The following is a 115,343-nucleotide window of genomic DNA, read 5'->3' as shown; positions in this document are numbered from 1 at the left end:
GGACGCCCCGACCGTGCGGTCGGAGTTGGCGATCTCGTAGTCGAAGGTCGCCTCGCCACCCTCGAAGAGCACCCCGAACGCGTCCTGCAGGAGGCGCTTGTCGAGCTCCGACCGTGGACGCTGGATGTCGACGGAGCGCACGAAACGTCGGGGGGCGTCGGGATCGGCCGGCTCACGGAGGAGAGGCGCCAGGTCGAGGGAGTCGGCGTGGTCGTCCCCCGTGACCCGCTGTCGCAGCAGATCGACACGGCCGATGGCGTCATCGAGGGACCGGAGACCGAGCTCGGCCAGGAGACGCCGGGTCTCCTCGGCGATGAAGAGCATGTACGTGGCCACGCCCTCGGGCGTCCCCACGAACTTTGCACGCAGGTTCGGTCGCTGCGTGGCGATACCGGTGGGACAGGTGTCGCGGTGGCACGCACGCACCATGATGCAGCCCTCGGCGAGCATCGCCGCGGTACCGAAGGAGTACTCGTCGGCCCCGAGCAGCGCCGCGATCATGATGTCGCGCCCCGTGCGGAAGCCTCCGTCGACGCGGACCTTCACGCGGTCGCGCAACTCGTCCTCCATCAGCGTTGCGTGCGCGTCCGCCAGGCCCAGCTCCCACGGCATTCCTGCGTTCTTGATCGACGAGAGTGGTGACGCGCCGGTCCCGCCGTTGTAGCCGGAGATCTGGACGGTCTCGGCGAGTGCCCGCGCGACGCCCGAGGAGATCGTGCCGACGCCGTCCTCGGCAACGAGCTTCACCGACACCTCGGCGCGGGGATTCACCTGCTTCAGGTCGAAGATGAGCTGTGCCAGGTCCTCGATGGAGTAGATGTCGTGGTGGGGAGGCGGTGAGATGAGGCCGACGCCGGGCTGCGTGTGCCGAAGGCGGGCGATCTCGCCACTCACCTTGTGGCCGGGGAGCTGTCCGCCCTCACCGGGCTTGGAGCCCTGCGCGACCTTGATGTTGATCTCGTCGGCGTACGACAGGTACTCCGGGGTCACCCCGAAGCGTCCCGAGGCGATCTGCTTGATCCGGGAGTTGCGGTCGCGTGTGGTCCCGCGTGTCCGGAAGCGGGCTGGATCCTCACCACCTTCACCGCAGTTGCTCTTCCCGCCGATGAGGTTCATCGCCATCGCGAGGGTCTCGTGGGCCTCCGCCGAGAGCGCGCCGTGCGACATGGCGCCGGTCGAGAACCGACGCGTGATCTGCTCGGCCGGTTCGACCTCGTCGAGCGGGAGCGGCTCGTCGACGGTGACGAACTCGAGGAGGTCGCGGATCTCGGTGACGGTCCGCTCGTTGACCATCGATGCGAACGTCGCGTAGAGCTCCGTACGCCCTTCGTCGACGGCTCGTTGGAGCAGGTGGGCGGCCGCCACGTCGGTGGGGTCGGCAGCGGGAAGCGGCTCCCCGTCGTCGCCGAGGTAGATGACCTGGCCCTGCTCGTCGGCCGACGCCTGGGGAATGCGGTCGAGCCGGCCTGTGGAGTCCTTGCTCCGCTTTCCCTTGGCACCGTCGGCAGGCTCGAGGGCGATGCTCCGGTGCAGAGCGTCGACGACATCGGGGTTGTTGGCGTGGTACTCCCCACCCTTGCGGTGGCGGAAGAAGCCGGGGCTGGCCAGAGCGGGCTTCTCCGAGTGGAAGGCCGCGTCGTGGCGCGCGAGGACGTCGGAGCCCAGCCGCTCGAAACCCACACCGCCCACGACCGACACCACACCCCGCAGGCACAGCGACACGACCTCCTCCCCCAGGCCGAGGGCATCGAAGATCTGCGCGGAGCGGTAGCCGTCGACGGTGGAGATCCCCATCTTCGAGAGGATCTTCAGGACTCCGTCCTCGAGGGCGGCCTGGTAGCGCTTCTGGGCCTCGGCCGCCGGGTGCTCACCCAGTTGGCCGCTGTCGGCCAGCGCTGCCACCGACTCGAGGGCGGCGCGTGGGCACACGGCGTCGGCACCGAAGCCCAGAAGACACGCAACGCTGTGGGTAGCGTGAGCGTCCGAGGCGTCGATCACGAGGGACGCCGAGTCGCGGAGCCCCTCGTCGATCAGCGCATGGTGGATTGCACCGGTGGCGAGCAGCGACGGGACCGGGGCGCGCTCGGCGTCGACATCGGCGTCGGAGCACACGACGATGGGGGCGCCCGCCTGCGTCGCGGCCACGGCAGCGGCGGCGATCCCCTCCAGAGCGGCCCGAAGACCGGCCGGGCCTTCGGCCACAGGGAACGTGGAGTCGATACGCACGCTCGGAAGCGATGCGTCGGGTCGCAGGAGCATGTCGAGTGCCGACGGGTAGAGGAAGAACGACGGCAGTTCGAGCAGGCGCGCTGCCTCGGGCCGTTCGGTCAGGATCGGCTGGCGAGGGCCGAGGCAGGTCCTCAGCGACATGACGAGACGCTCACGCAGGTGGTCGATGGCGGGGTTCGACACCTGAGCAAAGCGCTGCTTGAGGAAGTTGGCGACCGGACGTGGTTGCGTCGCCGCTGCGGCGAACGGCGTGTCGTCCCCCATGGAGAAGGTCGGCTCTTTGGCGTCGTTCGCCATGGGCTTGAGCACCATGGCCACCTCTTCACGCGTGATGCCGTACACGATCTGGCGGCGCTGGAACTCCTCCTCGTCGGGGAGGTCCTCGACGGGCTTCCCGAGGCTGAACGGCTGGAGACCGTCCTCGACCCACTCCTCGTAGGGAGCACGCCCGGCCAGCCACTCCTTGACCCGGGCGTCGTGCTGCACGCCTCCGGCGTCGGGGTCCACGCAGATCGCCTGCCCCGGCCCGAGGCGCCCACGTGCCACGGCGCCGTGGCCCTCCGTCGGGACGGCACCGACCTCGGACGCGCACACGACGAGGCCGTCCTCACACACGTGGTAGCGCATCGGTCGAAGGCCGTTGCGGTCGAGCGATGCCCCGACCAGGCGGCCGTCGGTGTAGATGAGCGCGGCGGGGCCGTCCCAGGGCTCACTCAGGCACGCGTGGTAGCGGAAGAAATCGCGCACATCGGGAGGGAGGTCCCTCTGACCCTCCCAGGCCTGAGGGGCGAGCATGGCGAGCACGTGGCGCGGATCGCGTCCCCCGCGCGCCAGGAGCTCGACAGCGGCGTCGACCTTTCCGGAGTCGGAGTCGTCCACGTCGAGGACCGGCCGGAAGATCTCCTCCTCTCCGAGGCCGATCTCCTCCGTGCCGAGACGCCCGCGGGCGAGCATCCGGTGATGGTTGCCCGCGATGGTGTTGATCTCACCGTTGTGGCAGATCATCCGGAAGGGCTGCGCCCGCTCCCAGGCCGGTGAGGTGTTGGTCGAGAAACGGCTGTGGAACACCGCCAGGGGTGCCACGAAGTCGTCGGCCGAGAGGTCCGGATAGAAGGCAGCGAGACGGTCGCTGGTGACGAGCGCCTTGTAGGTGACGGTTCGGAAGGACCAGCTCGCGAAGTAGTTCCGGACCCTCTCCTCGGCACACTGGGCCTCCGCGCGACGGCGGGCCCGGTAGGCGCGTCGCTCGGCCTCGGCGTCGTCGACGCCGTCAGGGCGTTGGAGCACCGCCTGAACAATGGCGGGGAGCTCGGCTTTCGCCTGCCGTCCGATCTGCGCGTCGTCGACCGGGACGGTCCGGAAACCGACCAGCTTGATGCCCTCGGCCGCGCACGCCGCGGCCACCGCCTGGAGTGCCCCGCTACGGGCCGAGTCCTTGTGGCGGTCGAGAAAGGCCGTGACGACGCCCACGTCGGCTGCTGCGACGGAACCGCCCAGCTCGTCGTGGGCGATGCGTGCGAAGAACTCGCCGGGAATCGTCGTGAGGATCCCGGCCCCGTCACCGGAGACACCGTCGGCGGCGATCGCGCCGCGGTGCCGCACGTTCGCGAGGCCGGTGAGGGCGGCCTCCACGATCGACCGGGACGTTCGGCCCTGCGCGTCGGCCACGAAGCCGATCCCGCAGGAGTCGATCTCCGCGCGGCGCCGCGCCGCCGTGCGTCCGTTGTCGACGGACCCGCCGCTCGTGTTCGCTCGCAAGGCCTTCTCCTGAGGTCGGCGTGGCGTGGCGAGCGTCCGGGACCCCGGGCCGTCGCCGAGCCGTGTGCATGGGGTGGGCCATCTGACCCGCCGTAGCGGATCGGCCCGTGCATCGGGTGGCGACGCCGGTGTCGCGGCCCGCATTGTAGCGTCGACGCTCATGCGTCTCGGGATCGTCGGCGGTGGTCAGCTGGGCCTCATGCTCGCTGAGTCCGCCCACGGCCTGGGGATCGCGTGCACGCTGCTCGACCCCGCTCCCGACGCACCCGCCCGGCGTGCCGGCCATCTCCTCGTGGGCGACTACGACGACCCGGTCCTGCTCGACATGCTCGCCGACGTCTGCGACGTCTGCACCTACGAGTTCGAGAACGTGCCCGTGCAGTCGGCGCGCCGGCTCGCGCGGCAGGTCCCCACATATCCCCCACCTCCTGCACTCGAGGTCGCCCAGGACCGACTGGCCGAGAAGACCATGTTCACGGATCTCGGCATCGACACGGCCCGCTACCGGACCGTCGACTCCGAAGAGGATCTCTCCGATGCCGCCGCCGACCTCGGGTACCCCCTCGTGCTCAAGACCCGACGCGGCGGCTACGACGGGAAGGGCCAGGAGTCGATCCGCGACGCGGCCGGCCTCCCGGCGGCCTGGGAAGCGCTCGGAGCCCACCCACTCCTCGCCGAGGAGCATGTCGCCTTCGATCGGGAGCTGTCGATCCTGGCCGTGCGTGGAGTCGACGACTCCGCCTTCTACCCGCTCGTGGAGAACACCCACGCCGACGGGATTCTCCGGCTCAGCGTCGCCCCGGCGCCCGACGCGACGCTTGGGCTCACCACCACCGCCATCGACGCTGCCACCCGGATCCTCGACGAACTCGGCTACCGGGGTGTGCTCGCCGTCGAGCTGTTCCAGATCGGTGACCGGCTCCTCGCCAACGAGATGGCACCGCGGGTACACAACTCGGGCCACTGGACCATCGAGGGTGCCGCCACGAGCCAGTTCGAGAACCACGTTCGTGCCGTCGTGGGTCTCGAGCTCGGGCCCACCGACGTTCCGGGCGCGGCAGCCATGGTCAACTGCCTGGGCGCGGTTCCCGAGGCCGATGTGGTCGCCACCGTCCCGGGTGCGCGCCTCCACGACTACGGCAAGGCCCCGCGGCCGCTGCGGAAGGTCGGCCACGTGACCGTCACGGCGCCGGACGCGGCACGCCTCGAGCCCCTCGTTCGGCGCCTCTGCGGCGCAGCGCCGACGCCCCGCGACGCCTGACCCGGTGGGAGGGGGAGCCCGGGGCGCGCCGTGGGCGCCTCCGGGGTGACGGTCACACCGCCGGGCAGCTAGAGTGAACTCGAAATTAGAACACGTTTCATTTCCGAGGCACCCTCGAGGAGGGTCCGCCACGGCGAACGGAGGACCACATGGAGTTCGGATTCTTTGCCCAGGGCGCGGTTCCCGAGCCGTTGGCCGCCACCAATCCGAACCTCGAGCACCAACGACTGCTGGAGAGCGTCGAGCTGGCGGTCCGGATGGAGGACTTCGGGTTCAAGTACGCGTGGGCGAGTGAACACCACTTCCTCACCGAGTACTCCCACATGGCGAGCCCCGAGGTGTACTGCTCGTTCGTGGCCGCCCGGACGCAGCGTATCCACGTCGGGTCCGCCATCATCAACATCACCCCACCGGTGAACCACCCGGCACGCGTCGCCGAGGTCGTCGCGACCCTCGACCACCTGAGCAACGGGCGATTCGAGTTCGGGACCGGGCGTGGCTCCTCCACGACCGAGATGGGCGGTTTCGGTGTCGACGACTGGGACAGCACGCGCGACATGTGGACGGAAACCATCGCGCAGATTCCGCGCATGTGGCGTGACTCGCCCTACGGCCACGAGGGCCGGTTCTTCTCGATGCCCGAGCGCGACATCGTTCCGAAGCTCTACGGCGACACGCACCCACCGATGTGGGTGGCGGCCGGGAATCCCGAGACGTTCGAGATCGCGGCTCGCCTGGGGCTGGGGGTGTTGTGTTTCGCCTTCGGCCCCCCGAAGAAGTCGAAGATCCCCGAGGCGGTGCGCGTCTACAAGGAGGCCATCAAGCACGCCGAGCCTCCGGGCGACTACGTCAACGACAACATCCTGTGCGTCACGAACATGATCTGCACGGAGGACCGAAACGACGCGTTCGAACTCGCGTCGACCGTCGGCATGTCGTACTACCACTCCCTCGTCATGAAGTGGCTCGACACGTTCCCGCGCCCGAAGGGTGTCCCCGAGTGGCCCGAGCTCATCCCGGAGCCGACGCCTGAGGAGGCCGAGAAGCTCGGCGCGAGCGGCGCCGTCGTCGTGGGCGACCCCGATGACTGCGCCGAGGGCGTGGAGATCTACCGGGACATCGGAATCGACCAGCTGGTGTTCAGCCCGCTGACGACCCAGATCTCCTACGACGACGCGTTGAGCTCGTTCGAGCTGTTCGGCAAGGAGGTCCTCCCCCGCTTCGATACCGATCCGGTTCACCGGACCACCCGGATGCGGGAAGCAGCGAGGTCCTGAGCACGGGGATCCCGAGCGCCCGGAAGGGGTGGGAGATGAAGGACTTTCCGAGGATCGTCTCGGTGGACGACCACGTCATCGAGCCCCCGCACCTGTGGGAGACCTACCTGCCGTCGCGCTTCGCGGAACGGGCCCCGAGGGTCGAGCGGATCCCCTGCGCCCACATGGGGTACGTGGGCGGCGTGTTCAGCTTCGAGACCGGTGACGACGGCCCGGAGTGCGACTGGTGGCGGTTCGAGGACCTGCTCATCCCGCGCACACGGGTGGAGTCGGCCGTGGGCTACGACCGTGCCGACGTGACCGTGACGCCGACGACGTACGACGAGATGCGCCCCGGCTGCTACGACCCCGCCGCGCGCCTCGCCGACATGGACGAGGCGCACATCGAGGCGCAGCTCTGCTTTCCCAGCACGTTCCCGCGGTTCTGTGGTCAGACCTTCACGGAGATCGACGACCACGAACTCGGACTGGCGTGCGTGCGCGCCTACAACGACTGGATGGTCGACGAGTGGTGCGGCGACTCGAGTGGACGGCTGATTCCCCTCGTCATCGTCCCGCTCTGGGATCCGGCCCTCGCCGCCGAGGAGGTCCGGCGCAACGCCACCCGTGGCGTACACGCCGTGTCGTTCTCGGAGATCCCGGCCTATCTCGGCCTGCCGTCGATCCACGGCGACCACTGGGAGCCGTTCTTCGCTGCATGTGAGGACACCGACGTCTCGATCCACATGCACATCGGGTCGTCGTCGAAGCTGCCCTCGACCTCGGCCGACGCGCCCCCGCTCGTTGCATCGACACTCACGTTCGGGAACGCCATGTCGTCGATGGTCGACTTCATGCTCTCGGGTGTGCTCGAGCGCCACCCGGGTCTCCAGCTGTCGTACTCGGAGGGTCAGATCGGCTGGATCCCCTACATCCTCGAGCGGATCGACAAGGTCTGGGAGAGCAACCGGGCGTGGGGCGACGTCGCCGAGTCGGTCCCGCAGCCCCCGAGTACGTACTTCCACCGGCAGATCTCGGGCTGTTTCTTCGACGACGAGTTCGGCCTGAGCCCCGAGGCGCTGTCGAAGATCGGCGCCGACCGCCTGCTGTTCGAGACCGACTACCCGCACTCCGACAGCACGTGGCCCACGTGCCGCCAGACAGCCGAGAAGCTGATGGGCCACCTCGACGATGCGACCGTTCGCAGGCTCGTGCGCGGCAACGCCATCGAGCTCCTCGGTCTCGACCTCGAGGTGTGACGAGGCCCGCGCCCATCCGTCCGCCGATGACACATCCAGGAGAACACCATGCGTGACGTCCCGTTCCCGATCCCGTTCGGCTGGTTCCAGGTCTGCTGGCCCGACGATGTCAAGCCCGGTGACGTCAAGCCGCTGTACTACTTCGGGCGCGATCTCGTGGTGTGGCGCGACACCGAGGGTGGTATCCACCTCCAGGACGCGATCTGCCCGCACCTGGGTGGCCACCTCGGGCACGGCGGCCACGTGGAGGGATGCGAGATCCAGTGCCCGTTCCACGGGTGGAAGTTCGACGGCGACGGGCGCAACAGCGAGATCCCCTACTCCACGCGTGTCAACAAGTCGGCGTGCCTGCGCACCTACGAGGTCATCGAGCGCAACGGCACGGTCATGGCGTGGTACCACCCCTTCGACGAGAAGCCGATGTGGGAGATACCGGAGGTCCCGGAGTTCTCCGACCACGAGAACTGGAGCACTCCCGTCGCCCGGATCTTCCCGATCCCCGCGCCGTGGCAGGAGATCGCCGAGAACTCGGTCGACTCGGCCCACTTCCGCTATGTCCACAACACCGACGAGGTCCCCGAGGTCCGTGAGTACGAGACCGACGGGCCGCGTACGAAGATCCGCTCCCTGCAGCGGTTCCCCACACCCCAGGGTGTCGTGGACGGCCGTATCGACATCGACCAGCACGGTCCCGGTTTCAGCCTCATCCGCTTCTCGGGGATCGTCGACACGCTGCTCATGGGCTGCAACACACCCGTCACAGAGGACGAGACGGAGCTGCGCTTCACGTTCACGGCCAAGAAGCTGGACGACGCAGAGCTCACCTCGACGGTCGGGCAGGCGTTCGTCGAGGAGGTCTCCCAGCAGGTCGTGGAGGACCTGCCCATCTGGCGCAACAAGGCCCACGTCACGCGCCCGGCGCTGGCCGACACCGACGGGCCGTACCTCCAGTTCCGGAAGTGGGCCTCGCAGTTCTACGCTGAAGGGCTGGAGCTCGACCGGCCCATGTACCCTCCGAACCGCCCCGGCAGTGGCAGGCCCGAGGCCGAGGGGACGACGAAGCAGACCGCTTCGGCCCGGTTGAAGTCCGAAGACACCGTGCGCAGCGACATGCTGCGCGGCTGAGAGTCGAAGCACCGCCCACCGCTTCGTCGACGGACCGTCCGCCCTCGCGTGGGTGAAACGCAACGGACAGGAAACGTGAGGATCCACAGTGCTCGATCTGCTCATCACCGACGTCCGCCTCGTCGACGGGACAGGCGCACCCGAGCGCCGGGCCGATGTCGGCGTACGTGACGGTCGGGTCGTCCTCGGAGACGCCCTCACCGGCGACGCCACCGCCACCATCGACGGCACCGGGCTCGTGCTCGCTCCGGGTTTCATCGACCCTCACACGCACTACGACGCGCAGTTCCTCTGGGACCCCTACGGCGCCCCGTCGAACCTCCACGGTGTCACGACCACTATCAACGGCAACTGCGGTTTCACGCTCGCTCCGCTGCGCGACGAGGACGGACGCTGGTCCCTCGAGATGCTCGCCGAGGTCGAGGGGATGCCGATCGAGGCGTTGATGGAGGGCGTTCCCGCCGACTGGACGTCGTTCGGCGACTACCTCGACCGCCTCGACGGCACGTTGGGCGTCAACGCGGCGTTCCTCGTGGGCCACTGCGCGCTGCGCCGGTACGTCATGGGCGCCGCCGGCACCGGCAACGAGGCGTCCGACGAGCAGATCGAAGCCATGAAGGACGAGCTGCGGGCGGCCCTCGACGCCGGCGGAATGGGCTTCTCGTCCTCCCAGTCGTTCACCCACGACGACGGCGACGGAAATCCCGTTCCCTCGCGTGCCGCCACCACCGACGAGGTGCTCGCCCTCGCGTCGGTCGTGTCGGAGTTCGAGGGAACCACCCTCGAGTACATCACCGACGGTTGCCTCAAAGGATTCACCGATGAGGAGATCGAGCGGCTCACCAGGATCTCCCTGGCCGGGAAGCGGCCGCTGAACTGGAACGTTCTCACCGTCGATTCCCGAGAGCCCGACAAGGTCGAACGCCAACTCGCTGCCTCGGAGTATGCGGAGGAACACGGTGCGCGGGTCGTGGCGCTCACGATGCCGGTGCTGGTCCCGATGAACATGAGCTTCCGGACACGCTGTGCCCTCACACTGATCCCGGGATGGGACGAGATCCTCACGCTGCCGATCCCCGAGCGTATGGAGAGGCTGCGTGATCCCCGGGTACGCGAAAAGATGCTGCGCGACATCCACGACGAGAAGGCGGGTGTCATGCAGCGCTTCAACCGGTTCCGCGACTACGAGATCGGCGACACCTTCTCGGAGGAGAACAAGCCGCTCGAGGGACGGACCGTGGGAGAGATCGCCGACGAGCGCGGCACCGAGCCCTTCGACGCACTCCTCGACATCGTGCTGGTCGACGAACTCCGTACCGTGCTGTGGCCCCTCCCCCTCGAGGACGACGACGAGAGCTGGAGGATGCGCATGAGGCTCATCGACGAGGAGCGCGTGCTCATCGGGGGGTCCGACGGCGGCGCACACCTCGACCGCATGCTCGGCAGCACCTACCCGACGGAGTTGCTCGGCGACACGATCCGCGGGCGCCGCCTCCTGTCGCTCGAGCGTGCCGTCCAGCTCATCACCGACACGCCGGCGAGGCTCTTCGGGCTGCGCGACCGTGGTCGCATCGAGCACGGTGCCCACGCCGACCTCGTGTTGTTCGACCCCGACACGATCGGGGCCGGACCGGTGCGGATGGTGGCCGACCTACCGGCGGGCAACGAGCGGCTGCATTCCCGCCCCGAGGGCATTCGCGGGGTGTGGGTGAACGGCGTCCGGACCGTGATCGACAACGAGAGCACGGGCGCGGTCCCCGGGACCGTCCTGCGCTCCGGTCGCGACACCGAGACGGTGAGAGTTCCGGGCAGCTCCTGAGCGGACAGCTACTTCACCGCGCCCGATTCGCGCAGGGCGGAGATGTCGGAAGCGTCGAAACCCCAGTCGGTGAGCGCCTCGTCGGTGTTCTCCCCCGGCCAGACCGGCGCTGTCGGCGCGGCAGGTGTCGTCCGGCCGAAGCGGGGAGCCGGCGACGGCTGCACGAACCCGTCGATCTCCATGTACGTCCCGCGGGCCTTGGCGTGCGGGTGCTCTGCCGCCTCACTCATCGTGAGCACGGGCGCGAAACAGACGTCGCTGCCCTCCAGGGTCTCGCACCATTCGTCGCGCGTCTTGGTGAGGAACACCTCGGTGAGACGTTCCCGGAGTCGCGGCCGCAGCGCCGGATCGTCCTGCGCCTCGAATCCCTCACCGGTGAGTCCCGTCTTCTCCAGGAGCTCGGCGTAGAACTGCGGCTCGAGCGACCCGATGCTGACGTACTTCCCGTCGGCCGTTTCGTACGTGTCGTAGTAGGGCAGGCCGGTGTCGAGCATGTTGGTGCCCCGCTCGTCGCTCCACATCCCGATCCCCTGCAGACCCTGGATGAGTGTCATCAGCGTGGCGGTGCCGTCGACCATGGCTGCGTCGACGACCTGACCCTTTCCGGAGCGCCCGGCCTCGAGCACCCCGCACACGACGCCGAACGCCAACAGCATCCCCCCACCACCGAAGTCGCCGACGAGGTTGAGGGGAGGAACCGGTTTCTCACCGGGGCGACCGATGTGGGCCAGGGCGCCACCCAGCGCGATGTAGTTGATGTCGTGCCCGGCGGCGGTCGCGAGGGGCCCCTCCTGACCCCATCCCGTCATCCGCCCGTACACGAGTCTGGGATTGCGGGCCGCGCACTCGTCGGGGCCGACGCCCAGACGCTCGGCCACGCCGGGGCGGAACCCCTCGATGAGTGCGTCGGCACTCTCGACGAGGCGTAGCACGGTCTCGACACCGTCGGGGTTCTTGAGGTCGACCCCCACCGACCGTCGACCGCGAAAGAGGAGTTCGGGGTTCGAGCCCGAGAAGTCGTCACGGACCAGCTGCGCGCGGTCGACGCGCAGAACCTCCGCGCCCATGTCGGCCAGCATCATGGCTGCGAAGGGACCGGGCCCGATCCCGGTGAGCTCGACAATCCTGATTCCCTGGAGGGGTCCCACGTGCGTCTCCTTGCCGGTGCTGTCGGGTCGCGGGCACATTAGGCGCGCAGGACGGGTCCGCACGCGCCGGGCGGGCGCGCGCTCGTCACGGTGATCACCCCGGGCCACCCATCGCGGCGCGCGCGTCGGCTTCGAGCGTGTGGCGTGCCCCGAGGACGTAGAGGCCGCCAGGTATCGCGGGGAGCATCGAGACGGCCATCGCCGCCGTCAGCGAGCCCGTCAGGTCCGACACGGCACCGATGACGAGGGGCCCCAGCGCCCCACCGAGAATCGTGAGGAAGTAGTAGAGCGAGAAGCCCGTGCCGCGACGGCGCGCGGGCACGACCTCGGCGATCGCCGCCGCGAAGTTCGGGATCGCCATCGAGAGGACGAACGCCCCGACGGCGAAGACGATCAGCTGGGGCCCGACCACGGGCACCGGGAAGGCAACGGCCGCGAGAACGGCGCCTCCTGCGAGTGCGGTTCCGGTGATGCTCAGGCGCCCGCTCCCGCCATCAGCGGCTGCGCGGTCGCCCAGATGGCCGCCCACCAGCGCACCCGACAGCGCGACCACGACGACGAGGCCCCCCGTCACCGCACCGGCCGCGGCCTCGCTGAGGTCGTGAACTCGTTCGAGGAACGACGGGAGCCAGAACGCCATACCGTTGAATCCGGCCATCGCGACGCCGAGGCCGAGATACAGCCGCCGTGCGGTCGGGATCCGTGTCAGCTCGCGCACACCGTCGAGGTACTCGCGAACGCCCTGGCGCGTCGGTGACGCCTCCCCGAGCTCCATCTCTGTCACCAGGTCGTGCTCCCGGTCCGACGCGGGCCCCGTCGTGCGGACGTGGTCGAGTGCTCCCCGGCGCGGTTCGGCCAGGAGCCCCACGAGGAGCGCGACGACCAGCCCGGGCGCGACGAAAACCAGATAGGCGGCCCGCCACCCGAGGGCGCCCCCGACAGCACCTCCCACGGCGATTCCCACACCGACGCCGATGGACCACGCGACGCGCTGGACGGCGAAGACCCTTCCCCGCGACACAGGCGGGTAGTAGTCGGCGATGAGTGAGGACGCCGGTGGGTTGTCGAGGCTGTTGGCGGCGCCCATGGCGAACCGTGCGGCGGCGAACATCGCGAAGCCCAGCGCGGCCGCGGAGAGCACCGACAGGGCCGACCAGAGCGCCACGACGATCGCCAGCGTTCTCGTGCGCCGGTAGTGGTCGGCGATGTAGCCCGCCGGAAGGACCACCAGGAGACCGGCGGCGGCCATGGCCGTCGCCAGCGCACCACCCGCCGTATCGGAGAAGCCGAAGTCGTCCTGGAGCAGCGAGAGCGTGCCGGGAAGGATGTTCGTCTCCGCCCCGTCGAGGAAGTTGACCAGCACCAGCACGAAGGCCGGCATGAGGCCGAAGGGCCACAGTGTGCTGTCACGGCGGCGGGCGAGGTGGTCGCTGCCGTGACCGGGATCGGGGTCCGTCACAGGACCTCACGCGTCGTGTCGGCCACCATGTGCCCACCGATGTTAGCGACGACTCACACGCGGCGCCGGAGGCTCGGGCACTCCTCCGACCCGGGTCAGCGTCCCGGATCGGCGCGGGATACCTTGTCGGCTTCCGGCACCGTGGTGGTGCCGACCGGTCGAAGGGGCCCACCATGCTTGTCCGACGCAAAGCCCGGCGCTGGAGCGCCGTGTTCGTGGCCGCCGCGCTCGTCCTCACGGCCGGGGTGGCGGGAGCGGGAGAGCCCGATCCCGACGAGAGCCCCGCCGAGGACGCCCCTGCCGAGGGCACCGAGGTGACCGACGGCCACTACCAGGAGTTCGACGACGCCCGCGGGTTCCTGAATGTCCTTCCGCCGGGCCAGACCGCCACGCTCAGCGCCGAGGGTTTCGCGCAGGCCTCGGAGGCCGACGCCGCGGGCGACGAGACGGGCTTCCCCCCCTTTTTCGCCGACCAGCGGATCATGTACAACGACCTCGTCTTCAACAGCCCCGGCCTCTCCGACGACCAGCTCCTCGACTACTTCAAGGACGCCTCCTTCGGCGTGGAGCCCGACGACGTAGGACGCACGTACCAGCCCGGTGACCGCGACGACGTCACGATCATCCGCGACAAGAGCTTCAACGTGCCCCACATCTTCGGCGACACCCGTGAGGGCACGATGTTCGCCCAGGGCTACGCCACCGCGGAGGACCGCATCCTCTACATGGACGTCCTGCGCAACACGGGGCGCGGGCGACTCAGCGAGTTCGTCGGCTTCTCGGACACGCTGATCGGCCAGGACCTGGACACGCTCGAGAACGCGCCCTACACCGAGGCGGATCTCCAGGAGCAGATCGACGCCCTGAAGGACGGCACCCCCGAGCAGCAGGACGTCTACAACGACATCGCCGCCTACACCGAGGGCGTCAACGCCTTCCTCGCCGACGCCGAGGCCGACGAGACCCTCCTGCCGTTCGAGTACCAGTTGCTGGGCACGACCCCCGAACCGTGGGAGACAACGGATGCGGTCGCCATCGGTGGCCTCATCGGGGGCATCTTCGGCAAGGGTGGCGGCCGCGAGGTCCAGAACTACTGCGGTCTTGAAGCGATGACCGAGGCCCTCGGGGCCGAGGAGGCCCGGGAGGTCTACGACGACCTCAAGTTCGCCAACGACCCGTCGGCGCCGGTTTCGTCGACGCAGCCTGCGCCGTACATGGACGACCTCGGCCCGGTCGACGATGCGGCCGTGGCGGACCTCGACTGCGAGAGCCTGTTCCCCGTGGGGGCCGGCGACCCCGAGTCCGCCCAGCCGGTGCCCGCTGCCGAGGGGGCCGGTCAGGACTCCGCCGGGGAGGCCTCCCTCGGCGGTCCCGCGAGCCCGGCTCCTCCCGAGACGGTCATCGATTTCCTCGGCCGCCTCGACCACGCCTCCACGCAGCCCGCGTCGGCCAGCAACGCCCTGCTCGTGAACGGGGAGCACACCGACGACGGCCGGCCCATCGCCGTCTTCGGCCCCCAGATCGGGTACTCCGTCCCGGAGCTGATCGTGGAGAAGGACGTCCACGGGCCCGGGATCGACGCCCGCGGCATGGGGTTCCTGGGCATCGACATGTGGGTGCTCATCGGGCGCGGCCAGGACTACGCGTGGTCGGCGACGTCGTCGGGCGCCGACAACATCGACGACTTCGTCCTCGAGCTGTGCTGGGCCGACGGTCGGGAGTCGGAGGTGGATGCGACAACCGCCGACGGCTACATGCACGACGGTGAGTGCAAGGAGATCGACACGTTCGACCACGTCGTGGAGACCACCGACGGGATCGCGTCCGGCCCACCCGTGACCCTGACATGGACCATCCAACGGGCCCCCGACTACGGCCCCATCAACCAGCGCGGCACCCTGAAGGACGGCACGCCGGTGGCGATCGCCACCGACCGCTCCACCTACTTCGAGGAGATCGTGTCGGCGGCCGGGTTCCGCAACGCCAACGACCCCGAGTTCATGGAGGAGGGCTACGAGGCCTTCCGGCGCGCCATGGGCGACGGCATCACCTTCAGCTTCAACTGGTTCTACGTGGATGCCGAGACCGCCGGCTACCAGCACACGTGCAAGTGCCCGCAACGCGCCGAGGGGGTCGACCCGACCCTTCCCACGACGGGGGGCGGTGAGTTCGATTGGACCGGCTTCCTCGACGCCGAGGACCAGCCCCACGACGCCGATCCCGACCGGGGCTACGTGACGTCGTGGAACAACAAGCAGGCGCCGAAGTTCACGTCGGCCGACGACCAGTGGTCGTTCGGGCCCATCTACCGCGTCGACATGCTCAACTCGCGGATCGAGGAGGCCATCGACAGCGGTGAGCCGGTCGACCGTGCGGCCGTCGTCGATGCGATGGAGGACGCCGCCACGACCGACCTGCGCGCGCAGGAAATCCTGCCCGTCCTGCTCGAGATCATGGGCCTCACACCGCCGGAAGGCCGCGACGAGCGGCTCGCCGCCATGCGCGAGGAACTGGAACTCTGGCTGGAGTTCGACGGGCACCGTCGCGCCCGCGAGAAGGCCGACACGGTCTACGAGACGCCGGTGGGGCCCGCGATCATGGACGCCTGGTGGGAGCCGCTCACCTACGCCATCTTCACCGAGGAGAACTCCGGCGACGCCTTCCGGGCGCTCGACCTCGGGATCCACAACAGCCCCGACAACCATCAGGGATCGTCGTTCTCGCAAGGTTCCTACCCACAGGTCTACAACGACCTCACCAACGTCGCCGGCACCCCGACCGACGGAGCCTGGGACCGCACCTACTGCGGGAACGGCGACCTCGAAGCCTGCCGCACGGTCCTGTGGGACTCACTCGAGTCGACCATCCCGCTGCTCGAGGAGGAGTTCAAGGACAGCGCAGACCCGACCGCCGTGTCGTCGTGGGAGCGCACGGTCGCTGACGACCAGATCGAGTACTCCTCGCTACTGGTGGGTGTACCACCGATGAACTGGGTGAACCGGCCCACGTTCCAACAGGTCGTGCAGCTCGACACCGACGGAAGGGCAGAGCTGCGCACGGCTGATGCCGAGAGCAGCGACGGGTCATCGAGCAGCAACATCGGTGTGTTCATCCTCATCGTGATCGGTGCTCTCATCGTGATCAGCATCGTCGTGATGCTCGTGCGCGCACAGCGCAAGCCCGGCACCTGACCGGAGCCTTCCCGCAACCCGTGCGCCTCGCTACCTGGAACGTCAACTCGCTGAAGGCACGCCTCCCGCGCGTCGAGGAGTGGCTCGGGTACGCCGACGCCGATGTCGTCTGCCTCCAGGAGACGAAGATCGCCGACGACGCCTTCCCCCAGTTGACCTTCGAGGCTCTCGGCTACGAGGCTGCTCATCACGGGGAGGGCCGCTGGAACGGCGTGGCGATCCTCTCGCGGATCGGCCTCTCCGACGTGACCGCCGGCTTCGGTGAGCTCGACGACCCCTACGACGGTGACGCCCGCCTCCTCGCCGCGCGCTGCGGAGCGGCTCAGGTCGCCTCCGTGTACGTCCCGAACGGTCGTGAGATCGGCACCGACCACTACGACCGGAAACTGGTGTGGCTCGAGCGCCTACGCGAGTGGCTGGACGGGCGGTTCTCGGCCGACGACCCCGTCATCGTGGCGGGTGACTTCAACGTGGCCCCCGACGACCGCGACGTGTGGGACCCCGGCTCCTTCGAGGGCGCCACCCACGTGAGCGATCCCGAACGTGCGGCCATCGACGCCCTGTGCGACTGGGGCCTCCAGGACACGTTCCGTTGCCTCTACGACGACGCCGGCCTCTACTCGTACTGGGACTACCGACGTGGCGACTTCCACCAGCACCGGGGGATGCGCATCGACCTGGTCCTCGCGACGAAGGTGGCCGCCGACACGGCGTCGTGGGCCATCGTCGACCGCAACGCCCGCAAGGGAACGAAGCCCTCCGACCACGCACCCGTCATCGTCGACTTCGACCTGGCTTGACCGAGGCGAGGGTCAGGGCCGCAGGTATCCTGCGGCCCCCGAGACGAAATGGACGCAGAAACGGAAATCAGCCGAGGGCGCTGGCGTCGCGGGTTTTCGGGGACGGGACCTCGACGGTCCAGTCGTAGCGCGGAGGGTGATCCACGGGATGCACCAGGCGCCGCACGCTCGGGAAGCCGAGGACCCGGGCGTCGGGGCGGTAGCAGACCGACTCCAACTCCTCGAGTGTGGGGAGGGCACGCCGCACACCGGCGCCGTGCGCCACGCGGCTGATCGCCTCACCGACGGCGCCGGCGAGTAGCCCGTCGACGAGAACCGGGAGCGTCTGCGGGCAGTCGAGCACCCACGAGTGGCGCGCGCGGCGGATGACGACGAGCTCCGCGTCGAGTCGGCACGCGGCGTCGCGGCCGCACTCCAACGGGACGATCAGGTCCCGCTCGCCGTGCAGCACGGTCGCGTGCGTCCCGTTGGCGCGGATCCGGTCCAGGGTGGGGGCGGACGGTGGCGACAGGAGGACGGAGCTGACACCGGAGGTGATCCACCCGGGCCGCCGGATCTTCCGCCCGAGCACGGGCGCCGCGAGGCGGCGCAGCTTCCGGGCCTGCTCGCGGTCCCTGTGTGGCGGGGCGGTGTCGGCGCAGTCGATCACGAAGCCCGCCATGTACGGCAGGAGGGCCGGCGGGAATCTCAGGAGCGTGTCGCGTCGCCGGTCCCACGCTGCGCCCACGATGGCGTCGATGAGCACGAGAGACGAAACGAGCTCGGGGCGCAGAACGGCCAGCTCCGTGGCGACGCGCCCCCCGGTCGAGTGACCGGCGACCAGGCAGTGCCGGACGCCGAGATGGTCGAGCGTGTCGGCCACGACGCCGGCCCACTCCCGCACGCCGCTGCGGCCGGGCAGAGGGGGCGACTCCCCGTGACCGGGTAGGTCGATCCCGATGACACGGACACCGAGCTCGGTGAGCCGTGAGGACGACTGGGCGTAGAGACGCGTTTCGGCCCCGAAGCCGTGGAGCAGTACCAGCGGGATGCCCCGTCCGCCCCACGTGACACCCACGCGCAGGTCGTCATCTACCTGGATGACGTCGTGGCTGAGGCGGTCCATCCGGGCATTGTCGACGGTTTCGGCCACGAAGTGGTGGACCTTCGCACTCTCCGCGCGATCCCGTAGTAGAAGATTCACCTATCCAGGGTCCGTGGGGCTCAGGTCGCCCGCTCACCTGGCTCGTCGGACACGATCGTCGCTCACATCGGACCGCCCACTAGGTTGGCCGGGCCCGTGCAGGCCGTTCAGTGGGGGATCAGGTGAGGCGGCTCGGACATTTCCTGGTGCGGCGGCGGGTGCTCATCGTCGTCCTGAGCGGCATCCTCTTCGCTGCCGCCGGGGCTTACGGCGCCGACGTGGCGGGCCAGTTGTCGTCCGGCGGATTCGACAACAAGAACTTCGAGTCCTCACAGGCCCGTGATCAGCTCTCCGAGAACTTCCCGGCCGGGGTCCCGAACCTCGTGCTGATCGTGTCCGTTCCCGACGGCGATGTCGACGATACCGATGTCGCCACGGTCGGCCGGGAGCTCTCCGACGAGTTACGCGACAACGACGGGATCTCCTCGACGCTCTCCTACTGGGACTTCGGCGCCGCACCCCTGCGAGGGCCCGACGGCGACAGCGCGCTCATCCTCGCCACGATCGACGGAAACGACGACACCGTCGACAACTGGGTGTCCGACTTCGGCGATGACTTCATCGGTGAGCACGAGACGGCCGACGGTAGGACCGTCGTCGTCGGGGGCAGCGGCTTCGGACCGATCTTCCACGAGATCGGAAAGACGATCGAGGAAGACCTCATTCGGGCGGAGCTGATCGCTCTGCCACTCACCCTCATTCTCCTGCTGTTCGTGTTCCGAAGCCTCGTGGCCGCGCTGCTCCCGCTCCTCGTCGGCGGGCTCGCCATTGTCGGGGCGTTCGTCGTGTTGAAGGTCGTGTCATCAGTCACGGAGGTGTCGATCTTCTCGCTCAACATGACGACGGCGATGAGCCTCGGGCTGGCCATCGACTACAGCCTGTTCATCGTTTCGCGCTTCAGGGAGGAACTCGACCACGGGAAGACGACCGAGGAGGCCGTCGTCCGAACGGTCGAGACCGCAGGACGCACGATCTTCTTCTCGGCTGTCACCGTGGGCATCGCCCTGTCGGCGCTGCTCGTCTTCCCGCTCCCGTTCCTGCGTTCGTTCGGCTGGGCCGGTCTGGCGGTCTCCTTCGTGGCGGCCGTCGGTGCGATCGTCTTCCTGCCGGCGCTCCTCGCGATCCTCGGGCCTCGGGTCAACAGGTTGGCGATCTGGCGGCGCCAGCCCAAGCCGGTCGACGAGGGTTTCTGGCACCGGATCGCCCAGTTCGTGATGCGCCGGCCCGCCACCGTCGCCATCACCGTGACCGCGTTCCTTCTCCTGCTCGGTACGCCGTTCCTGCGCATCGAGCTCGGGCTCCCCGACGACCGTGTCCTCCCCGAGGGGGCGGAGAGCCGGGAGGCCACCGACAGGATCCGTGACGCGTTCGACTCCAGTGAGTCGACAACCGTCCAGATCGTGGCCGTCGATGCCGGTGATCCCGCGACGGTCGCCGGGAACATCGAGGAGTACGCGTTGGGGTTGTCGTCGGTTCCGGGCGTCGCGCGCGTCGATGCGGTCACGGGTGTCTACAGCAACGGCACGGCCGAGCTCTCCTTCATCGACGACGGCGGGATGCTCACCGACGGCGGTGACATCACGGCCCGCTTTGCCGGCAGCACCGGCACATGGTTCTCGGTGGTCCCCGACATCGAGCCAATCTCCGGTGAGGGTGAACGACTCATCCACGACATCCGCAGTCTCGAGGCTCCCTTCGACGTGGCCGTGGGAGGACAGTCGGCAGAGCTCGTCGACTCCAAGGAGGGGATCTTCGGTCGACTTCCACTCGCCCTGGCGCTCATCGCTGTCGCCATGTTCGTGCTGCTCTTCCTCGCCTTCGGAAGCATCGTGGTCCCGCTCAAGGCGCTCGCCCTGAACATCCTCAGCCTGACAGCGACCTTCGGTGCCATGGTGTGGATCTTCCAGGACGGCAACCTGTCGGACCTCCTCAACGTCACCGCCACCGGGACGCTCACGGCGACCGTACCCATCCTGATGTTCTGCGTGGCCTTCGGGCTCTCGATGGACTACGAGGTCTTCCTGCTCTCGCGGATCAAGGAGGAGTACGACCGAAGCGGCGACAACGCCTCCTCGGTGGCGCTGGGCCTCGAGAAGTCGGGCCGGATCGTGTCGGCGGCGGCGATCCTGATCTCGATCGTCTTCTTGGCCTTCGTCACGAACCGTGTCTCGTTCATGGTCCTGTTCGGCCTCGGGCTCGCCCTGGCGGTCCTCATGGACGCCTTCGTGGTGCGCGGAACGCTCGTACCGGCGTTCATGCGCCTGGCGGGCGACTGGAACTGGTGGGCCCCACGCTGGATGAAGCGCATCCACGCCCGGATCGGGATCTCGGAAGCCGACCCGGATGACCGGTTTGATGCGTCCGTGAGGTCCGCATAGCGCACCTCACGGACGCATCAAACCGAGTGTCAGCTGCGAGCCTCGAGCGCCTCGATGAGCTTCGGAACGACCTTGTGGACGTCACCCACGATCCCGAGGTCGGCAACCGAGAAGATCGGCGCCTCGGCGTCCTTGTTGACGGCGATGATGGTGTCGGAGCTCTTCATGCCCACGAGGTGCTGCGTCGCCCCCGAGATCCCGAGCGCGATGTAGACCTTCGGCTTCACGGTCTTGCCGGTCTGGCCGACCTGGTGCGAGTACGGCACCCAGCCGGCGTCGACGATGGCACGCGAGGCGCCGGGCGCACCCTTGAGGAGCTTGGCGAGCGTCTCGACGAGGGCGTAGTGCTCGGCCTCCCCGAGCCCGCGGCCACCCGACACGACGACATCGGCGTCCTCGAGCTTGGGCCCCTCGGCCTCCTCGACGTGGCGGTCGAGGACCGTGGCTTCACCCGCGCGACCGGTGTCGACACCGTCGACGGCGACGACTGCCGCCGCACCTCCACCGGAGGGCTCGGCCACGAAGGACTTCGGGCGGAAAGCAACAAGATGCGGCGTCTCCCCCTCGAAGGCCGTCTCCACGATCTCGGTGCCGCCGAAGATCGCCGTGGTGGCACGAACCTGGTCGCCGTCGACGACCAGGTCGGCGCTGTTGGTGAGCACTGTCCTGTCGATCCGCGCCGACAGGCCGGCGATGGCGTCGCGGCCGTCGTAGGACTGGTCGAACATGACCAGGTCGGGGCTGTGCTCGCCGATCAGCTTCTCGAGCGCGGCAGCGCCCACGGCCCCGGCGAGCCGGTCGCCGCCGTCGACGGCGTACACGGTGGTGGCGCCGTGCTCGCCGAGAGCACCGGCAGCGGTGTCGGCGTTGCTCCCGACGTAGACGGCCTCCACCGTGTCGCCGACGTCACGGGCCTTGGTGAGGAGCTCGAGGGCGGCGGAGGTGACCCCGTCGCCGTCGGCCTCTGCGAACACCCAGACTTTTCCGATACTCATGTCGCGTTCCTCCGCTGACTGCGTGCGTGGGGTGTGGGGACCCGGGGCCTCAGATGACCTTGAGCTCGTCGAGGAAGGCGACGACGCGCTCGTGCGCGTCGCCTTCGTCCTCGATCTTCTCGCCGGCCTCGCGCTCGGGGGCCGCCTCGACCGAGGTGATCGCCTGGTGGGCACCCTCCCAGCCGATCTGGCCCTCGAGACCGAGATCAGCGACCGTGACCTCGTCGACGGGCTTGTTCTTGGCGGCCATGATCCCCTTGAACGAGGGGTAGCGCGGCTCGACAACCCCGGCCGTGACGCTGGCGACAGCGGGAAGCGGCGCCTCGACGGTGTCGTAGCCGGCCTCTGTCTGGCGCTGGATCGTGACCTTCCCGTCGCCCACCTCGATGTGCTTGGCGAAGGTGAGCGCCGGCCAGTCGAGCAGCTGCGCGATCTGGGTCGGGATGGTCCCTGTGTAGCCGTCGGTCGACTCCGTGCCCGTGAGGACGAGGTCGGCGTCACCGACCCGCTCCACTGCCTTGGCGAGGACCTTGGCGGTGCCGAGGGCGTCGGTTCCGGCAAGCGCGTCGTCGGACACGAGCACGGCTTTGGCCGCACCCATGGCGAGTGCCGTTCGCAGACCCGACACCTCGTTGTTGGGGGCCATCGACAGGAGCGTGACCTCGCCCTCACCGGCGGTGTCGACGAGTTGCAGGGCCATCTCCACACCGAAGCTGTCGGACTCGTCGAGGATGAGCTTGTCGGTGCGCTTGAGGGTGTTGTCGGAGTCGAGCTCTCCGGGGGCGGCCGGGTCGGGGATCTGCTTCACGCAGACGACGACGTTCATGGCACTCCGTTCCTGGGTTCTCGTGTTGTGTCCGCGGCGCCTGACCGCGCCGGGCCCGCGACATGGTGCGGGAATCCCCTGATTCTGGCAACTGGGGGACCACCACGTCGAAGCGGGACACAGGCCCCCGGCACCGCTCAGCCCAGATCGCGTGCCCGGAAGACGCCGGCGGCCGCCACCATCACGACCACCAGGTACATGAACAGCAGGAATCCCGACCCGGCAGCGGTCCGCGTGAAGAAGTCGAGCTCGACCGAGGGATCGAGCAGGGGCACGAGGTTCGAGATCACGTACCAGTTCGTCGCCTCCGGCTGGAACGACCGCAGGATCGCCTCCACGCCCACGAGGTACGCGAGAACGATGCCCATGGCGCCCGCGGTGCTGCGCGCGAGGAAGGCCAGGGAGGCTCCGAGGACACCGAACCCGGCGACGAGCAGACCCGTCCGCCCCACCATGAGAACCAGGTGGCGGAACCAGGCGATGTCGGCGCCTTCGGTGGTGCCCTTGACGAACACGCTCGGCAGGAGCACCAACGAAAAGAGGACCTGGAACGCCACGTACAGGAAGAACACGACGACAGCCACGGCAGCGAGGCGCATCGCCACGAACCTCAGTCGTCGCGGCTCCCAGGTGAGAAGTGTCTCGAGGTTACGGGACGCGTAGTCGCCGCCCACGAGAGACGCCCCGAGAAGGACGGCGACCATCAGCAGCATGATGCTCGACGCCATGAGCAGGGACTCGTCGTTGCCATCGGCGCGGGCCTCGTCGTCGGGCCAGAACTCCACGAGATGTGGGCGCGTGTCGGTGTCGGTGGAGAGGAACGCGCCGTCCCCTTCGGAGAGCTGCTCCACCGTGGGGACGCGCTCGATGCAGCCGGAGGGATCCGTCTCGAACTGGCAACCCTCGAGAAGCTGCTCGCGGTAGTCGCCGAGGAACTCACGCGCGTTCTCTTCGGGAGTGTCGGCGTCGACCGTGAGGAAGACCGTCACACCGAGAACGGCGATGCTGCTGAGCCCGAGGAGGATCGCCACCTTCACGACGCGCCGGGACAAGGCGCGGCGGACCTCGGCGGCGAAGAGCCGTCTCATCCCGACGTGTCCCCGCCGGTGAGATGGAGGAACACACCCTCGAGGTCGAGCTGACGAGGTGTGAGCTCGCGGGGGTAGAGCCCGTGGTCGGCGAGGATCCGTGCGATGGTCGAGCCGTCGGGCCCGGATCCTGCCACCAGGAGCCTGGAGTCGTCGCGCTCCACTTCCATGCCGGCCTCCCGGAGCACGCGCTCGGCGCGGTCCGGGTCATCGATGGCGACTGAGACGCGCGCCGATCCACCAGTGGCGAGCACCTCGTCGACGGTCCCAGCGGCGATGCACCGTCCGTGGTTGAGGATGGCGACGCTGTCGCACATCTGCTCGACCTCTCCGAGCAGGTGGCTCGAGACGAACACCGTTCGTCCCTCCGCTCCGAGCGAGCGGACCAGCTCGCGGATCTCCACGATCCCCGCCGGGTCGAGACCGTTGGCGGGCTCGTCGAGGATCATCAGGTCGGGGTCCTTGAGGAGCGCCGCCGCCAGGCCCAGGCGCTGCTTCATGCCGAGCGAGTAGGTCCGGAACGCGTCGTTGCCGCGGCCCCGGAGGTCGACGCGGTCGAGAGCACGTGCAACCCGGCTCCTGTCGATGCCCTGCATCGCCGCCAGGAGTTCGAGATTGCGTCTCCCCGACAGGTGGGGAGTGAACGCCGGTGTCTCGACGATGGACCCGACCCGGTGCGCCACCTCGCCGAGCCCCCGGTTGGAATCCGCCCCGAGGACCCGCCACGTCCCGGCCGTGGGACGGATCAGCCCGAGAAGACACCGGATCGTGGTGGTCTTGCCCGAGCCGTTCGGTCCGAGGAAGCCGAACACACCGCCCGCGGGGACGGTGAGGTCGACACCGTCGACCGCCACGGTCCTGCGTCCCGTCATGCTGACGTAGGTCTTGCGGAGCCCCCGGATCTCGATGGGGGGAGAATCCCGCGAGATCGCAGTCAACTTTCTGCCTTTATGGGGTGAAAGCACCGGTCCGAACAATTTGGAGGGTTCTGGTGCACGAGGCGCATGATACGTGCCGACGCCGACGGAGCCGCAGTCGGATCGGGGAGCCCGCGGGGCCGGCGATAGCTTCGGCGCCGTGGGCTCCCCCAGGCACTCTGACGTGCTCGTGGTCGGTGCCGGACCCGCCGGGACGGCTGCCGCTCTGACCGCACGCCGCCACGGCCTCCACGCCGAGGTCGTCGACCGGGCGACGTTTCCCCGCGACAAGACCTGCGGCGACGGTCTCACAGCCGCGGCGTTCCGCCACCTCGAGGCTCTGGGTCTGCCCCGCAGCGCGCTCCCGGGCCTCACAACCGTCACCGAGGCGGTCCTGGTGTCCCCCAGCGGGCGGGAGGTCCCGCTGCCGCTCCCCGGTGACGGCCTCTTCGCCGGCGTGGTTCCCCGCGCCGAGCTCGACCATGCGCTCGTGACCCACGCCCGGGCGAGCGGTGTCCCCGTCCACGAGGGCTCCGGCCTGGTCGATGTCACGGTCGGTCCCGACCTCGTGACCGCGACGTGTGCCGACGGCTCACGCCACGCCGCCCGGTACCTCGTCGCTGCGGACGGGAACTACTCCACCGTTCGGAAGATCCTCGAGCCAGGCGCCGGCCCGCGCTTCGGCACATGGCACGCGTTCCGCCAATACTTCTCCGGTGTCGACGACCCGCGCCTGTGGGTCTCCTTCGAGGCAGACCTGCTCCCCGGCTACGCCTGGGTGTTCCCACTCCCCGACGGCCGCGCCAATGTCGGGTACGGGGTGCTGCGCACGCCCGGCACGACCGGACGGCAGCTCAATGCCCTGTGGCATGACGTCGTCACGCGGCCGTCCATGCGGCGGATCCTTGGTACCGCCAGGCCCGAGGGCTCACCGCGGGCCTGGCCGATTCCCGGCGACCTGGATGGCGGCGCGCTCCACGACGGCCGGGTTCTCTACGTCGGCGACGCGGCCGGTGCCGTCGACCCGATGACCGGCGAGGGGATCGCCCAGGCCCTGGAGACCGGGATCCTGGCCGCTGAAGCGGTGGCCGGTGGAGGCACGGCGGGTGCCGTGGGCGAGCGGTACGACACGGCGGTGCTCGGTGCACTGCAGGCCGACGCCCGCATGGCGCACGGGCTCCAGCGGCTCCTCGCGCACCCCCTCCTGGCCCGAGCCGCCGTACGAGCGATCGGAACCTCGGGATGGACACGACGGAACTTCGCCCGCTGGATGTTCGAGGACTACCCGCGGGCAGTGCTGGTGACACCACGTCGCTGGCACCGGGGCATGTTCACCGGGGACGGCGCCTACACCGACTGATCCGCGGGCGGACTCCCCACGAGCTGATCCCACGACCTGATACCACCGACTGCACCTGACGGACCCCTCCGCATCACCCGTAGCCGTCCCACCCCACCGCTACGATCAGCGTGTGGCTCTCCCTCTCCCCCGGTCCCTGTCTCCGAGCTCAGTGTCGTCGTTCAAGGACTGCGCGCTCGCCTTCCGTTTCGCCTACGTCGACCGCCTACCGGAGCCGCCGTCCGTGCCGGCCAGCCGCGGCACCCTCGTCCACCGGGCGCTCGAGCACCTCATGACCCGGGAACCCGGCGACCGGACCCGTGAGGCCGCCCACGCCGACCTCGCCACGGCAATCGATGAGCTCCGCGACCACCCGGAGTTCGCAGGGCTCGGCCTCACGCCCGACGAGCAGGCCACGTTCGAGGGTGAGGCGGCCGAGCTCGTCGACAGGTACTTCCAGCTCGAAGACCCCCGGATGATCCGCCCCATCGGGATCGAGCTCAAGATGCAGGCCGCGCTGAGCGACGACGTCGTCATCCGCGGCATCATCGACCGCCTCGAGCTCGACGAAGACGGCGAGCTCGTCGTCACCGACTACAAGACGGGCCGGGTCCCCGGCGAGCAGTGGGAGCAGAAGAGCCTCCAGGGGGTCCACGTCTACGCCCTGCTCTGCCAGGAGATGCTCGGGCGCCGACCCGCACGCGTCCAGCTCCTCTACCTCTCGGAGCCCGCCTCGATCGTCGCCACCCCGACCGAGCAGTCGGTGCGCGGCGTGGCACGCAGGAACCTCGCCGTCTACGAGGCCGTCAGGGGCGCGTGCCGCCGCGACGACTTCCGCCCCAGTCCCGGGCCGCGCTGCGACTGGTGCTCCTTCCGGAAGTACTGCCCCGCCTTCGGGGGCGATCCCGCCGACGCCGTCGAGCTGCGCATCGAGGCCGCCGAGAACGAGGCAATCGCCGCCGGCAACCCGCCGCTGTTCACCGCATCGGGCGCACCGACGACCTGACCGTGCCCCCACCACCTCACGAGCATCCATCGTCGGCTCTGCCGCTGCACCGCCGCGTCGACGACGCGGTCGACGACTTCGTCGACCGGCACCGCCACCCGGCAGCTGACGCCGTCTTCTACTCCCTGTCGAGCGCCTTCGACCACAGCATCGGGTGGCTCGCGCTCGGTGCCATGCGGTCTGTCGCCGAACGTGACCCTGCACCGGCTGTCCGCCTCGCCGCCGTTCTCGGCCTCGAGAGCTTCACGACCAACGTCGCCATCAAGTCGCTGTTCAAGCGGGTGCGTCCCATCGAGCACGACGAAGGCTTCGACCGCGACACCACCGAGCTCCCCTACGGGGCCCGAATCCCGATCACGAGCTCGTTCCCGTCGGGGCACGCCACGGCGGCCTTCACGGCAGCGGGCCTGCTGTCCCAGGGCCGCCGCCACGCCGGTGCCTACTACGCGCTGGCGGGTCTCGTGGCCGCCAGCCGCGTGTACGTCCGGCTCCATCATGCGTCCGACGTGGCGGTCGGGGCGGTCCTCGGCCTCGCCATGGGCCGCCTGGCCCGGAGGATCGCTCCGCTCGACCGCTGACGGCCCCACCTCCCCGCCGAGATGGTGGGCCGCGATGTGCGTTCAGCCGGCAGCCGCGATGCGTCTGCGGGCGTGGTCGAGTGCGGCGGTGAGCGGTGTCACGCCACGGTGCTCAGCCTCATCGAGAATCGACACCACCGTGTCGGCGATGGCGTCGACACGAGCCCGCGCGTCCTCAGGGTCGTAGGCGCCGGTTTCCCGGGCGAGGTTGATGACTCCCCCGGCGTTGACCACGAAGTCGGGAACGTAGAGGATCCCCGCATCGCGCAGCTGCTCGGCGACGGCGTCGTCGGTCAACTGGTTGTTGGCCGCGCCCACGACCGCCCGACACCGGAGCGACGCGACGGTCTCCGCACTCAGCACACCGCCGAGCGCGCAGGGCGCCAGGATGTCGCACGCCGTCGTGAGGGCGTCGTCGGGCTCGACGGCCGCCACCGATCCCTTGAACCGTTGCGCCAGGGCGGCCGTCGCATCGGCCCGGACGTCCGCGACCGTGACACGCGCCCCGGCCCCCACGAGGTGCTCGACGAGGAGCGTTCCGACCTTTCCGACGCCGGACACGACAACGTGGCGGCCACGGAGACCCTCGCCGCCGAAGAGCCGCTGCGCCACGGCCTCCTGTGTGCGGTGGACGCCGCGGGCCGTGGCCACGCTCGGGTCGCCGGAGCCCGTACTCGCTCCCGTGACGTGGGGACACACGTCGAGCACGGCGTCCATGTCGGCGGGTGTGGTCCCGACGTCTTCGGTTGTGATGTAGCGCCCCTCCAACAGGCAGACGGCCTCCCCGTACGCGTGGAGGAGCTCGGGGCTCCGCGCCGATCGCGGGTCGCCGAGGATGACGGCCTTTCCGCCACCGTGATCGAGGCCTGCCACGGCGTTCTTGAACGTCATGGCCTCCGAGAGCCTCAGGACGTCGGTGAGCGCCACGTCGAACGACGGGAACGGGTAGAAGCGGGTTCCCCCGAGAGCAGGTCCGAGAGCCGTGGAGTGCACGGCGATCACCGCCTCGAGCCCCCGGTCGCGGTCAATGAACCGCACGACCTCCTCGTGGGTCGGTACGTGCAGGTTCTCGTGCTCCAGGGACACGCGACCACCCTAGACCCGGCCCTCGAGCCGCCGGATCGCCGAGAGGGGCGCGACATCCTCACGGGTAGGATGCGAGCGTCCGTTCCGTGTCACCCTGTTGTCCACCAGACGGGAAACGACGTGTCGCCCTCCGAACGCTCCCTCGCCGATCGCCTGGGGTACGGGCCCGACGCGAGGCTGCTCATCGTCAACTGCGACGATCTCGGTTCGACCCGGGCGGCCAACGTCGGGATCTACGACGCCCTCCGCAACGGCGTCGCGACGAGCGCCTCGCTGATGGTCCCCGCACCGTGGGCGCGCGACGCTGCCGCGGGCTACCGCGGCGAGGACATCGGCGTGCACCTGACCCTCAACGCCGAGTGGGAGAGGTACCGGTGGGGGCCCGTCACCCACTCACCGAGCCTGCTCGACGGCGACGGCGGCTTCCCCCGGACACAGGCCGACGCGTGGGACCACGCCGACCTCGACGAGGTCCGCAAGGAGTGCAGGGCCCAGATCGAGCGTGCCGTGCTGTGGGGATTCGACGTCAGCCACCTCGACAGCCACCTCGGAACGATGCAACTCCACGCGGCCTTCTTCGACATCTACCTCGAGATGGCCGTCGACTTCGGCCTGCCGCTTCGCATGGCCTCCGCTGCAGCGCAGCGCACGATCGGGTTCCCATACCGACGGCTCGCCGCCGAAGAAGGCATCGTGTTCACCGACCACTTCGTGAACTGCCCGGTCGGTGCCCGCTCCACGATCGAGAAGGTCCTGTTCGACCTCCGTCCCGGCGTCACCGAAGTGTTCCTGCACCCCGGGGTCGACACCGACGAGCTCCGCAGCGCCTACCCCGACTGGCCGGGCCGTGTGGAGGACCACGCGTTCGCCTGCACCGATCCGTCGCTGCCCGACCTCGTGGAGCGTGCCGGCGCCACCCTCATCGGCTACCGCGATCTCCGCGAGCTCCAGAACTCCTAGGAATCGGTTTTCAGAGGCGAGCAAAGCGTCAAAACGTCAGTCTTGACGCGAGTTCCTTCTGCATCGCCCGGTACTCGGGGGAGCCGGTGATCGGGATCATGGTCATGAGCCTGCCGGTGTCGCCGGTGCACTTCATGCGCCCCTGCATGAACGCCACGTTGGGGTCGAGGGTCGCCTCGGCGATCTCCCGGCCGACCTCGTAGGGCATGGTGAGTGTGAAGTCGGGGTCGTTCAGCTCACCGATCTGCGATTCGAGGATGCGCCCGTCCTCCACCACCCAGTAGTAGTGGACATCACCGTCGGGCCCACCGGTGACCACGTACTGGATCTGTGCACTGGCATCTTCGCGGACAGGCTGGTCGGCGCTCAGCCGACGTCCCTCGTCGAGCCACTCCTGTGTCAGGTACCTCACGCGTCCTCCACGGGTTCCGTCAGTCACGAGGCTTCGCGCGAGGCGGATGCCTCCACGAGCTCCCGGACCCCGGCAAACAGGTCGGTTTCGAGCTCACCGTCGGCCACACCGTTGTCGACGAGACAGCGGGCCGGAGCGAAGTCCTCGTAGCGGAGCATCTCGGTCGGGACCTCGTGGAGCAACGCCATCCAGTGCGACTCGGGATCGATCTGTGTTCGATGAGCGAGGAGCGCGTCGCGACCGACGTCGGTGAAGCCCTCGACGTCGATCAGCGTCGTGAAGTCGTCGGGAAGCTCCTCGATCTGGAGGATGCGCTCGGCGAAAGGGCTCTCGACCCCGGCCTTCTCGAACGCCTCGTTCATCGCGAGCACGCGGCGCTTCGAGAAGCCCGTGTAGTAGAGCTTCGCCGGCTGCCAGGGATCGCCGGCTCCGGGGTGGACGTCGGGATCGCCCGCCGCGTCGAACGCCAGAACCGAGACCTCGTGGACCTTGAGATGGTCGGGGTGCGGGTAGAAGCGACTGTCGTCGTAGGTGATCAGGACATGTGGCCGCTCGGAGCGGATGATCCGCACGAGCTTCGCGACGACCTCGTCGTTGTCGGCGTTCGCGAAGTTGTCGGGACGTTCGTTGTGCTCCGTGTCGGGCATTCCGCTGTCGTGGTACCCGAGGAGGTGGAGGCTGTCGTAGCCGATGACCTCCACGGCGTCACGCAGCTCCTGCATTCGTACATCGGGCAACTTCGCCCGTGTCTCCGGTGTGTCGACGGCAGGGTTGAGAATGTCGCCCGCCTCCCCTCCCGTGCACGTGACCAGCGAGGTGTGAACGCCTTCAGCCGAGTACCGCGCCGTCGTGGCCGCGCCCTTGGACGCCTCATCGTCGGGGTGGGCGTGAACGGCCAGGAGGGACAAAGGTCCGTTGGTGGAGGGCTCTCGGGGCACGGCTCGAAGTTAGTCGTCGGCAGGTCCTGTGGGGGTACGGGTGACCTCCCACACGGGCACGAGCCCGATGTCGCGGAGCCGGCGACGGCGCAGCTTCCTCCACTCGAGCTGCTCCGGCGGCTGGACGGCCGCAGTGAGCCCACTCGGCATCTCGTCGGCAGTCGCCCCGGCGTCGCCGTCGGCCGTGTCGCCCCCGGCACCGTCGCCCCGGGAGTCGTCACGCTGCGCCGCGTCGTCGCCGGCAGCCGCGGGGCCATCGGCCTCCGGGCCGTCGCCCTCGAGCACCTCGTGCATGACGTCGTGAAGGCCCTCCGACACGTGCACGCCACCCGGCTTGGCCGTGCTGACGAGTCGGTTCGCGAGGTTGACGACGGGGCCGTAGTAGTCGCCGTCGCGGGTGAGCACCGCGCCATACGCCAGGCCGGCACGGGCCGGTGGGATGACGTCGTCGGCGACTGTTCCGGCCACGAGGCTCAGCGCGATGTCGAGCGCGCGCTGCGTCGATGAGCTCACGTACATGACCTCGTCACCGATGCTCTTCACGAACCGCCCACCGTTCTCGGCGACGATGTCGTAGGCGAGCCCCTCGAAGCGGTCGAGGAGCTCCGACAGCTCCTCGCGGGACACCTTCTGGCTCAGAGCCGTGTAGCCGGTGAGGTCGACGAACCCCACGGCCAGGTCCCGGGTTTCGGAGCGGGGCGCGTCACCGCGGGCCAGCCGACGCCACAGCGCAGCCCGCAGAAGGAGTCGGTGACCGTAGTCGAGAAGCGCCGACATCTGGTCCCAGTCGACGAGCTCGGCGAGCCCACCGGCGACCTCCACCTCGTCGACACCCTCGTCGCGCATCGCCGTGAGGGACGCCATGATGTAGTCGGTTTCGGCAGCGGCGAGCCGGTTGAGGCCGACGCTCGCGATCCGGACGACGTCCACGAGGGCGTCGAGGTCCATCGGGCCGGCCGCGCGTTCGAGGGCCCGCTCGAGTGCATCGACGTCGTGGTCGGTGAAGGCAGCGAGGTCGCTCGGAAAGTCGGGGAAGCCCAGGGCGCGCCACAACCGCCGTACCGTGGCGACGTCGGTTCCCGCCCGCTCGGCGACCTCTTCCTGGGTGAACTTTCGTTTCCCGGGCGCGAGGAGCCGGTCGACGACGAGGACGGGAAGCCATCCGTCCCTCTCCGCACGCTCGATCTCGTCGGCCGGCGTGCCGCGCTTGCGGAGGAACTTCCGCGCGTCAGTTCCCATGGCGATCCGGGAGCGGTCGATCGGGAAACATCACCCCGAACGCAGGACGTCCTTCCACGCCACGTCCTTGTCGACCTGCGGCTCCTTGGGGAGCCCGAGAACACGCTCACCGAGGATGTTGCGCATGATCTCGGAGGTACCGCCCTCGATCGTGTTGGCCCGCGAGCGGAGAAAGCCCTTCACGACGGCCCCGTGGTCGATCTCGCCGGAGTCGACCCAGCCCGGCATCGCTCGCCCTCCGCTGCCCGACGAAGCCCAGGCGAGCGCATCGGGGCCCTCGAGGTCGACGGCCAGCTCCTGGAGCCGGATGTTGAACTCGGCCTGGAAGAGCTTCGTGACCGACCCCTCCGGCCCGGCCTGGCCCGCCTTGCGGGCGGCCGCGGCCCTCTGGTTGGTCAGCTTGATCACCCGGTTCTCGATCACGGCCTGCGCAGCCCGCTGACGGAGCACCGGATCGAGAATCGGCCTGTGGCGGTCGAGGACACGCATCACCGGGGAGCCGCCCACCGCGTCGCCGCCGACCGACCCTGCGCCCGACAGTGCCACACGCTCGTTCATCAGCGTCGTGATGGCGACGCGCCACCCTTCACCCTCGGGGCCGAGACGCATGGCGTCGGGAACACGCGCCTCGTCGAAAAACACCTCGTTGAACTCGGCGTCGCCGGTCATCTGCACGAGAGGCTTGACCGTCACGCCGGGGCTCTTCATGTCGATGACGAAGTAGCTGAGGCCCTTGTGCTTGGGTACATCCGGGTTGGTCCTGGCGACCAGCATCCCCCACGTCGCCTCGTGGGCGAGCGTCGTCCACACCTTCTGGCCGGTGACGACCCATTCATCGCCGTCGCGGACGGCACGGGTGGCGAGCCCGGCCACATCGGAGCCCGCGGTGGGCTCGCTGAAGAGCTGGCACCAGATCTCGGTTCCGCGCGCTATCGGTGGAAGGAGCCGCTTCTTCATCTCCTCGGATCCCCACTCGATGACCGTCGGCCCTCCCATTCCTATCCCGATGATGTTGTACGAGCGCGGGACCTGGTAGTGGGTCAGCATCTCGTTGACGGGGCGCACCTGCGCCGGTGTCAGCGAACGACCCACGCCGTACTCCGATGGCCACGTCGGGGTGGCCCAGCCCGCGTCCGCGAAGCGGATGCACCAGTCGGTGTAGTCGAGCTGCGAGCGGAGCCGGCGGAACTCCTCTGTGTCGTCGTTGTCGACAGCCTCCATCCAGCCGTCGGGCAGCTCCGATCCGAGCCAGTCGCGCAGCTCGTCGAGTAGAGGGGCTGCTGTAGCAGTGGTGCTCACGGTCATGGGCTCCTCGTGTGGTGGGACCGCCGCGCACGCTACCGCTCCCCCTCCACCCACGGCCACAGGAGCGGCACGCCGCTCAGGGACGAACAGCGGTGACCCCGACCGTCACGGGTCGATGACTACCCTGTGAGCGGTGAACGTCGAAACCCCCGTTTCGGCGACCGACGACACCGAGCTCCCCGACCGTCGGACACGTCGTCTCCGTCGCCAGCATCAGCGCGGCCGATTTCGGCGCGCGCTCGCGTCGAGGCCTTTCCGCTGGGGAGTGTTCGGCGTACTGGTGGCCGCGCTCGTCTTCGTGGGCATCGGTCTCACCGAGCGCGTCGTCTACAGCGGCGCCATCCTCCCAGGCGTGGAGATCGAGGGTGTGGAGGTCGCCGGGCTCGACGAGGCCGACGCCGGGGAGGCCGTTGCCGCCTTTGCCGAGACCGTCGAGACCGAGCCGATTCCTGTAACGGCCGGTGACGCGGAGCTGGCGCTGGATCCCGCGGCCATCGGCGTGGAGGTCGACGACGTGGCGGCGGTACGGGAGGCGCGTCTCGTCGGGCGCAGCGGCAACCCGGTCGAGCAGACGGTGGGGTCGATCCTCCGCCGGTTCCGCAGCGAGACCGTCCCCCTCGAGATCACCTGGGGCGACGCGGCGCTCGACTACACCGTCGACGTGTGGGCGGCGGAGGCCGACACGCCACCGGTCGACGGGGATCTCACGTTCGACGGTGCAACGGTCACGGAGGTCCCACCCGTCGATGGGTCCGTGATCGACCGCGACGCCGCGCGGGAGCTCCTGCGCGACGCCATCCGGAGCCCCGAGCGTGGCACCGTCACCCTGCCCATGATCACGAGCACGGCCCCGGTGACCAGTGCGGAGGTGGCACGCGCCGCCGAGGAGGCGCGGGCGCTCCTCGCCGAACCCGTCACGGTCACGACACCGGCGACCTCCTTCACGATCGAGCCCGAGATCCTGGGTAGGACCCTCACCACCCGAGTCGAGGGTGACGCGCTGCTCCTGGGTATCGACCCACTCGCCCTCTACGCAGCGCTCGGGCCCGGGGTCGTCTTCGTCGAGACGACGCCCGTCGAGGCGTCCTTCGAGGTGCACCCCGACGCGACCGTGTCGGTGATCCCGTCGCAGGTGGGTCGATCCATCGACCTGACCCAGGTGGGCGACGCCATCCTCGCCGGTCAGCGGGTGGTCACGGCCTCGTTCACCGAGAAACAGCCCGAGCACGACACGGCGTGGGCCGAGGCACTCAACATCACCGAGCGGATCGGGACCTTCACGACCCAGCACCCGTGCTGCGCCTCACGTGTCACGAACATCCACCGAGCCGCCGACATCCTCCAGAACCAGATCATCGAGCCCGGCGAGACCTTCTCGCTCAACGACACACTCGGGCCACGGACCGTCGAGCGTGGGTTCGTCGAGGCGGGGGCGATCGCCGAGGGCAACAAGTTCGTCGAGGACGTCGGTGGCGGCGTGAGCCAGATCGCCACGACCCTCTACAACACGGTGTTCTTCTCCGGCATGGAGGACGTCTCGCACACGCCCCACTCGCTCTACATCTCGCGGTACCCCATGGGTCGTGAGGCAACCGTCAACTACCCAAACCTCGACCTGAAGTGGCGCAACAGCTCGGGCTCGGGCGTGCTGATCCGGACGGCCTACACCGACACGTCGATCACGATCTCGTTCTACGGAAACTCCGAGGGACGTGTGGTGACGAGCGAGGAGCCCACGGTCACCGCGAGGTACCCCGCCGGCTCGGAGACCAAGCTCACGCCGTTCCTGCCGAAGGGAACGACTGAGACCGAGGACGCCTACGACGGGTTCTCGGTCGTGTACGCGCGCACCATCACCCAGCCGGGCAGCGAGCCCGTGCGCCAGGAGTGGACGTGGCGCTACGACACGCTCGACGCCATCACCTACGTGGGTGTCGGCGGCTGAGCGTCGGCCGTTGCCGTCGACTCGTGCGGGCGGGTCTCGCCGCCCCCCAGGCCCCAGCGGTTCCGTGTGAGGCGCCAGAACACCTCGAGGACCGCGGCGCCGGCGGCGGCGACGAGTAGCGACTCCACGAGCGCCGGGCCCGCCGGCAGTTCGAGGTCGAAGAAGTCCTTCGCCAGGGGAACGGTGAAGGCGCCCACGACGAGAGCGACCATCCCCACCACGAGGAGCGTTCGGAGCAGGGTGAACGGGCGGGCGAGCAACATCAGGATCCACAGGCCGATGACGAGAAGCGTGAGCGTCGCTGTCGTTCGCGACTCGGTGAGGCTGAGGTCGTTGGCACGCGCCAGGGCGTAGGACCCGAAGGTGGCGGCGGACGCGATGATCCCCGCCGGAACGGCGAAGCGGAGCACCCGTGGCACGAATCCGGGCTGGTAGCGCCGCGTGTTGGGTGCCATGGCGAGGAAGAAGCCGGGAATCCCGATCGTGAGGCTCGACACGATGGTGAGGTGGCGGGGAAGGAACGGGAACGGCCAGAGGAAGACACCCACGAGGATCGACAGGATCATCACGTAGACGGTCTTGGTGACGAAGAGATTGGCGACACGCTCGATGTTGCCGATCACACGTCGGCCCTCGGCCACGACCCCCGGCATCGTGGCGAAGCGGCCGTCCATGAGCACCAGCTGTGCGACGGCCCTCGTGGCCGGTGCACCCGATCCCATCGCGATGCCGATGTCGGCGTCCTTCAGGGCCAGCGCGTCGTTGACGCCGTCGCCCGTCATGGCAACGACGTGGCCCCGGGACTGCAGCGCCCCCACCATCGAGCGCTTCTGGTGCGGCGTCACCCGGCCGAAGACCGCGTTGTGGTCGAGGGTGTCGGCCAGCCCGTCGGGATCGTCATCATCGAGCGAGCGCGCGTCGACGACCCTGTCGGCGTGGGGAACGGCGACACGCGATGCGACAGCACCCACCGTGCGCGAGTTGTCGCCGGAGATGACCTTCACCGCCACGCCCTGCTCACCGAAGTAGCGGATCGTGTCGGCGGCGTCGGGACGCACCTGTTCCCGGAGTAGCACGAGCGCCGCGGGCTCCAGTCCGTCGGGGAGCTGCTCCTCCCGAAGGCTGTTGCCGGTCCGTGCGAGGAGCAGCACGCGCGAACCGCCACCGGCCGCGCCATCGGCACGTCGGCGAGCCGCGTCGTCCCCGCGGCCGGCGAGGACCATTTCGGGTGCCCCCAGAATCCATGTGCCGTGTGGCCCGTAGTCGGTCGCGCTCCACTTGCGCGCCGACGAGAACGGGACACGCTCGGCGACCTCCCATCCGTGGGGAGCGTCGAACTCGTCGGCGATGGCGGCGAGGGTCGGGTTGGCGTCGGGCTCCTCCCCCAGGGCACCCAGCGCCGAGGTCACGATGTCTGCGTCGACACCGTCGAAGACGTCGACGCGCTCGAAGGCGATGATCCCCTCGGTCAACGTCCCGGTCTTGTCGACGCAGATGACATCGACACGTGCGAGGCCCTCGACGGCCGGGAGCTCCTGGACGAGCACGTTTCGGCGCCCGAGGACGATCACACTCAGCGCGAACGCAATGCTCGTGAGCAGGACGAGGCCTTCGGGGACCATGCCGACCACACCGGCGACCGTTCCGGCGAGTGCCTCCTTGACCGACTCGTGGGAGTTGAGCTGGCTGAGCAGGAGCAGCGCGGCGGTCGGGACGATCGCCCACGTGACGTAGCGCAGGATGAGGTTGATGCCGTCCTGGAGCTCGGAGCGAACGAGGGCGAACCGCTTGGCCTCGTCGGCGAGTTTCCGGGCGTAGGCCTCGGCCCCGATGCGTGTTGCCCGGAGCCGTCCCTCCCCCGCCACCACGATGCTTCCTGACAGCGCCTCGTCGCCGGGTGTCTTGTGCACGGGATCCGACTCGCCGGTCAGGAGCGACTCGTCGATTTCGAGGCCGTCGGTCGCGAGGACACTGCCGTCGGCCACGACCTGGTCGCCCACGCGAATGTCGAGGACGTCGTCGAGAACGATGTCCTCCGTCGGATGCTCTGCCACGGAGGCATCGCGCACGATGCGGGCCTTGGGCGCGTTGAGGACGGCGAGGCGGTCGAGAGTGCGCTTGGCGCGGACCTCCTGGATGATGCCGATCAGGGCGTTGGTGACGAGGACGACGCCGAACAGGGCGTCCCGGTACGAGCCGACGATCAGGATGATGACCAGCATCGTTCCGAGAATGGCGTTGAAGCGGGTCAGGATGTTCGCCCGCATGATCTCGCCGACCGTACGGCTCGTGCGCTCGAACGTGTCGTTGACGAGGCCGGCGGCCACACGCTCCGCCACCTGAGCGGAGGTGAGGCCCGTGTCGGGGTCGGGCGCGGAGGATCCGGGACCGTCCCCGGGGCGCGCCGGGTCGGCCACCTCGCTGTGATCCATGTGCCGACGCTACCCCGGGGCCACGTGCCCTCGGGGTCCTCGGGGCTCGCGGGATACTGGCCCGATGACCGGTGGCGCGGCGTACCCCGCCGAGTGGGAGTCCGACGTCGTGCTCTCCGACGGGCGCACGGCACACCTCCGCCCGATCCGGCCCTCGGACGCGGACGGCCTCTACTCGCTGTGGGAGCACCTGTCGTCGCAGTCGATCTACCTGCGCTTCTTCGCCCCGGTACCCCGGCCGTCAAGACGGCAGCTGCAGATGCTCGCCACCGTCGACTACGTCGACAGGATGGCCCTCGTCGCCCAACTCGGCTCCGAGATCCTCGGGGTCGCCCGCTACGACCGGCGCGTGAACGTGACCGATGCCGAGGTGGCGTTCGTCGTCGCCGACGAGCACCAGGGGCGTGGCATCGGCACCGCCCTGCTCGAGCAACTGGCAGCCGTGGGACGCGCCAACGGGATCCACCGTTTCGTCGCCGAGACGCTGCCGGAGAACCACCGGATGCTCGCTGTGTTCCGCGCCGCCGGATGGAGCGTCGACAGTGAGTTCGGTGACGGCGTCATCGAGGTCTCGTTCCCGATCGAGTCGACGGAGCAATCTCGTGCCGTCCTGGCAGCGCGTGAGCAGTCCGCCGGAGCGGAGTCGGTTCTCAGATTCCTCTCTCCATCGTCGGTGGCAGTGGTGACAGCCGACGCGCAGGAGGGCAACACGTTCGGAACCGTCGTTCGGCGTCGCCTTCGCTCGAGCGGGTTCAGAGGACCCGTGTACGACGTCCGGCGCCGCGGGGGGCCTCGGCAGGCGGGGACCTACCGGACGCTGCTCGACATCCCCGCCACCGTCGACCTCGTCGTCGTCGACGTCCCACCGCGCCTGCTCCGACCGGTGCTGGAAAACTGCGCCCGCATCGGGATCGGGGCGGTGGTTGTCGCCGGCTCGGATCCACCCGGCGCGGGACCGGGTGCTGGTTCCGGGGCAGGAGATCTCGTGGCCTTCGCCCGCCAGAACGGGATGCGTCTCGTCGGTCCCGACGCAGGCGGCCTGCTCAACACCGATCCCGCGGTACGCCTCAACGCATCGTCCCGGCGGGTGCTCCCGCCCCGCGGGGGAGTCTCGGTTGCCACGCAGCTCGGCGAGCCCGCAGCGACCGAGCTGGAAGAGAAACACAGCGGTGCGCTCGACGTGGCGACGTGGGTGTCACTCGGCACCCGGTCCGACGTGTCGGTCAACGACCTGCTGCGCTACTGGGAGGACGACGGCGACACCACCGTGGTCGCGTTGGCGGTCGCGTCGTTCGGAAACCCCTTCCACTTCGTCCGCCTGGTCCGATCCGTGAGTCGCCGGAAACCCGTCGTGGCCGCCTACCCCACCCGTGGGCCCGACGACGACACACTGCTGGCACAACTCGGGGTGATCCGCGTCGACGACGCCGACGAACTCGTCGAGGCGACACGGCTGTGCCTCGGCGGGGTTGACGCCGACGCTCCCGCCGACTCACCGGTTGCTCGACGCGTGAGTGCCCACGCTCTCTGGGCGCGACGCAACGAGGGCTCCCCGGCGTCCTTCGACGACATCGACGCCACCGTGATCGAGGACGTCGCCGAGTCGTTCCTCGACCGCAACGACGGTGCGGGTGCGCTCTCTCCCGAGCAGGCGATGCTCGTCTGCCGGTCGGCGGGAATCCCCACGCAGCCCACACGCCGCGTCGCCACAGCGGACGAGGCGGCGTCCGCAGCAACCGAGATCGGCTTTCCGGTCGCCGTCAAGGTCGCGTCCGAGAGTGTCGACTACCGCGACCACACCGGCGGCCTCCACCTCGGCCTGAACAACGAGGACGACGTCCGCCAGGCCTTCACGGCGCTCACCGCGGCCCTGGGCGACGACACCGGTGGGGCTCTCATCCAGCCCATGGCAGCAGCAGGTGTGCCGGTGGCGTTGACTGTCGCCCACGACGCCCGCTTCGGGAGCGTGGCCTTCGTGTTCCCGGGCCCCGACGGGCGCTTCGGATCCGGCCCCCGCGCTGTGCACGTGCTGCCCGTCACGGACGTGGAGGCACGGGAGTTCGTCCGCACGGCCTTCTCCACGCTGTTCCCCGCTGACGTGACCCCGCCGTGGGCCGAGGGGCGCGTGGCCGACACGCTCCTGCGGCTGTCGCAGATCACCGGGGACGTGCCGGAACTGACCGAGATCGCCCTCGATCCGCTCGTCGTCACGCCCGAGGGGCCGCTGGCTCTCGACGTGTACGCCCGGGTCTCCCCCGCTCCGACGGGACCTCCGGCCGACCTGCGCCGGATGGCGTAGCGTCTCAGGACACGCCGGCGCCGCCGGCGGTCCCACCCATGGCCACGAGTTCGATCTCGCCGGTTTCGTCGTCCTCCTCCACGAGGTAGCCGCCGAGACGCGCCAACTCGTCACGGCCGTCCTCGGGTCCCGTGGCCAGGAGCTCGTCACCGACGCTGAGCCGCTGCGAGGGCCTCGGCTGGTACACGTAGCGACCGGCGCGCCACAGAGCCAGCACGTAGCAGCCGGTCTCCATCTCGATGTCGGCCTCTGCGAGGGTCACGTCGTCGAGCGCCGATCCTGCGGCCACCGGGACCCGGACGATCACCTCGTCGCTCTCGGCGAGCGCGACCGCCAGGACCGGATGCAGCTCCTCCCCGGCACTCACGAGCCAGACCATCTGCTGAGCGGAGTCGCCCAGCGACTCGGCTGCCTGCCCGAGGTGCAGCAGTCCGCGCAGCGGCGAAGGATCGAGACGGTCGGCCGCCGCACGGAGCACCCACACCTCGAGGCGCTCCTTCATCTCGTCGAGGTGGTCCTCGAGACGCATGACCTCGGCCGCCAGGCCCTGGTCGGCGTACAGCAGCGCCGAGTACGCCAACCCGACACCGACCTCGGAGAGGTTCTTCATCTCCACGATGGCGTCGACGGCACGGTCGAGGTCGGAGACCGCCGTCTCCTCCCCCAGCGTGGGGGGTGACCATTCCGGCGCACCGGCCAACTGCCTGAGCTCGTCGACGCCCGCGGCCGCACCCTGGAGAATCAGCACGTCGTCGCCCACGAGGGCGTCGTCGCCGTCGGGGTCGATGCGCCACTCCTTGCCCCGCCGGATCGCCACGACGCTCATGCCGACCTCGGTGGGGAGCTCCAGATCCGCCAGCGTCCGCCCCGCCATCGCCGAGTCCTCCCGGATCCGGACCCTGTGGGACACCTCCTCGGCGTCGGCGAGGTCTGCCACGAGGGCCGTGGGGATACCAAGGCGCCGTGTGACGATGCGGGCGATGTCGACCGCCGCGTTCCCGATGCGTTCGATGGCCGACACGATCTGGAGCACACCCGACATGCCCTCGGCCTCGCGTGGCGAGCGCGCCGCCAGAACGCAGACCTCCCGCATCTCGTGGACGAACTCCGTCTGGAGCTCCTCGAGCTCCTCGACCTCGCGGGCCATCTGTTCGTCGTTGAAGAAGACCGCCGCGTACGCCAGATCGACCATGAGCTCGGAGGTGTCCTTCGCCTCCGAGAGCATCGTCTTCAGGTTGCGCGGGTGGTCGTCGTCGTTCCTGTTGGTGCGTGTGCTCGTCACGTCAACCCCAAGCTCGTGACAACAAGAATAAGCGCAACGGCGCCGAGGAGATCTGCGAATGCCGTCACCACCGGGACCCCGTAGTTGTCGGGGTCGGCGCCGAGGCGGAACGCCGCCACGGCGGCGAAGTAGGCCACACCGACGGCGAGGACGGTGGCCAGGAGGCCCGACAGCAGCGCGATCACGGCGACGGAGACGACGCCGGGGCTCGCCAGGCCGGTGGCGGCCGCCACGAGGTCCGTGCTCACGCCGAGGACGACGAAGATCGGGGTCGCGAGGGCGAACACGAGCACGATGTCGGCCGCGGCCGGGCGGAGCGACAGTCGCGTCGGGACGATCAGGCCCAGGTGCAGCTTGCTGGAGATTCGGGCTGTGAGGATGCTCGCCAGTGACCCGACCAACGCCAGCAGCGGCGGGAGGAGGACGAGCAGCGCCGGGTCCTCGAGGAAGGGCTGGAGGCGCGACTGCACGACGACACCCGCGACGAGGCTGATCGAGCCCGCCACGACGATGACCGGCAGCGACCCGCGGATGATCGCCCTGCAGGTGGGGAGGCGCGTCCGCACCCCGTACACGAGAACGGCCGACGCTCCGACACCGGCGATGACGAGCACGACGGGCGTGAGGTAGTCGACGCCCACGACGTAGGTGGCGAGGAAGAGGCTCGGAAGCGTCAGCACGTCGCCCGCCGCGGTCACGATCGGAGCCTCGACGTTGTCGGGGTCCCACTCCCGGCGGACGCTCATCTCGGCGACCCCGACGGTGACGGCGACGAGGATGACCGAGGGCAGCAGCCCGCCCATCACCGAGATCACGATGAAGTCGGCGATCGACATGGCGTCCGACACGCCGAACGCCTCGGCGGCGATCTTGGCGAGAAACGCCAGGACGAGCGACAGCGACACCGACAGGACGAGCGCCGCGACGACGTTCTGGCCGACGAGGGTGTCGGGGCGCCGGGAGAGCCTGAACGTCCCCGTGTGGATCGCGGTACCGAGACGGCTGCCGAGGGCGCCGAACACGTTGCCGCGCATCCCGACGGCGGCCGGCACGAGGATCAGGAGCCCGGGCAGCTCCTCGAGAGTTCCGGTGATCGAGCCGAGGGTCAGCCCTGCAAGAAGCCCCGCTGCCGTGGAGAGCGCGAGCGCGAGGAAGCCCGCCCGGAACCCCGAGGGGTCCGAGCGGACGAGCGCGACGGTGCGCGCAAGGACGCTGACAGGGGTGCGCATGACGGTCTCGGCGGTTCGGGCACGGTGCTCCCGGTTCCTCCCGTGGCTGCGGTGCGGAGACCCCCAGCGTACCCGTCATGGCGCACAGCGCCGGGTGACACGTCGTCGCCTCTCACTCGAAGGACGCCCAGCCGGTGTCATCGAAGCTGCCCAGGTCGGTGGCCATCACACCGCTGCCGCTGACGGTGAACAGCGAGTCACCGACGATGACGGTGCGCTCGATCATCGGCGACGAAGGAGCGATCGTGAGCGCCTCCGGCTCGCCGCGCAGGGGCTCGATGTCGTCCTGGATGTCGTCGGGACCGGGCTGGGTCACGGTGCCGCGCTCGACGATCCCGTCGGCCGGGTCGACCTCGAAAGCCAGGGCCGACGACCGGTAGTCGAACCCGTAGCTCTCCACCGGGACCACCGCGAGCCCGTCGTGGTACAGGAAGGCGTGATGGTCGAACTCGACCGGTGAGCTGCTGGATCCGAGTGCCACGTTGTCGATCCGCTGCGGTGCCGAGAGATCCGACACGTCGAAGAGCGAGATCTGGGTCCCGAGGGTCATCCCGGTGTCGGTGGCGTCCTGACCGATGCCGATGAGGAGACCGTCGCCGGCGGGGTGCAGGTAGGCAGAGTACCCCTGGATCTTCAGCTCGCCGACGACCCTCGGATCGGCGGGGTCCGACAGGTCGACCGTGTAGAGCGGGTCGATCTGGCGGAACGTCACGACGTAGCCGACGTCGCCGACGAACCGCACCGAGTAGATCTCCTCGCCGCGCCCGAGGCCACCGACCCTGCCCACCTCGACGAGCGCCTGGTCGGTCTCCTCGAGAACCGTGACGAAGCTCTCACTCACCGGCTCGGGAGGCGGAGGAGCGATGTCGGGTTCGGTGACGACAGGGTCGTCCCCGCCCGTGAACTCGTCGAAGCGTGTGTCCGGACCGGGGGCGGGCTCCTCCAGCGGTTCCTCGATCCCGTCGTCGACGATCACGGCACCCGACGACACGGTCGACGCCACCCGCAGGTACCCCTCGTGCTCGGAGAGGGCGAACTGGTCGAGCAGGCGTCCGTCGACGGTGCCCGACACCGTGTACTCGGCACCTGCGGGACCGGTGATGTCGAAGGCGTGGATCGTCGACGTCTCGTCGAACTCGGCGACGGTGCCGGAGGTTTCGTCGGGGACTCCCTGCATGGCGACGTAGAGCCGGTCGGGTGAGGCGTAGACCGTCTCGCCGTTCGAGACGACGGCGGCAGAGCCCACCGGCTCCAGTCCCACGGAGGGGTCGAGGGTCGACACGGTCAGTGTTCCGAGCCCGGCGAACTCGGGGGGCTGGTACACCGACGCGCAGTCGGCGATGCGGCCCTCGGAGATCTCATCGCCGTCACGTTCGACCGCGTAGCGGGGAAGCCAGTCGTCGAGGTCCGACTCGGCGATCTCACGCTGGTTGGCGTTCTCGGCCTCGGTCTCGGTCGTACCGAAGACACTCTTCAGCGGATTCGAGCCCCACGCCGTGGGGGTCTCGAAGTCGAAACCCGTCGGCTGCGACGACGTCACCAGGTGCACACGCCCGTCGACGGCGCGGGCGCTCACGACGTGGCCGTCGACCTGCATCGTCTCCGACTCGGAAGGCTCCGTGGGGTCCGACACGTCGATGAGGCGCACGGTGCTGCGTTCGACCCACTGCCCAGAGTCGTTCTCGACGGTTGTGTCGACCATCCCGAACACCACGAGGCGGTCGTCGATCAACATCATGTCGGTGCCGTTGACAGCGTCGATCTCCGCCACGACCGTCGGTTCAGCGGTGGCTTCGAGAACGCGCAGTGTTCCGTTCGTGAGCACGTAGAGGTACTCGCCGTCGGTCTCCACGGTGTCGGGCTCGTCGATGCCCTCCTCCTGCACGTTGGTCTCGGAGAAGTCCGGACCGGTGGGCGCTCCCGTGCTGCGCTGTGCGGCTTCGGGGGCAGGCGCGGCGTCCTCGGCGACGGCGAGGGCGTCCCCCTCCATCCCCGCGAGGTAGTCGTAGCTGCCGTCGAGACCGTAGGGGCCGACCCGCTCGGCGCCTTCGGCCCGGAGATGCTCGAGCAGCTGGTCGCAGTCGTCGAACACCTGGAGACGGCCGGCGAGGACGAGATCCTCGGGGAGGCGTCGGGGCTCGGGCTTCTCGACGGCTCCGGGTCCGCCGTCACAGGCGCCCACCAGGAGGATGAGGGCGGAGAGAGCGGCGGTGACGATGAGTGGGCGACGGCGCATGGCGGGCTCCTCGGTGTGCGTCTGAGGTGTTGGACGCGCCGGAGCGGGCGTCGGTTCCCGGTTTCGTCGGATTTCTGACCGGAAGCCGCCCCACAGGGCTGCCATCAGTGGAAATCGCGGGAGCGGATGTGGCCGGCCAGGGCGGAATCGAGGGCGTGGACCCGCTGCGCCAGGAGGTTGATCACGCCCTGGCGGCGCTCCAGCACTCCCCGGACCTTCAGCAGGGGAGCCTGCCGGGCCGCCCGACGGAACCGCTTCCACACCGGCGGGGTGCAGATGACGTTGACGAGACCGGTCTCGTCCTCCAGGCTGAGGAAGATCACGCCCTTGGCCGTCATGGGTCGCTGACGGTGGGTGACCACACCGGCCACCTCCACAACGGTGCGGTCGTCGAGATCCCGTAACCCGGCGGCGGTGACCACGCCCTCGTCGTCGAGCCGATCCCGGAGGAACTGCGTGGGGTGCGCATCGGGTGACAGACCCGTGGCGGCCAGGTCGGCGGCGTGGGTCTCGACGGCGTCCATGCCGGGCAGCGCGGGGGCTTCGAGGCCGGTGACGACCCCCGGCAGGTTCTCGGCGTTGGAGGGCCCTGCCGTACGCGCGGCGCCCAGTGCACCGGCACTCCACAGAGCGCCGCGTCGGTCGTGTCCGAAGCAGGTGAACGCACCGGCGGTGGCGAGTGCCTCCAACGCGTCGACCGACGCCTTGGTGCGACGTGTGAAGTCCTCCAGATCGGCGAATGGCTGAGCGTCGCGTTCGGCGTCGATCCTCTCGAGGAGCGTGTCGGACAGGCCCTTGACGTAGCGCAGCCCGATGCGGACCGCGTGTGTGGAGGTTTCGGCGTGCCATCCAGGCTGGGGCGTCCCGACCGGCCCGGCCGAGGCGCTGCGTGACTCGAGTGTGCAGTCGCGCCGTGACGCCGCCACGTCGGGGCCGAGCACCTCCACACCATGACGCACCCCGTCGCGCACGAGTGAGTGCGGCGAGTAGAAACCCATGGGCTGCGCGTTGAGGATGGCGGCGGTGAACGCTGCGGGGTGGTGGTACTTCACCCACGCCGAGGAGTAGACGAGGTAGGCGAAGCTCACCGAGTGGCTCTCGGGGAACCCGAAGTCGGCGAAGGCCTCCAACTTCTTCGCGATGGCCTCCGCCGTGTCGCCCGTGATCCCGTTGGCCGCCATGCCCTCCATGAGGCGCTCCCGCATGGCAGCCATGCGGGCCTTGGAGCGTTTGGAGCCCATGGCCTGGCGGAGGGCGTCGGCGTCGGCCGCGCTGAAGCCGGCCACGTCGATGGCCATCTGCATGAGCTGCTCCTGGAACAGCGGCACCCCGAGTGTCTTGGCCAGGCTGGACTCGAGGAGCGGATGGAGGTAGGTGACCGGCTCCTCCCCCGCCCGGCGCCGGAGGTAGGGGTGCACGGAGTCTCCCTGGATCGGACCGGGGCGGATGAGCGCCACCTCCACCACGAGGTCGTAGAACTCCCGTGGGCGCAACCGTGGCAGCGTGGCCATCTGGGCGCGGCTCTCCACCTGGAACACGCCGACCGTGTCGGCCGCGCAGAGCAGGTCGTAGACCTCGTCCTCCTGGGGGATGGTGGCGAGATCGACGGTGACCCCCTCGTGCCCGGCGATGAGATCGACCGCCAGGTGCAGCATCGTGAGCATCCCGAGGCCCAGCAGGTCGAACTTCACGAGCCCGGCCGCGGCGCAGTCGTCCTTGTCCCACTGGAGCACCGAGCGGTTCTCCATGCGCGCCCACTCCACGGGCACGCACTCCACGAGCGGCCGGTCGGCCATCACCATGCCCCCGGAGTGGATCCCGAGATGGCGGGGGAAGTCCTGCACCTCCCGGGCGAGATCGACCACCAGCTCGGGGACCGGTACCTCCGGCTCGTCGGATGCAGCCACACCGGTTTCGGTCAGCTCGTCGAGCTGTTCCCGGCCGGCCCACCGGTCGAGCCACCGGGTGAGGGCGTCGGCCTGCCCCGGGGAGAGGCCTCCGGCCTTGGCCATCTCGCGCAGCGCCGAACGGGGGCGGTAGGTGATGACGTTGGCCACCTGCGCCGCGCGGTCGCGTCCGTAGCGGTCGTAGACGTACTGGATGACCTCCTCGCGGCGCTCGTGCTCGATGTCGAGATCGATGTCGGGCGGTCCGTCACGCTCGGGCGACAGGAAACGCTCGAAGAGCAGGCCGAGCGCCACGGCGTCGGCCTTGGTGACCCCGAGGGCGTAGCAGACCGCGCTGTTGGCGGCGCTGCCCCGGCCCTGGCAGTAGATGTCGTGGCGGCGGCAGAACTCCACGATGTCGTGCAGCAGGAGGAAGTAGCCGGGGAACCCCAGCTCCTCGATGACGCCGAGCTCGTAGCCGATCTGGCGCATCGCCTTCTCGTGGTCGGAATGGGACGCCGGGTAGTGGACGGCTGCACCGCGGCGTGTGAGCTCGGCGAGCCAGCTCATGTCGGTGTGGCCGTCGGGAACGGGGTAGTCGGGGAGGTTCGGCACGGCGATCCGCAGATCGAACGCGCACGCGCGGGCGATGTCGACAGTGCGCTCCACCGCACCCGGATACCGGGAGAAACGACGCTCCTGTTCGGCGGCGCTGCGCAGGTGGGCGAACGGCGTGGAGGGCAGCCAGCCGTCGACATCATCGAGGGAGCGTCCCGCCCGCACCGCCGCCAACGCCGTGGCCAGCCGATGGCGCCCGGGGATGGCGTAGTGGGCGTTGTTGGTGACCACGACCTCCACACGTGCGGCAGCGGCCACGGCCACCAGGGCGTCGTTGCGGGCACGGTCGAGAGGGTCGCCGTGGTCCCACAGCTCCACGAGCACGCGATCGCGGCCGAACCCTTCCACGAGGCGGTCGAGCTCACGGCGCGCGGCAGCGGGCCCTGCGTCGGCCAGAGCGGTGGGCACCGCTCCCCGGCGGCAGCCCGTGAGCACGAACCAGTGGTCGTTGGCCCTGCTCACCTCGGGGTGGAGGTGTACGGGCTCCCGCGCGCCGGTGACGAGGCCAGCGAGGGTGGCGACCGGCGCACCCTTCTCCCCCGCCATCTGTGCCGTGCTCAGCGCTTTCGACAGGCGGGCGTACCCCACCGGCCCCTCGGCCAGCACCACCAGATGCGATGAGGACATGGAAGGGCACACGTCCCGGGAGCTACTGCGTTCATGGCTGAGCAACGAGCGGTCCTGAAGGGAGTCGACGTTTTCTTCGGGCGCGCTCACTGCGGGACCGGGATACCCGGCCCCGCCCCCTTCGGGGCCGTTCACCACGCCGCCATGAACCCGCTGACGTACGTTGGATGTGCCCTCCGACAACGTCAGTTCTACGCCGAACACGGTGGGGAGCCCGACCGACTGGGCGGCCACGGCGAAGCGGACGGCGCCGTAGAGGCCGTTGTGGTCGGTGACGGCCAGGGCGGCGAGCCCGAGGCGGTGTGCCTCGTCGACCAGCTCCTCGGGATGGCTGGCGCCGTCGAGAAAGGAGAAGTTGGTGTGGCAGTGCAGCTCGGCGTACCCGGTGCTCCCGGTGTTTCCGGCCCCGCCCACCGCCGTTCACCTGCCTCACCTGCTCGCCGAAGGGGCGGTCAGGCTATCGAACACATGTTCGATACAGCAAGAGCGAAGCATGCCGGGTTGGTGCAGTCCCGTTGCCTATGGCAACACGAGTGGGCGGCGTCCCGCCGGGTGGTGGAAATGAGAGCGTGGCTCTCGGTGTCCGCCGCTGATCTTATGCGGCGGTGAGTTCGTTGGTGTCGGGGCTTGTGGTCACCTCCTGGGGTTGGTCGATCTGGGCCATGGAGGCTTCGGAGAGGTAGCGGCGTTCGCTGGCGGCCCATTCGTCGTGTTGCTCGATGAGGACGGCACCGACGAGGCGGATGACGGCGGCGTCGTCGGGGAAGATCCCCACGACGTTGGAGCGGCGCTTGATCTCTTTGTTGACCCGCTCGAGAGGGTTCGTGGAGGCGATCTTGCGCCAGTGGCTCCGAGGGAAGGTCGCATAGGCGGTGACGTCGGGCTCGGCGTCTTCGAGGATGGCGGCCGCGTCGGGGAACTTCGGTTCGAGGAGGCCGACGACTTCGCGGAGTTGGCCGCGGGTGGCCTCGGCGTCGGTCTGAGCGAAGATCGTGCGGACTGTCGCCGCGACCATCTCTTTGTGGGCAGCGCCGACGGTGGCGAGAATGTTCCGCATGGCGTGCACCTTGCAGCGCTGCCAGGTGGCACCGGAGAACACGCGGGCGATCGAGGCCTTCAGGCCGGCGTGGGCGTCGGAGATCACCAGCCGCACCCCGCTGAGGCCTCGGTCTTTGAGGGTGCGTAGGAACGCCGTCCAGAACACCTCGTCCTCGCTGTCGCCGACGTCGACGCCCAGCACCTCCCGGTCGCCATTCGCGGTCACGGCGGTGGCCACGATCACCGCTCGGGACACGATCCGGTGGTCGTGGCGGGCCTTGATGTAGGTGGCGTCCAGGTAGACATACGGCATGGCGATGTGATCGAGGCGCCGGGAGCGGAACGCGGCGATTTCCTCGTCGATCCCGGCGCAGATCCGCGACACCGTCGACTTGGACACCCCCGAGTCGCAGCCCAAGGCCCGCACCAGGTCGTCGACCTTCCGGGTCGAGGTCCCGGAGATGTAGGCGCACATGATCACCGCCCACAGGGCCCGATCAACCCGGCGGCGGGGCTCCAGGAGGCTCGGGAAGAAGGACCCCACCCGCAGCTTCGGGATCGCCAGCGCAACATCACCAGCGGGGGTCGACAACGACCTCTGCCGGGTGCCGTTGCGATAGTTCGTCCTCGGTCGGTGACGGCCAGGGCGGCCAGCCCGAGACGGTGTGCCTCGTCGACCAGCTCCTCGGGATGGCTGGCGCCGTCGAGAAAGGAGAAGTTGGTGTGGCAGTGCAGCTCGGCGTAGCCGGTGGTGCTCCCGGCGTTCCCGGCCCCACCCACTGCCGCTCACCTGCCTCACCTGCTCGCCGAAGGGGGCGGTCAGGCTATCGAACATGTGTTCGATACAGCAAGAGCAGTTCAGGTGATCTGGGCGGCTCCGAACGCGAGGCCCACGGCGGCCACGGCGATGGTCATGTTGGCGAACACCATCGTGCGCACGGCCTTGGCGAGCTCCAGGCTGAACTCGCCGCGCACTCCCCCGATCTCACCGCGCAGCTCCGACATCTCACCGCGCAACTCACTTCTCAGCTCCGACATCTCACCGCGCAACTCCGACATCTCACCGCGCAACTCACTTCTCAGCTCCGACATCTCAGCCCGGAGCTCGGTCGCGAAGACGTCGAGGTCGCGCTTGGTGGCGACGTCGGCCCACCCGACGGGCGGTAGATGCTCCATCAGCGTCGACGCCTCGGCGGCGCCGAGGGTCTGCTCGAGCTTGACGTACAGGTCATGGCGGCTGCGTTCGTCGATGGCCATGGCAACTCCCTCCACAGGATACGGGAACAGGAGAGGCATGAGCCCGCCTTCTCGCGGCGGGGCCGACGGTAGCGACAACCTGTGACAACCACCGTCGCCGGGTTGGTGCAGTCCCGTTGCGTATGGCAACACGAGTGCACCATCTCGGCGAGAGGGTGGCGAGAGGGAGTGACGTCAGTCGTAGAGGGCCTCGAGGGCGGCACGGCCCGACTCGACGACCACGAGGGCGGCGACACCGGCGTCGGTGAGAATCTGCCAGCGGGCACGGCGCCGACGCGTGAGGCGGTCCCACCATCGGAGGTCTTCGGGCCACGGTCCGGCCCAGGCGACGATTCCACTGGTCCCGTCGGCCAGCACGTCGCTGCGTATCCACGCCGGTGGGGCGTGGCACTCCCCGCGGCCGGTGACTGTGACGGGAACACCGTCGGCGTCGAGCAGGTCGGCGGACCGCGGTGGGTCGTAGACACGGGCCGGCGCCGGGTCGGGAACACGCCCGGGCCAGGTGGGGCCGTCGCCGGCGGCAGGGTCGCCGTGCGGGCCGCCACCTGCCGGTCGGTCGGGACGCGCCGGTTCGCGTGGCTCTCCCCACGGCACCCACCGGACCCGCTCGGCGTGTGAGCGTCCACCCTGGAGAACGGGCGTGGCGACGGCTGCGGGCCCCACGAGCCCCTGCACGCGGGCGAAGGCCCGGGCCGCCCGGTCGGCGGCGGCAGGGTCACCGCCCCAGAAACCGAGCTGACGACCGGTGGCGGGGATCACGCAGTCGGGCGCGAGACGCAGCAGGGTGATACCCGCCGTGACCGGCTCCAGCACGTCGGCCTCGGCAGCGGCGTCCTGAGCGGCCCGCCGGTCGGGCACGTCGACCGCCGACGGGGTGCCGGCGAACCATCCTTCGAGCTGCCAGCGGACCCGGTCGGCCAGGGCCGTGGCGTCGAGGGCGCCGTCGTGGCGCCAGCAGCGGGCGAGGCTCTCGCCGTGCTCGGTCTCGGCCTCCACGACGACCCGGGTGCAGGCCAGCCCACGGTCGGTGAGCAGGGCGCTGAAACGGCCGGCCAGGGTCTTGGCGGCGAACGCCGCCACGTCGAGACGCTGGGCTGGCGGGTCGAGCTCCTCGTCGACGCTCAGGTCGGGAGGAGGCTGCGTGAGAGCGGGTGGATGCTCGTCGAGGCCCCGGGCCAGCCGGTGGGCCGACCGACCGGCGGCGCCGAACCGCCCGGCCACCGCCGACGCCGACAGGGCCGCGAAAGACCCCAGCGTGGGCATCCCCAGGCGGACCAGCAGATCGGCCAGGGCCACGGGCTCGGATGCACCGGAGCCAGGGGGCGAAGACCCCGCCAGCCGGAGAACCCCGACCGGCCACGATCCGAGGAAGTCGGGAGACCCGCCGGGCGGCACCACGCGCACCGAGCCGGGTCCGGGACCGCGCGCGGCCAGGAGAGCGGCGAAGGCCCCGTCGGCAACACCGACGCGCACGTCGGGCACACCGGTGGCACTGACCGCGGCCACCACCTGCGTGGCCACCGCTTCGTCGCCTCCGAAGTAGCGCGCAGGTCCGAGCGTGGGGAACAGACAACGGCCCGGTCGGTCGAGCACGAGGCGCGGTGTGACCGACTCCACGGCCCGAGCCACCGCTTCGAAGGCGCGTGCCTCGAGCATCGGGTCGACGTCGACGGTGACCAGCTCCGGGCACCGGCTCTCGGCCTCGCGACGGCGCAGCCCGGGGCGCACACCCTCGGCACGCGCCTCGGGCGACGCAGCGCGGACCACCGGGGCCCCGGTGGCCGGCTCGAGCACCGCGACCGGGCGGTCCGACAACGCCGGATCGGACTGCCGCCAGGCCACCACCGGCCAGTCGGGGCACCAGACACAGCAGGTTCTCTCGGCACTCACCCCGTTCCCTGCCGCTCGCTCCCCAGGATCCTGCTCGGGATGTTCATCCCGCGAGTGCCACGGTGCGGGCGGCGCCCCGGTGCTCCACCGCGACCGTGAGGTTCCGTCGGGCCAGCAGACCTTCTCCCCGACCCAGGCCGGACCACGGACCACCTTCGGCACGTAGTGTCGCCGCGGCCTCCGCCGGCCACCGGCCCACGGCGAGCAGAACGGCATCACGCTCACGGACCCGGGCCACGAGGCGTCGGGCGTCGGCGTGTCGAAGACGCGACGGCACCTCGGCGGCGACCACCGACACACCGTCGACCAGCGACGCCACCACTGTCGCCCACTGGTCGACGGCCACGCCGCGCACCACCGCCATCCTGTCGAGTGACACGCCTGCCCCGGCGGCGGCCACACCACCGAGCGTTCCGCCGAGATCCACGAACGCGCTCCACTCCCCCGCCGCGGTGGCCGCGGCGAGCACCCGAAGCGTCAGCGAGGTGGTCCCGCGACCGGGTGGGCCGTCGAACGCCACGACCGACCCGCGTTGCAGGCCTCCTCCGGGCAGAAGGCCCTCCCACCCGTCGGCCACCGGTACCACGCGCTCACCCGCCAGCACCGTGGAACGAACGCTGCGGGCCACCGTGCGGAGACGCTCCCGGGCCGAGAGCTGTTCGTGGGGAAGGAACGGCGAGGGGGGCGAGGGGCACGAAGGGGAAACATCGGGGAGAGCCACGCCCTCACCGTATCGAACGTATGTTCGATTCACAAGAGGGCTGCCCCACCGTGGCCGCCCAGGGTGGTTGACTGGTGTCAGGCAGGTCCGGCCCGGTCGGCCGGACCGGCGAAGGGAGCATCGATGAAGGTCGACAAGGTGCTCGAGGTCAAGGGCCACGACGTCTGCCGGATCGCTCCCGACCGCCCGGTGTCCGAAGCCCTCGCTCTCCTCGAGGAGCACCGCATCGGCGCCCTGGTCGTTTCGGGCGACGACACCACGCCCGAGGGCATCCTCTCGGAGCGCGACATCGTGCGTGCACTCCCGACGCTGAGGGACGAGATCTTCACCACCCCTGTGAGTGAGCTCATGAGCTCACCGGTCACGACCTGTACCCGCGACGACACCGTCGCACACGTGATGACCGTGATGACCGAGCAACGACGCCGCCACCTCCCCGTCGTGGAGAACGGGAGGCTGTGCGGACTCATCAGCATCGGCGATGTCGTCCGCCACCGCGTCGAGGAGCTACGCGACGAGACCGAGACCCTCCGCGACTACATCGGCGCCCGATAGCGCCGGGCCGACCGCCGGTCAGTCGCCGTCCGGGCGTTCGGCGTCGTCGGCAGCGTCGGAGAGAGCAGGATCGCCGGAGGTCGCGGTGCCGAGCGCCTCGGGCGACCACCCGGCGTCGTCGCCGTAGTAGCCGAAGAGGTTCTCGACGGTGTCGACGACCCGTGGCTCGAGATCGGCCCACCGCGACGCCGGCGCCTCGACCGTGAGGGCGTTGGAGTAGACACTGACCGAATCGGCGCCGAGCTCGAAGAGACGACCGGCCAGCACGTCGGGAGGGCGCCGCCCGCGGACATCGTCAGCCGAGGCGTACCTCTCGATCTTCATGCCGGTGAGGCTCCGGTTGAGATCGAAGATCCGGATCTCCGGAGAGGATCCCCGGCGTGCCTGCACGGTGATCTGTTGTCCCATGGGCCGAGACTGTACGTGGCGGTCGGGGGATCAGACGAAGAGGCGACCGGGCGGCGGGGCGAGGTCCCGCCAGGGAAGGCTCTCCATGAAGATCCACGAGCGACGGTGGATCGCGCTCGGGCCCCACGCCAGGAGCGCGCTGCGGTGCACAGGGGCCGGGTAGCCCCGGTTTCCCTCGAAGCCGTAGACGGGGTAGTGCACGGCCTCCCGCTCCATCAGGGCGTCACGACTGACCTTCGCCACACACGACGCCGCCGCCACAGCCAGCGACGTGGCGTCACCCCGGACGATCGTGGTGACGCGCCCACCCAGCCGGAGGTAGTCGTGGGTTCCGTCGAGGAGGATTCTGTCGGGCTCGTGACCCTGCTCGGCGACCTGGGCGAGAGCACGGGTGCCGGCACGACGCAGCGCCTCGGTCATGCCGAACTCGTCACACTCCGCGTGCGAGGCGTGACCGATCCCCACGGCGTGCGCCCACGCCCGGACGGCGTGGTCGGCCTCAGCGCGACGTCGAGGATCGAGATCCTTGGAGTCGCGAACCCCGCGAAGGGTCCGGGGCCGCTCCGGCGCCGCCACGACCGCGCCGACGGTGACCGGGCCCGCCCACGCGCCGCGGCCGACCTCGTCGATCCCGCAGATGACCGTGTCGCCGTCGCGCCGGCAGGCGTTCTCGACCCGAAGCGTCGGACCCGACGTTGCCACGACGCGAAACTAGCAACCCACCGGGCCCGGGCTCCTGATCCCCGCACGGTGGCGCGAGGCGCGGCGGATACGATGCGGCGCATGGAGCGAGGCAGCCGCGTCGAGGTCCGGTCCACCTACGACAACCGCTTCGCACGCGGCTTCGAGATCGTCGACGTGGTGGGCGAGAACGGAGAGTCCCCGTCCTACCGTGTGCGGAGGCGCTCCGACGGGTCGGTTCTCCCCAAACTCTTCCCCGCCGACGATGTGCGCATCGACGACCGCCGCAACCGCATGTGGTGGCACTGAGCCGAGGATCAGCGGTGCAGGTATCCTGCACCGCCCGAGGCGAACAAAGGGAAGCTGGCCCAGCGGTTAGACGGACTCCAGGGCTGCGACGAAGTCCTCGACGGGGATCGCCTGCAGCGTGGTCGACCTCATCGTGCCGCGGGCGGCGAGATCGACGGCTGCCTCGGCCATGGTCGCCTCGTCGGGTGCCTCGATCACGTTGAGGAAGTCGTACTGGCCCATGAGCGCGTACTGGGCCACGACCTTCAGGCCCTTCGACTCGACCTCGGCCTTGACGGCGTGGATCCGATCGGGCTGTTCCCGGATGGTCGCCCAGCCGTCGGGTCCGATCGTGGAGAGCATCACGTAAGTCGGCATGGCAGGAGCCTAGGCGCGTCAGGCGTCGGGATGCTCGGCCCGCGCGATGTTGTCGGCCTCGGTCGGCTCCGGACCGGTCGACAGCCAGGCGTCGAGCATCTCCCGTGCACTCGTCGGGCTGGTGAGGCGTAGTCCCATCACGAGAATGTTGGCGTCGTTCCACCTCCGCGCGCCTTCCGCTGTCGAGGCATCGGTGCACAGGGCGGCGCGCACGCCTGCAACCTTGTTGGCGGCGATCGATGCACCTGTCCCGGTCCAGCAGAACAGCACGCCGGTGTCGGCCGTCCCGTCGGCGACACGCCGGCCGACGATGTGTCCGACCTCGGCCCACTGCTCGGTCCCGCCACCGGGCGGGCCGACGAGATCGACCGTGTGCCCGAGCCCCCTCAGGTAGTCGACCACGACGTCCACCACGTGCTCCTGCTCGTCGGAGCCCACCACGACCCGCATCCCGCTCATCGTAGGGGAACCGCTGCGCAGCACCGTCGCGAGAGGGTGGCCGTATGCTGCCCGGCGTGAACGCTCCCGACTCGCCATCAGGCAACGTGGCCGACACACCACGTCGCATCGTGGGGATCGTGGCGCACACGCACTGGGACCGCGAGTGGTATGCGCCGTTCCAGGAGTTCCGTCTCCGTCTCGTCGGACTCCTCGACGAGCTGCTCGACCTCCTCGAGGCTGACACGTCGTACCGACGCTTCATGCTCGACGGCCAGACGGCCGTCGTCGACGACTACCTGGAGATCCGCCCCGGGAACGAGGCCCGCATCCGCGCGCTCGTCCAGCAGGGGCGCCTCAGCATCGGTCCGTGGGCCGTCCTCATGGACGAGTTCATGGTCTCGGGCGAGACCATCATCCGTGATCTCCAGGCGGGGATCCACCGCGCGTCCGACCTCGGGGGGCCGATGGAGGTCGGCTACCTGCCCGACATGTTCGGGCACGTCGCCCAGATGCCCCAGATCCTCCATCGCGCCGGATTCGAGCACGCGGTCGTGTGGCGCGGTGTGCCCTCGGCGATCGACCGGACGGCCTTCGTGTGGCACTCCCCCGACGGGTCATCGGTCCGAGCGGCGTTCCTCTACGGCTCGTACTCCAACGGGCGCGACATCCCCGACGACGCCTCCGGGCTCGTCGCCCGGGCCGTCAGCTACGCCGCAGAGCTGGGTGACGCCGGCCACGCCGACAACGGCGACATGCTCCTCATGAACGGAACCGACCACCAGCTCCCACAGCCATGGCTCGGCCGCGTGGTCACCGACGCCAACGCTCTCGACACGCCGTTCCGCTTCGAGGTCACCTCGCTGCCCGAATACCTCGACGGTCGCGATACGAGTGGGCTTCCCGAGTGGGGCGGGGAGCTGCGGTCGGGTGCCCGGTCCAACATCCTCATGGGTGTCGCCTCCAACCGCGTCGACGTCCACCAGCTGGCGGCTGCCGCCGAGCGCACACTCGAGCGTCGGGCAGAACCGCTGGCCGCGCTGCTGCTCCCGGATGCGGACCATCCCGACCGACTACTCACCCTGGCGTGGCGAAAGCTGATCCTCAACGCCGCCCACGACTCGTCGTGTGCGTGCAGCAGCGACGAGGTCGTCGAGGCCGTGAGGGTCCGGTACCAGGAGGCACGCCAGATCGCCGAGGGTGTGACCAGCCGCGCACGTCGCAGCCTGGCGACCGATGTCGACGCACCCAGCGGGTCGACCGTCGTCCTCAACCCCACCGCACGATCGCGCGGTGGGGTCGTGGAGATGACGGTGCCGGGAACCGCGCCGTTCCGCGTCGTCGCGACAGTCGGCACACCCCTCCCGACGCAGACTGTCGACGAGATCGGCGGAGAGGCGTTCTCCACGACGGTGACCGGTACGAAGATCCTGTGGGTCGTCGAGGCGATGCGTGGGCCTGAGTTCCGCGGCACCCGTATCGGCCGGGTGGAGACATCCGAGGAGCCCGACGGAACGGTCAGCGTCGTCCTCCATGCTGCCGGTCCTGACGACGACACCGTCAGCCTCGACGAGCTCCGCGACGAGCTCACCACCCGGTCCGCCCACGACACGACGTTCCGGATCCGGATGCTTCGCGCTCCGGCGGTGCGGGTCGTCGTCCGTGTGCCTCCGGTCGACGGCTACGGGTGGACGACACTCGGCGTCGACACCATCGGGACCGGTGACCCGGCCGACGGGGGCGTGGCGACTCGGGGCACAACGCTCGCCAACGATCTTCTCTCGGCCACGGTGAACTCCGTCGATGGCACCGTGGCGCTGCGCACACCCGACGGCGTCGAGGTGGAAGGAGCCCACCGGCTGGTCGACGGCGGCGACGGCGGCGACACCTACAACTACTCACCGCCGACGGAGGATCGACTGGTCGACAGACCCGAAGACCTCGCGGTCACCGTGCTCGAGGAGGGCCCCGTCCGGGCGAGGATCCGTGTCGATGCGACCTACCGCTGGCCGGCGTCTGCGGTGGGCGACGAGCGGCGGTGCGAGGCACGAACCGACCACGAAGAGACGGTCCACGTCGAGACGGTGTACGAGCTGCGCGCCGGGGAGCGATTCCTGCGGGTCCACACGGAGTTCGACAACCGCTGCCGCGACCACCGGTTGCGTGCTCATGCACCCCTGCCGGCGGCGGTCGACGGATCCGACGCGGAATGTGCTTTCGCGGTCGTCCACCGCGGGCTCACGCCGGAGGGTGGGCCACACGAGTTCCCGTTACCGACGTTTCCCTCGCGACGTTTCGTCGACGCCTCCGACGGCGAATGTGGCCTGGCGCTGCTCCACGACGGACTCCTGGAGTACGAGATCGTCGACGACGGTCGCGAAATCGCTCTGACGCTCCTCCGCTGCACCGGCTATCTCTCCCGTCTCGAGCCCATCCTGCGGCCCAATCCGGCAGGGCCACCCGATCCCCTGGAGGGCCCCCAGCTCCGGGGACGTGTCCACGCCGACTACGCGCTCCTCCCCCACCGGGGCCGCTGGGAGGACGCCGACCTCTACGGGGCGGCCGACGAGTTCCTCGTGCCGCTCGAGCGGGTTCCCGGCGACGGTGTGCGACGCTCCCGCCCTCCGCAGGGACAGCTCCTCCGGGTCACCGGGGCCGAGGTGTCCGCCCTCACGACCCGCGACGGCTCGACCGTCCTGCGCGTCTTCAATCCCACCGGCACGGCGGGTACCTGCCACATCGAGCGCGCGGGTCGGGCCGTGTCGGGTGACGTCGTGAGCCTCCGCGACGAGGTCGTCTCGTCCTTCCGATCACCCGTGGCCGTCGGAGCCGGCGAGATCATCACTCTCCGCCTCGCCTGAGGCCCCACCGACCGCCGTCGGCGCCGCCAGAAGCACCTCTCCCGACGCCGCCGTGGTGTGCCACGCGGGGTCGATCCCGGGTACCCGCAGCCGGATCCCCTCCGGCGCCTCCCAGAGCAGAGCCGGACGGGCGCCGTGCCACCGGAGCGCATAGGAGACCGGGCCTCGGCGCGTGGGGAGCCCCGTGACCGTGAGATCGCCTCCGAGAAACGACGACGGGAGGGCGGAGAGGAGCTCGACATCCCCGCCGCTGCGCTCGCGACCGAGCAGTGCCCGAAGCGCCAGGAGGAACGCGGCGGGCCCGTCCTCCCAGGTGACGACGGGCGACACCTCTCGCCGCCGGCGCTCGACCTCGGACACGAGCGCGCCGGCCCCGGCCTCGGACCACGGTCGTCGACGTGCACGCGCGCGACCTCGGAACCCGAGTCGGGCCCACCCCGCGACGGCCTCGTCGTCGTGGCCCCAGTCCTCGAGGGCCGCCACCTCCTCGGGCGTCGGTCTCGGCAACGAGCCACGGAGTAGGAGATCGCAGCGGGCGGCGTTGACGACGGGATCCCACGACGGGTCGGGCCACTCCACTTTGAGGCCCCGCTCCCGCTGCTTCGCCCATCCCCGCGCCACGGCGGTGCTGTCATCGAGCGCGGTCGGGGCAGCCGGCTCTGCACCACGACCGAGCGGAAATGCCACACGGGTCCGCGCGCGGTGGGCGACCGGGAACAGCGCGACGACCTCGGGGGACGCCCCCGACACCGGAAGCGTCCCGGGTGGCACGCCATCGACCACGATCACCCGGACTGCGTCGCGATCCGGTGCCTCCGTCACCGCCGACGGTGCATTCGTGAAACGCGCGACCACCTCGCCGTCGAAGAGCAGGCGCGTGTCATCGAGCACCGCCGACACAGGTGTGCCGGACACGCCGGGAGAGAACAGGAGCGCCGCCACGAACGGGGCCGGGGAGTCGTTGTGGATCTCCATCACGACGCTGGCGCCCGTCGCGTACACCGTCTGCACCGCATCACCGCTCGGAACGCGCACGGACGTCACCACGACCGGGGATCCACCATCGAGGTGTTGACGGACCGCGACCTCCCGTGCGGGCTCGCGCCACCGGTCGTCGGCGCCGATCCACCAGTCGAGGCGGTACGGGGGGCCTCGAAAGGTGACACCACCGACGGTGTCGACCTCGACCTGGGCATCCCCTCCGAGGGTGCCCACCCTGACCGGAGCGGCCGTCACGCGTCGCGGTGCCGGCGGGCCTCCGCGAGGCCATGGGCCTCGGATTTCGCCTCACGCAGCATGAGTGCCGGAACGATGTCCTGGGGCTCGCGACCCTCGTAGAGCACGGCGCCGACCTGCTCGGCGATGGGCATCTCCACGTCGTGGTCGTGGGCGAGCTCGAGCACGGCGGCCGTGGACTTCACGCCCTCGGCGACCATGTTCATGGACGACGTGATCTCGTCGAGCGACCGGCCCTTCCCCAACTCGTAGCCGACGGTGCGGTTCCGGCTCTTCTCACTCGTGCAGGTCGCAATGAGGTCACCGACGCCGGCCAGGCCCCCGAAGGTCATGGCGTGGCCCCCGGCGGCCAGACCCAGTCGTGTGAGCTCCGCCAATCCGCGGGTGAGAAGTGCCGCCATCGTGTTGTCGCCGTAGCCGAGGCCGGATGCGATGCCCGCAGCGATCGCCATCACGTTCTTCAGGGCGCCGGCGATCTCGCAGCCGATGACGTCGGGATTGGTGTACACGCGGAACGTCGGCGTCATGAACAGGCCCTGCAGGTCAGCGGCGATCGACTCGTCCTCCATGGCGATGACCGACGCGGCCGGCTGACCGGCCACGACCTCACGTGCCAGGTTCGGGCCGGAGAGGACACCGACCGAGTCGGTGTCGTGACCCTCCAGGACTTCGAGGATCACCTGAGTGCCGCGGAGCTTCGTCTCACGCTCCATCCCCTTCGAGAGGCTCACCACCGGAGTGGACGGGCCCACCCACTCGCGGGCACTCGTGAGCACGTCGCGGACACCGTGCGACGGGACACCCATGACCACGACATCGGCGTCGCGTACGACCGCTTCCAGGGACGTCGATGCGACGAGGGACTCGGGCAACTGCAGATCAGGGAGGTACGCCGCGTTGACGTGCTCGGTGTTCACGGAGTCGGCGACCTCGGCGCGACGCGCCCAGAGCACGACGTCGGCATGGTCGCTGATGATCCCGGCCACCGCCGTACCCCACGAACCCGCCCCCACGACCCCGACCTTCATGCCGTCTCCTCATGGCGGCAGCTCCGCAGCCGCGCGGTCTCGGGCGGGCGGACCCACCAGTCGTCCTCACCCGTGGCGGGTGCCTGCGGGTAGAGGTCACGCGCCCGCGACACCTCGGCGGCAATCGCCGCCATCACCCTGTCGGTGGCATCGTGGACGTCCTCGGCGGGGTGGATCCTCACCGGCGTGCCGACCGAGATCACCTCGGCCACTCCCGTCCTCCAGTCGGGCTTGCGGCCCTTGAACAGGATGCGGTGGGCACCCCACAGACCCACCGGCGTGACCGCCACCCCCGATGCCTGGGCGAGTCGTGCCGTACCCGTCTTGCCGGGCATCGGATCGAGATCGAGAGAGATCGTCCCCTCGGGAAACACCGCCACGCACTCACCACGAAGCAATTCGTCGACCGCGGGTTGCAGCGCCGCCGCGGCATCAGACGTGCCACGGCGCACAGGGATCTGCCGCACACCCCTCAACAGCGGACCGAGGCCGCGCTTGTCGAACAACTCCTCCTTGGCGAGGAACCTCACACGGCGGTACCGCCGGTCGGCGAGGAACGCGAGGACCAGAGGGTCGAGGTAGGACGTGTGGTTGGACGCCAGGATCACCGGCCCGTGCTCCGGAATCGTGTGGGCACCCTCGATGGTCCACCGGAGCCCGAACGTGAGTGGGCCCCAGAAGACGTTCCGTGCCAGGGAGTAGAGCGGTTCCACCCCCGGTAGGATACGCACGCCGATGCGCCACGACCTCCCCTCCACCGGCGTCGCGATACCACTGCGTGCCTTCGGCTCGGGCAAGGGTCGTCTGGCGGACCGCCTCGATCACGTCGAGCGGGAGCATCTGGTGCGCACCATGGCGCAACGCGTCCGCAACGCAGCCGGATCCCTTCCGGTGGTCGTCGTGTCCTCCGACCACGACGTGACCCGGTGGGCCCGCTCGGTAGATGCCGAACTCCTCCCCGACCCGGGATCGCTCGACGCCGCCGCGGCAGCGGCCTGCTCGTGGGCCGTCGAGCGCGACTTCTGCGACCTCGTGATCGCCCACGCCGATCTCCCACACGCACGGACCCTGACGCCCGTCCTCCGTGCACAGAACACCGGAAACAACACCATGTCCGCAGTTCGCAGCCACCGCGACGACGGGACGCCGGTCCTGCGCCTCCCGAGCACCCTGGAGTTCCGCTTCTCCTACGGGCCCGGGTCTTTCACCCGGCACAGGGCGGAGGCCCACCGCCACGGCCTCGAGTTCCTGCAGGTCGACGACCCCGAGCTCGCGTTCGACGTCGACCTCCCCGAGGACCTCGACACGATGGGGAGCCGATGACAGCCGGCCTTCCCGGACGCCCCCTCGACCCACCGGTTCGCGCTCTGGCGATCGGGGCGCACCCCGACGACGTTGAGTTCGGTGCAGGGGCCACCCTGGCGCGCTGGAGCGACGCAGGGACCGAGGTCGTGCTGCTGGTTCTCACCGACGGCTCCAAGGGCACATGGGAGACCACGGACCGCTCGGCGCTCGTTCGCACTCGCGCCGACGAGCAGCGCGCGGCAGCAGAGATCCTGGGCATCCACACCGTGGAGCTCCTCGGTGAGGTCGACGGCGAGCTGGAGAGCGGACGCGAACAACGGGCCCTCGTCGCGGCGGCCATCCGGCGCCATCGGCCCGAGGTGCTCCTCGGCCACGATCCGTGGAAGCGCTACCGGCTGCACCCGGACCACCGGCACGCGGGGACGCTCACCGTGGAAGGGCTCGTCGCTGCACGGGACAGCACCTTCCACCCGGAGCAGATCGAGCCCGGCGGCCTCGCGGCGCACCGACCGGACACTCTGCTCCTGTTCGAACCGGATGCGCCGAACCACAGCGAGCCGGCGACCGACGAGATGCTCGCCCGCAAGACGGCTGCACTCCTTGCACACCGGAGCCAGTGGCGTTCGACGATGGGCATCGACGCTGATCCCGACGCCGAGATCGCCGCCTTCGAACAGCAGGTCCGAAGCGTCGCGCTCGACGCAGGTGGTGGGTCGCCCGCCGAGGAGTTCCACCGCATCGACGACCTGTGACACGAGCGGAAACTCGCCGGGAGACCGCCCACGGACGCGGCGACGGACGCGGCGGAGGGGGCCCGAAGGCCCCCTCCGTCTCGACGTACGACGCCGGATCTACCGACGGCGCCTCTTCGCAGGCTTGCGCTTCGCAGCCTTGCGCTTCGCAGCCTTGCGCTTCGCAGGCTTCCGCTTGGCGGGCTTGCGCTTCGCGGGCTTGCGCTTCGCGGGCTTGCGCTTCGCGGGCTTGCGCTTCGCGGGCTTGCGCTTGGCGGGCTTGCGCTTGGCGGGCTTGCGCTTCGCAGCCTTGCGCTTGGCGGGCTTGCGCTTCGCAGCCTTGCGCTTCGCGGGCTTGCGCTTCGCGGGCTTCCTCTTCGCCTTCCGCTTCGCGGGCTTGCGCTTCGCGGGCTTGCGCTTCGCGGGCTTGCGCTTCGCGGGCTTGCGCTTCGCGGGCTTGCGCTTCGCAGGCTTCCGCTTGGCGGGCTTGCGCTTCGCAGGCTTGCGCTTGGCGGGCTTGCGCTTCGCAGGCTTCCTGGCCTTCTTTCTCTTAGCCGGAGGCACCGTCACCACCTTTCCCTTCGTGGGTGCTCTGCACCCTCTGTGTACCGGGCCGGCGAATGCCGGCGTCCCGACACCTTCTAGCCGTTCACCGCTTTCTTGAATCCGGCTCCGGCCGAGAACTTCACGCCCTTGGACGCCGGGATGTCCACCGGCTCTCCGGTCCGCGGGTTACGACCGGTGCGCGCTTTGCGCTCCGTCCGTGACCACGACCCGAAGCCGGGCAACGAGACCTTGTCGTCTCGCGCGACCGCCGCGGTGACGACCTCGGTGAGGGCGTTCACCGCACGTTCAGCCTCGCTCCTGCTGCCCAGTCCTGCGGCGTCCTTGACCGCGTCGACGAGCTCTGCCTTGTTCACACCAACCTCCGCCGTACGACAACTGTTCACAAAATGAGAACGTATTTCGCGCGCGAGGTCAAGCATTCCCCCGGATCCACGTCGATCAGCGCGACGCCGACGCGCGCCGTGCGTGTCGCACCGACGTGCGGTCGGTGCGCACGAGGGCAACGCCAACCACCGCTGCCCGAGCTCGAACCGTCGACCGCATCGGGGCGGGCCTCGGCGCGGCACACCACCGCGAACACGCCTCTGACCTGCGACGACGCGCGATGCGCGGGCAGCGGACAAGGACAGGCGACCGATTGCGTCCGAGGCGCGACGAATTCCCGCTCACATGAAGAGCGATCAGAATCGACGGTGCTTCCACAGAGTCCGGCACGTCGAAACAGTCCCAGGAGGGTGCCAAAAAAAATCTGAGCAATCGTCCTGCGAGGCCTCGCGATTGCAGCAATCGGAGTCGTCTCGTTCACGGGCCGGAGCCGAGGGAAGGGCCGCCCAACGAGTGAAAAGAGAGCCCGAGTGACAGACCTGCGGGCGCCAGGGAATCCCGCAGTCATTTCGCGCGCTCGCGGAGTAGCGTCCTACGAACGGCGATCGTCCGTCCGTCGTGGAGGTACTGCTCTGTGCTGATCGCGGTCGTGGCGCTCGTCGTCGGCGTTGCAGTCCTGGCGGTTGCGGCGGATCAGTTCGTTCTCGCAGCGGCGCGGGTCGCCCTCATCCGCAACGTGTCGGCGTTGGTCGTCGGGGTCGTGATCGTGGGCTTCGGTACCAGCGCCCCGGAGTTGTTGGTCTCAGCCCTGGCAGCGTGGCGAGACGAGCCGGCCATCGCAGTCGGGAACGTGGTCGGGTCCAACATCGTCAACCTGTCTCTCATCCTGGGACTCGGTGCCATCGTCGTGCCGCTGGTCGTGGATTCCCGCACGGTCAAGCTCGAGGCACCCATCACGCTCGCCGCAGCCGCAGGATTCGGCGTGGCGGTCCAGGGTGGCGGCGTCAGCCGCGCCGAAGGGATGGTGTTGGTCGTCGCGATGGCAGCTGCCGTGATCGTGATCGTGCGGCGCGCTGGTCCGGACCCTCTCGGTACCGAGGTGGACGAACTCGCACAGGTAGCAACCCATCGGCTCGGCGTCGAGACCGTTCGGATGATTGCCGGCCTGGCGGGGACGCTGGCGGCGGCCCAGGTACTGCTGTGGGGAGCTACGGAGGTCGCCGACCGGGCAGGCCTTTCCCAAGGTTTCGTCGGTGCGACACTCGTGGCAGTCGGCACGTCACTGCCTGAGCTGGTCACCGTGCTGCAGTCGGCCCGGCGCCGTGAAACGGACCTGATCGTCGGGAACCTGCTCGGATCGAACTTGTTCAATGCTTTGGTCGTCGGCGGCACCATCGGACTCATCGGAGGCCCCGGGGTTGGCGACAGCTCACTCACTGGATTCGGCGCAATCGCTGCCATCGGTGTCGCCGCGGTTGCCTTGGCGGTCATGGTGACTGGCCACACGGTGACCCGTCGCGAAGGGGTTCTGCTGTGCCTGACGTACGGGTGTCTCGTCCCCTTTCTCGCCTGACCGCGGACACCGTCGAGTACCGACGCTTCCTTGGATCTCCGGGGCGGCTCCGCAGCGTGCCGAGCGAGGAACCCATGGTCCGCGAGCAGAGCGTGAACGACGACGCGGGGCGGACCGTGACGGTCCGCCCCGAACGTCGGTTGGTAGCCCCGAGGAGATTCGAACTCCCGTTTCCGCCTTGAGAGGGCGGCGTCCTGGGCCGCTAGACGACGGGGCCCTGTGAGTGGTCGTGTGCTCGTCAGTGCCGGAGAAACGCCGGCTCGGGGGGGAGGACTCGAACCCCCAACGACAGGACCAGAACCTGCTGTGTTGCCAATTACACCACCCCCGACAGAACCGCCCGGGGCCGAAGCCTCGGGCAGCCGCTACAGGATAGCGAGTCCCGGAACCAGATCCCCGACCGGCTCGGCACGCATCAGGCGCCGAAAACCGATGATCCGCCCCACACCGACACGCACGGTCTCCGTACCGAGCCGGCGCCACTCGGCGGCGCCCGTGATCGGGCTCGTCTGTGTCGGCGAGGTCACCGCATCGAGGCCGAGCTCGTCGGCGATCCCCTGGATACGCGCCGAGTGGAAGGGATCCGACACCAACACGACCGACGTGAGGCCGCGTTCCTCGAGAATTCGCGCCGACGCCGCGAGGGACTCCCAGGAGGAACGGCCCGTTGTCTCGCGCAGGATCGCCTCCTCGGGCACACCGTGGGCATGGAGGTAGTCGGCCGCCGCCGTGGCCTCGGTGAAGCGGTCACCCTCCATGCTCCCGCCGGTGACCACGATGGTCGGCGCGATCCCGTCGTCGTACAGATCGATGGCGTGGTCGAGACGCGCGGCCAGAACGTCGGACGGCACACCGTCGTACTGCGCGGCACCCAGGACGACGATGGCGTCCGACGGTCGTGCACCGTCACTGCGGGCGGCTCGCCACACCTGGAAGAACGTCACGGCGAAGTAGATGAACACGATCGTGACGAGAGCAAGTGTCGACCACAGGAGGATTCGCAGCCACCGGCGGCGAGGACGAGCAGGCGCAACGTGTCCGGCCGCGTCCGACTCGGGCACCGCCACCGTGGAGGTGCCGGTCATTGCTCCAGTCTCGCGCGTGCCGCACGAAGCCGGGCCAGCACCGTCTCCCGACCGAGCAGATGCAGGGAGTCGAAGAGCGGAAGGCCGGCGTGGCGACCCTCGACCGCCGCGTAGAGTGCGGGCATCGCCTTCCGGGGCTTGACATCGAGCTCGGCGAGGACCTCCCGGAGGTCGAGGGCCTCGACCGTCCAGTCGCAGTCTCGGATATACGTGATCACGGCGTCGAGGATGTCGCCGACCCGCTCTGTCGCGGCGAGCCTGTCCCACGACTCGTCAGCGACGACGAAGTCATCGTCGCGCACGAACAGGAAGCTCATCTGGTCGAGGAGCGCGGCGGTCGTGACCGCCCTCTCCTGGCCGATCGCCACGGCCGCACGGAACGTCTCGTCGTCGAAGGCGGCACCGAAACGCCCCTGCGCGTCAGGCCTGAGCCGTTCGACGAGATCGTCGAGCGGAAGCGCCCGGATGTACTCGCCGTTCATCCATTCGAGCTTCTTCGGGTCGAACACCGCCGGAGCCTGTGTGACTCCATCGAGGTCGAACGTGCGCACGATCTCGTCGCGACCCATGACCTCGCTGTCGTCGTCCGTCGTCCAGCCGAGAAGTGCCAGGTAGTTGAACATCGCCTCCGGAAGGATCCCCTGCGCCCGGAAGTCCTCGAGTGCGACGGCACCGTGGCGTTTGGAGAGCTTCGCCTTGTCGGCACCGAGAATCAGCGGGAGGTGTGCGTACTGCGGCGGCTCCACGTCGCCGAGCGCCGAGAAGAGGGCGCGGATCCTGTGCGTGGAGTCGATCAGGTCCTCGCCCCGGATGACGTGGGTGATGCCCATGTCGGCGTCGTCGACGGCATTCGCCAGGAAGAAGACGGGGCTGCCGTCGGAGCGGAGGATGACGAAGTCGGGCACGGTGGACCACTCGACACTCACCTCACCGCGCACGAGGTCGTGAAACGTGCTCCGTCCCTCATCGGGTGTCCGGAACCGCACCGACCGCTCGCGCCCTTCGCCGGCGAGGCGCTCACGGTCGGCGTCGCTCAGGTCGCGACACCGCCCGTCGTACCCCGGTGTCCGGCCGGCGGCGCGGGCCTCCTCGTTCCGGGCCTGGACCTCGTCGCCGGTGCAGTAGCACTCGTAGGCACGACCGGCGGCGACAAGCCGCTGCGCCGCCTCGACGTAGCTATCAAGCCGGGCGCTCTGGCGCACCGGGCCCTCGTCCCAGTCCAGACCGAGCCACGACAGCGACTCACCGATGGCGTCGACCCAGTCGTCGCGCGACCGCGCGACGTCGGTGTCCTCGATACGCAGGATGAGTGTTCCGCCGTGGTGGCGGACATAGAGCCAGTTGAAGAGTGCCGTGTGGGCGCTACCAACGTGCAACGACCCGGTCGGTGCGGGCGCGAAACGAACCCGGGGAACGGTCGACACGGTGCGCGTGCTCCGTTCAGGTGCCGACGGCCGACAGGGCACGCCGGAGATCCGCCTGGAAGTCTGCGGCGTGGGCGCCGACCTCGTCGGGGTCGAGACGCAGCAGGGCCTCGGGCACCGCGCTCACGATCCGGCGACGCAGCGCCCACTCGTGGTGCGCCCCACCCACGGCGAGAAGGCGCCAGCCGAACGAGTTGCCCGTCGGAGCGGTGTCGTAGCCCATGAGTACGCACGCATGCCGGATGTCGTGGAGTGTCGGCGCGCGCCCGAAGAGCGAGGCGCGGGCCATGGCGATCTCGGCGACCACCGACGTGGCGTCCTCGGTCTCCTCGTGATCGAGGAGACGCATCTGATCGGCGTGGCGGTGAGCCAACTTCACGGCGAATCCCACGTTGGGGCCCGGGCGCCCGAACAGTGGTCCGTTGGGCTGGCCCGCGCGGAGGTCGCCGGCGCGCGTGGCCTCCCACATCTCGGCAGGCGGGTAGTCGACGCCGGGCGCCAGGTTCTGACGCTGGCGGGGCTGGTCCCCCCGGAGGGGGGCGACGAACGGGTCGGTCGCCATGGCGTGTCTCCTCAGGCGCCGTGTGCGACGCGCTGCTCGGCCTGGAGCAGACCGTAAACGATCGAGTCCGACAAAGCCTGCCAGGAGGCCTCGATGATGTTCTCACTCACGCCGATGGTGGTCCACGTCGTCTCGCCGTCGGTCGTGTCGACGAGAACCCGCGTGACGGCCCCCGTTCCCTTCCACGTGTCGAGGACCCGGACCTTGTAGTCGGTGAGGTGGAGATTCCGCAGCGCCGGGTAGTCGTCGCCGATGGCCGCTCGCAGCGCACCGTCGAGGGCGTTGACCGGCCCGTTGCCCTCGGCGGCCGTCATGACGGTGCGGTCACCGACGGCAACCTTGATCGTGGCCTGCGTCCGGAAGTTCCCGTGGCCGGCCGCTGCACCTCCGTCGTCGCCGGGCAGCTTGTCCGTGCTGACCGAGAACGACTGGATCCGGTACCACGGCTGCTCCCAGCCGGTGGCCCGCTGGAGGAGGAGCTCGAGCGACGCGTCGGCAGCCTCGAAATGGAAGCCCTCGTGCTCGAGTTCCTTCAACTTGTCGACGACACCCGAGAGCTGCGGCCCGTCGAGCTCGAGGCCGAGCTCCTGTGCCTTGAGCTCGAGGGTGGAGCGGCCCGCGAGCTCCGAGACGACGAAGCGTGTTCCGTTCCCGACCGTGTCGGGCTGGACGTGCTCATAGGCGTCGGGCCGCTTGGCGATGGCACTCGTGTGCAGTCCGGCCTTGTGGGCGAAGGCGGACGCGCCCACGTAGGGCGCCTGTGGGTTGAGGGTGATGTTGACGAGCTCCGCGACGTGGTGCGACACCGGCGTGAGCCGCTCGAGACGGTCTTCGGGGATCGTGGCGACACCCATCTTGAGGGAGAGGTTCGGGATGATCGTGGTGAGGTTGCAGTTCCCCGTGCGCTCGCCGTAGCCGTTGATCGTTCCCTGCACCTGCGTGGCCCCGCCACGCACACCGGCCAAGGCGTTGGCGACACCGCACCCGGCGTCGTCGTGGAGGTGGACGCCCACGGCGACATCGAGGTAGTCGACGACGGCGCCCACGGCCTCCTCGACGTCCCCGGGAAGACTCCCACCGTTGGTGTCACACAGAACGAGTGTGTTCACGCCCGCCTCGGCGGCCGCTTCGAGAACCCGCAGGCTGAACTCGGCGTTGTGGCGGTAGCCGTCGAAGAAATGCTCGGCGTCGAAGAGGACGTCGCGGCCGTCGCCGCGCAGGAACGCGACCGAGTCGGCCACCATGGCGACGGCTTCGTCGAGTGTGGTGCCGAGAGCGCCGGTGACGTGGTAGTCCCAGCACTTGCCGACGATGCACACCGACTCCGTGCCGGCCTCGAGGAGCCTGAGGAGGGTGTCGTCGGAATCCACCTTTCCCTTCGGCCGACGTGTGGAGCCGAAGGCTGTGAGCCGCGAGCGCTCGAGTTTGAGTTCGTCGGGTGCGCGCCGGAAGAACTCGTCGTCCTTCGGATTGGCGCCCGGCCACCCCGCCTCGATGTAGTCGACACCCAGCCAGTCGAGCTGCTCGGCGATCCGTAGCTTGTCGTCGACGGTGAGCGAGATCCCCTCGAGCTGGGACCCGTCGCGAAGCGTCGTGTCGTAGATCTCGACGCGCTCGGGGAGCGGGCGCGAACGGTCAGGCATCGACATGATCGAGCCAGTCGCTGTACTTGTCGACCTTGCCGTGCACGACGGCGAAGAAGGTCTCCTGGAGCTTGCGCGTGATCTCGCCCGGCTCACCGATCTCCCGGTCGTCGACCGACCGGATCGGCACGACCTCTGCCGCTGTACCGCAGAGGAAGGCCTCGTCGGCGAGGTACAGGTCGCTGCGCAGCATCGTCGCCTCACGGACCTCGTAGCCGAAGTCGCGTGCCATGGTCATGATGGAGTCGCGCGTGAGCCCGTCGAGTGCGCCGGCCGACAACGGTGGCGTGACGAGGACTCCGTTCTTCACGACGAACACGTTCTCGCCGGTGCACTCGGCCACATGGCCGTGGGTGTTGAGCATGATGGCCTCGTCGTAGCCCGCCTTGAGCGCCTCCACCTTCGCCAGCGACGAGTTGACGTAGATCCCGACCCCTTTCGCTGCCGAGGGGTTGACGTTCGGGTCCATGCGTCGCCACGACGACACCTTCATCCGCACACCGTGCTCCAAGGCCTCCTCACCGAGGTAGGTCCCCCACGGCCACGCGGCGATGCTCACCTCGACCGGAGCCGGAAGTGGGTTGAGCCCCATCTCGCCGTAGCCGAGGTAGACGAGGGGACGCAGATAGCAGGAGTCGAGCTCGTTGACGCGGATGAGCGCGCGCGCTGCCTCGCACAGCTGCTCGACCGAATAAGGGATGTCGATGTGAAGAAGGTGCGCGGAGTCGTGGAGCCGACGCATGTGGTCGGTGAGGCGGAACACGGCGGGACCGCGGTCGGTCGGGTATGCACGCACGCCCTCGAAGACGCCCGAGCCGTAGTGGAGCGTGTGGGTGAGGACGTGCACCGTGGCGTCGTCCCAGTCCACGAACTCGCCGTTCATCCAGATCTTGTCGACGGAGTCGATGGGCATCGTCTACAGCCTTTCTGCAATCGCGTCGCCGATCTCTGACGTCGTGCCGGACACGTCCTCCGAGGAGGCCACGGCCTCCCGGATCCGCGCGGCGGCCTCGGCATCGCCGAGGAACTCCAGCATCATCGCCGCGGAGATGATGGCCGCCCGGGGATCGGCCGTGCCTGTTCCGGCGATGTCGGGGGCGGAACCGTGGACCGGCTCGAACATCGACGGCCCCGTGCGGTGGGGATTGAGGTTCCCCGACGCGGCACGCCCGATCCCTCCCGAGACCGCACCACCGAGGTCGGTGAGGATGTCGCCGAACAGGTTGTCGGTGACGACCACGTCGTAGCGGCCGGGATCCGACACGAAGTAGATGCACGCAGCGTCGACATGGTTGTAGTCGGTGTCGACGTCGGGGAACTCGGCGGCGACGTCGTCGAACGTGCGTTTCCAGAGGTCGCCGGCGAAGGTGAGCACGTTGGTCTTGTGGACCAGGGTGAGGTGCCTGCGATCACGGGCCTGTGCCAGCTCGAAGGCGAAGCGGACGCAACGCTCGACACCGTGACGCGTGTTGACCGAGCCCTGGGTCGCGATCTCCTGGGAGGTGCCGTAGCGCAGGAACCCGCCCTCGCCGGCGTAGGAGCCTTCGGTGTTCTCCCGGATGACCACCATGTCGACACCGTCGTTGAGCTCCGACGGCTCGGCGACGAACGGTCGCATGTTGATGAACTGGTCCAACTCGAAACGGAGCTTGAGGAGGAGCCCACGCTCGAGCACCCCCGGTGGGACGTCGGGCGTGCCGACAGCGCCGAGGAGGACCGCGTCGAGATCGCGGATCGCCTCGAGCTCGTCGTCGGGCAGGACCTCGCCGCTCGACAGGTAGCGGGCTCCGCCGAGGTCGAACTCGGTCTCCTCGACGTCGACTCCCGCGGCGCGTACGACCTTGCGCGCCTCGGCCACGACCTCGGTACCGATGCCGTCACCGCCGATGATGCCGATCCTGTGTGTCATGTCGTGGTGCTTTCGCCTGCTGGTCGTGTGGTGCGACCGGAGTCGTCGAGAGGGCCCCGGACAGAAAAAACCGCCCACCGAGGTGGACGGTCGCGCAGACGCCGGAGGGCGGCGCCTGCTAGGGAATGACGATGACGGTGCGGGTGTCGTCGCGCCGGGTCCGCTGCATAGGACGGCTATCTTCGCAGGTCACGACGGCGAGGGTCAAAGGGGAAACCGGTACGCCAGGGCCTGCGGATCGTTCTTCTGCTGGGGATCGCGGTGCTGGTCGTCGTGATCCTGGAGATCGCGTGGTACTTCTTCGTTCGCGACGACGCGCCCCCGCCCCTCGAGCTGTCCGACACCCCGACGACCGAGGAGGGCACATCGCCGGCGCCGGGCACCGTGGACACTCCCGACGGCGACTGGGTCGTGGAGGTCGGTCCCGCAGGCTCCGAGGACTCCTCCGTCGTCGGCTACCGCGTGAACGAGAAGCTGGCGAGTCTGCCCGCGCGAAGCGACGCCGTCGGTCGCACCACCGCCGTCGAGGGAACCCTCCCGATCGTCATGGCCGACTACGGCATCGACCCCCCGAACGTCGCGGGGATCGTCGACGTCGACGACAACGGCGAGATGGAGTTCCAACTCTTCTTCGTGCGGGCCTGACGACGCACGGGAAACCCGGTCCGGCCGGACGCCGCCACGCCGGTAGACTTCTTCCATGGACGAAACACACCTTTCTCCGCGCGCGCTGGAACGGCTCCGGGAGGAGCTGGCCGAGCGCAGCGGCCCCGAACGTAAGCGGATCTCCGCGTGGATCGAGCGGGCCCGCGAGCACGGCGACATCCGCGAGAACGCCGACTACGACGCCGCCAAGAACGAGCAGGGTCACAACGAGGCCCGCATCCGTCACATCGAGGCCATGCTCAAGACCGTGGTCGTCGTCGACGTGGAGGACAGCGACACCGTCACGCCGGGCACGGTGGTCGAGATCCGCATGGGCGACGCCGACGAGACGATGACGTACCTGGTGGGCTCCATCGAGGAGCGGCACGAGGACTATGACGTCGTTTCACCCAGCTCACCGCTCGGTCAGGCGCTCATCGGTCGAACTCCCGGCGAGGTCGTGACCTACGAGGGGCCGCGCAGACCGCTCGAGGTCGAACTGGTCAGCGTCAAGACCCTCGACTGACTACTACGGGCACGCTGCTCGGTCAGCCGCCGCAGGCGGTGAGGGCCTCCACGGCCTCCACCTGGTTGGCAGAGCCGTCGGGTCCGAAGCTCTGCAGCCCGTAGGTGGCCACGATGTACTCGAAGGCGCACTCACAGGTACCGCGGCTGCCGCCGCCCGAGTCGAGGCAGATGCCGATGAAGCCCTCTCGCAGCTCCCCCTCCTCGTTCGGCTCGTCCTGGCTCGGTGGCGGAGCCGGAGTGGTTGGTGCGGGCTCGGGGTCGGGTTCGCCCGCCTGGTCCTGGGCCTGCCTTTCCGGGCCGCACCAGATCTCACCGGGTGGAAGGCCACGCCCCCCGCAGTTGTTCCCGAACGCCTCCTCGGGCGACCCCGCCTCCGACTCCGTGTAGAGATCGTCGCACGCGTCGTCGTCGCCGCCCTCACACGCCTCGTAGAGGTCGTCGATCCGGGAGTCGGCCGGGGAGCCCTCCTCGGTCGTCGTGGTGTTCTCGTCGGACTTCTCTGAGTCCCCGCCGCTGTCACATGCCCCCACGACGAGGGCGACGGCGACCACGAGGAACAGGAGACGGCGCATGGCGGACCTTTCCGTGTCGATGCGAAGCGGGGGGTGTCAGACGCAGGACGCCACGGCCTCGGCGACGACCGATTCGAGGTCCGGCGACACCGTCTCGAAGAACTCGAGGCCGTATTCGTCGACGATGTAGTCGAAGCTGCAGTTGCAGCGTTCGGGTGTGGACTCCCCACCCGACGCCGTGCACGACTCGACGAACGCGTCGCGGGCCTGGGCTTCGAGATCACCGGCGTCGGGGATTGGCTCCGTCGGCGCCGGCTCGTCCCTGTGCTGGGCCTGCCTTTCGGGACCGCACCAGACCTCACCGGGCGGCAGGCCACGCCCCCCGCAGTTGTTCCCGAACGCCTCCTCCGGCGACCCCGCCTCGGACTCCGCGTAGAGGTCGTCGCACGCGTCGTCGTCGCCCTCCTCACACTCCCTGTAGAGGTCGTCGATACGCGAGTCGGCCGGCGACGAGTCTTCCTCGGTCGTCGTCGTCTCGTCATCGGGAAGGACATCGGACTCGCCGCCGCCGCTGTCGCAGGCCGCAGCCACGAGGACGAGGGCAATCAGAACGGGCATCCATCGGCGCACGGGGTGGTTCCCTTCGTCGGGTCGGACATCCTCAAAGCTGAGCCGGGAGTCCGGCAAGCGGACGGACTATTGCACACACACCGTGGCGACGCACGGACCGATCCGGCGGGTAACACCACGGCAACAATGCGGTTGCGCTGCTGCGCCTCTCAGGCACGACCGGGACCGTGGCCGCCACCACCGGGTGTGAGAATCCTGATCACGTCACCGGCGTCGAGGTGCACGGTGCACTTGTCGGGCAGGCGCTCCCCCCGTGTCTCGTCACCTCCCGGGAGCAGCCAGTTCTCTCCCGTCGCCCCGGCGCCTCCGCCGTTCAGGCCGTAGGGGGCACTGACCCGGCGCTCTGTGACGAGCGAGAGCGTGACGGCCTCGAGGACCTCGAGATCGCGCTCGACACCGTCGCCACCGGGGAACTCGCCGTCGCCACCGCTGCTCCGGCGTAGCGAGTAGCGCCGCACCCGCACCGGGAAGTCGCGTTCGAGCGCCTCGACCGGCGTGTTGCGGGTATTGGTCATGTTCGTGTGCACGCCGCTCATCCCGGCACGGCCGGGTCTCCCGCCCTGACCGCCCGCGATCGTCTCGTAGAAGACGAACTCGCCGCCCCGCGGGTCACGGCCGCCGATGAGCACGTTGTTCATCGTTCCCTGACTCGCCGCCGGCACGCGCTCGGGCACCGCCTGCGCCAGCGCCCCGAGGCACACGTCGGCGACCCGCTGGGACACCTCGACGTTCCCCGCTCCGACCGGGGTGGGGGGTTGCGCGGCAATGATCGTCCCGTCGGGGGCGACGACATCGACGGGCCGCATGGCTCCCCCGTTGGCCGGAATCCCGGGGTCGGTCGCCACCCGGAGGGCGAATGCCACGGCGCTCTCGGTGACCGCGCGCACCGCGTTGACGTTGCCGTCGGACTGCGGCGCAGAGCCGGTGAAGTCGAAGCAGATCGCGTCGCCGTCGAGGGTGACGGCGACGATGACCGCTGCCGGCTCGCGTTGATCGTCACCGGCGCCGGTGGAGTCCATGACGTCGTCGAAGCCGTAGAGGCCGTTGGGCAGTTCCTCGAGCGCGGCGCGCATCCGGCGTTCGCCGTGCGCGAGCACGTCGCCGAAGGGTGCACCGGCGAGGGCGGCGAGCCGTGCGGCACCAATGGTGTTGGCGCCGCGTTGCGCCGTGAGGTCTCGGACGCGTTCGGTACCCGTACGCGAGTTGGCGGCGAACAGGGCGACCACGTCGTCGGTGAGGAGCACCGGCGGGACCACGAGGCCCTCCTGCACGATGTCGCGGGCGTCGGGTGGGATGGACCCGGGTGCCGCGCCCCCGACGTCGGCGTGGTGGGCACGGTTGGCGACCCAGCCGACGAGCTCGTCGGTCGCCGACTCCCCCGTGAAGACCGGCGCGACGATCGTGACGTCGTTGAGATGCGTACCTCCGTTGTGCGGGTCGTTCAGGACGATCTGCTCCCCCGGGCGGATCGCCTGACCTGCCGGTGACGCGATGGCCGCCAGAACCGACGCTGGCATCGACCCGAGATGGACCGGGATGTGCTCGGCCTGGGCCAGCATCTCCCCGTCGGGGGTGAACACGGCCGCCGAGCAGTCGGCGCGCTCCTTGATGTTGGGGCTGAAGGAACCGCGACGCAGCACGGCACCCATCTCGTCGGCGATACCGGACAGGCGCGAGATCAGCAGCTGCAACGACGCCGGGTCGATCCCCGTTTGATGCGTCCCTGAGGTCCGCATAGCGCGCTTCATGGACGCATCACGATGAGAGAACCGGTCGGATGGACGTCGGCATCCCAGCCGTCGGGGATCCACACGGTGCAGTCCGACTCGGCGACGACCGCTGGGCCCGTCGCAGCCTCACGGTGCACGGTGGGAAGGTCCGACACGTCGAGTGGTGCATCGCCACGGGCACGGGCCCGCAGCGCCACGACCTCGACGGGCGTCGTCGGGTCGCTCCACCCGTTGCGTCGTTCGTGCTCGTCGTGGAAGTCGTCGGGCGAGCCCACCATGATCTCGTGGCTCTGACCCTCGTAGCGGCAGTCGTAGGCGACCTCGACGTGCGGTCCCGCCGAACCCTCGGTCACGAGCGCTGCCACCTCGTCGGACAGCTCCCGTGCCGCGGCACGCAGCGCGTCGGACGAACCACCGGCGCCCCAGGAACGGACGAGCTCCCGTTGGAGCGGTGCCGTCAGCAGCCCCACGGCCGAGAACACCCCCGCTCTCGGGGGAATGACGACGGTAGGCATGCCCAGTTCGTCGGCGACGGCGCAGGCGTGGAGGGGCCCGGCCCCACCGAAGGCGATGAGCGCCAGGTCGCGTGGGTCGACACCGCGCTCCACCGTCACGACGCGTGCGGCCTGGGCCATGGTGGCGTCGACGACATCGACGACCCCCCGGGGATCCACGCCCGCCCGGCGGAGAGCAGCCTCGGCAGCGTCGCCGTCGAAACCGTCGAGGCCGGGGAAGGACCCGTCGGCGGGAATACGTCCGAGCACGAGGTCGGCGTCGGTGACCGTCGGCTCGACACCACCCCGTCCGTAGCAGGCGGGACCGGGAACGGCTCCCGCACTCCGGGGACCGACGGTGAGCGCACCACCGGGGTCGAGGGCGGCGATCGACCCGCCGCCGGCGCCGACGGTGTGGACGTCGAGCGCGGGAACACGGAACGGCAGGCCGCCGACCTCGAGGCTTCCGGCAGGCTCGGGCACACCGCCGCGCACGAGGCACACGTCGGTGGAGGTCCCACCCATGTCGAAGGTCACAGCGTCCGGCAGCCCGACGGCCGCCGCCACGGCGGCACCGGCGCGTACGCCCGCGGCCGGTCCCGACAGCAGCAACGTGACCGGCGACTCCGCTGCATCCGCCACTGGGACGAGGCCGGCCGCCGACGTCATGACGAGGGCTCGCTCGGCGAGATCGTCGACGCGGCGCAGGTAGTCACGACACACCGGACGCAGCGACGCGTTGGCCACGGTCGTGACCGTGCGCTCGTACTCACGGAACTCCGGTGACACCTGGTGGGAGGCCGTGACATCGTGGCCGCGGGCCGCGAGTGCGTCGGCGACCGTCCTCTCGTGTGCCGGGTCGACGTCACTGTGCAGGAGGCACACCGCAACCGCGTCGGCCTCGTCGGGGATGTCCGGAACGTCGTCGACAGAGACGGGCTCGATCTCACTCCCGTCGGCGGCCAGGCGGCCCGCCACCTCCAGGCGCAGCGCCCGCCCCACCAGGGGCACGGGACGGTCCACGAACGGGTCGTACAGCGAGGGACGGTCCTGGCGGCCGATCTCGATCACGTCGGCGAACCCGCGGTTCGTCACCAGCGCCACCCGACCACCGCGGCGTTCGAGAAGCGCATTCGTGGCGATGGTGGTGCCGTGGGCGAGGACTTCGGCGCGGTCATCGCCGGTCACGGCGCCGGCGCCCTCGGCGACAGCACCGGCGGGATCCTCCGGCGTGGAGGGCAGCTTGTGCACACGGCCGTCATCGCCCACGACATCGGTGAACGTCCCCCCGGTGTCGACGCCGATCCGCACTCCCCCAGCCTGACACGCAACCCCCGGTGCGTCAGTCAGGTCCGGATACACCTCATCGACGCACTAGGGAAATCAGGCGGCTTCCAGGACGTAGCCCCGGCCGCGGACGGTGCGGATGGCGAGACCCAACGGCTCGAGGCGCCGGCGCAGACGGAGCATGTGGACGTCGAAGGCATTGCGTTTGGGGGTGGTGCCCGGCCAGGCGCGACGGGTCAGGGCATCGCGTCCGACGACAGCGCCGAACCGCTGCGCCAACTCACCGGCCAGGCGGTGTTCGACCGGCGACAGGGAGACCCACGAGTCGCGGAACCGGATCAGGCCGTCACCGTTCACGTGCGGGATCGAGCCGTGGCGGAGCGCGCGTGCCTCGACACCGCGGCGGCGAAACTCGATGTCGGACTCCGAGGACGGGAGGCGCACCCAGTCCTCGAGGCAGTCGAACATGGTCGGTGGCTCGGCCTCCGGTGCGACGAGCACGAGGCGCGGACAGCCACGCTTTCGGAGGCCCCGGAGCCGCTCCTCATCGGCCGGCCACGTGACGCACTCCACGTCCATGCCTGACAACGCTACGGAGACGGTGTTTCGGCCCTGTTACGCCGCCGTTAGCGCTTCATCGCGGCCCGGTGAGGCCGGCGCGGCGCTCGAGGTCCCGAGCCGCCGCCATGACGGGTGCCGAGAACCGTCGACCCGGTGTCCTCCCCAGCCGTTCGATCGGGCCGCTCACGCTCACCACCGCCACGAGCCGTCCGTCCCGGAGCACCGGCGCGCTGACGCTGGCGACACCCGACTCCCGCTCGGCGACCGACTCCGCCCATCCGCGCTTCACGACACGACGGAGGTCGGGATCCTGTGACTCCCCCGGGTCGAGGGAGAAGGCACGAATGACGGTGCCGCCCGATCCCGCGTCGAGCGGCAGCGACGCGCCGACGGGCACGGTGTCGCGCAACCCGCTCGGGCGCTCGGACGACGCGATGCAGATGCGCCTGTTGCCGTCGCGTACGTAGAGCTGCGCCGATTCGTCGGTCGCGTCGCGCAGGGCGGTGAGAACACTGCGGGCGGCGTCGAGCAACGGGCCCGATCCGGCCGCCCCGGCCCACGCCGCGGCCCGGGCGCCGAGGCGGAAGCGACCTTCGTCGTCACGACCGACGAGGCCGTGGTGCTCCCAGGCTCGGGCCAGACGGTGTGCCGTGGGACGCGACACGCCGGTGGCCTCGACGAGTTCGGCCAGGCTTGCGGGTCCTGTGGCGAGCACGTCGAGGAGAGCGACGCTCTTGTCGACGACGCCGACACCGCTGTCGGACAGGGCGGCGGTCCCCGCTTGGCGCACCACCGCGCGTCTTTGTAGAGTGTCCATAGTCCGAAACTATAGTCTCACTATCTGAGATACTCAAATGACAGGGAGGGACGACGATGGGACGCACGCTCCCCGAGAAGGTGTGGGATCGCCACGTGGTGCGCAGCGCCGAAGGTGAACCGGACCTCTTGTACGTCGACCTCCACCTCGTTCACGAGGTCACCTCGCCCCAGGCCTTCGACGGTCTGCGCATGGAAAGCCGAACAGTTCGTCGTCCCGACCTGACGCTCGCGACCGCCGACCACAACGTCCCGACCACGGACCTCGATGGCCCCGTCGCCGACCCGGTCTCGCGCCGGCAACTCGAGGTCCTCACCGCCAACTGCGAGGAGTTCGGGATCCGCTGCTACGCGATGGGCGACCCGAATCAGGGCATCGTGCACGTCATCGGCCCCGAGCAGGGTGCGACCCAGCCCGGAATGACGATCGTGTGCGGCGACAGCCACACATCCACCCACGGGGCCTTCGGTGCGCTCGCTTTCGGGATCGGCACCAGTGAGGTGGAGCACGTGCTCGCCACACAGACGCTCCCCCAGCAACAGCCGGGCACCATGGCCGTGACCGTCGACGGCGACCTCCCCGAGGGCGTCACCGCCAAGGACGTCGTGCTGGCGATCGTCGCCCGACTCGGCACGGGCGGCGGGATCGGGTCGGTCATCGAGTACCGCGGCTCGGCCATCCGGGGCCTCTCGATGGAGGGCCGCATGACCGTGTGCAACATGTCGATCGAGGCGGGGGCGCGTGCCGGAATGGTCGCTCCCGACGACACGACCTTCGCGTACCTCGAGGGCCGGCGCTTTGCTCCCTCCGGCAGCAACTGGGAGAAGGCGCTCGACGACTGGCGCTCGTTGGCCACCGACGACGACGCCGGCTTCGACAAGGAGGTGGTGCTCGACGGCACGGCGATCGTGCCCGGCGTCACGTGGGGCACCAACCCGGGCCAGACCATCACCCTCGATGACGCCGTGCCCGACCCGTCGTCGTTCGCCGACGCATCGCAGCGTGATGCGGCGGAACGGGCGCTCGAGTACATGGGCCTGTCGGCGGGCACGGCCATGCGTGACATCCCGGTCGACACGGTGTTCATCGGCTCGTGCACCAACGCCCGGATCGAAGATCTGCGCGCGGCCGCCGACGTGGTACGCGGCCGTCGTGTCCGCGACGGTATGCGCGCGCTCGTCGTGCCCGGTTCGGCCGCTGTCGCCGAGCAGGCCGAGAGTGAGGGCCTCGGCGACGTCTTCACCGCCGCCGGCTTCGAGTGGCGCGGCCCGGGCTGCTCGATGTGCCTCGCCATGAACCCCGACAAGCTGGAGGCGGGCGAGCGCTGCGCGTCGACGTCGAACCGGAACTTCGAGGGGAGGCAGGGCCGCGGGGGCCGCACGCACCTCGTGTCCCCCGCCGTGGCGGCGGCCACCGCCGTTGCCGGTACGTTCGCCGCGCCCTCCGATCTCGACTGACCACGGCACGTCCGCGCGACGACGAAAGGAACCACGATGGAGCCCATTGCAGAGATCACCGCCCGGGGCGTGCCCCTCGAGCACTCCGACGTCGACACCGACCAGATCATCCCCAGCGACTGGCTCAAGCGCGTCGAGCGCACGGGCTTCGGCGAGGGGCTGTTCTCGGAGTGGCGTGAGCTGTCGGACTTCGTGCTGAACCAGGACCACCACACCGGCGCCGAGATCCTCGTGGCCGGCCCGAACTTCGGGACCGGCAGCTCCCGTGAGCACGCCGTATGGGCACTCATGGACTACGGGTTCCGCGCGGTCATCTCGTCGCGCTTCGCCGACATCTTCCGCAACAACTGCCACAAGAACGGGCTGCTGGCGGTCGAGCTCGACCAGGGCGTCGTCGAGCGGATCCAGGAGATCGTGACCCGCGACCCTGACGTGGAGATCGTGATCGATCTCCCCGACCGTCGCGTGATGGTGCCCGCCATCGACCTCGACGAGCCCTTCGAGCTCGACGACCACACGCACCACCGCCTCCTGCACGGCCTCGACGACATTGCCATCACGCTCAGTCACGCCGACGACATCGCGGCCCACGAGGCGCAACGCCCCGCCTGGCTCCCGACGACGTGACGGTATCGTCCGCTCTGTGAGCGACGGAGTTGGCCCGGGGGGCACCGGCGAGCTGGACGACCCGCAGCGGACGACCGAGCTGGCCGGGCGCTTCGACGCGATGTACCGCACCTCGGGTCGCGACGCCGCGGGAGTCCCCTGGTCGCAGCTGCGGCCACAGCACGACATCAGGACATGGCTCGACGACAACCCACCGGCACCCGGGGCACGGGCACTCGTCGTCGCCGCAGGGCTCGGCGACGACGCTGTCGCCGCTGAGCAGCGGGGATGGGACGTCACCGCCTTCGACGCCTCCCCCACCGCCGTCGACTGGGCGAGGGAGCGCTTCCCCGACGCCGGGGTCTCGTGGAGCGTCGACGACCTGTTCGACGCGCCGGGCGAGTGGGTGGGTGCCTTCGACCTGGTGATCGAGAACCTCACGATCCAGTCGCTACCGCCGTCGATGCGCGACGAGGTGTGCGCGACGATCGCGTCGTGGGTGAAGCCGGGGGGAAAGCTCCTCGTCGTCACGTTCCTGCGCCCGCCGGGCACGCCACAGGGTGAGGGGCCGCCCTGGCCGCCCGCACCCGAGGAGCTCGACGGTCTGAAGAAGGCAGGGCTCGAGGAGCAGGGCGCCACGGACTGCACGACCCCGGAGATCCGTGAGCTCGGGCTCCGCGCCGCCTTCGTCGTCTACACGCGCAGCGACGAGCCGACGGTTGTCGTGACCCACGCGGAGTCGCCGTTCGAGGCCGACATGCTCGTGTCGCTGCTCGAGTCCGGCGGCATCATCGCCACCGCCCAGCACCGACCGCTCGAGGACAGGACACAGACCCTGTTCTCGAAGCGCGGGACTCCCGTGTGGGTCAGGGCCGAGGACCTCGTGGCGGCGCAGGCCCTTCTCGACGCAGCACCCGAACCCGACTCGGAGTGAGCCGGCGTCCGACCGTCATCGCACAGCCGGCAAGTGCGAGAACGCCCGCGGTCGCGAGTAGCACCGGCAACGTCGCCGGCCCGGTCGCGGGAAGCGTCGGGATCTGGCCGGCACCCGTGGAGCCACCCGTCGGATCTGCTGTGGGCGTGGTCCCCGGCGTGTCGGCGGGCGCGGAACCGGGCGGCGGCGGGTCCGGTGTGGGCCCGGGAGCCGGCGGCGGCTCGGGAGCCGGTGGATCGGGTGGCACGGGGACGTCGACCGACCACACCGTCGCCGGGAACTCGCCGTCGCCACGGTCCGCCATACCCGTCACCCGGCCCGCGTTGTCGATCGAAATGGCGTACATGTAGTCGGTTGCCCCGTCGTAGGGAGGCAGTGCCGTGAAACCATCCTCGTCGGTGTGGATGTAACCCTTCAGATTCGGAGCCCACAGTGCACCGAGGACGATCTGCCCGTAGTTGTTCACAACAGGGTTGAGGGCGTTCTCGACGAACTGGAGATCCTGGATGATCATCAGCGTGGCACCTGCGGGAGCACCGAGGTCTTCGATACCGCCTGCGGCCGTCCAGCGGAAGAGGTGAACCTCTGCGTCACCCGCAGTCGTCGAGAAGCCGACAACGACACCGTCGTCGTTGATGCTGCCTGCATAGGCGCGGGTCCCACCCAGTGTGGGTAGTGCCACGGCCGGCTCGCCGGGCGCCCACAGCATGGGCACCGACGGGTCGGTCGCGCTCTCATCACCGGCGTAGCCGACGACGACACCCGACGCGTTGATGTCCGTGGCGCCTGCATCGGGTTGCCCGAGGGGATCAAGAACGGTCGGAGCCCCACCACCGTCCCACACAAGTGCCGACGATGTGTCCGCATCGAGGTCGCGGCCGTACCCGACAGCGGTGCCGAGGTCGTTGATGCCCCTCGACACCGTCTCATCGAGATCCGGAAGAGTAGGCAACACCGACGGTGCCGCGTCGGGCACCCAAACCGTTGCGGTCGGCGCATCGCTGCCATCCTCGGCAAAACCTGCGACGACACCGGATGCGTTCACGTCGATGGCCACCGACCCGACGAATCCTGCCGGCTCACCCAGCGGTTGCGGTGATGCGTCGGGGAAGAAGCGGTACGCCTTGGGGCCGTCGACCCAGCCGACGACATCACCGGCCACGTTGGACGCCATCGCCAGGTTGGCGCCACCGGGCGTCACGAAGCCGTAGTCGACCGGCGGGTCGATCTCAGCCGCCGCGCGCACAGGCCTCGGGAGACCCACTGCGACGAGGCCGACCACTACGGCCGCGAGGGCGACCGGCCGGAGACAGCGGTGACTGCTCATCGCCGTCGCACTCGCGAAACGGTGAGTCGACCGCCGAGCGTCATGGCCGATCCGGCGACGGTCAGCACGACCGCGAGGAATCCGAGGGTCGGCAACGCGCGGGAGCCCGTGGCGGGAAGCGTCGGTGCTGCTGCTCCCGTGTTGCCGGTGCCGGAGCCCGTGCCGCCCGCCGGGGAGCTCCCCGCGCCGTCACCGCCGGCTGGACCGGGATCCGGCGACGGAGCCGGAGGGCCCGGCGGCGCAGGCGGGTCGGGCTGGACGATCTGCCAGACAGTCGCAACCGGTTCGTTCGATGCCGAGATGGCGACGCCCACGATGCGACCGGCGTTGTCGATGTTGAGCGAGTATGCGATCTGCTGCGCGCCGGGGAACGCGGGAAGCCTGGTGAAGCCGTCGGCGTCGCTCCAGACATACCCCACCGGCAGTGGCTCGTCCCCTCCCACGAGAGCGACCAGGCTCCCGTGGCCGTTGCCGTTGATCTTCGGACCGATGAGCCTCGGGTTCTCGGGGAACATGACCAGTTGCGCGCCGGCGGGTACCCCGAGATCCTCGAGCCCGTCGGAGGTCCACCGCACGAGGTGGATTTCGGCGTCTCCGGCGGTCGTCGACAGGCCGATGACCTCTCCGGCGTCGTTGATGCCCGACGCCATCGCCATCGTTCCGCCGAGCGTCGGAAGCGTGACGGCAGGCTCACCGGGCTCCCAGAGAACAGGGGAGAACGGATCGTCGTCGTCGAACCCGCCGACGTAGCCCACCGCAATCCCGGCGTTGTTGACGTCGAGCGCGACAGCCGCTTCTGCTCCCAGGTCGTCGAGGGTGGTTCCCGATGGTCCGTCCCACCGGATTGCATGAAGCTCGTCGGCCCCCGCGCCCTTACCGAACCCGACGACGACGTTCGAGTCGTTGATCGCGAACGCCCACGTGGCCTCCATGTCGCTGACAGGGGGAAGCAACGCCGGCGCCTGACCGGGAACCCAGATGCCTGCATCGACACCCGTGCCGTCGCTCATGCTCCCGACGACGAGACCGGCACCGTTGATGTCCCAGGCGGCCGAGGCGGAGTAGCCCGACGGCTCACCCAGGAGCTGTGGAGGGCTGTCGGCGAAGAACTCGTAGGCGTGGTCCTTCCCCTCGAGATCTCCGGAGCCGACGACCCTGCCCGCCGTGTTGCCGGCGGTGGCGAACGGAGCGTCACCGGTCGAGATCGTCCCGTAGTCGAACGGGCCGTCGATGTCCTGAGCCGCACCGGCCGCAGGCGATCCGACCGTGAGCGCGAGCGATGCGACGGCTGCGAGCACGCCGACCGTCCCCATCCGTAGATCCCTGCGCACGACCGTCCTCCTCGGGCCACCGACCGGTGGCCGTCGGAGGTCCCATCGGCCGCGCGGGGCCAGGAGTGAGGTCGACGGGACGAATCCAGACGGAAGTAGCGCGAATGCACTACTCGGATTGGTCGCGGAGCCGGTGCGGAGAGTTACCGGGAGCGCTCGTGGCGGCGGCCGAGATAGTAGGAGGCCACCATCCCCCCACCGGCCGCGGCGCCGAGCACCCCGTACTTCGTGACCTCGGTGGCACGGCTGCGGAACTCCACGACCGGCCATCCGCGGGTGCGGGCGATCTTGTGGAGGTCGCTGTCGGGGTTCACGACCACCGGGTGACCGACCATCTCCAGCATGGGGAGGTCGCTCGACGAGTCGCTGTAGGAGTAGCAGAGCCGCAGGTCGTATCCCTTCTGCGCCACGAGCTTGTTGATGGCGGCCGCCTTGGCCGGCCCGTAGATCCACGGCGACGACAGCTGACCGGTGTAGCGGCCGTCGGTCGCCACCTCGGCCTCGGTGCCGATGGCGCCCTCGAGGCCGAGCTGGTCGGCCAGGGCGCCCACGATCTCGATCGGCGACGCCGAGATGATGTAGCGGTCCCGACCGGCCTCCTGGTGCATCTCCAACAGGTTGTTCGACTCCGGGCGCACCTTCGACACGAGTTTGGGGACCAGCTCGTCGGCGAGCTCGAGCATCGTTGCCTTCTCGGCCCCGGCCACGAGCTCCAGGGACGTCTCGACGGCCTTGCGGGACTGCTCGTCGGAACCACCGGTGATCCGGAAGGCGATGCCGTTGACCAGGGCCGCCAGCATGGGCGCGCCCGGGAGCATCCCGGCCCGCCACGCCGCGAGCGCCCACTTCACGACCGACGACCCCTGGATGAGCGTGCGGTCGAGGTCGAAGAAGGCGGCGCCTCGGCGGTCGGACCCGTTGGTCATGGCCGTCACGGTACCGCTCCGCGCCGATCGGGTCCTCGCACCGGCAGGGACCTACGGGCCCACCTCGCGCCTCTCGGCGCCACCGCGTCCCTTGAGCCGCACCACCTTGTTGCAGGCGTTGAGGTACGCCCGGGCCGACGCCTCCACGACGTCGGTCGACACGCCCCGGCCCGACGCCCTCACGCCGTCGGCCTCCAACTGCACGACCACGTCGCCGAGTGCGTCGACGCCGCCGGTGACCGACGAGACGTTGAAGTCCAGAAGCGTCGCCTTCACGTCGCACGCCGCCGCTATCGCCTCACAGGCCGCGTCGATGAGGCCGTTGCCCTCCGAGCGCGCACGGACCTCGTCACCGTTGCGCGAGAGCACGACGTCAGCGACCGGAGTGCTCGACGAGCCACCCGCCAGGTCGAGGCTCACGATCTCGAACCCGTGCGAGAAGCCGTGGCCCAGTTCCTCGGCAACGATGGCCTCGAGATCGGCCTCGGTGATCTGCACCTTGCGGTCGGCGAGCTCCTTGAAGCGGTCGAACGCACTGTTGAGCGCGTCGCCCTGGATGCTGATGCCCATCTTCTCGAGGGCGTCGCGGAAGGCGTGACGGCCGGAGTGCTTGCCGAGCACGATCTGCACGGCGTCCTGGCCGACGGTGGACGCGTCGATGATCTCGTAGGTCTCGCGGTCCTCCAGGACCCCGTGCTGGTGGATCCCCGCCTCGTGGGCGAATGCGTTGCGGCCCACCACCGCCTTGTTGTACTGGACCGGGTAGCCGGTGAGACGCGACACGAGGCGGCTCGTGCGCGCCAGCTCCTGGGACCGGACACCCGTCTCCACACCGCCGAAGTAGTCGGGGCGGGTCTTGATCGCCATGACGATCTCCTCGAGCGCCGCGTTGCCGGCGCGCTCGCCGATCCCGTTCATGGCGCACTCCACCTGCCGCGCACCGGCCACCACCCCGGCGAGCGAGTTGGCGACGGCGAGTCCGAGGTCGTCGTGGCAGTGCGTCGAGATGACGTAGTCGCCGGGAACGCTCTCCCGGACGAACTGGATGATCTTGCCGAACTCCTCGGGCACGCCGTAGCCGACCGTGTCGGGGATGTTCAGTGTCGTGGCACCTGCGTCGACCGCCACGCGGAGAACGTCACACATGAACTCGGGATCCGAGCGGCTGCCGTCCTCGGGGGAGAACTCCACGTCGGCGGTGTAGGACGCGGCGCGGGCCACGCCCTCGGCGGCGGAGGCCTTCACCTCGTCGGGTGTCATGCGCAGCTTCTTCTCCATGTGGATCGGCGACGTGGCGATGAAGACGTGGATCCGCGGCTTGTCGGCGTGCCGGACGGCCTCCCATGCCCGGTCGACGTCGGCCAGCCCGGTGCGGCTGAGGCCGGCAATGACGGGGCCACGCACCGACGTGGCAATGGCTTCCACAGCCTCGAAGTCGCCCTCGCTGGCGATCGGGAAACCCGCCTCGATGATGTCGACGCCGAGACGCGCCAGCTGCTCGGCGATCTCGAGCTTTTCGCCGGTGTCCAGCGAGATGCCCGGCGACTGCTCACCGTCGCGCAGTGTGGTGTCGAAGATCTGGACCCTGTCCATCGGTTTCTCTCTCTTCCGTGGGTCGTGGGTGGGGGCTGGTGTCAGGGCATCGAAAAACCCCCCGGCCGGACGGCACGAGGGGTTGCGTCGCGAGCACCGAAAGGGCGCCCGCGACTACATAAGCAGGAGGTCGCGGGTGCTGGCTGCGGCGGTCTGCTTCCGGTTCATGGGCCGCCAATGCTCGCACGGGCCGCACGTGGTGTCAACCCGATTCGGCCGTGACCGACCCATCCACACGGCCCGGGCGTGCCATTCGGTACGGTCGGGATCAACGACGGGAGGCGGGCCATGGTTGTTCGGGTGTTGCGGTGGAGCTTCAACCGCCTCGTGGGCGACGCGTTGCAGGACGTCCAGCGACGCACGCTGCGTGTTCTCCGACGCGTGTTCGTCCTCGGCGTGCTCGTGGCCAGCGGTATCGTCCTGTGGCGTCGCCTGTCGAGTGACGACGGGGCACGGGAGCCCTTCTCCACCGGTGGGCCTGCGCACGACGCTGATCCGCGCGTTCCCGACACCGTGGAACCCGACGACGGCACGTGCCCGGCGTCGCACCCAGTGAAGGCGACGTCGGGAAGCGACGTCTTCCACGTGCCCGGTGGTGCGTTCTACGACCGCACGCACGCCGACGTCTGCTACCGCGATGCGGCGGCGGCGGAGGCGGCCGGCCTGCGGCCCAGCAAGAGGTAGTTGCTCAGTCGAGCTCGATGCCGCGCGCCGAGATGATCCCGGGCTCGGCGCCCAACACCCCGAGAACGTCGTCGGTCACCGGGACCGTCGTGGAGATGGCCATGAGTGCGGCCTCACCGCCGGGTGTGCGGCCGACATCCATGTCGGCGATGTTGACCCCCGCCTCACCCAGAATCGTGCCCACGCGACCGATCATTCCGGGGACGTCGTCGTTGCGGACGACGATCATGTGACGCGACGGCGGAAGATCGACGACGTGCTCGTCGATGCCGACGATCCTCTGTGCGTCCTGCTTGCCGTAGAGCGTTCCCGCCACGTGGACCGGCTCGCCGCCGGCGGTTCCGCGCAGCGAGATCAGGTTGACGTAGTCGTGTGCCGATGACGACGTCGTCTCCCGCACCTGCACGCCGCGCTCGGCGGCGGTCTGCGGTGCGTTGACGAACGAGACAGGCTCGTCGACGACCGGCGCCAGCATTCCGCGCAGGATGCCGAGGGTGAGCACGCCGCAGTCGTAGTCGGCGATCTGGCCCTCGTAGCTGATGTCGACCGAGTCGACGCCGCCGTCGGCCAGGGCCGTGAAGAGACCACCGAGTCGCTCGGCGAGGCCGAGGAAGGGGCGGACGGTCTCGGCCACCTCGGTGGCGGCCACGTTCACGGCGAACGGCACGAGCTCCCCGGAGAGTGCCCGGGCGACCTGATCGGCGATGGTGCGCCCGGCCTTGTCCTGTGCCTCGGTCGTGGACGCGCCCAGGTGGGGGGTGACGACGACGGTGTCGTGGGCGAACAGTGGGCTGTCGGTCGTCGGCTCGTCGGCGAACACGTCGAGCGCGGCGCCCGCGATGCGGCCCTCGGCGACAGCGTCGGCGAGAGCGCCCTCGTCGACGATCCCACCCCGGGCCGTGTTCACGATACGTAGATCCGGTTTGGCGCGGGCCAACACGTCGGCATCGATGAGCCCCGCCGTGTCGGGAGTCTTCGGGAGGTGGACCACCACGAAGTCGGCACCCGCCACGAGATCACCGAGGTCGCCGACGAGCTCGACACCCAGCTGTCGGGCACGGTCCGGACTCACGTAAGGGTCGTAGGCGGTGAGGCGCATACCGAAGGCGAGAGCCCGCTGCGCCACGAGAACCCCGATCCTGCCCAGACCGACGACACCGAGCGTCTTGCCGTGGAGCTCCACACCCTTCCACCGGCTCCGGTTCCAGTGGCCCGCCTTGAGGTCGGCGTTGGCGGCCGGAACGTTGCGCGCCTGCGACAGCAGCAGCGCCAAGGTGTGCTCCGCCGCCGAGAGGACGTTGGACTGCGGCGCGTTGACCACCATCACGCCACGACGCGTGGCAGCCTCGACGTCGACGTTGTCGAGGCCGATTCCGGCGCGCCCGACGACCACGAGGTCGGAGCCGGCGGCCAGGAGCTCGTCGTCGACCTGCGTGGCGCTGCGCACGACGAGCGCGCCGGCACCGTCGACGGCCTTCAGGAGGCCGGCCCGGTCGAGCCCGAGCTGCACATCCGCCTCGAGCCCCGCCGACCGGAGGGTCTCGAGGGCACCGTCGGCCAGTTCCTCGGTGATGAGCACGCGCGTCACGGCGCCGAGCCTAGGCGCCGGTACACCGGGAACTCAGAGCCGATCGGCCATGTCCCCGGCGAGGCTCTCCACCTTCTCCTGTTGGCCGTCCGGCTCGGGAAGGAACGCGGCCTGCACGGTCACGACAGTGTCGTTGGCGAGCAGCGTGACCGAGCCGAAAACCGGCTCGTAGAAGGCCGCGTCACCGACGCCGTCGACCTCCACGGGATCGGTCGCCGCGTCGAGCAGGCTGTCGTAACGTTCCTGGCCGGACTCGCCGGGGATCTCGGTACCCGTGAACACGGAGATCGTGCCCGTCCCGGGCTGCGACTGGTCTTCGCCGACCTCCCACTGGCACTGGTACCCCTGGTCCATCGGGTCGCTGACGGGACCGCCGAACTCCGCCTCGATCTCGGAGGTCTCGAGCAACGTGCACTCGTCGAGCTCCCCACCGTCGTCACCGGTGTCTTCCGTCGCCGACGTGTCCCCGGTCTGCTCGGAGGTCTCGTCCGACGGGCTCGATGTGTCGGATCCGCCATCGTCGTCACCGCTGCTGCATGCAGCGAGCAGTACCGCACACGTCGCCACGAGGGCGAGGAATCTCCGCATCGGTGTCCCGATCGCTTCCACGGGCACCCTCCTTCGCTCGAGGAGCGTCTGTACGCTCCACCAGAAAGCGGGCGAATCGTATTCTCACCCCAGGAGGTTCGCCAATCGCCCGATACCCTCGGTGATGTCGTCGTCGGAGGCCGCGAACGTGAACCGGCCGTAGCCGGGCGCGCCGAACGCCTCCCCCGGAACGAACGCGACGCCCGCCTTCTCCAGGACGATCTCGGCGAGATCGAGAGTCGTCGACACCGGCCGACCTGCGATCGTGCGGCCGAGCACCGCCTGGAAGGACGGGAAGCAGTAGAACGCGCCCTGGGGCTCGAGGCACACGACGTCGGGAATGTTCGTGAGCATCTCGTGCATGCGGGTGCCACGACGCGCGTACGCCTCCCGCATCTCGGCGACGGCCGACAGGTCGCCCGACACGGCGGCGAGCGCGGCGACCTGTGACACGTTGGCGACGTTGGAGGTGGTGTGGGACTGGAATCGCGTGGCGGCGGCTGTGACGTCGGTAGGCCCGATCATCCAGCCGACCCGCCAACCCGTCATGGCGTAGGTCTTGGCCACGCCGTTGACGACGACGCACCGGTCGACGATCTCGGGAACGAGGACCGGAAGCGAGCTGAACTCGTTGTCGCCGTAGACGAGATGCTCGTAGATCTCGTCGGTGACGACCCACACGTCGTGTTCGACCGCCCAGCGGCCGATGGCCTCGACCTCCTCGGGGGGGTAGACCGCCCCGGAGGGGTTGTCGGGTGACACGAACAGCAGTGCCTTCGTCCGGTCGGTGCGCGCGGCCTCCAACTCGTCGACGGTGACCCGGAAGCCGGAGGCCTCCGACGTCGGCAGGACGACGGGTACACCGCCCGCGAGCGCGATCGACTCGGGATAGGTGGTCCAGTACGGTGCCGGCACGAGCACCTCGTCACCCGGGTCGAGGAGCACCTGGAACGCGTTGTACACGGCGTGCTTGCCGCCGTTGGCCACGAGTACCTGCGACGACTCGCACGGCAGCCCCGAGTCGCGCAGCGTCTTGGCGGCGATCGCCTCGCGCAGCTCGGGAAGCCCTGCTGCCGGTGAGTACTGGTGGTTGACCGGGTCGGCGCACGCGGCGGCGGCGGCCTCGACGATGTGTTGCGGCGTGGCGAAGTCGGGCTCCCCGGCGCCGAACCCGATGACCGACTCGCCGGCGGCCCGCATCTCCTTGGCCTTGGCGGACACGGCCAGGGTGGCGGACTCGGTGATGGCGCCGACGCGTCGGCTGATCCGGCTCATGGTGTGATCTTGTCACGCCCACGATGCCGGCGAACGACCGATTGTGGCCCGTGACCCGACGAGTCGGGTCCGCGAGGCACGATCTCGGCGCCCGTAACGTTGACGCAGCATGCTCAGCGGATCGAGGGCGCTGGCCGCCTCACTTCTCCTCTTCGCCGCTCTTCCGACGGCAACCGCCGCCGCGCACGACGGGCACGACGCCGACGTCCACCCCGAGGCGTGGATCCTCGTCGACGCCGACTCCGGCGCGGTGCTCAGCGCCCACAACGATCACGAGGCCCTCCCGCCCGCGAGCGTCGTCAAGGTCATGACCGCGCTGGTGGCCCTCGAAGAGGCACCCCTCGACTCGGAGATCACGGTCAGCGCCGACGCCGCGAGTCGCCCTGCACGTCGCATCGCCATGCGGGAGGGCCAGGTCTGGCCGCTCGAGGACGCCCTGGCCTCGATGCTCATCGTGTCGGCCAACGATGCGGCGTGGGCTGTGGCCGAGGGCGTGTCGGGCGACCTCGACTCCTTCGCCGATGACGCCGAGCGCATCGGTGAGCGCTACGGGATGCAGGACTCCACCTTCGCCGATCCCGCCGGACTCGACGACGGCGTCTACTCGCACGGGGAGGGCAGCCGGTTCTCTGCGTACGACCTGGCGATCGCCGCCCGCAACTTTCTGGCCGTGCCCGAACTGGCTCAGTTGCCACCGCTTCCGACCTACGAGTTCACCGGCCCCGACGGTGTCCCACACCGGCTACTCAGCCAGAACACGTTGATCGGAACCTACGACGGAGCGACCGGTCTCAAGACCGGGTCGACCGAACGCGCGGGACACACCTTCATCGCCACCGCTGAACGCGATGGTCGCACGATGATCGCCGTCGTGATGGGTACGGCCGACCCGTACGGACACGCCGCCCGGCTCCTCGACCAGGGATTCGCCACGGAGCCCGCTGCGGAGGGGATCGGAGAAACGCTGCCGGCCGTGGCCGTCACGACCCACGACATGCGGTCCGCCTTCCTCGGCGGCGCACCGCCGACACTCCGGCCACTCGTGGAAGCGGCGTTCGCCGCGTCCGTGCGCGGCTACGAGTGGGTACAGCCGCCGACACCGACGGCCGAACAGGGCGTCGACGACCCCGACGGTGCCGGTGCGACCGTACAGGACAGCAACGCCGACGACGGCGCCGGCGCACCCTGGGTGTGGATCCTCGTGGGGGCCGCGGGCTCCCTCCTCTTCCTCCTCCTCGCGCGCCGGCGGTCCGTCATGGCGCGTCGGCGCCTGCGCGAGGCACGTCGGCGCGAACTGGCCGAAGCGGCGCGACGCGGCACGATCCACGTCGTGCAGTCGGCGGGAGGTCAGTCCGAGGGCGAACGGGTTCGCAAGCACCCGAGCATGCGGGGCCGCGACGGACGCCGCGTCGGTGTCGGCGTCCCACCGGGTCGAGCCGACCGCTGAACCACGGCGCCGACCGGGTTCCTGTCAGCCGGTTCGCTCCGGCTCGTCGGTCGTTGCCGGGGATCCCGACGCCCACGCGTGGAGATCGTGGAGCCGTTCGTCGTTGGAGAAGATCTCGGTCATCGGGAGGCTGAGGCCCAGGCGCCGCTGGAGAAAGCGCACGTCGTTCTCCTGGTCCCAGAGACACAGCGTCACGGCCACCCCGGTCTCACCGGCACGGGCAGTTCGGCCCGAGCGGTGGAGATACTGCTTGGCATCCTCGGCCGGGTCGTAGTGCACGACGACGTCGATGTCGTCGACGTGGATTCCACGTGCCGCGACGTCGGTGGCGACGAGAACCGGCAGCTTCCCCGACGAGAACTGCTTCAGGGCGCGCTCCCGGGCGGCCTGGCGGAGGTCGCCGTGGATGGCACCCGCCTTCACACCGTCGCGCTGGAGCTGTCGCACGAGGCGGTCCGCACCCCGCTTGGTGCGCACGAAGATCAAGGTGCGGTACGCGCTCTCGCTGATCGCCGCGGCGACCTTCACCTTGTCCATCTGATGGACGTGGAGGAAGAGGTGCTCCATGGCGTCGACCGTCACCTCGGCCGACTCGACCTCGTGGAAGACCGGGTCCTCCATGTACCGGTCGACGAGCTGATTCACCGCCCGGTCGAGGGTGGCGGAGTAGAGCAGCGTCTGGTGGGGCGACTCGATGCCACGGAGTATCTTCTGGACCTGCGGCATGAACCCCATGTCGGCCATCCGGTCGGCCTCGTCGAGCACGAGGACGCTCACGTCGGACACCGACAGCTCGCGGCGCTCGATGAGGTCGATGAGTCGGCCTGGGGTTCCGACAACGACGTCGACCCCGTCCTCGAGGCGGTCGATCTGCGGGTCGATCGACACGCCGCCGTACACGGCGGTGATCGTACGGTCGACGACCTCGGCGAGAGGTCGGAGCTCGTCGGCGACCTGGTTGGCGAGCTCACGGGTGGGAACGAGGACGAGGCCCCGGGGGTGGTGCGGGTCGGCGACGTCGACACGCTCCAGGAGCGGAAGACCGAACGCGAGCGTCTTGCCCGAGCCCGTCTTGGCCTTCCCGCAGATGTCGTGACCGTCGAGGCCGTCGGGGATCGACATCTCCTGGATGTCGAAGGGCTCGGTGATTCCGCGTTTCTTGAGCGCGGTCGTGAGATCGGACGAGACGCCGAGCGTCTCGAAGGTGGTGGTCATATGGTGTCTCGCTTCTCTGGGAGGGTCCGGGGCCCGCCGACCCAGCATGCGAAACACACCGGAGGTGAGGAGGGCCCGCGAGCGCGCGTGGAAGGCGCCTGCTCGCGGCCGTCAGTCTACCGGATCGTCGACCACTACCAGGGCATGGCGACCCCGCCGTTGGGTCGCTCGATCTGACCCGTCACGAAGCCTGCGGCGTCCGACACCAGGAACAGGATGGCGTTGGCGACGTCCTGAGCCGTCCCGACGCGCTGGAGCGGGGCCATCCGCCCGAAGTTGGTCCGGTACTTCTCGAGGCGCTCGGGGTCGACCTCGCCCTCGTCGTCGACGAAGTGCTGGCGCGAGAAGTTCGTCTCGATGATGCCGGGTGCGAGGGCGTTGACCCGGATGCCCGACCGGCCGGCCTCGGTGGCGAGGACCTTCGTCAACTGGGCCACGGCCGCCTTGGCCATCCCGTAGACGGCCAGCGTCGGGGCCGGGGTGTCGATGGCCCCCGACGACAGGTTGATGATCGAGCCCGACCCCTGGGGCGCCATCACCCGCATGGCGGCCCGGCACCCGTACCACACTCCCTTCAGGTTGATCGCGAGGATGCGCTCGAAGTCGTCGTCGGGCGTGTCGACGACCATGTTGTTGTACGGCACGCCCGCGATGTTGCCCATGATGTCGAGGCGTCCGAACTCGTTCACTGCACCGTCGACGAGGGCGTCAACGTCGGCTCGCTGCGTGACATCGGTCCGGATGACCGCGGCCGCGGCCCCTCCGGCGATGATCTCGTCGGCTGTCGCCTGCGCGCCCGCCTCGTCGATGTCACCGAGCATCACAGAGGCTCCCGCCCCTGCAAGTGTGAGAGCTGTCGCCTTCCCGATGCCGCTCCCGGCGCCGGTCAGCGCGGCCACCCGGCCGCTGAGATCGAATGACTGTCGCGGATCGTCCACGCGCTTCTCCCTGCGTCGGCCGGTCGCATCGACCGGGCACCGAGCCTAGGCAGGGTCGCCGTAGACGGGCGAAAGCGCCCGACTCAGGAGTTGAAGGCCACGGCCTCGTCGTAGAGGCGCACGATCGTGTCGGCGTACCACTGGCTGCTCGCCCACGTGGTGGCGAGCCCGCCGACCCGCGGCGCCTTGCCCTTCGGGCTCACGTAGTGGAACCGCGGGTCCACGAGAGGGGCGTGGAGGGTCGACGGGGCCGCCTTCCAGTCGGCGTAGGCGCGCAGGTGCTGGATCTGGGCACGGACACCGGTCTTCGGGTCCGTGAACGTCGCGCCGTGGGCGCCGCCGTCGACCGCCCCGATCCCGGCGTAGTTGTTCTGCGACGCCGACACCTGGCCACCGAACTGGAACCAGCCGGTCTCGACCACGGCCTGCACGAAGGCCACGTCGCCGCGCACACCCTCTCGGTGGCCCTCCATCAGGTAGAGAAAGGCGAGGTCCTCGATCGTGACCCCGTTGAGTCTCGCCGTGTGGCCCGACGACCGGTACCAGTCGGCGAGCTGCTCGTGGCTGAGGCACGACTGGCCCATGATGGGCATCTGGAGGTCGGGCTCGGCGCACTCGATGGGCCCGAAGGGGCCCTGGACGGTCTTGGGCACGCACGCACCGAGGGCGAGTGCGGCCACGACAGCGAGCACGGCGGTGCGACAGCGGGCTGTCCACATGCGAGTGTGTTCGGCCCCCGGTGCTCCCGACTTGAGCGTCCTCGCCGATCACGCCAGAGGTTCCAGCGATTCATCCCCCACAGCCGTTCAACTTCCGGTGCAGCCGTGCCGATGACCCGAGGGTGCCCAGCCCGCTCCTCCGCCGCCACGCGCCCCGGGCGCTGCTCGTCGCCTGCTGCCTCGCGGCACTCTCCCTCGTGCCGGCCGCCGCCGCTCCTGCGCCCGACGGCGCCGGAACCGCCGACGAGGCCACGACCCCGCTGCTCGGTGGGAGCCGGCTGACGACCGACGAGATCGTCGCGTGGTACGTGTCCACCGGACACACACCGCGCATCGGCGTCGACCTCCCGGAGCTGGTGGCGCTGTTCCTCGAGGAGGGTGCTGTCGAAGGTGTGCGCGGCGACATCGCCTTCGCCCAGTCGATGGTCGAGACCGGCTACCTGCACTTCCCCGAGGGCGGGCAGGTGCGGCCCGAGGACAACAACTTCGCGGGGATCGGCGCGTTCGACGACGGTCGGCGGGGCAGCGGCTACCCCGACGCGCGCACCGGCGTGCGGGCGCAGATGCAGCTCCTGCACGGCTACGCCGAGGTGCTCGACGGGGAAGGGCGTCTCCTGAACCCCCCGGCTCACCGTCGGGGCGCCGCACCGACCTGGGAGGAGATGGGTGGGGGCAACTGGGCCACCGATCCCGGGTACGCGGGGAAGGTGCTGCGCGTCTACGCCGACATGCTGGCGTCGGCCGGGCTCGAGCCCGACGCCCCACCCCCACCGGTCCCCGAGGTGGTACCGGCCTCGGAGACTCCCGAACCGGAACCGCTGCCACCTCCCCCACCCCCGCCCCCCGACGAGGCCCCGTTCGGCTACTGGGCCGCCGACGCGGGCGGCCAGGTGCACGACCGCGGGATCATGCGCTTCCTGGGATCGGCGGCGCGACGCGCTCTCGCGGCCCCCGTGGCCGACATCGAGGCGTATCCGGCGGGCAACGGCTACTGGATCGTCACGGCCGACGGCGCCGTCTTCGACTTCGGCGACGCCAACTACCACGGGTCGCTCGAGGGGCGACTCGACGACAGCCCGGTCGTGGCGCTCGCGGTCACGACGTCGGGTGAGGGCTACTGGATCGCGCAGGCGAACGGCGCGGTGACGGCCTTTGGCGACGCGCTGGGTACACGGCCCGCCTCCCTGTCCGACGCGGTGACAGGCGTCTCCGACATCGCGGCCACCGCCGAGGGCTCCTTCAGCGTGCTGCTGGCCGACGGCACGGTGCAGGCCGGGGACGGCTCCGGGTGGAGTGTGACGACACCGGTGGTCGGCCGGGCCGTGGCGCTGGAGCCGACCCCCGACGGTGCCGGAGCATGGGTTCTCGACGAGTCCGGTGGCGTCCACACGCTCGGCTCCGCCGTGAATGCGGGCGACGTCTCCGCCGACGACGGCGTGTCGGTCGTCGATCTCCAGGCGACGACCTCGGGTGAGGGCTACTGGATCGCGTCGGCAGATGGTTCCGTCGCCTCGTTCGGTGACGCCGGGACGTTCCCGCAGCCGTCGCGCGCCGCCCGCTTGGTCGGGATCACCGCGCCGCGGTGACGTCGGGGCCCGCGACGGGCCCGCTGCAACAGGCGCCGCCTGCGGAGTCCGACGTCGGATCGTCGTCCACGACCGTGTAGAGCTCCCAGGCTGCGTCGTCCGGACCCGTCACCCACGCCTTGTCCTGCTCGGCGTGGCAGCAGACATCGCGCGACACGTCGCCGGGCTCGAGGCCCGCCTCGCCGATTCGCCGCGTGGCGGTGGTCACCTCGGCCGTCGTCGGCATCTCCACGCCCAGGTGGTTCAGGGTTCCGGGTTCACCCGAGCCCTCGAACAGCACCAGCTTGAGCGGCGGGTCGGCGACCGCGAAATTGGCGTAGCCGTCGCGGCGCTTGGTCGGATCTGTTCCGAAGAGCCGACGGTAGAAGTCGACGGCCTCGTCGAGGTCGGACACGTTGAGAGCGAGTTGGAGCCGGGCCATCGTGGGTTCCTCCTGTCCGCCTCGACGGCGGGTCGGGTATGCGTCTCTGTTGTCTATCGATGAGTGTCGATACTTGCACAGGGTATCGACATTTGTCAATATGTAGCCATGTCACCGTCCCCCGGCCTCTGCTGTGCCCCGATCGCGGACGCCCCCCTGAGCGAGGAGGAGGCCGCCGCGCTGTCGTCGGCTCTCCGGGCGCTCGCCGACCCCGTGCGACTGCGCCTCCTGAGCCTCATCGCGGCGCACCCGGGTGGCGAGGTGTGCGCCTGTGAGCTCGTCGACGCCGTCGGGCGCTCCCAGCCCACGGTGAGCCACCACCTGAAGGTCCTCCACGAGGCGGGGCTGCTGGACCGCGAACGCCGTGGCACGTGGATCCACTACCGGATCGCACCGACGCGGCTCGCAGAGGTGCAGCGGGCACTCTCCCCCACCGGCTCGACGGAGGCGAAGACCGCCTGAGCCGCAGCGGTTGTGCCACTCTCAAGGGCATGAGCGCGTCGGTGACGCCCGATCATGCACCGACAGGTACACCCCTGTCGTGAGAAGAGGCGACCAGCTCCGCGACATCGGGCGTCAGTACCGCCAGTCGGTGATCCTGGCGGCCGCTGTGGGTGCCGTCACGGGCCTCGGAGTCGTCCTCTACGACGAGATCGTCGTCGAACTGATGCTCGAGGCCGTCTACGACGCCCCACTGTGGGTTGCTGCCTTCATGCCGCTCGTCGGCCTGCTCGTCGCCGCCGTGCTCATCCAGTGGGTCGGTGGTCAGTCGACCGAGACCACCGACGCGTACATCCGCAACTACCACGACCCGACACGTGACCTCGACCAACGGCCACTCCTCGGGCGACTGGCTGCATCGATCGCGACCATCGGGTCGGGAGGGGCCATGGGCCTCGAGGGGCCGTCCGTCTACATCGGCGCGGGGATCGGCAGTGAGATCCAGAAGCGGTTCGCGCGGATCTTCAGTTTCGATCATCCCAAGGTGCTCATGGTCGCCGGTGCGGCAGCGGGGGTCGCGGCGATCTTCAAGACCCCGGCCACGGGCGCGATCTTCGCCCTCGAGGTTCCCTACCAGGGAGACCTCGCCCGGCGGATGCTGCTGCCGGCGCTCGTCGCCGCTGCATCCGGCTATCTGGTGTTCGTGGGCTTCGAGGGAACCGGGCGCCTCCTCCCCGTGCTGGGCGCTCCGGCGTTCGACCTCCGTGACGTCGGAGGAGCCATCGTTCTCGGCGTCGGCGCTGGTCTGCTCGCCCGGGTCTTCGCCATGTTGATGCGTGAGGCCAAGGCCCTCGCCCAACGCACCCATCCGTACGTTCGTGCCCTGGGTGGGGGGATCGCACTCGCCGCGATCTTCGCAGCCTGTCGGTTCCTGACCGGTGACAGCCTCACACTCGGACCGGGTTTCAACGCCGTGGAGTGGGCCATCGAGGACTCCAGCCGCGGTGTGGCCATTGTCCTGGGTGTGTTCGCGCTCCGGACGATCGCGACGTCGGCCACCGTCGCGGGGGGTGGGGCGGGAGGCCTCTTCGTGCCCCTCGTGGTGGCAGGGGCCCTCTTCGGACGTGCCGTGGGAGGGATCGTCGGGGCCGTCGACACGACGTTGTTCACCGTGATCGGTGTGGCGGCGTTCCTCGGTGCCGGCTACCGCGTTCCCCTCGCCGCGGTGATGTTCGTGGCCGAGTCGACGGGCCGTGCGGGGTTCGTCGTCCCCGGGGTGATCGCTGCCGTGGCGGCCGAGCTCGTGATGGGCCGATCGTCGGTGACCAAGTACCAGGTGTGGGCGGCGAACGAACCCGTCGAACCCGAGCACGCCTCCCCACCCGACACGGAAGGCGCGAGCGACGACCCGGACGATGTCGACGCGGACGAACCCGACGACACCGACGGTTCCGGGTCGGATCGCGACACGTAGCCGGACGCGCGCCGTGGTCCCTGTCGCGGAGCGCGGCTGTCGGTAGTCTCGGTCTGCCGGCACGCCACTGCCGGTCATGGCCTGACGAACGGCGGGCCGACCACGAACCGGGGAGCGTGCGCCATGGCCGACGTCGAGATCTACGGGATGGAAGGTGACGACGAGGCCGCCGCAGCGGTCGGGCGCCACTGGTGGGTCTTCGCGCTGACCGGGCTCGGGGTCCTGATCTTCGGCATCCTCGTCCTGGCGCTGCCCCGCACCCTCCTGGTCATCGCGGTCGTCGTCGGTCTCGGGATGATCTTCTTCGGCATCCTCGAGGTCGTCCACGGTTTCGTGATGCGGAGCCTGCCGATGTGGTGGCTCTACTCCCTCAGAGGTGCAGTGAGCACCGTCTTCGGCATCGTTCTGGTCGCGTGGCCCGACCGGACGGCGGAGGTCATCGCCGTCCTCGTGGGGATCTACCTGATCCTGGCGGGGCTGTTCCAGTTCCTCATGGTGCTCGCCGTCCCCGACGCCGACGACCGCGGGCTCTACATCCTCCTCGCCATCATCGCCGTCATCCTCGGCATCTTCGTGCTGCGCGATCCCGACCGCTCACTGCGGATCGTCGCCCTGATCGTCGGAGCGTGGTTCGTGTTCTTCGGGATGCTCGAGATCGTGTCGGCGTTCGGCATCAGGGCGCTGGGCAGGGAGTCGAGCGACTCCTCACCCGACGGCACCTGACCTCGAATCGGTCACACTCACTCGGAGGTGCTCCGTCCTCCGACACTGGTCGTACCCCCGAGTAACGACACGCCCCGGGCGACGATCGTGACAAGGAAGACCTGGCCGATGAGCGCCTCGAGGACCGTGAGCGACTGCCCAAAGCCCTCTGCCGGCGTCAAGTCGCCGAAACCGAGCGTCGTGAGCGTCACGAAGCTGAAGTAGTAGAAGTCCCCCGTCGTCGGGTCGCTGACCTGGTTGAAGAAGCTCGTCTGGGTGACGCCGTCAACGCCCAGAAAAAGAAGTGCGAAGACGCTGCCGAGACCCACGTACACGCAGAGGAGGCCGAGGATCGTCTCTCCCGTGACGGTTGTGTGTCTCCACACTCGCCCGAGAATCACCAGTGGAATGATCGCCAGCATGGCGGTGTTGATCAATGAACCGACGCCACGAAGCTCGGGAACATCAGCGATGTGGGCTGCGACCTGAAAGCCAACCGCACACGCGCCCAGGATGATGACGAGGATCATCACCCGGCGCTCGACACGCGACGTCAGCAGGGCGGTCACGATCGTAGCGAGCGTCAGAACCGCGGCGATCGTGCGCATCCAGTCGGCACCGGTGCTCATCGACAGCACGAAGGTCATGACCAGGAGCCCGAGCACGACGCCATAGCTGTCAGCTGGTCGGAGCAGCGGCGTCACACGCGTGCGTCCCCAACTCACTGGCACGGCGTTCTCCTGAGGCCCGGTCACGCGGATAGCGTCGCGTGCGCGGAAGCGACAGAGAGGGACCCCCGATGGTGCGCACCGATTCGACGATGGTGGCGCTGGGCTCGCCGGCCCCCGGTTTTCGGCTTCCCGATCCGTCCGGCAGCGAGTTCGGCCTCGACGACTTCGCCGACGCACCGGCTCTGCTCGTGATGTTCCTGTGCAACCACTGCCCGTTCGTGCAGCACGTGAGGCGGGAGTTGGCGCTGCTGACGCAGCGCTGGAGCGAGCGGGGCGTGGCCGTCGTGGCCATCAACAGCAACGACGTCGGGGCCCAGCCCGACGACTCGCCCGAGAAGATGGCCGCCGAGGCGCGCACCGTCGGCTACACGTTCCCGTACCTCTTCGACGAGACCCAGGAGGTCGCCAGGGCTTTCGGGGCCGCCTGTACGCCCGACTTCTTCCTCTACGACGCCGACCGCAGGCTGGTCTACCGGGGCCAGCTCGACGACAGCCGACCCGACAACGGCGTGCCGGTGACCGGTGAGGACCTCGACGCCGCCATCGACGCCGTGCTCACCGGTTCGGAGGTCCCGGAACCGCAGAAACCCAGCCTGGGCTGCAACATCAAGTGGAGGCCCGGCAACGAGCCCCCCTGGTTCGGTTGAACCCCACCCGGGATGGTGCGAAAGCCCGGGCCATGACCCGGAAAACGCACCAACCTGGCGGGGTTCGGGGGACTACGACGCGAGGATCGTGAAGGTGGCCCGGAAGCGGCTGCCGGGCGCAACCGTGGGATGGTCACCCGTGACCAGGGCGTCGGTCGTGGCCGACATGGGCTCGAGGGCGATGACCGACCGCTCGGTGGGTGCGTAGACCTGGGCGAACGGGAAGCCCGACCCGAACCGGACCTCGAGTCGGTGTCCGCCACCGGCCACGGCCAGTGAGCGCTGCGACGAGAGTTCGTAGTGGTCGTCGAAGCCCCGACCCTTCACGGCGACGGGGCCGGCGGGAACGTGCTCCCGGGATCCGTCGGGAATACCCCGTGGGTCGAGTCCGACGTGGGTGCACGTCGGCAACTCCACGACCCAGTCGTCGCGGGGAACGCCCGGGAGTGCGAAGTACGGGTGGAACCCGAACGAGACGGGCACACCCCGGCGCCCGACGGGCTCGATGGTCGTGGTGATCCGGAGCCGGTCCCCCGTGAGTGCCGCGATGAGACCGATGCGGTGCGGGAAGGGAAACGCAGCCAGGAGCGGCTCGGTGTCGTAGTGGAAGACGGCACCCACGACGGCCGCATCGCCCGACGGCCCCGCCCGTGTGATCTCCCAATGTCGCGGGCCGACCATCGTGCCGTGCATCGGGAGGCCGTTGCCGTCGCGGTGGATGTCGAGACCGCGGAGGTCGACGACGATCCGTCCGGCCCTGTACACCTCCTCGCTCAGCCGGTTGGCCCACGGGTGCAGCAGCGGTATCCCCGTCGTGTGCCCCTCCCGGAACGCCGCCACTCCCCCGTCGAGCGACACATACTCGGCTCCGTCCCGGCGAAGTGACGTGCAGAGCATCCCGACCGACGGGAGGAACCGTGCCGTCGTGGAGCCGACCGAGAGCGTCACGCAACCCTCGCCGTCGTAGGTCTCGATCCGGACGTCGGGCGCTGCGGGCACACGGGGCTCCGGCATCTGCGGAGGGTAGGCCAGGCGCCCGGCCTCGACACGCCCCCGTGCACCACGAAAGCGCTGCGGCCGGGCATCCTTGTGCGGTGACCGAGGCTCCGGAGACCAACGAGACGACCGTCGTCCACACCGACGGCGCCTGCCTGGGCAACCCCGGGCCCGGTGGATGGGCATGGGCCGTCGAGGACGGGCCGTACGCCTCCGGTGCGGCGGCCAGGACCACGAACCAGCGCATGGAGATCACGGCCACCTACGAAGCGCTGCGGGCCCTGCCGGGGCCCGTGGAGGTCGTCAGCGACTCGACCTACGTCGTGCACTGCTTCCGCGACGGATGGTGGAAGGGTTGGAAGAAGCGCGGGTGGAAGAACTCGAAGAAGGAACCCGTCGCGAACCGCGACCTGTGGGAGCCGCTCATCGACCTGGTCGAGGATCGATCCGATGTGACGTTCCGGTGGGTCAAGGGCCACTCGGGCGACGCGATGAACGACGCCGCCGACGCCCTCGCCACCGACGCGGCGCGGCAGCAGGCGTCACGCACGGGCGACCGGTTGACCCGTGAGCTCGTGGCGTCGTTGGAGCCCGACAGGCCCAGCCGCCGCGGAACACCCTCCGGGAATGTGGGATCGGACGGTGCGGACGCGCCGATGCCCGGGAAAATCGAGTCCCGCCTCGAGGCGCACGGCGTCATCGTCACGGGCCACCGGCCACCCGAGCTCGGCGGGTACGACCCCAACCCCGTGGCCGACGGTGTCCGCACCCGGCTCGCCGAGATCATCCGGGCGAAGGCCGAGGTCGACCCCGATGTCGTGGTCGTCACGGGCCTCGGCCTGGGCGCCGAGCAGCTCGGTGCCGAGGCGGCGGCCGAGGTCGGGATTCCGTACGTGGCGGTCCTGCCGTTCCCCGACCCCGACGCCGTGTGGCCCGACGCCACGAAGAAGCGTTTCCGGGACCTCCTCGACAAAGCCGAGGAGACCGTGACCCGCATGAAGCAGAAGCCGCGCTCCAAGCAGCAGGCCGGTGCCGCGCTGGGCCGCCGCGACGCCTGGGTCGCGGCGCACGCCCGGGAAGCCGTCGTCGTGTGGAACGGCACCGACCACCACATCGGCAACACGGTGAAAGCCCTGGAGGAGTCCCTCGACGACGTGTGGGTCGTCACTCCGTCCGATCTCGCGTGAAGACCAACGAGCAGATTCCATCCGCGTTCCTCGCCCTTCTCGTGGCTGTCCACGTGCTCGCGGCGGTTGTTCTTCTGCGGGATCCGGGTGTGAAGACGGTGGAGTACGAGGCGACGTCCGACGCCGGCCGCTACCACGAGATCGCCGACTCCTCCGGGACTCCCTATCGGGACTTCGACGTCGAGTACCCACCACTCGCCATCGCGGTCACCAACACGCTCGACACGGGGGACTTCGGCGCGACCCTCGACCGGATCGTCGTCGTACAGCTCCTCGCCGACCTTGCGATCGCGGCACTCTTGTTGTGGCAGTGGGGCCGTCGCGCCGCTGTGTCCTACCTCCTGGTCGCAGCACCGATTCTCGCCACTGTGCTCACCAAGATCGACCTGCTCAGCGTGCTCCTGGCCGTCGTGGCCGTCGTACTGGTCCAGCGCTCGCGGGACGCCGCCGGAGGTGTGGCGTTCGCGGGCGCTGTGTTCGTGAAGCTCTGGCCGCTGGTGCTCACGCCCTGGTTGATCGTCACACGCCGGTGGCGCGCCGCCGCGTGGGCAGTCGCCGGCGGCGTGGTCGGCCTGGCGGCGTGGGTCTCGCTGGGCGACATCGACGGTCCCCGCCAGGTCGCAACATTCCGGGGCGCCCGGGGATGGCACGTCGAGAGCCTCCCCGGTCAGTTCGTCGACGTCGTCCGGGGCGGGAGTGTCGTGTTCGAGTCGGGTTCGTGGCGAGTCGGTGCACCGCCGTCGTGGCTCGGAATGGGCCTGCTCGCGCTGGCGCTGGGCATCGTGTTGTGGGTCTGGGTCCGGAGTGGCGACCGTGACGACATCGGTCTACCGAGTGTCACGGCCGTGGCGACGCTCATGGTCTTCGCGACGCTGCTCTCCCCACAGTTCATGATCTGGCTCGTTCCGTGGGCGGCCATCGCCGGGGCGGCCGGTGAACGGCGCGTGGAGGTCCTCGTCGCGAGCGCCGTCCTGCTCACCGTTGTGCTCCAGGCACTGTTCGAGGCTCAGGATTCCCACACGGGCCCGGCACTCGTCGGCTACGGCCTCCGGAACCTGCTACTCATCGCAGTCGTGAGCGTCGGGATCGTTCGGCTCCGCGCGCCCGTCCGACCCGGTCCGTCTGTCGACGCCGAGCGCGAAGAAGCCTGAACCGCTACATCCAGCCGGCATCGTCGAGCTTGCGGTCGATGGCGTACGCGGCACTGATGAGGCCCAGATGCGTGAACGCCTGCGGGAAGTTCCCGAGGTGCTCGCCGTGCGGGCCGAGCTCCTCGGCGTAGAGGCCGAGGTGGTTGGCGTAACCGAGCATCTTCTCGAACACGAGACGCGCCCGGCGCACGTCGCCGGCACGCGCCAGCGCCTCGGCGTACCAGAAGGACACGAGGTTGAAGGTGCCCTCGTCGCCGTCGAGGCCGTCCGACGACCCGTGGTCCTGGCGGTAGCGGAACACGAGTGAGTCGTCGACGAGGTCCTCCTCGATGGCCCCGAGCGTCGACCACCAGCGCGGATCCTGCGGTGAGATGAACTTCACGAGCGGCATGAGCAGGTAGGCGGCGTCGGTCGCCGTTCCTCCCTTGGTCTGCACGAAGGTCTCACGCTCGTCGTCCCAGAAGTTCGTGAAGATGTCTCGGTAGATGGCGTCGCGGACATGCCGCCACCGGTCAAACGGGTAGGGGAAGGAGCGACGGTCTGCCATGCGGATCCCACGGTCGACCGCCACCCAGCACATGAGGCGAGAGAAGAGGAAGTGGTGTCGGCCTCCCCGGACCTCCCAGATGCCCTCGTCGGCGCGCTCCCAGTTCTCGCACACCCAGTCGATGATCCGGACGCAGTTCTCCCAGAGCTTCGACGAGATGGGGGCACCGAACTTGTTGTAGAGGTAGATCGAGTCCATGAGCTCGCCGTAGATGTCGAGCTGGAGCTGGTCGTAGGCTCCGTTGCCGACCCGCACCGGTGCCGATCCCCGGTAGCCCTCGAGGTGGGGCAGTTCGATCTCGGTGAGCTCCTTGCGCCCGTCGTAGCCATACATGATCTGCATCGACCCGTCGGGCTCGAGATCGTCGATGCGCTCCTCGATCCACTCCATGAACCGCCCGGCCTCCTCGGTGTAGCCGAGCCGGATGAGCGAGTAGAGAGTGAAGGACGCGTCGCGAATCCACGTGTAGCGGTAGTCCCAGTTCCGTCCGCCGCCGAGCTCCTCGGGAAGTCCGAAGGTCGGCGCCGCCACGAGCGACCCGTAGGTCTGCGAGACCATCAGCTTGAGAGCCAGGGCGGAGCGGTTGACGGTCTCACGCCAGCGTCCCCGGTAGGTGCACCGCCCGATCCAGTCGCGCCAGTAGTTCATCGTCTCCACGAACACGCGGGGCACGAACCCGGGCTCGGAGGCCGGGCTCTCGACTCCCGGCGAGACCTTCTCGAGGATGAACGCGGCGTGCTCCCCGGTCCCGAGTGTGAAGCGGGCGACGGCCGCACCGTCCCGAACCGTGACGGGGACCTCCGAGCGCAATCGGATGACGAGGCCGTCTTCGCCCTGCGACGCGAAAACGACCTCACGGTCATCGTCGTGAATCTCGACGGTGTGGTCGGCCCGTCCGTAGTCGAAACGTGGGGCGCACACCACGTCGAAATCGATGTCGCCCCGCACGGCCTTGGCGCGACGCACGAGACGGTGCGGATGATCGTCACGGTGGTGGCCGACCTCCATGAAGTCCGACACCTCGGCGACCCCGTCGCGATGGAGGAAGCGCGTGAGGAGGATGTTGCTGTCGGGGAGGTAGAGCTGCTTGTGGGCGCCCCCCTCGATGCAGGGCCGGAGCCCGAAGCGACCGCCCCTCTCGGAGTCGAGCAGGGCCGCGAAGATCGTGGGGGAGTCGAAGTGCGGGAACGACAGGAAGTCGATGGAGGCGTCGGTGCCGACAAGGGCGACCGTGTGGAGATCCCCCACGATTCCGTAGTCCTCGATGGGGAGATAGCCCGTCTTCCCCGGGTGGGGCAGGCCGTCGGGGGTCCGGGTCACGGCGTTCATTCAACCAGCCGGGGTAGCCTCCCGTCGGCCGTTCCGAGAAAAACCCCTTCGGTTCCGTACGCTTCCGCCGACAAAGAGCCCGACGCCTCCCGCGGCTTCCCCACCCGCACCACCGAGCAGAGGACGGAAAGGGGGCAGTGGCCGACCACTGCACCCCTCGACCATGTCAGTCGATTTCGAGATACCGAAGCTGCGGACGCTCGCCCGCCACGCCATTCCCAACGTCGTCGAGGGCACGATCATCCCCGTGGGCGTGTTCCTGCTGACGCTGCGTCTCCTCGGCGTGTGGGGCGCCGTCGCCGCCGGGCTCCTCTGGGCCTACGGCAACATCCTGCGACGCGTCGTCACACAGAAGCGCGTGCCCGGGATCCTCATCCTCGGCGCACTCACGCTGACGGCCAGGAGCGTTCTCGCCGCGTCGACAGGCAGCACGTTCATCTACTTCCTCCAACCCACCCTCGGCACCGCCCTCGTGGCGTTCGCGTTCCTCCTGTCCGTCCCGCTGGGGCGGCCGCTCGCACAACGCCTCGCCGCGGACTTCTGTCCCATCCCCGCCGACGTCCTCGCCGACCAGCGGGTCCGACGGTTCTTCCTGCGGATCTCGCTGCTGTGGGCGTTCACGCAGTTCGTCAACGCCGGTATCACGATCTGGCTGCTCGTGAGCCAGTCCGTCGGTACCTACGTGGTCGCCAAGACACTCCTGTCCATGGGCCTCACCGGCGGCGCCATCGCCGTGTCGGCGTTCTACTTCCACCGGTCGATGACCCGCCACGGGATCCTTCGGCGGAAGTGCACGGGTGCCGTCGGGCCCGTGGCGGCGTAGCGTGGTCGCCGTGACGGGCACCTGCTTCGACCGGGCCTGACAATGCACCGCCCGACGTTGACCACCGCCGACAATGTTCTGCTGGCCGGGCACAGGCTCCTCACCGACGGCGAGTCCCGCGGCGCGGTCGTCCTCGCCCACGGGTTCACCGCCACCGCGGAGGACCCGAGCGTCACCGCCGTGGCCCTCGCGCTGAACGGCGCCGGTTTCGACGTGATCACCTACGACGCCCGTGGCCACGGTGGCTCCGAGGGCGAATCCACCCTCGGCGACCTCGAGGAGCACGACGTCGCGGCCGCCGTGGCCGAGGCCCGCACGCGCAGCGACTCCGTCGTTCTCGTCGGCGCGTCGATGGGAGGGATCGCCGTTCTCCGGTACGCCGCCACTCATGCAGGTATCGCCGGCCTCGTGTCGGTCAGCACCCCGGCTCGCTTCACGCTTCCGCGCACACCCACCGCCGTGCTCACCGCCGGGATGACCCGTACCCGCGTCGGCCGCAGGTTGGCGTCGCGCTACCTGCGGGTTCAGATCGCGGCCGACTGGAACGACCCCGATCCGCCGATCGACCTCATCGGACGTGTCAGCGCTCCGGTGGCAATCCTCCACGGCGAACGCGACCGCTTCATTCCGCCCGCGGCGGCCGAGGAGCTCTACGAGCGTGCGCGCGAGCCCAGGCGGGTCACCATCGTGGAGCACATGGGCCACGCGTTCGACGACGCCTCGACTCCGGCGATCGTCGACGCCGTCGACTGGGCTCTCTCGGCGACCGTGGAGGATCAGACGACGGTCGGGTCCTGACCCGGCCCGACCCCGGGCTCCCACCACCAGGCGAGGCCCGCCAGGCCCGGCCCGGTGTGGACGACCATCACGGACCCGAACTCACCGATGAACGCATCGGCAGGCTGGATGTCCGCCGTGACGCGGTCGAGGAGTTCCTCGGCCACGGGGCGGGCCAACGCGTGCATGGCCACCACGTTCAGCCCGGCCTGCTCGTCGGGGCGTGACCGCACGCATGCCGCCACGATCCTCTCGTGGGCGGCATCCGCGCTCAGTGCGGGACGGAGCTTCCTGATCCGGCCGTCGGAGAACTCGAAGAGTGGATTGATGCCCAGGTGGCGGCCCGCCCAGCCGGCGACCGCCGGGACCCGACCGCCGCGCACGAGATGATCGAGCGTCGGGAGGGTGGCCACGAGACGAACGGTGCCACACACCCTTCGTGCCGCTGACTCGGCTGCCTCCAGGCTCCCACCCGCGGCTGCCGTCCGCGCCGCGGCCAGGACGACGAGTGCCTGGGCTCCCGCCGCCGTCTTCGTGTCGACGACATGAACCTGCTCGCCGACATCACGCGCGGCCACGGACGCCGCCTCGTACGTGGCACTCATCTCTGACGACACGGTGCAGGCGAGGACCTCGTCGACACCGTCGCTCGCCAGGAGCGCCCGGAACGTGGCCTCGAACTCGCCGGGCGTCGGGCCCGAGGTCGTGACGCGCTCGTCACCCAGGATCTCGCCGAGACTTCGCTCGCCCTCACGCACGGCCTGGTCGGCGACGGTCAGCCACATCGGGACGACCGTGATGTCGTGTGCGGCGAGAACGTCGGCGGGCAGCGCCGTCGCACTGTCGGTGACGACCGCGACGGTCACAGGGCAGCTCCCGGGTCGAGGTTGTCGGGGCCCGCGTTCGTGCGCCCGACCGGGATTCTCACCGCCAGGGCGCTTAGTGCCACGAGCAGGCCCGAGCAGAGGAGCACGAGACGGGAGGGCTCCAGTGTGCCGACGAGAGGCCATTGGACGGAGGCCACGACGTCCCCCACGGCGCCCGCACCCACGGCCGCCACGGCGAGAGCGACCCGGATCACGACATGGAACGCCGCGAACGCCAGGACACGCTGGGTGCCCTCGAGCCTCGACTGGATGGCACCCATGCCCGAGGCCAGGGTGTAGGCGGCGGCGGCGCCGAAGCCCACCGCGCCGAGGAAGGCGAACCCGATCGACGGCGCCAGGCTGAACGACGCGACGATCATGCCGATGGCGAGGACGCCCACGCGGGTGCGGGCGAGCAGGTCACCCTCGTCGGACGCGCGCTGGAGGACGGCCAACCCGGCCACGGCTCCCACGCCGAAGAGTGCGATGAGCAGCCCGAACTCCGCATCACCCGCACCGAGGACCTGACGGACGAAGACGATGCCGAGGGAGAACAGCGCACCGAGACCGAGCGCCACGGATGCGGCGGCGGGCATCACCGCTCGCACGAGGGGGATGCGGAACGCCGCCCAGAAGCCGGTCGACTCCTCGTGAGGCGCCGCGCCTCCCGCACCCGACCCGAGCTGTGTCACACGGGCGATCAGGAAGAACGACACGACGAACGTGGCCGCGTCGAGCCAGAACACGAGTGCGAGAGGCCGGCCCGCGATGTCGGCTCCGGGGAGTGCCGCCACGAGCGCGAACAACGCCGCGCCGAGCGGGATGCTGCCGTAGGAGGACCCGAGGATGAGCCCGTTGGCGACGGGGAGCTCGTCGTCCTCCACGAGGTCGGGGATCGACGCGTCGCGTGCGGGGAGAAAGACGATGCTCGCCACCTCGAGGAGGAACGCCCACAGGTAGATCCACCACAGGCCACGCACGAGCGGCACGAGGGCGATCATCCCCGCACGGGTGACATCCATCGTCAGCATCGTGCGACGTCGGTCCCAGCGACCTGCCGCACGGGCCGCGAGCGGGCCTCCCACCGCCGCGGGCAGGAGGCGCAGCGCCAGGATCCCGCCGACGGCCGCCGGTGAGCCCGTGAGCTGGAGTACCAGAGCCATGAACGCAACGGTGCCCATCCAGTCGCCGAGAGCGGACACGCCCTGCCCGACGAGCAGGTCCCGGTAGCCCGGGCGACGTACGACCGCAGCCACCGTCACGTCGAGGCATCCCTCACGACGCGGCGTACTCGTCGCGGTCGAAGAGCAGGCGCATCAGATAGGTGCGCGACCGGTCGCCCGTGGGCGCGGCGTTGCCGACCAGGCGTTTGGCGAGCATCGGGACCGTCACGCACAGGCCGGCGAGGGCGGCCCCGTCCCACCCGAGGACGGCGAGAAGGGGGACGAGAAGGACCTCTGCCACGAGGGACACGAGTGCCGTCTGGCCGACGAGGCGTCCGACGGCCAGGCCAGCGAGGAGCATCACAGCGCCGGGCCACGCCGTGACGGCGAGCGCACCCATCGCGGTCGAGATGCCCCGGCCACCCGCTCCACGCAGGAAGGGCGACCAGTTGTGACCTGCCACCGCGAGCCCGCCGGCCACCGCGGCCAGCCCGGGCCGACCCGTCCCGGCCAGCAGCGGTCCCACGGAGCCCTTGGCCACGTCGCACATCCCCGCCAGGGCCAGCGGCACGAAGCCGGCGACACGGTAGAGCGAGGTCCCCGACACGGTTCCCGATCCGACGGTTCGCAGGTCGACACCGCGGGCGCGGCGTGCGGCGATGTTCGAGAACGGAACCGCACCCACGACATAGGCGACCACCAGTACGACGACCCCGGGCATGCGGCCAGTGTGCCGAAGATCAGGTGGCCGTGCAGCGACGGTGTCCGATCTGTACCAAACTGCGGTGGTGCTCGACGTCGCGAACCTGCGCGCCCACCGGCAACCGGTGCGCCTCCGGACCATCCTCGCCGTGGTGGCGGCGTCGCTCCTCGTGGCGTCGGCCTGCGCGTCCGACTCGGAATCCGATCCGTCCTCGGACGAGCCGGTCGTCGACATCAACGAGATCCAGGTGCTCGGCTCCCACAACAGCTACCACCAACAGCCCCGGGAGGAGATCTTCACGGTGCTCGAGCAGATCAGCGCGGAGCTCGCCGAGTCGATCGAGTACTCCCACGTTCCCCTCACCGAGCAGTTCACCGACCACGGCGTCCGCCAGATCGAGATCGACGTGTTCGCCGACCCCGACGGTGGCCTCTTCGCCAGCCAGGCGGGGAACGCCTTCGTCGGCCTGCCGGCCGAGTCGGGCATCCCCGAGCTCGACGAGCCCGGTTTCAAGGTGCTGCACACCCAGGACTTCGACTACGCCACCAACTGCCTGACGCTGACGATCTGCCTGGAGGAGGTGGAGGCGTGGTCGGCGGCCAACCCCGACCACGTGCCGCTCATGGTCATGATCGAGGCCAAGCAGGAGTCCATCGAGGAGGCAGCCGAGGGCCTCGGAAGCGACGTCGAGATCCCCGACCTCGGTTGGGCGGTTCCCCTCGAGTTCACGAAGGAGCTCTTCGACGACCTCGATGCCGAGATCCTGTCGGTGATCCCCGAAGACGGGATCATCACACCCGACGACGTGCGCGGTGACCACGACACGCTCGAGGAGGCTGTACTCGAGGACGGGTGGCCGACCCTCGAGGACTCCCGCGGCAAGATCATGTTCTCCCTCGTCGACGGCGGCGACCAGCGTGACACCTACCTCGAGGGACACAGGTCGCTCGAGGGCCGCGTGTTGTTCACGAACGCCGAGCCCGGTGAGCCCGACGCCGCGTTCGTCCGCGTCGACGACCCGATCGAGGACGGTGACCGCATTCGTGAGCTCGTGGAGGCCGGGTATCTCGTGCGCACCCGCTCCGACACGCCCACGGGGGACGCACGGGCCGGCGACACGACGCGGCGTGAGGCGGCCCTGGCGAGTGGGGCGCAGTTCGTGAGCACCGACTACGAAGTGCCCGACGACATGTTCGGAACGGGCTACGTCGTCGCCATTCCCGACGGAACGCCGGCGCGCTGCAACCCGGTGAACGCCCCACCCGACTGCACCCCCGAGGCCATCGCGGAGCCCTCTGGCTGATCCCCCTCCCTCGGCGCTACCACTGTCCGCGGTATTCTTGGTCTCCTGAGTCCCCGACATCTCACGTGTAGTGGCATTCGCCCGGATTGTTTGGGTTTCGCGCCCCGAGGCGTCATGAGGACCCCGGCGACTCCGATGAAGCCGAGATCGCAACGGTGGGACAGCACCGGAGGGAGGCGAGGTGACACGGGAGCAGGCGGACGCGAGGTACCCCTCAGCCACGCTGTGGCTCCTCGGGTCGCTCACCGTCTTCCTCGCGCTCCAGGCGGTCGGCCTCCTCAACGCCGTCCACGACGCCACGCTCGTTCTCCTGTTCGCGGGGTCCGTCGCAGCGATCGCGTACGGAATCCGCCGCTACCGACCGGCCGTGCGCTGGCCGTGGCTCATGGCGATGCTCGCGCTGACCCTCTTCTTCCTGGGTGGTGTCGCACGCCAGTCGATGGGAACGCTCGGCGACCTCTCCGCGAACCGCTCGCTCGTTCCCGACCTGCTCACGATTCCCGGATACGTCGCGATGGGAATCGGCCTCTACGGCATCACACGCGCTCGCCAACCCGACCGGTCCGCACGCTTCGACGCCATGCTCGACGCCCTCGTCGCCGCCCTGGCCGTCATGGCCCTTGCGTGGATCCTCCTCATCGGCCCGGGGCTCGTGGACACCGACGCTCCGCTCTCTGTTCGCATCACACTGTCGCTCTACCCGGCCCTGTCGGCATTCCTGGTCGCCATGGTCGCCCAGATGCTCTTCACGAGCCGTGGGGCGTCCCCGCTGTCCCTGAAGCTCGTTCTGGCCGCCATGGTGGGAACACTCGTGGGAGACACGGTGTACATGCTCGTCGAGGTGGGAGCGGTCGATCTCTCCCAGAGTCTCGTCGACCTTCCGTATTCAGCGGGCACCCTGTGCTTCATCGGAGCGATGCTCCATCCGTCGATGCCGAAGGTCACCGAGCCCGCCCCGGTCGAGCGATCCCGGTCAACACTGACCACGGCACGGCTCGTCATCGTGGCGGTAGCGCTCGCCATCCCGGCGGTGGTCACGGTGACACGAGGAGATACGTCGACCGAGGACAGCGTGGTCCTGGGAACGATCGTTCTCTTCCTCACCGCGGCCGCAGTCGGCCGTCTGATTCGAGCCCTCAGAGCCCATGCCCGTTCCGAGGGACGTCTCGTGCATCAGGCCTACCACGACCCGCTGACAGGTCTCCCGAATCGTGCCCAACTCCGCGAGCATCTGGTCGAGGCGCTGCATCAGACCGGTGATGCTGCATCCGGCACCGCCCTCCTCTTTCTCGACATCGACCGCTTCAAGCTCGTCAACGACAGTCACGGCCACAGCCGCGGTGATGAACTACTCCGTGCGGTCGCGGCACGGTTGACCGAGACGTCCCGTGCGTCCGATGTCGTCGCGCATCTCGGCGGCGACGAGTTCGTCGTCCTGCTTCCGTCGATCACGTCGACAGCCGAGGCCCACGAGGTCGCGGAGAGGACCCGGCTCTGCTTTTCGGTGCCCTTTTTCCTCCGGGAGTCCGAGGTGTCGTGCTCCGTCAGCATCGGGGTGGCGGTCACCGACGGGGCCGATCCGGGTGTCGACGCGGAGACACTGCTCCGCGAGGCCGACACTGCTGTCTACGAAGCAAAGGCGGGCGGACGGGACAAGGTCACGGTCTTCGACAGCAGCATGCGCGACCGCGTGGCCAAGCGGCTCGCGCTCGAGGGAGACCTCCGCCATGCTCTCGAGCGAAACCAGCTCCGTCTGGAGTATCAGCCGATCGTTTCTCTTCCGGATCAGCGTGTCGAAGGTTTCGAGGCTCTCCTACGGTGGTCGCATCCGACGATGGGTGAGATCTCACCCGCCTCGTTCATTCCGGTTGCCGAAGACACGGGCCTGATCGTCCCCATCGGGACGTGGGTCCTCGAGCAGGCCTGCCGACAGATCTCGAAGTGGCGCCAGGAGCTCGCGCTGGGCGCGGACCTGTCGGTTTCCGTCAACGTCTCGGCACGCCAACTCAACGACGAGCAGCTCGTACAGCATGTCCGGGAGGCTCTGGTCGCGAGTGGTCTTTCCGGCCGTGCGCTGACCCTGGAGCTCACGGAGAGCGTCCTGATGGAGAACCCCCCGGCAACCGTCGACCTGCTGTCGACCATCCGGGAGCTGGGCGTCCACATCGCCATCGACGATTTCGGAACGGGCTACTCGTCGCTGTCGTACCTGCGACAGTTCCCGGCCGACCTCGTGAAGATCGACCGGTCGTTCGTCGACGGACTCGAAAACCGCGACGGCTCGGAATCGAGCCTCATCTCGGCGATCGTCGCCATGGCGGGTGCACTGGGGATCTCGACGATCGCCGAGGGTGTCGAACACGCCTCCCAGGCTGTCCGGCTCCAGTCTCTTGGTTGTCGTCGCGCCCAGGGGTTCCACTACTCCCGACCCGTACGACCCGAAGACGTCCCGAAGGTGGTCCGTCGCCTCGAGGGCACGCCTCTGAAATCGACCGATCGCGACGAGAGGTCGAACTAGCCCGTGCGCGACGCCAGGTCGGTGGCGCCCTTCCGCGCCGCGAGAGACGACGCCGGCAGGACTTCCTCGCTGTAGTCGGGTGGACGGACGGCCTCGCCGAGGCCCCGACCGTGGCTGATCTCCGTCATGAACGGG

Annotated in this window: 97 protein-coding genes, 2 tRNA genes and 2 pseudogenes (1 of these 101 running past the window's edge); 38 read left to right on the top strand and 63 right to left on the bottom strand. The window is 69.5% G+C overall.

Features of this window, described 5'->3' with window-relative positions; translation table 11 throughout:
• On the bottom strand, positions 1-3,987 hold the 5' portion of the coding sequence (locus tag R3A49_00515; protein MEZ5169212.1) for a glutamate synthase-related protein. It extends 681 nt beyond the left edge of the window; only the first 3,987 of its 4,668 coding nucleotides appear in the window; it begins with the start codon at positions 3,985-3,987; the stop codon falls past the left edge of the window.
• 160 nt (positions 3,988-4,147) lie between these two features.
• On the opposite strand from R3A49_00515, the gene R3A49_00510 reads away from it, so the two are divergent.
• The 5 genes from R3A49_00510 to R3A49_00490 all read left to right on the top strand — a co-directional run bounded on the left by R3A49_00510 (position 4,148) and on the right by R3A49_00490 (position 10,707).
• Positions 4,148-5,248 (top strand): 5-(carboxyamino)imidazole ribonucleotide synthase, encoded by a 1,101-nt coding sequence (locus R3A49_00510; GenBank protein MEZ5169211.1) that lies wholly within the window; start codon positions 4,148-4,150, stop codon positions 5,246-5,248.
• A gap of 149 nt (positions 5,249-5,397) precedes the next feature.
• Positions 5,398-6,525: an LLM class flavin-dependent oxidoreductase gene (locus tag R3A49_00505; protein MEZ5169210.1), complete on the top strand. Its 1,128-nt coding sequence runs from the start codon at positions 5,398-5,400 to the stop codon at positions 6,523-6,525.
• 35 nt (positions 6,526-6,560) lie between these two features.
• Positions 6,561-7,763 (top strand): amidohydrolase family protein, encoded by a 1,203-nt coding sequence (locus R3A49_00500; GenBank protein MEZ5169209.1) that lies wholly within the window; start codon positions 6,561-6,563, stop codon positions 7,761-7,763.
• A 48-nt stretch (positions 7,764-7,811) separates the two neighbouring features.
• Positions 7,812-8,888, top strand: coding sequence for a Rieske 2Fe-2S domain-containing protein (locus R3A49_00495; protein ID MEZ5169208.1), 1,077 nt, complete (start codon positions 7,812-7,814; stop codon positions 8,886-8,888).
• Between the two features lie 88 nt (positions 8,889-8,976).
• Positions 8,977-10,707 carry an amidohydrolase family protein gene (locus R3A49_00490; GenBank protein ID MEZ5169207.1) on the top strand — a complete coding sequence of 577 codons (1,731 nt, stop codon included), beginning with the start codon at positions 8,977-8,979 and terminating at the stop codon, positions 10,705-10,707.
• Positions 10,708-10,715: 8 nt separating this feature from the next.
• Here R3A49_00490 and R3A49_00485 read toward each other — a convergent pair whose 3' ends face one another.
• Together R3A49_00485 and R3A49_00480 are read right to left on the bottom strand one after the other, a co-directional pair.
• Entirely contained in the window at positions 10,716-11,855 is a 1,140-nt protein-coding gene (locus R3A49_00485) for a CaiB/BaiF CoA-transferase family protein (protein MEZ5169206.1), read from the bottom strand.
• Positions 11,856-11,949: 94 nt separating this feature from the next.
• Positions 11,950-13,314 (bottom strand): MFS transporter, encoded by a 1,365-nt coding sequence (locus R3A49_00480; GenBank protein MEZ5169205.1) that lies wholly within the window; start codon positions 13,312-13,314, stop codon positions 11,950-11,952.
• Positions 13,315-13,487: 173 nt separating this feature from the next.
• Between R3A49_00480 and R3A49_00475 the strand changes: the two genes are divergently transcribed.
• The gene (locus tag R3A49_00475) at positions 13,488-16,505 is read left to right on the top strand and encodes a penicillin acylase family protein (GenBank protein MEZ5169204.1); all 3,018 of its coding nucleotides are present in this window, start codon (positions 13,488-13,490) and stop codon (positions 16,503-16,505) included.
• 20 nt (positions 16,506-16,525) lie between these two features.
• Positions 16,526-17,305, top strand: a complete 780-nt coding sequence (locus R3A49_00470) for an exodeoxyribonuclease III (protein MEZ5169203.1) — start codon at positions 16,526-16,528, stop codon at positions 17,303-17,305.
• Positions 17,306-17,372: 67 nt separating this feature from the next.
• Here R3A49_00470 and R3A49_00465 read toward each other — a convergent pair whose 3' ends face one another.
• On the bottom strand, positions 17,373-18,437 hold the full coding sequence (locus R3A49_00465) for an alpha/beta hydrolase (GenBank protein ID MEZ5169202.1): 1,065 nt from the start codon (positions 18,435-18,437) through the stop codon (positions 17,373-17,375).
• Positions 18,438-18,610: 173 nt separating this feature from the next.
• Here R3A49_00465 and R3A49_00460 point away from each other — a divergent pair, with 173 nt between their 5' ends.
• Positions 18,611-20,866, top strand: a complete 2,256-nt coding sequence (locus R3A49_00460) for an MMPL family transporter (GenBank protein ID MEZ5169201.1) — start codon at positions 18,611-18,613, stop codon at positions 20,864-20,866.
• Between the two features lie 29 nt (positions 20,867-20,895).
• Here R3A49_00460 and R3A49_00455 read toward each other — a convergent pair whose 3' ends face one another.
• The 4 genes from R3A49_00455 to R3A49_00440 form a co-directional block, all read right to left on the bottom strand.
• Positions 20,896-21,861 carry an electron transfer flavoprotein subunit alpha/FixB family protein gene (locus R3A49_00455; GenBank protein MEZ5169200.1) on the bottom strand — a complete coding sequence of 322 codons (966 nt, stop codon included), beginning with the start codon at positions 21,859-21,861 and terminating at the stop codon, positions 20,896-20,898.
• Between the two features lie 49 nt (positions 21,862-21,910).
• Positions 21,911-22,687, bottom strand: coding sequence for an electron transfer flavoprotein subunit beta/FixA family protein (locus R3A49_00450; protein ID MEZ5169199.1), 777 nt, complete (start codon positions 22,685-22,687; stop codon positions 21,911-21,913).
• 137 nt (positions 22,688-22,824) lie between these two features.
• On the bottom strand, positions 22,825-23,775 hold the full coding sequence (locus R3A49_00445; protein MEZ5169198.1) for a hypothetical protein: 951 nt from the start codon (positions 23,773-23,775) through the stop codon (positions 22,825-22,827).
• Positions 23,772-24,647: an ABC transporter ATP-binding protein gene (locus tag R3A49_00440; GenBank protein ID MEZ5169197.1), complete on the bottom strand. Its 876-nt coding sequence runs from the start codon at positions 24,645-24,647 to the stop codon at positions 23,772-23,774. The genes R3A49_00445 and R3A49_00440 overlap by 4 nt, the downstream gene beginning before the upstream one ends.
• Before the next feature lie 205 nt (positions 24,648-24,852).
• Here R3A49_00440 and R3A49_00435 point away from each other — a divergent pair, with 205 nt between their 5' ends.
• The 3 genes from R3A49_00435 (at position 24,853) to R3A49_00425 (ending at position 27,615) form a co-directional block, all read left to right on the top strand.
• Entirely contained in the window at positions 24,853-26,052 is a 1,200-nt protein-coding gene (locus tag R3A49_00435) for a geranylgeranyl reductase family protein (GenBank protein MEZ5169196.1), read from the top strand.
• Positions 26,053-26,164: 112 nt separating this feature from the next.
• Positions 26,165-27,037 carry a PD-(D/E)XK nuclease family protein gene (locus R3A49_00430; GenBank protein ID MEZ5169195.1) on the top strand — a complete coding sequence of 291 codons (873 nt, stop codon included), beginning with the start codon at positions 26,165-26,167 and terminating at the stop codon, positions 27,035-27,037.
• Between the two features lie 2 nt (positions 27,038-27,039).
• Positions 27,040-27,615 carry a phosphatase PAP2 family protein gene (locus tag R3A49_00425; protein ID MEZ5169194.1) on the top strand — a complete coding sequence of 192 codons (576 nt, stop codon included), beginning with the start codon at positions 27,040-27,042 and terminating at the stop codon, positions 27,613-27,615.
• A 42-nt stretch (positions 27,616-27,657) separates the two neighbouring features.
• Here the strand turns inward: R3A49_00425 and R3A49_00420 are convergent, their stop codons facing one another.
• The gene (locus tag R3A49_00420) at positions 27,658-28,701 is read right to left on the bottom strand and encodes a Glu/Leu/Phe/Val dehydrogenase dimerization domain-containing protein (GenBank protein MEZ5169193.1); all 1,044 of its coding nucleotides are present in this window, start codon (positions 28,699-28,701) and stop codon (positions 27,658-27,660) included.
• A gap of 120 nt (positions 28,702-28,821) precedes the next feature.
• On the opposite strand from R3A49_00420, the gene R3A49_00415 reads away from it, so the two are divergent.
• Entirely contained in the window at positions 28,822-29,661 is an 840-nt protein-coding gene (locus R3A49_00415; GenBank protein ID MEZ5169192.1) for a polysaccharide deacetylase family protein, read from the top strand.
• Between the two features lie 28 nt (positions 29,662-29,689).
• Here R3A49_00415 and R3A49_00410 read toward each other — a convergent pair whose 3' ends face one another.
• Genes R3A49_00410 through R3A49_00395 form a run of 4 tightly spaced genes read right to left on the bottom strand, consistent with a single transcriptional unit; the run spans position 29,690 to position 33,549 of the window.
• Positions 29,690-30,073 carry an SCP2 sterol-binding domain-containing protein gene (locus tag R3A49_00410; GenBank protein MEZ5169191.1) on the bottom strand — a complete coding sequence of 128 codons (384 nt, stop codon included), beginning with the start codon at positions 30,071-30,073 and terminating at the stop codon, positions 29,690-29,692.
• A gap of 23 nt (positions 30,074-30,096) precedes the next feature.
• Complete coding sequence (mca, locus tag R3A49_00405; protein ID MEZ5169190.1) at positions 30,097-31,011, bottom strand: mycothiol conjugate amidase Mca; 915 nt, start codon at positions 31,009-31,011, stop codon at positions 30,097-30,099.
• 9 nt (positions 31,012-31,020) lie between these two features.
• Complete coding sequence (locus R3A49_00400) at positions 31,021-32,250, bottom strand: adenylate/guanylate cyclase domain-containing protein (GenBank protein MEZ5169189.1); 1,230 nt, start codon at positions 32,248-32,250, stop codon at positions 31,021-31,023.
• Between the two features lie 30 nt (positions 32,251-32,280).
• Positions 32,281-33,549 (bottom strand): acyl-CoA dehydrogenase family protein, encoded by a 1,269-nt coding sequence (locus R3A49_00395; protein MEZ5169188.1) that lies wholly within the window; start codon positions 33,547-33,549, stop codon positions 32,281-32,283.
• 139 nt (positions 33,550-33,688) lie between these two features.
• On the opposite strand from R3A49_00395, the gene R3A49_00390 reads away from it, so the two are divergent.
• Positions 33,689-35,500, top strand: a complete 1,812-nt coding sequence (locus tag R3A49_00390) for a VanW family protein (protein ID MEZ5169187.1) — start codon at positions 33,689-33,691, stop codon at positions 35,498-35,500.
• On the opposite strand, the gene R3A49_00385 is transcribed toward R3A49_00390, so the two are convergent.
• Positions 35,479-37,932, bottom strand: coding sequence for an HAD-IC family P-type ATPase (locus tag R3A49_00385; protein MEZ5169186.1), 2,454 nt, complete (start codon positions 37,930-37,932; stop codon positions 35,479-35,481). The genes R3A49_00390 and R3A49_00385 overlap by 22 nt on opposite strands.
• Before the next feature lie 64 nt (positions 37,933-37,996).
• Here R3A49_00385 and R3A49_00380 point away from each other — a divergent pair, with 64 nt between their 5' ends.
• On the top strand, positions 37,997-40,231 hold the full coding sequence (locus R3A49_00380) for a GNAT family N-acetyltransferase (GenBank protein ID MEZ5169185.1): 2,235 nt from the start codon (positions 37,997-37,999) through the stop codon (positions 40,229-40,231).
• A gap of 4 nt (positions 40,232-40,235) precedes the next feature.
• Here R3A49_00380 and R3A49_00375 read toward each other — a convergent pair whose 3' ends face one another.
• From R3A49_00375 to R3A49_00335, 9 genes and pseudogenes are all read right to left on the bottom strand, one after another.
• Positions 40,236-41,513 (bottom strand): TrkA C-terminal domain-containing protein, encoded by a 1,278-nt coding sequence (locus R3A49_00375; GenBank protein ID MEZ5169184.1) that lies wholly within the window; start codon positions 41,511-41,513, stop codon positions 40,236-40,238.
• Positions 41,510-42,742 (bottom strand): magnesium transporter, encoded by a 1,233-nt coding sequence (locus tag R3A49_00370; GenBank protein ID MEZ5169183.1) that lies wholly within the window; start codon positions 42,740-42,742, stop codon positions 41,510-41,512. Before R3A49_00370 ends, R3A49_00375 begins: the two co-directional genes overlap by 4 nt.
• Before the next feature lie 112 nt (positions 42,743-42,854).
• The gene (locus tag R3A49_00365; protein MEZ5169182.1) at positions 42,855-44,978 is read right to left on the bottom strand and encodes a beta-propeller domain-containing protein; all 2,124 of its coding nucleotides are present in this window, start codon (positions 44,976-44,978) and stop codon (positions 42,855-42,857) included.
• Between the two features lie 104 nt (positions 44,979-45,082).
• Positions 45,083-48,523, bottom strand: a complete 3,441-nt coding sequence (locus R3A49_00360; protein MEZ5169181.1) for an error-prone DNA polymerase — start codon at positions 48,521-48,523, stop codon at positions 45,083-45,085.
• Positions 48,524-48,704: 181 nt separating this feature from the next.
• Positions 48,705-49,763, bottom strand: a pseudogene (locus R3A49_00355) (IS256 family transposase).
• A gap of 62 nt (positions 49,764-49,825) precedes the next feature.
• Positions 49,826-49,927: pseudogene (locus R3A49_00350) on the bottom strand (hypothetical protein).
• A 78-nt stretch (positions 49,928-50,005) separates the two neighbouring features.
• Positions 50,006-50,404 (bottom strand): hypothetical protein, encoded by a 399-nt coding sequence (locus tag R3A49_00345; protein ID MEZ5169180.1) that lies wholly within the window; start codon positions 50,402-50,404, stop codon positions 50,006-50,008.
• 174 nt (positions 50,405-50,578) lie between these two features.
• Positions 50,579-52,294 carry a DNA polymerase Y family protein gene (locus R3A49_00340; protein ID MEZ5169179.1) on the bottom strand — a complete coding sequence of 572 codons (1,716 nt, stop codon included), beginning with the start codon at positions 52,292-52,294 and terminating at the stop codon, positions 50,579-50,581.
• A gap of 43 nt (positions 52,295-52,337) precedes the next feature.
• Positions 52,338-53,015, bottom strand: coding sequence for a hypothetical protein (locus tag R3A49_00335; GenBank protein MEZ5169178.1), 678 nt, complete (start codon positions 53,013-53,015; stop codon positions 52,338-52,340).
• 123 nt (positions 53,016-53,138) lie between these two features.
• On the opposite strand from R3A49_00335, the gene R3A49_00330 reads away from it, so the two are divergent.
• The gene (locus tag R3A49_00330) at positions 53,139-53,570 is read left to right on the top strand and encodes a CBS domain-containing protein (protein MEZ5169177.1); all 432 of its coding nucleotides are present in this window, start codon (positions 53,139-53,141) and stop codon (positions 53,568-53,570) included.
• An 18-nt stretch (positions 53,571-53,588) separates the two neighbouring features.
• Here the strand turns inward: R3A49_00330 and R3A49_00325 are convergent, their stop codons facing one another.
• Both R3A49_00325 and R3A49_00320 read right to left on the bottom strand, forming a co-directional pair.
• Positions 53,589-53,978, bottom strand: a complete 390-nt coding sequence (locus R3A49_00325) for a hypothetical protein (protein ID MEZ5169176.1) — start codon at positions 53,976-53,978, stop codon at positions 53,589-53,591.
• A 30-nt stretch (positions 53,979-54,008) separates the two neighbouring features.
• Positions 54,009-54,680 carry a ribonuclease HII gene (locus tag R3A49_00320; GenBank protein ID MEZ5169175.1) on the bottom strand — a complete coding sequence of 224 codons (672 nt, stop codon included), beginning with the start codon at positions 54,678-54,680 and terminating at the stop codon, positions 54,009-54,011.
• Positions 54,681-54,761: 81 nt separating this feature from the next.
• On the opposite strand from R3A49_00320, the gene R3A49_00315 reads away from it, so the two are divergent.
• A complete protein-coding gene (locus R3A49_00315; GenBank protein MEZ5169174.1) occupies positions 54,762-54,968 on the top strand; it encodes a hypothetical protein in 207 nt (68 codons plus the stop codon).
• A 66-nt stretch (positions 54,969-55,034) separates the two neighbouring features.
• Here the strand turns inward: R3A49_00315 and R3A49_00310 are convergent, their stop codons facing one another.
• Both R3A49_00310 and R3A49_00305 read right to left on the bottom strand, forming a co-directional pair.
• Entirely contained in the window at positions 55,035-55,325 is a 291-nt protein-coding gene (locus R3A49_00310; GenBank protein MEZ5169173.1) for a GYD domain-containing protein, read from the bottom strand.
• 18 nt (positions 55,326-55,343) lie between these two features.
• Positions 55,344-55,775: an RpiB/LacA/LacB family sugar-phosphate isomerase gene (locus tag R3A49_00305; protein ID MEZ5169172.1), complete on the bottom strand. Its 432-nt coding sequence runs from the start codon at positions 55,773-55,775 to the stop codon at positions 55,344-55,346.
• Positions 55,776-55,828: 53 nt separating this feature from the next.
• On the opposite strand from R3A49_00305, the gene R3A49_00300 reads away from it, so the two are divergent.
• Complete coding sequence (locus R3A49_00300) at positions 55,829-58,624, top strand: glycoside hydrolase family 38 C-terminal domain-containing protein (protein ID MEZ5169171.1); 2,796 nt, start codon at positions 55,829-55,831, stop codon at positions 58,622-58,624.
• Here R3A49_00300 and R3A49_00295 read toward each other — a convergent pair.
• Genes R3A49_00295 through R3A49_00285 form a run of 3 tightly spaced genes read right to left on the bottom strand, consistent with a single transcriptional unit; the run spans position 58,574 to position 61,601 of the window.
• Positions 58,574-59,860 (bottom strand): hypothetical protein, encoded by a 1,287-nt coding sequence (locus tag R3A49_00295; GenBank protein MEZ5169170.1) that lies wholly within the window; start codon positions 59,858-59,860, stop codon positions 58,574-58,576. The two genes, R3A49_00300 and R3A49_00295, sit on opposite strands and share 51 nt — an antisense overlap.
• A complete protein-coding gene (locus R3A49_00290) occupies positions 59,857-60,888 on the bottom strand; it encodes an NAD(P)H-dependent glycerol-3-phosphate dehydrogenase (GenBank protein MEZ5169169.1) in 1,032 nt (343 codons plus the stop codon). Before R3A49_00290 ends, R3A49_00295 begins: the two co-directional genes overlap by 4 nt.
• Positions 60,885-61,601, bottom strand: coding sequence for a lysophospholipid acyltransferase family protein (locus R3A49_00285; GenBank protein ID MEZ5169168.1), 717 nt, complete (start codon positions 61,599-61,601; stop codon positions 60,885-60,887). Before R3A49_00285 ends, R3A49_00290 begins: the two co-directional genes overlap by 4 nt.
• Before the next feature lie 22 nt (positions 61,602-61,623).
• On the opposite strand from R3A49_00285, the gene cofC reads away from it, so the two are divergent.
• Both cofC and R3A49_00275 read left to right on the top strand, forming a co-directional pair.
• The gene (gene cofC, locus R3A49_00280; GenBank protein ID MEZ5169167.1) at positions 61,624-62,211 is read left to right on the top strand and encodes a 2-phospho-L-lactate guanylyltransferase; all 588 of its coding nucleotides are present in this window, start codon (positions 61,624-61,626) and stop codon (positions 62,209-62,211) included.
• Entirely contained in the window at positions 62,208-62,945 is a 738-nt protein-coding gene (locus R3A49_00275) for a PIG-L deacetylase family protein (protein MEZ5169166.1), read from the top strand. Before cofC ends, R3A49_00275 begins: the two co-directional genes overlap by 4 nt.
• A gap of 99 nt (positions 62,946-63,044) precedes the next feature.
• Here the strand turns inward: R3A49_00275 and R3A49_00270 are convergent, their stop codons facing one another.
• Positions 63,045-63,494, bottom strand: a complete 450-nt coding sequence (locus R3A49_00270; protein ID MEZ5169165.1) for a hypothetical protein — start codon at positions 63,492-63,494, stop codon at positions 63,045-63,047.
• A 71-nt stretch (positions 63,495-63,565) separates the two neighbouring features.
• Positions 63,566-63,844, bottom strand: a complete 279-nt coding sequence (locus R3A49_00265; protein MEZ5169164.1) for an HU family DNA-binding protein — start codon at positions 63,842-63,844, stop codon at positions 63,566-63,568.
• 605 nt (positions 63,845-64,449) lie between these two features.
• Here R3A49_00265 and R3A49_00260 point away from each other — a divergent pair.
• Positions 64,450-65,388: a sodium:calcium antiporter gene (locus R3A49_00260; GenBank protein MEZ5169163.1), complete on the top strand. Its 939-nt coding sequence runs from the start codon at positions 64,450-64,452 to the stop codon at positions 65,386-65,388.
• Positions 65,389-65,529: 141 nt separating this feature from the next.
• Here R3A49_00260 and R3A49_00255 read toward each other — a convergent pair.
• From R3A49_00255 to R3A49_00220, 8 genes are all read right to left on the bottom strand, one after another.
• Positions 65,530-65,605 (bottom strand) — tRNA-Glu (locus R3A49_00255).
• Between the two features lie 42 nt (positions 65,606-65,647).
• Positions 65,648-65,719, bottom strand: a tRNA-Gln gene (locus R3A49_00250).
• 34 nt (positions 65,720-65,753) lie between these two features.
• Complete coding sequence (locus R3A49_00245) at positions 65,754-66,473, bottom strand: YdcF family protein (protein MEZ5169162.1); 720 nt, start codon at positions 66,471-66,473, stop codon at positions 65,754-65,756.
• Entirely contained in the window at positions 66,470-67,897 is a 1,428-nt protein-coding gene (gltX, locus tag R3A49_00240) for a glutamate--tRNA ligase (GenBank protein ID MEZ5169161.1), read from the bottom strand. Before gltX ends, R3A49_00245 begins: the two co-directional genes overlap by 4 nt.
• 16 nt (positions 67,898-67,913) lie before the next feature.
• Positions 67,914-68,459, bottom strand: coding sequence for a hypothetical protein (locus R3A49_00235; GenBank protein MEZ5169160.1), 546 nt, complete (start codon positions 68,457-68,459; stop codon positions 67,914-67,916).
• A gap of 11 nt (positions 68,460-68,470) precedes the next feature.
• On the bottom strand, positions 68,471-70,102 hold the full coding sequence (gene cimA, locus R3A49_00230) for a citramalate synthase (GenBank protein MEZ5169159.1): 1,632 nt from the start codon (positions 70,100-70,102) through the stop codon (positions 68,471-68,473).
• A complete protein-coding gene (locus R3A49_00225; GenBank protein ID MEZ5169158.1) occupies positions 70,095-71,015 on the bottom strand; it encodes a branched-chain amino acid transaminase in 921 nt (306 codons plus the stop codon). The genes cimA and R3A49_00225 overlap by 8 nt, the downstream gene beginning before the upstream one ends.
• A 3-nt stretch (positions 71,016-71,018) precedes the next feature.
• Positions 71,019-72,011, bottom strand: coding sequence for a 3-isopropylmalate dehydrogenase (locus R3A49_00220; GenBank protein ID MEZ5169157.1), 993 nt, complete (start codon positions 72,009-72,011; stop codon positions 71,019-71,021).
• Positions 72,012-72,272: 261 nt separating this feature from the next.
• Between R3A49_00220 and R3A49_00215 the strand changes: the two genes are divergently transcribed.
• Positions 72,273-72,656, top strand: coding sequence for a hypothetical protein (locus tag R3A49_00215; protein MEZ5169156.1), 384 nt, complete (start codon positions 72,273-72,275; stop codon positions 72,654-72,656).
• Between the two features lie 55 nt (positions 72,657-72,711).
• Complete coding sequence (greA, locus tag R3A49_00210; protein ID MEZ5169155.1) at positions 72,712-73,182, top strand: transcription elongation factor GreA; 471 nt, start codon at positions 72,712-72,714, stop codon at positions 73,180-73,182.
• Between the two features lie 22 nt (positions 73,183-73,204).
• Here the strand turns inward: greA and R3A49_00205 are convergent, their stop codons facing one another.
• The 6 genes from R3A49_00205 to R3A49_00180 form a co-directional block, all read right to left on the bottom strand.
• Entirely contained in the window at positions 73,205-73,756 is a 552-nt protein-coding gene (locus R3A49_00205; GenBank protein ID MEZ5169154.1) for a hypothetical protein, read from the bottom strand.
• 36 nt (positions 73,757-73,792) lie between these two features.
• Entirely contained in the window at positions 73,793-74,326 is a 534-nt protein-coding gene (locus tag R3A49_00200) for a hypothetical protein (GenBank protein ID MEZ5169153.1), read from the bottom strand.
• A gap of 149 nt (positions 74,327-74,475) precedes the next feature.
• A complete protein-coding gene (locus R3A49_00195; protein ID MEZ5169152.1) occupies positions 74,476-76,062 on the bottom strand; it encodes a hydantoinase B/oxoprolinase family protein in 1,587 nt (528 codons plus the stop codon).
• An 8-nt stretch (positions 76,063-76,070) separates the two neighbouring features.
• Positions 76,071-77,861: a hydantoinase/oxoprolinase family protein gene (locus R3A49_00190; protein ID MEZ5169151.1), complete on the bottom strand. Its 1,791-nt coding sequence runs from the start codon at positions 77,859-77,861 to the stop codon at positions 76,071-76,073.
• Positions 77,862-77,933: 72 nt separating this feature from the next.
• The gene (locus tag R3A49_00185) at positions 77,934-78,416 is read right to left on the bottom strand and encodes a winged helix-turn-helix domain-containing protein (protein MEZ5169150.1); all 483 of its coding nucleotides are present in this window, start codon (positions 78,414-78,416) and stop codon (positions 77,934-77,936) included.
• A 55-nt stretch (positions 78,417-78,471) separates the two neighbouring features.
• Positions 78,472-79,191: an IclR family transcriptional regulator gene (locus R3A49_00180; GenBank protein MEZ5169149.1), complete on the bottom strand. Its 720-nt coding sequence runs from the start codon at positions 79,189-79,191 to the stop codon at positions 78,472-78,474.
• Between the two features lie 80 nt (positions 79,192-79,271).
• Between R3A49_00180 and leuC the strand changes: the two genes are divergently transcribed.
• Genes leuC through R3A49_00165 form a run of 3 tightly spaced genes read left to right on the top strand, consistent with a single transcriptional unit; the run spans position 79,272 to position 82,212 of the window.
• Positions 79,272-80,672, top strand: coding sequence for a 3-isopropylmalate dehydratase large subunit (gene leuC, locus R3A49_00175; GenBank protein MEZ5169148.1), 1,401 nt, complete (start codon positions 79,272-79,274; stop codon positions 80,670-80,672).
• Positions 80,673-80,708: 36 nt separating this feature from the next.
• The gene (gene leuD, locus R3A49_00170; protein MEZ5169147.1) at positions 80,709-81,299 is read left to right on the top strand and encodes a 3-isopropylmalate dehydratase small subunit; all 591 of its coding nucleotides are present in this window, start codon (positions 80,709-80,711) and stop codon (positions 81,297-81,299) included.
• Between the two features lie 16 nt (positions 81,300-81,315).
• Positions 81,316-82,212: a methyltransferase domain-containing protein gene (locus R3A49_00165; protein MEZ5169146.1), complete on the top strand. Its 897-nt coding sequence runs from the start codon at positions 81,316-81,318 to the stop codon at positions 82,210-82,212.
• On the opposite strand, the gene R3A49_00160 is transcribed toward R3A49_00165, so the two are convergent.
• The 4 genes from R3A49_00160 to R3A49_00145 form a co-directional block, all read right to left on the bottom strand.
• The gene (locus tag R3A49_00160) at positions 82,145-83,539 is read right to left on the bottom strand and encodes a hypothetical protein (GenBank protein ID MEZ5169145.1); all 1,395 of its coding nucleotides are present in this window, start codon (positions 83,537-83,539) and stop codon (positions 82,145-82,147) included. The genes R3A49_00165 and R3A49_00160 overlap by 68 nt on opposite strands.
• Positions 83,536-84,870, bottom strand: coding sequence for a hypothetical protein (locus R3A49_00155; protein MEZ5169144.1), 1,335 nt, complete (start codon positions 84,868-84,870; stop codon positions 83,536-83,538). Before R3A49_00155 ends, R3A49_00160 begins: the two co-directional genes overlap by 4 nt.
• A 143-nt stretch (positions 84,871-85,013) precedes the next feature.
• Positions 85,014-85,796: an HAD-IB family hydrolase gene (locus R3A49_00150; protein MEZ5169143.1), complete on the bottom strand. Its 783-nt coding sequence runs from the start codon at positions 85,794-85,796 to the stop codon at positions 85,014-85,016.
• A 51-nt stretch (positions 85,797-85,847) separates the two neighbouring features.
• On the bottom strand, positions 85,848-87,389 hold the full coding sequence (locus tag R3A49_00145; protein ID MEZ5169142.1) for a 2-isopropylmalate synthase: 1,542 nt from the start codon (positions 87,387-87,389) through the stop codon (positions 85,848-85,850).
• A 288-nt stretch (positions 87,390-87,677) separates the two neighbouring features.
• Here R3A49_00145 and R3A49_00140 point away from each other — a divergent pair, with 288 nt between their 5' ends.
• On the top strand, positions 87,678-88,073 hold the full coding sequence (locus tag R3A49_00140) for a hypothetical protein (GenBank protein ID MEZ5169141.1): 396 nt from the start codon (positions 87,678-87,680) through the stop codon (positions 88,071-88,073).
• 4 nt (positions 88,074-88,077) lie between these two features.
• Here the strand turns inward: R3A49_00140 and serA are convergent, their stop codons facing one another.
• The 3 genes from serA to R3A49_00125 all read right to left on the bottom strand — a co-directional run bounded on the left by serA (position 88,078) and on the right by R3A49_00125 (position 91,524).
• Positions 88,078-89,661, bottom strand: a complete 1,584-nt coding sequence (gene serA / locus R3A49_00135; GenBank protein ID MEZ5169140.1) for a phosphoglycerate dehydrogenase — start codon at positions 89,659-89,661, stop codon at positions 88,078-88,080.
• A 33-nt stretch (positions 89,662-89,694) separates the two neighbouring features.
• Positions 89,695-90,270 (bottom strand): DUF3558 family protein, encoded by a 576-nt coding sequence (locus R3A49_00130; GenBank protein ID MEZ5169139.1) that lies wholly within the window; start codon positions 90,268-90,270, stop codon positions 89,695-89,697.
• A gap of 63 nt (positions 90,271-90,333) precedes the next feature.
• Positions 90,334-91,524, bottom strand: coding sequence for a pyridoxal phosphate-dependent aminotransferase (locus tag R3A49_00125; protein ID MEZ5169138.1), 1,191 nt, complete (start codon positions 91,522-91,524; stop codon positions 90,334-90,336).
• 109 nt (positions 91,525-91,633) lie between these two features.
• On the opposite strand from R3A49_00125, the gene R3A49_00120 reads away from it, so the two are divergent.
• Entirely contained in the window at positions 91,634-92,971 is a 1,338-nt protein-coding gene (locus tag R3A49_00120; protein MEZ5169137.1) for a serine hydrolase, read from the top strand.
• 24 nt (positions 92,972-92,995) lie between these two features.
• Here R3A49_00120 and R3A49_00115 read toward each other — a convergent pair whose 3' ends face one another.
• The 3 genes from R3A49_00115 to R3A49_00105 form a co-directional block, all read right to left on the bottom strand.
• Positions 92,996-94,186, bottom strand: a complete 1,191-nt coding sequence (locus R3A49_00115; GenBank protein ID MEZ5169136.1) for a DEAD/DEAH box helicase — start codon at positions 94,184-94,186, stop codon at positions 92,996-92,998.
• Between the two features lie 134 nt (positions 94,187-94,320).
• Complete coding sequence (locus R3A49_00110) at positions 94,321-95,124, bottom strand: SDR family NAD(P)-dependent oxidoreductase (protein MEZ5169135.1); 804 nt, start codon at positions 95,122-95,124, stop codon at positions 94,321-94,323.
• 83 nt (positions 95,125-95,207) lie between these two features.
• Positions 95,208-95,843, bottom strand: coding sequence for a glucosaminidase domain-containing protein (locus R3A49_00105; protein ID MEZ5169134.1), 636 nt, complete (start codon positions 95,841-95,843; stop codon positions 95,208-95,210).
• A 122-nt stretch (positions 95,844-95,965) separates the two neighbouring features.
• Between R3A49_00105 and R3A49_00100 the strand changes: the two genes are divergently transcribed.
• Entirely contained in the window at positions 95,966-97,429 is a 1,464-nt protein-coding gene (locus tag R3A49_00100) for a glucosaminidase domain-containing protein (GenBank protein MEZ5169133.1), read from the top strand.
• Here R3A49_00100 and R3A49_00095 read toward each other — a convergent pair.
• Positions 97,413-97,850: an ArsI/CadI family heavy metal resistance metalloenzyme gene (locus tag R3A49_00095; GenBank protein ID MEZ5169132.1), complete on the bottom strand. Its 438-nt coding sequence runs from the start codon at positions 97,848-97,850 to the stop codon at positions 97,413-97,415. The genes R3A49_00100 and R3A49_00095 overlap by 17 nt on opposite strands.
• A 108-nt stretch (positions 97,851-97,958) precedes the next feature.
• Here R3A49_00095 and R3A49_00090 point away from each other — a divergent pair, with 108 nt between their 5' ends.
• The 3 genes from R3A49_00090 to R3A49_00080 all read left to right on the top strand — a co-directional run bounded on the left by R3A49_00090 (position 97,959) and on the right by R3A49_00080 (position 100,488).
• Positions 97,959-98,312, top strand: coding sequence for a metalloregulator ArsR/SmtB family transcription factor (locus R3A49_00090; GenBank protein MEZ5169131.1), 354 nt, complete (start codon positions 97,959-97,961; stop codon positions 98,310-98,312).
• A 79-nt stretch (positions 98,313-98,391) separates the two neighbouring features.
• On the top strand, positions 98,392-99,765 hold the full coding sequence (locus tag R3A49_00085; GenBank protein ID MEZ5169130.1) for a chloride channel protein: 1,374 nt from the start codon (positions 98,392-98,394) through the stop codon (positions 99,763-99,765).
• Between the two features lie 123 nt (positions 99,766-99,888).
• Positions 99,889-100,488, top strand: coding sequence for an HdeD family acid-resistance protein (locus R3A49_00080; GenBank protein MEZ5169129.1), 600 nt, complete (start codon positions 99,889-99,891; stop codon positions 100,486-100,488).
• Between the two features lie 17 nt (positions 100,489-100,505).
• Here R3A49_00080 and R3A49_00075 read toward each other — a convergent pair whose 3' ends face one another.
• A complete protein-coding gene (locus R3A49_00075; protein ID MEZ5169128.1) occupies positions 100,506-101,198 on the bottom strand; it encodes a potassium channel family protein in 693 nt (230 codons plus the stop codon).
• A gap of 68 nt (positions 101,199-101,266) precedes the next feature.
• On the opposite strand from R3A49_00075, the gene R3A49_00070 reads away from it, so the two are divergent.
• Complete coding sequence (locus tag R3A49_00070) at positions 101,267-101,845, top strand: thioredoxin family protein (protein ID MEZ5169127.1); 579 nt, start codon at positions 101,267-101,269, stop codon at positions 101,843-101,845.
• Positions 101,846-101,917: 72 nt separating this feature from the next.
• Here the strand turns inward: R3A49_00070 and R3A49_00065 are convergent, their stop codons facing one another.
• On the bottom strand, positions 101,918-102,859 hold the full coding sequence (locus R3A49_00065) for an aldose 1-epimerase (protein ID MEZ5169126.1): 942 nt from the start codon (positions 102,857-102,859) through the stop codon (positions 101,918-101,920).
• Positions 102,860-102,939: 80 nt separating this feature from the next.
• On the opposite strand from R3A49_00065, the gene R3A49_00060 reads away from it, so the two are divergent.
• Both R3A49_00060 and R3A49_00055 read left to right on the top strand, forming a co-directional pair.
• Positions 102,940-104,028, top strand: a complete 1,089-nt coding sequence (locus tag R3A49_00060; GenBank protein MEZ5169125.1) for an SLOG family protein — start codon at positions 102,940-102,942, stop codon at positions 104,026-104,028.
• Entirely contained in the window at positions 104,025-105,179 is a 1,155-nt protein-coding gene (locus R3A49_00055; protein ID MEZ5169124.1) for a glycosyltransferase 87 family protein, read from the top strand. Before R3A49_00060 ends, R3A49_00055 begins: the two co-directional genes overlap by 4 nt.
• A 4-nt stretch (positions 105,180-105,183) precedes the next feature.
• Here the strand turns inward: R3A49_00055 and R3A49_00050 are convergent, their stop codons facing one another.
• Positions 105,184-107,046 carry a glycoside hydrolase family 15 protein gene (locus R3A49_00050; protein ID MEZ5169123.1) on the bottom strand — a complete coding sequence of 621 codons (1,863 nt, stop codon included), beginning with the start codon at positions 107,044-107,046 and terminating at the stop codon, positions 105,184-105,186.
• Positions 107,047-107,218: 172 nt separating this feature from the next.
• On the opposite strand from R3A49_00050, the gene R3A49_00045 reads away from it, so the two are divergent.
• Both R3A49_00045 and R3A49_00040 read left to right on the top strand, forming a co-directional pair.
• The gene (locus tag R3A49_00045; GenBank protein ID MEZ5169122.1) at positions 107,219-107,878 is read left to right on the top strand and encodes a VC0807 family protein; all 660 of its coding nucleotides are present in this window, start codon (positions 107,219-107,221) and stop codon (positions 107,876-107,878) included.
• A gap of 57 nt (positions 107,879-107,935) precedes the next feature.
• A complete protein-coding gene (locus tag R3A49_00040) occupies positions 107,936-108,676 on the top strand; it encodes an alpha/beta fold hydrolase (GenBank protein ID MEZ5169121.1) in 741 nt (246 codons plus the stop codon).
• On the opposite strand, the gene R3A49_00035 is transcribed toward R3A49_00040, so the two are convergent.
• The 3 genes from R3A49_00035 to R3A49_00025 are packed head-to-tail and all read right to left on the bottom strand — an operon-like array spanning position 108,655 to position 111,405.
• On the bottom strand, positions 108,655-109,521 hold the full coding sequence (locus tag R3A49_00035; protein MEZ5169120.1) for a DegV family protein: 867 nt from the start codon (positions 109,519-109,521) through the stop codon (positions 108,655-108,657). The two genes, R3A49_00040 and R3A49_00035, sit on opposite strands and share 22 nt — an antisense overlap.
• Positions 109,518-110,783 carry an MFS transporter gene (locus R3A49_00030; GenBank protein MEZ5169119.1) on the bottom strand — a complete coding sequence of 422 codons (1,266 nt, stop codon included), beginning with the start codon at positions 110,781-110,783 and terminating at the stop codon, positions 109,518-109,520. The genes R3A49_00035 and R3A49_00030 overlap by 4 nt, the downstream gene beginning before the upstream one ends.
• A 13-nt stretch (positions 110,784-110,796) precedes the next feature.
• On the bottom strand, positions 110,797-111,405 hold the full coding sequence (locus tag R3A49_00025) for a glycerol-3-phosphate acyltransferase (GenBank protein ID MEZ5169118.1): 609 nt from the start codon (positions 111,403-111,405) through the stop codon (positions 110,797-110,799).
• Positions 111,406-111,469: 64 nt separating this feature from the next.
• Here R3A49_00025 and R3A49_00020 point away from each other — a divergent pair, with 64 nt between their 5' ends.
• Together R3A49_00020 and R3A49_00015 are read left to right on the top strand one after the other, a co-directional pair.
• Positions 111,470-112,690 carry a phosphatidylinositol-specific phospholipase C1-like protein gene (locus R3A49_00020; GenBank protein MEZ5169117.1) on the top strand — a complete coding sequence of 407 codons (1,221 nt, stop codon included), beginning with the start codon at positions 111,470-111,472 and terminating at the stop codon, positions 112,688-112,690.
• A 181-nt stretch (positions 112,691-112,871) separates the two neighbouring features.
• On the top strand, positions 112,872-115,208 hold the full coding sequence (locus R3A49_00015; GenBank protein ID MEZ5169116.1) for an EAL domain-containing protein: 2,337 nt from the start codon (positions 112,872-112,874) through the stop codon (positions 115,206-115,208).
• The last annotated feature ends 135 nt before the right edge of the window (positions 115,209-115,343 follow it).

Source organism: Acidimicrobiia bacterium (assembly GCA_041394025.1).
GTDB lineage: Bacteria > Actinomycetota > Acidimicrobiia > IMCC26256 > JAOSJL01 > JAOSJL01.
The sequence above is the reverse complement of the archived record's forward strand: the minus strand, read 5'-3'. Positions and strand labels throughout refer to the sequence as shown.

Excerpts from the sequence above, each read along its gene's own strand:
- R3A49_00510 (MEZ5169211.1), top strand. The coding sequence starts at position 4,148 with ATGCGTCTCGGGATCGTCGGCGGTGGTCAGCTGGGCCTCATGCTCGCT.
- R3A49_00505 (MEZ5169210.1), top strand. The coding sequence starts at position 5,398 with ATGGAGTTCGGATTCTTTGCCCAGGGCGCGGTTCCCGAGCCGTTGGCC.
- R3A49_00500 (MEZ5169209.1), top strand. The coding sequence starts at position 6,561 with ATGAAGGACTTTCCGAGGATCGTCTCGGTGGACGACCACGTCATCGAG.
- R3A49_00495 (MEZ5169208.1), top strand. The coding sequence starts at position 7,812 with ATGCGTGACGTCCCGTTCCCGATCCCGTTCGGCTGGTTCCAGGTCTGC.
- R3A49_00475 (MEZ5169204.1), top strand. The coding sequence starts at position 13,488 with ATGCTTGTCCGACGCAAAGCCCGGCGCTGGAGCGCCGTGTTCGTGGCC.
- R3A49_00455 (MEZ5169200.1), bottom strand. The coding sequence starts at position 21,861 with ATGAGTATCGGAAAAGTCTGGGTGTTCGCAGAGGCCGACGGCGACGGG.
- R3A49_00450 (MEZ5169199.1), bottom strand. The coding sequence starts at position 22,687 with ATGAACGTCGTCGTCTGCGTGAAGCAGATCCCCGACCCGGCCGCCCCC.
- R3A49_00445 (MEZ5169198.1), bottom strand. The coding sequence starts at position 23,775 with ATGAGACGGCTCTTCGCCGCCGAGGTCCGCCGCGCCTTGTCCCGGCGC.
- R3A49_00440 (MEZ5169197.1), bottom strand. The coding sequence starts at position 24,647 with ATGACGGGACGCAGGACCGTGGCGGTCGACGGTGTCGACCTCACCGTC.
- R3A49_00400 (MEZ5169189.1), bottom strand. The coding sequence starts at position 32,250 with ATGGGAACTGACGCGCGGAAGTTCCTCCGCAAGCGCGGCACGCCGGCC.
- R3A49_00385 (MEZ5169186.1), bottom strand. The coding sequence starts at position 37,932 with ATGGATCACAGCGAGGTGGCCGACCCGGCGCGCCCCGGGGACGGTCCC.
- R3A49_00380 (MEZ5169185.1), top strand. The coding sequence starts at position 37,997 with ATGACCGGTGGCGCGGCGTACCCCGCCGAGTGGGAGTCCGACGTCGTG.
- R3A49_00370 (MEZ5169183.1), bottom strand. The coding sequence starts at position 42,742 with ATGCGCACCCCTGTCAGCGTCCTTGCGCGCACCGTCGCGCTCGTCCGC.
- R3A49_00365 (MEZ5169182.1), bottom strand. The coding sequence starts at position 44,978 with ATGCGCCGTCGCCCACTCATCGTCACCGCCGCTCTCTCCGCCCTCATC.
- R3A49_00345 (MEZ5169180.1), bottom strand. The coding sequence starts at position 50,404 with ATGGCCATCGACGAACGCAGCCGCCATGACCTGTACGTCAAGCTCGAG.
- R3A49_00330 (MEZ5169177.1), top strand. The coding sequence starts at position 53,139 with ATGAAGGTCGACAAGGTGCTCGAGGTCAAGGGCCACGACGTCTGCCGG.
- R3A49_00325 (MEZ5169176.1), bottom strand. The coding sequence starts at position 53,978 with ATGGGACAACAGATCACCGTGCAGGCACGCCGGGGATCCTCTCCGGAG.
- R3A49_00315 (MEZ5169174.1), top strand. The coding sequence starts at position 54,762 with ATGGAGCGAGGCAGCCGCGTCGAGGTCCGGTCCACCTACGACAACCGC.
- R3A49_00310 (MEZ5169173.1), bottom strand. The coding sequence starts at position 55,325 with ATGCCGACTTACGTGATGCTCTCCACGATCGGACCCGACGGCTGGGCG.
- R3A49_00305 (MEZ5169172.1), bottom strand. The coding sequence starts at position 55,775 with ATGCGGGTCGTGGTGGGCTCCGACGAGCAGGAGCACGTGGTGGACGTC.
- R3A49_00300 (MEZ5169171.1), top strand. The coding sequence starts at position 55,829 with ATGCTGCCCGGCGTGAACGCTCCCGACTCGCCATCAGGCAACGTGGCC.
- R3A49_00290 (MEZ5169169.1), bottom strand. The coding sequence starts at position 60,888 with ATGAAGGTCGGGGTCGTGGGGGCGGGTTCGTGGGGTACGGCGGTGGCC.
- cofC (MEZ5169167.1), top strand. The coding sequence starts at position 61,624 with ATGCGCCACGACCTCCCCTCCACCGGCGTCGCGATACCACTGCGTGCC.
- R3A49_00275 (MEZ5169166.1), top strand. The coding sequence starts at position 62,208 with ATGACAGCCGGCCTTCCCGGACGCCCCCTCGACCCACCGGTTCGCGCT.
- R3A49_00245 (MEZ5169162.1), bottom strand. The coding sequence starts at position 66,473 with ATGACCGGCACCTCCACGGTGGCGGTGCCCGAGTCGGACGCGGCCGGA.
- R3A49_00235 (MEZ5169160.1), bottom strand. The coding sequence starts at position 68,459 with ATGGCGACCGACCCGTTCGTCGCCCCCCTCCGGGGGGACCAGCCCCGC.
- cimA (MEZ5169159.1), bottom strand. The coding sequence starts at position 70,102 with ATGCCTGACCGTTCGCGCCCGCTCCCCGAGCGCGTCGAGATCTACGAC.
- R3A49_00225 (MEZ5169158.1), bottom strand. The coding sequence starts at position 71,015 with ATGCCCATCGACTCCGTCGACAAGATCTGGATGAACGGCGAGTTCGTG.
- R3A49_00220 (MEZ5169157.1), bottom strand. The coding sequence starts at position 72,011 with ATGACACACAGGATCGGCATCATCGGCGGTGACGGCATCGGTACCGAG.
- greA (MEZ5169155.1), top strand. The coding sequence starts at position 72,712 with ATGGACGAAACACACCTTTCTCCGCGCGCGCTGGAACGGCTCCGGGAG.
- R3A49_00205 (MEZ5169154.1), bottom strand. The coding sequence starts at position 73,756 with ATGCGCCGTCTCCTGTTCCTCGTGGTCGCCGTCGCCCTCGTCGTGGGG.
- R3A49_00195 (MEZ5169152.1), bottom strand. The coding sequence starts at position 76,062 with ATGCGGACCTCAGGGACGCATCAAACGGGGATCGACCCGGCGTCGTTG.
- R3A49_00185 (MEZ5169150.1), bottom strand. The coding sequence starts at position 78,416 with ATGGACGTGGAGTGCGTCACGTGGCCGGCCGATGAGGAGCGGCTCCGG.
- leuC (MEZ5169148.1), top strand. The coding sequence starts at position 79,272 with ATGGGACGCACGCTCCCCGAGAAGGTGTGGGATCGCCACGTGGTGCGC.
- leuD (MEZ5169147.1), top strand. The coding sequence starts at position 80,709 with ATGGAGCCCATTGCAGAGATCACCGCCCGGGGCGTGCCCCTCGAGCAC.
- R3A49_00160 (MEZ5169145.1), bottom strand. The coding sequence starts at position 83,539 with ATGAGCAGTCACCGCTGTCTCCGGCCGGTCGCCCTCGCGGCCGTAGTG.
- R3A49_00150 (MEZ5169143.1), bottom strand. The coding sequence starts at position 85,796 with ATGACCAACGGGTCCGACCGCCGAGGCGCCGCCTTCTTCGACCTCGAC.
- R3A49_00145 (MEZ5169142.1), bottom strand. The coding sequence starts at position 87,389 with ATGGACAGGGTCCAGATCTTCGACACCACACTGCGCGACGGTGAGCAG.
- R3A49_00140 (MEZ5169141.1), top strand. The coding sequence starts at position 87,678 with ATGGTTGTTCGGGTGTTGCGGTGGAGCTTCAACCGCCTCGTGGGCGAC.
- R3A49_00125 (MEZ5169138.1), bottom strand. The coding sequence starts at position 91,524 with ATGAGCCGGATCAGCCGACGCGTCGGCGCCATCACCGAGTCCGCCACC.
- R3A49_00120 (MEZ5169137.1), top strand. The coding sequence starts at position 91,634 with ATGCTCAGCGGATCGAGGGCGCTGGCCGCCTCACTTCTCCTCTTCGCC.
- R3A49_00115 (MEZ5169136.1), bottom strand. The coding sequence starts at position 94,186 with ATGACCACCACCTTCGAGACGCTCGGCGTCTCGTCCGATCTCACGACC.
- R3A49_00105 (MEZ5169134.1), bottom strand. The coding sequence starts at position 95,843 with ATGTGGACAGCCCGCTGTCGCACCGCCGTGCTCGCTGTCGTGGCCGCA.
- R3A49_00095 (MEZ5169132.1), bottom strand. The coding sequence starts at position 97,850 with ATGGCCCGGCTCCAACTCGCTCTCAACGTGTCCGACCTCGACGAGGCC.
- R3A49_00090 (MEZ5169131.1), top strand. The coding sequence starts at position 97,959 with ATGTCACCGTCCCCCGGCCTCTGCTGTGCCCCGATCGCGGACGCCCCC.
- R3A49_00080 (MEZ5169129.1), top strand. The coding sequence starts at position 99,889 with ATGGCCGACGTCGAGATCTACGGGATGGAAGGTGACGACGAGGCCGCC.
- R3A49_00070 (MEZ5169127.1), top strand. The coding sequence starts at position 101,267 with ATGGTGCGCACCGATTCGACGATGGTGGCGCTGGGCTCGCCGGCCCCC.
- R3A49_00065 (MEZ5169126.1), bottom strand. The coding sequence starts at position 102,859 with ATGCCGGAGCCCCGTGTGCCCGCAGCGCCCGACGTCCGGATCGAGACC.
- R3A49_00045 (MEZ5169122.1), top strand. The coding sequence starts at position 107,219 with ATGTCAGTCGATTTCGAGATACCGAAGCTGCGGACGCTCGCCCGCCAC.
- R3A49_00025 (MEZ5169118.1), bottom strand. The coding sequence starts at position 111,405 with ATGCCCGGGGTCGTCGTACTGGTGGTCGCCTATGTCGTGGGTGCGGTT.